The 87,483-nt window shown below is 69.7% G+C and carries 75 protein-coding genes and 10 pseudogenes (1 of these 85 only partly in view); 49 read left to right on the top strand and 36 right to left on the bottom strand.

Annotation, left to right across the window (positions count from 1 at the left end; all coding sequences use genetic code 11):
• The first annotated feature begins 42 nt into the window (after positions 1–42).
• Complete coding sequence (locus tag QC283_RS08755; RefSeq protein WP_279560810.1) at positions 43–1,746, top strand: WD40 repeat domain-containing protein; 1,704 nt, start codon at positions 43–45, stop codon at positions 1,744–1,746.
• A 639-nt stretch (positions 1,747–2,385) separates the two neighbouring features.
• Here QC283_RS08755 and QC283_RS08750 read toward each other — a convergent pair.
• Both QC283_RS08750 and QC283_RS39545 read right to left on the bottom strand, forming a co-directional pair.
• Positions 2,386–2,547, bottom strand: a pseudogene (locus QC283_RS08750) (pirin family protein); the annotation flags it as partial.
• 112 nt (positions 2,548–2,659) lie between these two features.
• Complete coding sequence (locus QC283_RS39545) at positions 2,660–3,034, bottom strand: transposase (protein ID WP_443032573.1); 375 nt, start codon at positions 3,032–3,034, stop codon at positions 2,660–2,662.
• Positions 3,035–3,292: 258 nt separating this feature from the next.
• Here QC283_RS39545 and QC283_RS39540 point away from each other — a divergent pair.
• Positions 3,293–3,574 (top strand): annotated as a pseudogene (locus QC283_RS39540) (hypothetical protein); the annotation flags it as partial.
• Between the two features lie 323 nt (positions 3,575–3,897).
• Here QC283_RS39540 and QC283_RS08735 read toward each other — a convergent pair.
• From QC283_RS08735 to leuC, 10 genes and pseudogenes are all read right to left on the bottom strand, one after another.
• Positions 3,898–5,139: pseudogene (locus QC283_RS08735) on the bottom strand (IS3 family transposase).
• 12 nt (positions 5,140–5,151) lie between these two features.
• Positions 5,152–5,781: a hypothetical protein gene (locus tag QC283_RS08730; RefSeq protein ID WP_279560784.1), complete on the bottom strand. Its 630-nt coding sequence runs from the start codon at positions 5,779–5,781 to the stop codon at positions 5,152–5,154.
• A 39-nt stretch (positions 5,782–5,820) separates the two neighbouring features.
• Positions 5,821–6,846 carry a UvrD-helicase domain-containing protein gene (locus QC283_RS08725; RefSeq protein ID WP_279560783.1) on the bottom strand — a complete coding sequence of 342 codons (1,026 nt, stop codon included), beginning with the start codon at positions 6,844–6,846 and terminating at the stop codon, positions 5,821–5,823.
• Positions 6,843–7,721, bottom strand: a complete 879-nt coding sequence (locus tag QC283_RS08720; protein ID WP_336620634.1) for an ATP-dependent endonuclease — start codon at positions 7,719–7,721, stop codon at positions 6,843–6,845. The genes QC283_RS08725 and QC283_RS08720 overlap by 4 nt, the downstream gene beginning before the upstream one ends.
• Before the next feature lie 67 nt (positions 7,722–7,788).
• A complete protein-coding gene (locus tag QC283_RS08715; RefSeq protein ID WP_279560781.1) occupies positions 7,789–8,670 on the bottom strand; it encodes an ATP-dependent nuclease in 882 nt (293 codons plus the stop codon).
• 61 nt (positions 8,671–8,731) lie between these two features.
• Positions 8,732–9,031 carry a hypothetical protein gene (locus tag QC283_RS08710; protein ID WP_279560780.1) on the bottom strand — a complete coding sequence of 100 codons (300 nt, stop codon included), beginning with the start codon at positions 9,029–9,031 and terminating at the stop codon, positions 8,732–8,734.
• Positions 9,032–9,890: 859 nt separating this feature from the next.
• A complete protein-coding gene (locus QC283_RS08705; RefSeq protein WP_279560779.1) occupies positions 9,891–13,391 on the bottom strand; it encodes an indolepyruvate ferredoxin oxidoreductase family protein in 3,501 nt (1,166 codons plus the stop codon).
• A gap of 40 nt (positions 13,392–13,431) precedes the next feature.
• Positions 13,432–14,238 carry an RraA family protein gene (locus QC283_RS08700; protein WP_279560778.1) on the bottom strand — a complete coding sequence of 269 codons (807 nt, stop codon included), beginning with the start codon at positions 14,236–14,238 and terminating at the stop codon, positions 13,432–13,434.
• Positions 14,231–14,833, bottom strand: a complete 603-nt coding sequence (gene leuD, locus QC283_RS08695) for a 3-isopropylmalate dehydratase small subunit (RefSeq protein ID WP_279560777.1) — start codon at positions 14,831–14,833, stop codon at positions 14,231–14,233. Before leuD ends, QC283_RS08700 begins: the two co-directional genes overlap by 8 nt.
• Positions 14,834–14,865: 32 nt before the next feature.
• Positions 14,866–16,269, bottom strand: a complete 1,404-nt coding sequence (gene leuC, locus QC283_RS08690; protein ID WP_279560776.1) for a 3-isopropylmalate dehydratase large subunit — start codon at positions 16,267–16,269, stop codon at positions 14,866–14,868.
• A gap of 346 nt (positions 16,270–16,615) precedes the next feature.
• Here leuC and QC283_RS08685 point away from each other — a divergent pair, with 346 nt between their 5' ends.
• A complete protein-coding gene (locus tag QC283_RS08685) occupies positions 16,616–17,953 on the top strand; it encodes an SLC13 family permease (RefSeq protein ID WP_279560775.1) in 1,338 nt (445 codons plus the stop codon).
• Between the two features lie 72 nt (positions 17,954–18,025).
• Positions 18,026–18,667, top strand: a complete 642-nt coding sequence (locus QC283_RS08680; protein ID WP_279560774.1) for an IclR family transcriptional regulator — start codon at positions 18,026–18,028, stop codon at positions 18,665–18,667.
• A gap of 73 nt (positions 18,668–18,740) precedes the next feature.
• On the opposite strand, the gene QC283_RS08675 is transcribed toward QC283_RS08680, so the two are convergent.
• A complete protein-coding gene (locus QC283_RS08675; protein ID WP_279560773.1) occupies positions 18,741–19,196 on the bottom strand; it encodes a MarR family winged helix-turn-helix transcriptional regulator in 456 nt (151 codons plus the stop codon).
• 143 nt (positions 19,197–19,339) lie between these two features.
• Here QC283_RS08675 and QC283_RS08670 point away from each other — a divergent pair, with 143 nt between their 5' ends.
• From QC283_RS08670 to QC283_RS08640, 7 genes are all read left to right on the top strand, one after another.
• Positions 19,340–20,251 (top strand): SDR family NAD(P)-dependent oxidoreductase, encoded by a 912-nt coding sequence (locus tag QC283_RS08670; RefSeq protein ID WP_279560772.1) that lies wholly within the window; start codon positions 19,340–19,342, stop codon positions 20,249–20,251.
• Positions 20,252–20,288: 37 nt separating this feature from the next.
• On the top strand, positions 20,289–21,161 hold the full coding sequence (locus tag QC283_RS08665) for an amidohydrolase family protein (RefSeq protein WP_279560809.1): 873 nt from the start codon (positions 20,289–20,291) through the stop codon (positions 21,159–21,161).
• A gap of 109 nt (positions 21,162–21,270) precedes the next feature.
• On the top strand, positions 21,271–21,735 hold the full coding sequence (locus QC283_RS08660; protein ID WP_279560771.1) for a MaoC family dehydratase: 465 nt from the start codon (positions 21,271–21,273) through the stop codon (positions 21,733–21,735).
• A gap of 79 nt (positions 21,736–21,814) precedes the next feature.
• Positions 21,815–22,963: an acyl-CoA dehydrogenase family protein gene (locus QC283_RS08655; protein WP_279560770.1), complete on the top strand. Its 1,149-nt coding sequence runs from the start codon at positions 21,815–21,817 to the stop codon at positions 22,961–22,963.
• Positions 22,964–23,971: 1,008 nt separating this feature from the next.
• Positions 23,972–26,209 (top strand): MMPL family transporter, encoded by a 2,238-nt coding sequence (locus QC283_RS08650; protein WP_279560769.1) that lies wholly within the window; start codon positions 23,972–23,974, stop codon positions 26,207–26,209.
• 96 nt (positions 26,210–26,305) lie between these two features.
• Positions 26,306–27,502, top strand: coding sequence for a sensor histidine kinase (locus QC283_RS08645; protein ID WP_279560768.1), 1,197 nt, complete (start codon positions 26,306–26,308; stop codon positions 27,500–27,502).
• A complete protein-coding gene (locus tag QC283_RS08640) occupies positions 27,499–28,176 on the top strand; it encodes a response regulator transcription factor (RefSeq protein ID WP_279560767.1) in 678 nt (225 codons plus the stop codon). Before QC283_RS08645 ends, QC283_RS08640 begins: the two co-directional genes overlap by 4 nt.
• 206 nt (positions 28,177–28,382) lie before the next feature.
• Here the strand turns inward: QC283_RS08640 and QC283_RS08635 are convergent, their stop codons facing one another.
• Complete coding sequence (locus QC283_RS08635; RefSeq protein WP_279560766.1) at positions 28,383–28,718, bottom strand: hypothetical protein; 336 nt, start codon at positions 28,716–28,718, stop codon at positions 28,383–28,385.
• A 443-nt stretch (positions 28,719–29,161) separates the two neighbouring features.
• On the opposite strand from QC283_RS08635, the gene QC283_RS08630 reads away from it, so the two are divergent.
• On the top strand, positions 29,162–29,686 hold the full coding sequence (locus QC283_RS08630; RefSeq protein ID WP_279560765.1) for a CGNR zinc finger domain-containing protein: 525 nt from the start codon (positions 29,162–29,164) through the stop codon (positions 29,684–29,686).
• Positions 29,687–29,716: 30 nt separating this feature from the next.
• On the opposite strand, the gene QC283_RS08625 is transcribed toward QC283_RS08630, so the two are convergent.
• The 3 genes and pseudogenes from QC283_RS08625 to QC283_RS08615 all read right to left on the bottom strand — a co-directional run.
• A complete protein-coding gene (locus QC283_RS08625) occupies positions 29,717–30,634 on the bottom strand; it encodes an AEC family transporter (protein WP_279560764.1) in 918 nt (305 codons plus the stop codon).
• The gene (locus QC283_RS08620) at positions 30,631–31,740 is read right to left on the bottom strand and encodes a pyridoxal phosphate-dependent aminotransferase (RefSeq protein WP_279560763.1); all 1,110 of its coding nucleotides are present in this window, start codon (positions 31,738–31,740) and stop codon (positions 30,631–30,633) included. Before QC283_RS08620 ends, QC283_RS08625 begins: the two co-directional genes overlap by 4 nt.
• A 234-nt stretch (positions 31,741–31,974) precedes the next feature.
• Positions 31,975–32,388: pseudogene (locus QC283_RS08615) on the bottom strand (transposase); the annotation flags it as partial.
• A gap of 59 nt (positions 32,389–32,447) precedes the next feature.
• Between QC283_RS08615 and QC283_RS08610 the strand changes: the two are divergent.
• Positions 32,448–32,669: pseudogene (locus QC283_RS08610) on the top strand (transposase); the annotation flags it as partial.
• 273 nt (positions 32,670–32,942) lie between these two features.
• Here QC283_RS08610 and QC283_RS08605 read toward each other — a convergent pair.
• Both QC283_RS08605 and QC283_RS08600 read right to left on the bottom strand, forming a co-directional pair.
• A complete protein-coding gene (locus QC283_RS08605; RefSeq protein ID WP_279560762.1) occupies positions 32,943–34,412 on the bottom strand; it encodes an amidase in 1,470 nt (489 codons plus the stop codon).
• Positions 34,413–34,853: 441 nt separating this feature from the next.
• Positions 34,854–35,420, bottom strand: a complete 567-nt coding sequence (locus tag QC283_RS08600) for a TetR/AcrR family transcriptional regulator (RefSeq protein WP_279560761.1) — start codon at positions 35,418–35,420, stop codon at positions 34,854–34,856.
• A 169-nt stretch (positions 35,421–35,589) separates the two neighbouring features.
• Here QC283_RS08600 and QC283_RS08595 point away from each other — a divergent pair, with 169 nt between their 5' ends.
• From QC283_RS08595 to QC283_RS08575, 5 genes are all read left to right on the top strand, one after another.
• Positions 35,590–37,194, top strand: coding sequence for a CocE/NonD family hydrolase (locus QC283_RS08595; protein ID WP_279560760.1), 1,605 nt, complete (start codon positions 35,590–35,592; stop codon positions 37,192–37,194).
• 116 nt (positions 37,195–37,310) lie between these two features.
• A complete protein-coding gene (locus QC283_RS08590) occupies positions 37,311–38,261 on the top strand; it encodes an ABC transporter permease (protein WP_279560759.1) in 951 nt (316 codons plus the stop codon).
• Positions 38,258–39,115, top strand: a complete 858-nt coding sequence (locus tag QC283_RS08585; protein WP_107477648.1) for an ABC transporter permease — start codon at positions 38,258–38,260, stop codon at positions 39,113–39,115. Before QC283_RS08590 ends, QC283_RS08585 begins: the two co-directional genes overlap by 4 nt.
• The gene (locus QC283_RS08580) at positions 39,112–40,107 is read left to right on the top strand and encodes an ABC transporter ATP-binding protein (RefSeq protein WP_279560758.1); all 996 of its coding nucleotides are present in this window, start codon (positions 39,112–39,114) and stop codon (positions 40,105–40,107) included. The genes QC283_RS08585 and QC283_RS08580 overlap by 4 nt, the downstream gene beginning before the upstream one ends.
• Positions 40,100–40,897 (top strand): ABC transporter ATP-binding protein, encoded by a 798-nt coding sequence (locus QC283_RS08575; protein ID WP_279560757.1) that lies wholly within the window; start codon positions 40,100–40,102, stop codon positions 40,895–40,897. The genes QC283_RS08580 and QC283_RS08575 overlap by 8 nt, the downstream gene beginning before the upstream one ends.
• Before the next feature lie 534 nt (positions 40,898–41,431).
• On the opposite strand, the gene QC283_RS08570 is transcribed toward QC283_RS08575, so the two are convergent.
• Positions 41,432–41,563, bottom strand: a complete 132-nt coding sequence (locus tag QC283_RS08570; RefSeq protein WP_279560756.1) for a hypothetical protein — start codon at positions 41,561–41,563, stop codon at positions 41,432–41,434.
• Between the two features lie 29 nt (positions 41,564–41,592).
• Complete coding sequence (locus QC283_RS08565) at positions 41,593–43,239, bottom strand: ABC transporter substrate-binding protein (RefSeq protein ID WP_279560755.1); 1,647 nt, start codon at positions 43,237–43,239, stop codon at positions 41,593–41,595.
• Between the two features lie 274 nt (positions 43,240–43,513).
• Between QC283_RS08565 and QC283_RS08560 the strand changes: the two genes are divergently transcribed.
• Entirely contained in the window at positions 43,514–43,975 is a 462-nt protein-coding gene (locus QC283_RS08560; protein WP_279560754.1) for a DUF3237 domain-containing protein, read from the top strand.
• Positions 43,976–44,035: 60 nt separating this feature from the next.
• Here QC283_RS08560 and QC283_RS08555 read toward each other — a convergent pair whose 3' ends face one another.
• A complete protein-coding gene (locus QC283_RS08555; RefSeq protein WP_443032570.1) occupies positions 44,036–44,455 on the bottom strand; it encodes a MarR family winged helix-turn-helix transcriptional regulator in 420 nt (139 codons plus the stop codon).
• A gap of 198 nt (positions 44,456–44,653) precedes the next feature.
• On the opposite strand from QC283_RS08555, the gene QC283_RS08550 reads away from it, so the two are divergent.
• From QC283_RS08550 to QC283_RS08530, 6 genes and pseudogenes are all read left to right on the top strand, one after another.
• Entirely contained in the window at positions 44,654–45,565 is a 912-nt protein-coding gene (locus tag QC283_RS08550) for an SDR family NAD(P)-dependent oxidoreductase (RefSeq protein WP_279560752.1), read from the top strand.
• Between the two features lies 1 nt (position 45,566).
• Complete coding sequence (locus QC283_RS08545; protein WP_107477652.1) at positions 45,567–46,454, top strand: amidohydrolase family protein; 888 nt, start codon at positions 45,567–45,569, stop codon at positions 46,452–46,454.
• A gap of 11 nt (positions 46,455–46,465) precedes the next feature.
• Positions 46,466–48,013 (top strand): acyl-CoA synthetase, encoded by a 1,548-nt coding sequence (locus QC283_RS08540; protein ID WP_279560751.1) that lies wholly within the window; start codon positions 46,466–46,468, stop codon positions 48,011–48,013.
• Between the two features lie 66 nt (positions 48,014–48,079).
• Positions 48,080–48,538 carry a MaoC family dehydratase gene (locus QC283_RS08535; protein ID WP_279560750.1) on the top strand — a complete coding sequence of 153 codons (459 nt, stop codon included), beginning with the start codon at positions 48,080–48,082 and terminating at the stop codon, positions 48,536–48,538.
• Positions 48,539–48,646: 108 nt separating this feature from the next.
• Positions 48,647–49,381 (top strand): annotated as a pseudogene (locus QC283_RS39535) (IS5 family transposase); the annotation flags it as partial.
• Between the two features lie 236 nt (positions 49,382–49,617).
• A complete protein-coding gene (locus tag QC283_RS08530; protein WP_279560749.1) occupies positions 49,618–50,454 on the top strand; it encodes a pentapeptide repeat-containing protein in 837 nt (278 codons plus the stop codon).
• Positions 50,455–50,480: 26 nt separating this feature from the next.
• Here the strand turns inward: QC283_RS08530 and QC283_RS08525 are convergent, their stop codons facing one another.
• The 4 genes from QC283_RS08525 to QC283_RS08510 are packed head-to-tail and all read right to left on the bottom strand — an operon-like array spanning position 50,481 to position 55,018.
• Positions 50,481–51,245 (bottom strand): TatD family hydrolase, encoded by a 765-nt coding sequence (locus tag QC283_RS08525; RefSeq protein WP_279560748.1) that lies wholly within the window; start codon positions 51,243–51,245, stop codon positions 50,481–50,483.
• Complete coding sequence (locus QC283_RS08520; RefSeq protein WP_279560747.1) at positions 51,229–52,500, bottom strand: hypothetical protein; 1,272 nt, start codon at positions 52,498–52,500, stop codon at positions 51,229–51,231. Before QC283_RS08520 ends, QC283_RS08525 begins: the two co-directional genes overlap by 17 nt.
• The gene (locus QC283_RS08515) at positions 52,497–53,330 is read right to left on the bottom strand and encodes a hypothetical protein (RefSeq protein WP_279560746.1); all 834 of its coding nucleotides are present in this window, start codon (positions 53,328–53,330) and stop codon (positions 52,497–52,499) included. The genes QC283_RS08520 and QC283_RS08515 overlap by 4 nt, the downstream gene beginning before the upstream one ends.
• Positions 53,330–55,018, bottom strand: a complete 1,689-nt coding sequence (locus tag QC283_RS08510; RefSeq protein ID WP_279560745.1) for a KAP family P-loop NTPase fold protein — start codon at positions 55,016–55,018, stop codon at positions 53,330–53,332. The genes QC283_RS08515 and QC283_RS08510 overlap by 1 nt, the downstream gene beginning before the upstream one ends.
• A gap of 436 nt (positions 55,019–55,454) precedes the next feature.
• Between QC283_RS08510 and QC283_RS08505 the strand changes: the two genes are divergently transcribed.
• Positions 55,455–55,595, top strand: a complete 141-nt coding sequence (locus tag QC283_RS08505) for a hypothetical protein (protein WP_279560744.1) — start codon at positions 55,455–55,457, stop codon at positions 55,593–55,595.
• Between the two features lie 496 nt (positions 55,596–56,091).
• Here QC283_RS08505 and QC283_RS08500 read toward each other — a convergent pair whose 3' ends face one another.
• Complete coding sequence (locus tag QC283_RS08500; protein WP_279560743.1) at positions 56,092–56,463, bottom strand: hypothetical protein; 372 nt, start codon at positions 56,461–56,463, stop codon at positions 56,092–56,094.
• 268 nt (positions 56,464–56,731) lie between these two features.
• Here QC283_RS08500 and QC283_RS08495 point away from each other — a divergent pair.
• Positions 56,732–57,190 (top strand): annotated as a pseudogene (locus tag QC283_RS08495) (protein kinase domain-containing protein); the annotation flags it as partial.
• A gap of 1,842 nt (positions 57,191–59,032) precedes the next feature.
• On the opposite strand, the pseudogene QC283_RS08490 reads toward QC283_RS08495, so the two are convergent.
• The 3 genes and pseudogenes from QC283_RS08490 to QC283_RS08480 form a co-directional block, all read right to left on the bottom strand.
• Positions 59,033–59,197 (bottom strand): annotated as a pseudogene (locus tag QC283_RS08490) (pirin family protein); the annotation flags it as partial.
• A 29-nt stretch (positions 59,198–59,226) separates the two neighbouring features.
• Positions 59,227–60,363, bottom strand: coding sequence for a tyrosine-type recombinase/integrase (locus QC283_RS08485; RefSeq protein WP_443032569.1), 1,137 nt, complete (start codon positions 60,361–60,363; stop codon positions 59,227–59,229).
• 741 nt (positions 60,364–61,104) lie between these two features.
• Positions 61,105–61,650, bottom strand: a complete 546-nt coding sequence (locus tag QC283_RS08480) for a hypothetical protein (protein WP_279560742.1) — start codon at positions 61,648–61,650, stop codon at positions 61,105–61,107.
• A 371-nt stretch (positions 61,651–62,021) separates the two neighbouring features.
• On the opposite strand from QC283_RS08480, the gene QC283_RS08475 reads away from it, so the two are divergent.
• From QC283_RS08475 to QC283_RS08465, 3 genes are all read left to right on the top strand, one after another.
• Positions 62,022–62,723: a hypothetical protein gene (locus QC283_RS08475; protein WP_279560741.1), complete on the top strand. Its 702-nt coding sequence runs from the start codon at positions 62,022–62,024 to the stop codon at positions 62,721–62,723.
• A 104-nt stretch (positions 62,724–62,827) separates the two neighbouring features.
• Complete coding sequence (locus QC283_RS08470) at positions 62,828–63,031, top strand: cold-shock protein (protein WP_107479900.1); 204 nt, start codon at positions 62,828–62,830, stop codon at positions 63,029–63,031.
• Positions 63,032–63,571: 540 nt separating this feature from the next.
• The gene (locus tag QC283_RS08465; protein WP_279560740.1) at positions 63,572–64,843 is read left to right on the top strand and encodes a cytochrome P450; all 1,272 of its coding nucleotides are present in this window, start codon (positions 63,572–63,574) and stop codon (positions 64,841–64,843) included.
• Between the two features lie 207 nt (positions 64,844–65,050).
• Here the strand turns inward: QC283_RS08465 and QC283_RS08460 are convergent, their stop codons facing one another.
• Complete coding sequence (locus QC283_RS08460; RefSeq protein WP_279560739.1) at positions 65,051–65,857, bottom strand: SDR family NAD(P)-dependent oxidoreductase; 807 nt, start codon at positions 65,855–65,857, stop codon at positions 65,051–65,053.
• 210 nt (positions 65,858–66,067) lie between these two features.
• On the opposite strand from QC283_RS08460, the gene QC283_RS08455 reads away from it, so the two are divergent.
• From QC283_RS08455 to QC283_RS08430, 5 genes and pseudogenes are all read left to right on the top strand, one after another.
• Positions 66,068–66,484, top strand: coding sequence for a CBS domain-containing protein (locus QC283_RS08455; RefSeq protein ID WP_189232012.1), 417 nt, complete (start codon positions 66,068–66,070; stop codon positions 66,482–66,484).
• A 122-nt stretch (positions 66,485–66,606) separates the two neighbouring features.
• A complete protein-coding gene (locus QC283_RS08450) occupies positions 66,607–66,834 on the top strand; it encodes a DUF5133 domain-containing protein (protein ID WP_279560738.1) in 228 nt (75 codons plus the stop codon).
• Positions 66,835–67,025: 191 nt separating this feature from the next.
• Positions 67,026–67,818: pseudogene (locus tag QC283_RS39530) on the top strand (Ppx/GppA phosphatase family protein).
• Positions 67,746–67,925, top strand: coding sequence for a Ppx/GppA phosphatase family protein (locus QC283_RS08435; RefSeq protein ID WP_279560807.1), 180 nt, complete (start codon positions 67,746–67,748; stop codon positions 67,923–67,925). The pseudogene QC283_RS39530 and the gene QC283_RS08435 overlap by 73 nt, the downstream one beginning before the upstream one ends.
• Positions 67,926–68,205: 280 nt before the next feature.
• Positions 68,206–68,544, top strand: a complete 339-nt coding sequence (locus QC283_RS08430) for a plasmid stabilization protein (protein WP_279560736.1) — start codon at positions 68,206–68,208, stop codon at positions 68,542–68,544.
• A 23-nt stretch (positions 68,545–68,567) separates the two neighbouring features.
• On the opposite strand, the gene QC283_RS08425 is transcribed toward QC283_RS08430, so the two are convergent.
• On the bottom strand, positions 68,568–69,164 hold the full coding sequence (locus QC283_RS08425; RefSeq protein ID WP_443032568.1) for a GAF and ANTAR domain-containing protein: 597 nt from the start codon (positions 69,162–69,164) through the stop codon (positions 68,568–68,570).
• Between the two features lie 697 nt (positions 69,165–69,861).
• Here QC283_RS08425 and QC283_RS08420 point away from each other — a divergent pair.
• Positions 69,862–70,272 (top strand): four-helix bundle copper-binding protein, encoded by a 411-nt coding sequence (locus QC283_RS08420; protein ID WP_279560693.1) that lies wholly within the window; start codon positions 69,862–69,864, stop codon positions 70,270–70,272.
• 66 nt (positions 70,273–70,338) lie between these two features.
• Here the strand turns inward: QC283_RS08420 and QC283_RS08415 are convergent, their stop codons facing one another.
• Complete coding sequence (locus tag QC283_RS08415) at positions 70,339–71,802, bottom strand: aminotransferase class I/II-fold pyridoxal phosphate-dependent enzyme (RefSeq protein ID WP_279560735.1); 1,464 nt, start codon at positions 71,800–71,802, stop codon at positions 70,339–70,341.
• Between the two features lie 194 nt (positions 71,803–71,996).
• Between QC283_RS08415 and QC283_RS08410 the strand changes: the two genes are divergently transcribed.
• The gene (locus QC283_RS08410; protein WP_279560806.1) at positions 71,997–73,193 is read left to right on the top strand and encodes an amidohydrolase; all 1,197 of its coding nucleotides are present in this window, start codon (positions 71,997–71,999) and stop codon (positions 73,191–73,193) included.
• A gap of 237 nt (positions 73,194–73,430) precedes the next feature.
• Here QC283_RS08410 and QC283_RS08405 read toward each other — a convergent pair whose 3' ends face one another.
• From QC283_RS08405 to QC283_RS08395, 3 genes are all read right to left on the bottom strand, one after another.
• The gene (locus QC283_RS08405; RefSeq protein ID WP_279560734.1) at positions 73,431–73,841 is read right to left on the bottom strand and encodes a DUF2795 domain-containing protein; all 411 of its coding nucleotides are present in this window, start codon (positions 73,839–73,841) and stop codon (positions 73,431–73,433) included.
• A gap of 34 nt (positions 73,842–73,875) precedes the next feature.
• Positions 73,876–75,027, bottom strand: coding sequence for a baeRF2 domain-containing protein (locus QC283_RS08400; RefSeq protein ID WP_279560733.1), 1,152 nt, complete (start codon positions 75,025–75,027; stop codon positions 73,876–73,878).
• Positions 75,028–75,260: 233 nt separating this feature from the next.
• Complete coding sequence (locus tag QC283_RS08395; protein ID WP_073935361.1) at positions 75,261–75,455, bottom strand: DUF2795 domain-containing protein; 195 nt, start codon at positions 75,453–75,455, stop codon at positions 75,261–75,263.
• A 359-nt stretch (positions 75,456–75,814) separates the two neighbouring features.
• Here QC283_RS08395 and QC283_RS08390 point away from each other — a divergent pair, with 359 nt between their 5' ends.
• The 12 genes and pseudogenes from QC283_RS08390 to QC283_RS08335 form a co-directional block, all read left to right on the top strand.
• On the top strand, positions 75,815–76,777 hold the full coding sequence (locus QC283_RS08390; RefSeq protein ID WP_279560732.1) for an NAD-dependent epimerase/dehydratase family protein: 963 nt from the start codon (positions 75,815–75,817) through the stop codon (positions 76,775–76,777).
• 182 nt (positions 76,778–76,959) lie between these two features.
• Positions 76,960–78,594, top strand: coding sequence for a carbamoyltransferase family protein (locus tag QC283_RS08385; RefSeq protein ID WP_279560731.1), 1,635 nt, complete (start codon positions 76,960–76,962; stop codon positions 78,592–78,594).
• 3 nt (positions 78,595–78,597) lie between these two features.
• On the top strand, positions 78,598–79,596 hold the full coding sequence (locus tag QC283_RS08380; RefSeq protein ID WP_279560730.1) for a glycosyltransferase family 2 protein: 999 nt from the start codon (positions 78,598–78,600) through the stop codon (positions 79,594–79,596).
• Positions 79,593–80,183, top strand: coding sequence for a D-glycero-alpha-D-manno-heptose-1,7-bisphosphate 7-phosphatase (locus tag QC283_RS08375; RefSeq protein WP_279549620.1), 591 nt, complete (start codon positions 79,593–79,595; stop codon positions 80,181–80,183). Before QC283_RS08380 ends, QC283_RS08375 begins: the two co-directional genes overlap by 4 nt.
• On the top strand, positions 80,180–81,169 hold the full coding sequence (locus QC283_RS08370; RefSeq protein WP_279560729.1) for a glycosyltransferase family 9 protein: 990 nt from the start codon (positions 80,180–80,182) through the stop codon (positions 81,167–81,169). The genes QC283_RS08375 and QC283_RS08370 overlap by 4 nt, the downstream gene beginning before the upstream one ends.
• A pseudogene (locus tag QC283_RS08365) lies at positions 81,166–82,123 on the top strand (glycosyltransferase). Before QC283_RS08370 ends, QC283_RS08365 begins: the two are co-directional and overlap by 4 nt.
• Positions 82,120–83,337, top strand: coding sequence for a glycosyltransferase (locus QC283_RS08360; RefSeq protein ID WP_279560728.1), 1,218 nt, complete (start codon positions 82,120–82,122; stop codon positions 83,335–83,337). Before QC283_RS08365 ends, QC283_RS08360 begins: the two are co-directional and overlap by 4 nt.
• Complete coding sequence (locus tag QC283_RS08355; RefSeq protein ID WP_279560727.1) at positions 83,337–83,924, top strand: D-sedoheptulose-7-phosphate isomerase; 588 nt, start codon at positions 83,337–83,339, stop codon at positions 83,922–83,924. The genes QC283_RS08360 and QC283_RS08355 overlap by 1 nt, the downstream gene beginning before the upstream one ends.
• Positions 83,921–85,345, top strand: a complete 1,425-nt coding sequence (rfaE2, locus tag QC283_RS08350; protein WP_279560726.1) for a D-glycero-beta-D-manno-heptose 1-phosphate adenylyltransferase — start codon at positions 83,921–83,923, stop codon at positions 85,343–85,345. The genes QC283_RS08355 and rfaE2 overlap by 4 nt, the downstream gene beginning before the upstream one ends.
• A complete protein-coding gene (locus tag QC283_RS08345) occupies positions 85,342–86,292 on the top strand; it encodes a glycosyltransferase family 9 protein (protein ID WP_279560725.1) in 951 nt (316 codons plus the stop codon). The genes rfaE2 and QC283_RS08345 overlap by 4 nt, the downstream gene beginning before the upstream one ends.
• On the top strand, positions 86,289–87,155 hold the full coding sequence (locus tag QC283_RS08340) for a glycosyltransferase family 2 protein (RefSeq protein WP_279549609.1): 867 nt from the start codon (positions 86,289–86,291) through the stop codon (positions 87,153–87,155). Before QC283_RS08345 ends, QC283_RS08340 begins: the two co-directional genes overlap by 4 nt.
• Positions 87,152–87,483, top strand: the start of a protein-coding gene (locus QC283_RS08335) for a glycosyltransferase family 2 protein (protein ID WP_279560724.1). It continues 565 nt past the right edge of the window; only the first 332 of its 897 coding nucleotides appear in the window; the start codon lies at positions 87,152–87,154; its stop codon lies beyond the right edge, outside the window. The genes QC283_RS08340 and QC283_RS08335 overlap by 4 nt, the downstream gene beginning before the upstream one ends.

Below are 87,483 nucleotides of genomic sequence, written 5' to 3'. Positions count from 1 at the left end.
GCTGGACTCGACATCCGCGAGCTACCAAGAGGCCCTTCCTTCATGCACCCGACCCGGACAACTCATCCGAATCAGGACCCCGTTCGAACCTGCCCGACCACGCGAGCGGATAGAGAACAGGCAGTTACCTCCCCAAAGGGCAGGTTCACCTCGGTGGCCATTTTCCCGGACGGAACCCGACTGGCCACCGGCGGAAGCGACGGCACTGTGCGGATCTGGAGCCGAGCCACTGGTACCTGCACCGATACCATCCCGGCGCACAAGGGCGGAGTACGCTCGGTGGCCGTCTCCTCCGACGGACTTTGGCTGGCCACGGGTGGCAGTGACGGGGCAGTACGGATCTGGGATCCGACAGGTGGGTCCCGACCCACTACGCTTACCGGCACTTCAGGTCATACCCAGTCCGTGGACTCTGTAGCGATCTTCCCGGGCGGGGCATGGCTCGCCACCGTCGGCGATGGATCGGTTCGACTATGGGAACAGGCCACTGGATCCTCCATCACCCTGACCGCGCACAGGGGTACGCGCTCGGCAGTGCTCTCCCGCGACGGTACCCGGCTCGCCGTAAGCGGCAGCGACGACGGGTGGGTCCGGACATGGCACCAATACGAATTCGTAGATGCGGAGCAGTCATTCTTCGGCGGGCCCAGCTTCAGAGGGGTGGTTGCCGCGCTTTCCCCGGACGGAACCTGGCTGGTCACAGGCAGCCGTGACGGATCGGTAGAAGTCTGGGACATGAGCACCGGTGATTGCACCGCCACTCTTGCGGGCCATGCCGGCTCCGTGACGTCGCTGGCGATATCCCCCGACGGACGCTGGATCCTGACCGGCGGCAGCGACGGGTCAGTGCGGATCTGGGATCACGACGAAGAGTCGGTGGGGCCGGAGACCCCGCACAGCGGCCATGTGATGGTGACGGCAGCATCTTCGGACGGAACCCAGATCGCCACAGCCGGCCGGAAGGTGCAGATTTGGAACCGGACGACCCGTGTCTGCACAGCTACTCTGACTGAGAGCGATCACTCCACGACGTCGCTTGCCGTATCGCCGAACGGCGCCTGGGTTGCCACCACTTCTAAATACGACGACCGCGTGAAGATCTGGGAAATGGCCACCGGCAATCTCCGCACCACCGTCGGGGACCGCCACGGCAGCAAGGCGACAGCCGTGGCGATCGCACCCGACGGCACATGGATTGCCGCCGGCACGGATGCGGGGACGCTGGAGGTGTGGGACGGAGACACCGAAACCCGCACCAGCACCCTCACCGCTCACAGCAAGCCGGTAAGATCGGTGGCGATCTCCTCCGACGGAGTTTGGGTCGCCACCGTCGGCAGGCAAGACGCGGTCGTGCGAATCTGGGACCCGACGACCAGGAACAGCGTAACCGTCCTTCGAGGGCACACCGGCTCAGTGACGTCCGTGGCGTTCTCCCCCGCTGGATCCTGGGTCGCCACCACCGGGGAGGACCGCGAGGTGCGCATCTGGGACCCGACCTCGGGAACCTGCACCGCCACACTCACCGGCCATACCGGCCCCGTGACATCGGTGGCGATATCCCCTGACGGACGCTGGATCGCCACCACCAGCGCCGACTCCACGGTAAGGGTCTGGAACGCCCCCGAAGGACGCACCGTAGCCATCGCCCGGACCGAGGGGCAACTACTCACCTGCGCTTGGGCAACCAGTCACGATCTCGTCGCGGGTGGAACTCAAGGCATGTACGTATTTACTCTCCATGCCTGAGTCCTCGGATGCTCCCGCAGCCAAGCGGTTCCATACGCCTGGGGCTACCCCCGCGGGCGCGGGGGTAGCCCCAGGATGGCTGTGCTTCCGGACTAGGCGATGCCCTGCTCCCCGCGCCGCAGGGATGGTTGCGGGGACTACGGTTCCTGTCGAGGGCATCGCCCCAATCATCATCGTCACGGAGCGCTGAGGCGCCACACGGCCAGCACGCGAGAATCTATTGGCACTCTCGATCGGCCTCCCTGTAAGTCCGCGTGAAACCTGTGAACGATGTTCGACCTTGTCACCTCTCTACAACGCCATGCAGCGAAAGCCTGACGCTCCAACGTGGCGGAGCCCGGAGGTGCGGGAGTCGGCATTCGTCCGACCGCGGGCCCTCAGCAACAAGATCACGCCACCCGCCGGAAAGACGGACAGAGCCAATCGGCCGTACCTGACGCCACGTCAGGGAAGTCAGCATGAGGTCAGCAAGTGTCCTGCCACGGCTGCCCACGGATGGCCACACTTCGGAATCGCCCTCCATGCGGATTCAGCCCTGCGATCCCACTGAGGCGCTCTTCCGCCAGCGATTGCAGTCGTGGCGGGCGACACCGGAGCACATACCGCTCAACAGCCGCCCAGCTCAGGCATGTCCGCAGGTCAACGGAGTCTTCCACGAGGCTTCAATGGGACTGCCGGTAGCTCGGGGGCGGGCAGCGGGGCACCGTCGTACCCCTTGACCTCGCCGAAGCGTGTGCCTTCCATCCAGTCCCGGCGTGCTTGTACGATCTCCTCCTGGGAGCGCCCGATCCAGTTCCAGAACTATTGCATCAGCCAGCGTTTCCGCAGGTCAGAGCCTTACAAGCCCTGCAAAGTCAGCAAAAGTCAGCATCAGGACGCTGCCTATAAAGGCGTTGTGCGCCTTTCATTCACTTCATGCTTGCCAGGGCCGGGAACTTGCGATGGAGCCGGCCGGCTCACCGCGGACGTGCTGTCCGACCACTGGTCGCGATGACGCCGCCTCCGACGAGCAGCCGCAGGTGCCGCACCGATCGCTCCCGGTCAGGACGGGACCGGCCGCAGCAAGGTCGAGCGCGACGTCCGTGATCATGTCCTCCTGGCCGCCGACCATCTTGCGCCGACCGACTTCAACGAGGATCGCCCGGGTGTCGATGTCGTCTTGCCGCAACCACTTCGACAACGTGACGGGATGGATGCCGAGCTCCCCCGCCGTCTGTTTGGCCTGCTTGCCAGCTCGGACCAGCGCGATGGCACGCGCCCGGAACTCCGGAGGATAGGGACGAGGCATGACTGCCAGCCTTCCGTGAAGGGCTGTCAGTTAGCCACCAAAACTGGAACCTGAGTCGTGGGGCAGGTCAGCCTGTCACCCAAAGCTGCACCAGACCCGTTCTTGCTCAGGGGTTCTCCTGGAATGTTGTGAAGTGATCTACGGATTCATCGGTGGGGAACGGGCACAGCGACGTCGTCGCAAGCCGCCCGGACGTCCACCCTGTCAAGGCCGAGACAGAGGTGCGGCGTGCCGTCCTGAACCGTCAGCTCGACGTCGATGCGGGTATCGGCCGCCTCGGACGGCTTCGCCGCCCCACTTCAGGGTCTCGTCCAGCGCGCCGAGGTGGATGGGGAGCGGGCGGAAGACCTCCTGACGCATGCCGTCGCGGACCGTGACGCCGGTGGCCGGGACCGAGTGCTGTCCGTCGCGGTGGTGACGATCAGCCCGGAAGGCGAACGGTCCGGAGAGTTCTCGACCCTGCTCAACCCTGGATGCGGCCCAGGGCCAGTCGAGATACACGAGCTCACGGCTGAGCGACTGCGGGGCGCTCCGACCTTCGCCCACCTCCTCCGTGATCTTTGGCGGCCGGAAGCTGCCCGAGGTCGTCATGAGGCGATCGCATCCGGGCGACCAGCAACCCAGGGCATCCCTTGTTGGGGTTGGCCCGGGGCTCCGTCCGGCCTGACTCGTCCCTCATTCGCCACCCACCACCGTATCCCCATCGAACCGCAGCGACGTGATCCGGGACTCGCCGACCCACTCCCGGAGGGTATCCAGTGCAGCGGGCTCAAGTTTGGTGTTGAAGAAGATGGCCAAATGCTCTCTGGCCCGTGAGCATGCCACGTAGAAGAGGTTGAACCGCTCCGGGATCGGTGGAGGCTCTATGCGTTGACGCCAGCCGCCGGTTGGGGCTGGTGTTGAGCGTAGTAGTTGGTTTCGTGTTCGTGGGGCGGGACGTCTCCGATCGCGGAGTGGAGGCGCTGATTGTTGAACCAGTCGACCCATTCCGCGGTGTCGAGTTGGACGTCGGCAAGGCCGTGCCAGGGCTTCCGCGGTTATATCAACTCCGTTTTGTACGGGCCGATCTGGGACTCCATGTGCGTTGTCCAGGGCGTCGCCGACGGTGCCGATCGAAGCGTCGATGCCGGCCTCGAGAAGGTGGGCGGTGAACGCGAAAGACGTGTACTGGCTGCCCGCATCCGAGTGATGCACCAGCCCTGGTCCGGCGGGAGTTCCGGCACGGTCCCGACGCCACAACGCCATATCCAGGGCATCGAGTACGAGCTTGGCCCGCTTGCTGGTGGCCGCGGACCAGCCCACGATCGTGCGGGAGAAGACGTCTACGACGAACGCGACGTAGACGATCCCGGACCAGGTGGCAACGTAGGTGAAGTCGGCCACCCACCGCTCGTTCGGACGTGACGCGGTGAAGTCGCGCCGGAGCAGGTCACCAGCCCTGTCCTGGCCGTCGTCCCGGATGGTGGTGCGGACCTTCTTGCCGCGTCGGGCGCCCTCCAGGCCGAGGTCGCGCATCAGCCGTGCGACGGTGCAGCGTGCCACCGGTATGCCCTCGCGGTGCAGTTGCCGCCAGACTTTCCGCACGCCGTAGACACTGAAGTTGTCCGTGTGGACACGGCTGATCTGCGTCTTCAGTTCGGCGTCGCGGACAGACCGGGCGCTGGGGGCGCGGTTCTTGGCGGCGTAGTAGGTGCTCGTTGCGATCTTCAGTCCGTGGCTGGTCAGAACACGGCAGATCGGCTCGACTCCGAACACCTGGCGGTGTGCGTCGATGAACGCTACGAGCGTTTCGAGGGCCGGTCGAGCTCGGCCGCGAAGAAAGCCGACGCCGCCTTCAGGATCTCGTTGGCCCGCCGCAGCTCGGCGTTCTCGGCCCGCAGCCGCTTGATCTCCGCGGCCTCCTCGGACGTGACGCCGGGACGCTGGCCGCCGTCGACTTCGGCCTTGCGGACCCAGGTCCGCACCGTCTCAGCCGCACCGATCCCCAGCTTGGCTGCGACCGCCTTCATCGCGGCCCACTCGGTCGGGTAGTTCGGGCGGATCTCCGCGACCATGCGCACCGCACGCTCACGAAGCTCGGGCGGGTAGGGGGACGGACGTGCCATGACTCGATCCTCTCAGGGAATCGAGCCTCCATCAGACCCGGAGCGGTTCAGGTTGCGTGCCCTGATAAACGCCTCCAGTTCCTTGTCCATGAGTTCGTCGCGCCGGGAGAAGTTAGCTAGCATCTCGGGGATCTGGAAGCGGGAGTGTCCCTTGCTGACCACGGCGAGGACCCGGTTGAGCTCCAGTCCCTTGACTCCGTGTTGTGTGGCGAAGGGCGTGCCGCCGCCGAGGTGCTCGCTCAACGCCAGCAACTCCGCGTACGGCACTTGGCGCAGTTGTTGGTACTCCTTCGACCGCGCCGCCGCCCGGGCTGCGGCCCTGTCGTCACTCACAGCCTGCGGGTCGGTGCCGGATGGTGACACGGCCTTCCGGTGACGCTCGCGCACCTTCCCCAGGCCGTCGAAGAGCTGCTGCTCAAGACAGAGGTCGAGGACGTCGCCGACCGTTCCCGTCTTGCGGGCCTCCCCCAGTTTCGTCAGGGACGCCATCCATTCCTGCTTGTCGGCCGACGAGTTGATGGGTGGGCGGCCACGGGGGTCGAGTGCGTCGAACATCGCGCCGTAGCGCTTGTTCCGGTGGTGGAGCAGGGCCGGTTCCAGCGTGTCCATGAAGAAGGCCATGGCGTGGTCCTCCTTCCTCACGTAGGAATCGTTACGCCGAAAGGCCCCGTGGAGCTTCTATTATCCCAGTTCGCCGGCGATCGTCTCGTGCGTGAGCATGAGGATCTTCGTGCTCGGCTCCTCCGCCCGCGCCTGGGCATCGTGACCGGATGCCCCGGTGCTCCATAACCGTTCGCGGGCGTCGTCCAGTACCCGTTTCCGAGCCGCGTGGGCCGCGTCCCAGCCGAGCTGACCCTTCCGGTGGTGGGTGAGCCTCGTCCCGGCCCATTCGTTGGTGTGATAGATGGCGACGGTGCCCTCGCCAACTCCTGACGCCATGGTCTGCGTCAATTCGGGACGCATCGTGTTCAAGAGGTTCACGACGGCGCGCTGCGAGCGCCGATTGCGCCGTCTGAAGACCGGGATCGGGCGGGCGTCCTCAAGCGCCCCGCACGCGTTGTCGTAGATCTGCTGGCAATGGTCCCCGAAGAAGCCGCAGAGGGGGCCGCGCGCGGTGGCCTCATCGCCCGGCGTGCCCAGCATGGCCTCCGCCAGACCGGCGGGGGTGTCCTGGTACTCGTCCACAAAGACGATCGGGAACCGGTCGGCAGCCAGAGCCCGGAACTTGGGAAGGGCGAAAAACGCCCTCGCGAGGACGGGCAGATCGTTGTGACCCAGCTGCACGCGACGGCTGTCGTGGTCCACTTTCTGAAAGCCGGTGCTGTACTCGACGGTGTAGCCGTCCAGTGAGGTGTGGCCCTCCATCTTCGACAGCATGATGTCCAGCTCGACGATGTGGCGCAACAAGTGCTTGCTGAAAGGGGAGAGCAGCTGCCACAGGAAACCATGGATGGTTTCGGCGAACACGTACGGGCTGCGGTCGGTACGGCTGATGATCTCGTCGCGGGCCACATTGGTGTAGGTGACGCAGGCGATGCGCTGGTGGGGCCGCGGGAGGTAGCGGGGGCGATCAGCCAGGATGCTCTGGAGCGCCTCGATCAGTGAGCTGGTCTTGCCCGCACCGGCACCGACCTCCACCTTGAAGTGACGGCCCGCCTGGAGAGCCGTCAGGATCGCGTGCGTGACATCTTCCGCCTCCGTCGTCACTGGACGTCCGCCTTCGTCGCCGTCCCGTCCTGTGCCATGAGCCACTCGAGGCCGCGCCTGATGTACTTCGGGACCTGCCAGTCGTGGTCTCCGAGGACATGGTCGAGGGCGAAGTCGACCTTGCTGCGCCTGGTCTCCACGCTGCTACGGGCCTGTTGTTCCAGTTCCTCGGCAGGAGCCCCACCTGTGGAAATACCGAACCGGGCCCGGTTGGCCAGCGCGAAGGCGTCCTCGAAAGTGCGGCCGCACGGACCGCCGGGCTCCTCCGGCACCTGGTAGGCGAGGCACATGCTGCCGCCGGCGATCGGCGGGTCCCTCTCGGCCCGCTGCAGCAGCTCGGCCACCGTGATGTCGGCCATCTCGGGGGACCACGCCCTGATGGACTGGTTGGACGTGCGTCCGGATTCGGACACCAGACATTTGCGGATCTTGGGCTCCCTGTCGTCGACGGGATCAAGATCCGTGATGATCAGGGCTGGAATCCCGAGAACCTTCAGCAGCGGATAGAACCTGTGGGCATGCGCCCCTCCGACCTCCATCAAGGTCACGTACTGGTGCTGGGGCGTCTCTCCGGGCCTCCTCGCCGCCAGCTTCTCCTCCGCAGCCGGCACGAAGATACGCTCGCTGGCGCCCTCGACGAGGATGGCCTTGTCCGCGAAGTAGAGGTCGGCCCGGGTGAGGGGGTCAGGTACTTGCGGAGAAACCTCTCGTCGCCGGTCACCTGGGACAGGTCCTTGATGACGGTGCGGGCCGGCCCCGGCTCGCTTCCGCTCTCCACGGTGTCCTCCTCCTTCCGGAAGTACCGGATGTCGGAGAAGTGTCCCCGGTTGGCCACGTGTGCCGAGTGGGTGGTCACCACGAACTGAGCGTTCCACCGGGGGCTGCTGTCGATTGCGGTGCTGCTCTCCTCGACCGCTCCCCTTTGCCCGGGCATCGTCGCTCTCATCTACGCGTCGATCCGGGGGACAGATTGACGGAGTACGTGAGTCGCTGGATGAACGCCTCCTGCATCTGCGGATGCAGATGGGCCTCCGGTTCCTCCAGGAAGACGAGGTGGATCCCCGACTCCGGAGAGGTCGCCGTGTGGTCGCGGTAGCAGGTGAAGAGCCTGAGCAGAATCATCACCAAGTTCCGCGTACCGAGGCCGTTCTCCGCCGCGGTCAGCAGTTGCTCGAAGACCGCTCCGATTGGTGCGGCATGCCCGTCGCTCCCGTCGTCCAGCCCTCGCTGCGCCTCGACGAAGTCCACCCTCACCAGGGTGCGCACGTCCGCGAGGTCGACCGGTCGGACGTTCGCCTCATCGGCCGGGTCGACCGCCATCACCGACATCTCGAAGTGCTTCGGGATACCTCTGCCCAGCTGCTCAAGCGTGGCCCTGGCATCCGGCCCCACCGGCACGCCGCCGAAGAACTCCTTCAGGGCACCGTCCCCCAACCCGAAGGCGAACCTGATCACCACCTCGGAGCAGTCGGGGTCAAGGTCCACCACGAAGGGGGCCAGGGGTCCGTACTGGCCGCAGTCCTTCTCGTAGGAGATGTGGAGGGTGAGGGTGACTGCCGGAACCGTGTCGCGCGCCTGCTCCGCCTCACCCGAGGCGAAGAGGCGATGGGCGGCGAGGAACTCCTCGTAGCAGTCGGCGGAGAAGTCCTCGATGCGCAGCGCGGCCTTCTTCCTCGCCACGAAGAATTCGAACAGTTTTGCCAGCGAGGTCTTTCCCGTGTTGTTGCGGCCGACGCACAGTGTCACCTTGTCCGTGAAGGACAGCTCAGTTCTGCGGAGCAGCCGGAAGTCGCGGATGACCGCCTTGGTGAGCCGGGGCGGCACCGGGACTACGGTCCCGTGTGGTTCAGCGGAGCCGTCTCGCGGGCCTGGGATGGCACGCGGATCACTGGGCTGGGTCATCGCGGCTCCTTGCTGCGCTCGTACACACCCTGGGACGCCCGGCGGGAACACACAGCAAAGGAAGCCACAAGCCCCATGAGATGCCGTCACCCCTCAGGATCTGGAGCCGCATCTCCAGGGCGTCGGCCCGGTATGCCCCGGCGAGCTCGGTGTCGGTGACCGGCCGGGCCAGCCACCGGTAGTAGGGCTGGCGGGCCAGCCCGAGCACCCGGCACGTCACCGCCACCGGCACCCGTGGAGGGGCAGCGGCGGCGGCCAGCTCGCGGACGAGCGGGTACGTCATCGACAATAACTTCGACCATCTCGAGCAAGCTTGCCTCGTCCGGGCCCGACCTCGCAGTGTCCGATCACCCAGAGCCGACGGAACTCGTTATGGAATTCCTGGCGGGGAGAGACTTCGTGAACGGCTGACGGTTGTCACGCAACGGCTGCACCGCGGCGAGCCTGCCGTTCCTGTTCGCTCTGGCCGACGATCTGGCGCCGCCGGCTCGCGGTGCCGTTGTCGCGCTGTAGCTCAGCATCGGGCGCGAAGCCTCTGACTGTGACCTCGACGCGGTCTACGTCACGCTCGACGGGACCGTCACTCACGTCCGATGAGGGTCCCCCACAAGTAGGTTCCCTGCCTGCGTATTCGCAGTTCAAGAGTTGTTTCGACGCCCTACAACGATTCGATAGCCCCGGAGGGCCGAACGAGCGCGGCAACGCAGCAGCGAATCGCCGGTCAGCCAAGCCGGCGATTCTCATGACCGTGAAGTAGCTCGCCCAGTGGCTCTTGGCGGTGGCAAAGGTCGAGTGTCAAGAATGTTCGAGATTCCGCCGGAGCAGAGCGTGGGTCGATTCCGCGATCACACTTGGGCCAGCCCTATCTGCTCGTCGTGGCCATTCCGCGGGCAGGCCGGTCGACGGGATCGAAGCCGGGTAGGCTGCGTGACGGGTGGCGCCGGGCTTCGCAGGGGACTGGGGCAGCCGGTGCCCACTCCGCCTCGTGGCGGCTGTCTCCTGAGACTTCGCACGGTCCCCTCAGGGCTCGAATCCGACATCTTGCCGACCGCGAGAGGCGGTCCGTCGACGGTCCCGGGCGATTTGGTGGCGCGTGGCGGACCTCCGTTGCGTCGAGGTCCGCCACCGCCGTCGCCTCCGGTTCAGTCCCGCAGCTTCAGCGCCGCCTCGCGCACGGCCTCGCGGTACTCGCGCACATGGGCCAGCTTGACGTCCTCGTAGCCGCGCACCATGTCGGGCAGGGCCGCCAGCTCGGCGGCGGTGCCGAGGGTGCCGGCGGTGAGGCCGGGCAGGAGGCCTGTGATGGTCTGCCGGTACTCGGCGACGAGTTCCCGCTCCACGCGCCTGACGTGGGCACGTCCGAAGGGGTCCCATGCCGTTCCCCGCAGCCCGCGCATGGCGTACAGGCCGCGGAAGGCCGGGCGCGACCAGGCACCCAGGGAGATCTTGTTCTTCATGCCCAATGCTCGCAGCACCGGTGGGTGCAGGCGGTACGAGACGCGGCTGCCCGGACCGAAGCGGGCGGTGACGTCGGCCTCGGCGGCCGGGTCGAGGATGAGCCGGGCCACCTCGTACTCGTCCTTGTACGCCATGAGCTTGAACAGGCCGGCGGCGACGGCCTCCGTCAGCACGGTGCTGCCGGGAGCCACAGCTTCCTCCCGTGCCCGCACGGTCTCGACGAACTCGCGGTAGGAGCGGGCGTACGCGGCGTTCTGATAGGCGGTCAGCTCGGGAAGGAACCGGTCGAGGAGTCCGGGCAGGCCGGGGGTGTCCCGGTCGTCCGTCTTCTGGTGCACCCCGGTGTTCTGGGCTGCCGCGAGCTGTCGGCCGTGGGCGAAGGCGCGCAGGTTCTCGTCCACCTTCGCGCCGTTCAGGCGGATGGCGCGCTCCAAGCTGCTGGCACTGACGGGGAGGGCTCCGGCCTGGTAGGCGGCGCCGACGAGGAGCATGTTGGCGTACTGCTGATCGCCGAGCAGTTCCTCGGCGGCGGACGCGGCGTCAAGGTAGTGCGCGGCGGCGAAGCGGCCCTCGAACTGGGCACGGACACTGCTCTGATCGGGGAAGACGGTGCCGGTGTCGACGACCATCTGCCCGGTGGGCACCTCGGCGGTGGAGACGACGGCGACGGTGCGGTCGGAGCGGGCGCCCTTGAGGTGGACGGGGTCGGCTGCGACTAGGATGTCGCAGCCGAGGTAGAGGTCGCACTCGCCGGCCGCGATCTTGGCCGCGCGGTCCAGGTCGGGCGCCGTGCCGAACTTGACGTCGGAGACGACCGCTCCGCCCTTCTGGGCGACGCCGGTCTGGTCGAGGGAGCGGACGGTGTAGCCGTCGAGGAAGCCGGCGGTGGCCAGCACCTGGGCGACGGTGACGACTCCGGTGCCGCCGACGCCGGTGATCCGCATCGCGAACTCGTCGGCGGAGACACGCGGTTCGGGCTCGGACAAATCGTCCGCGGGGGCTCCGGTACGTGTGGTCCCGGGCTTCCGCTCCCCCGGGACCACCGTCATGAAGGACGGACAGTCTCCCTTGAGACAGCTGAAGTCCAGGTTGCAGGAGGACTGGTGGATCTGAGTCTTGCGGCCGAACGGGGTGTCGACGGGGTGTACGGACATGCAGTTGGACTTCTCCCCGCAGTCACCGCACCCCTCGCAGACCCGTTCGTTGATCACCACGCGCCGGTCGGGGGTGGCTGCCTTCCCGCGCTTGCGCTTGCGGCGCAGTTCGGCGGCGCACTCCTGGTCGTGGACGAGGACGGTGACGCCGGGCACGGCGGCCAGTTCGCGCTGGGCGTCGAGGAGTTCGTCGCGGTGGCGGACGGACACCTCGGGAAGGCTCAGGACGCCCGCCCCGCGCAGTATCCGCCTCACCCGCCGGGGCTCCTGCGTCGTCACGACGACCCTCGCCGCGCCCTCGACGGCGAGCAGCCGCACCACCCGGTCGAGCGGCATCCCGCCGACGGCGTCCTGGCCGCCGGTCATGGCGACGGTGGAGTTGAAGAGCAGCTTGTAGGTCATCGTCACCCCAGCCGCGACCGCCGCGCGCACGGCGAGGCTACCGGAGTGGGCGAAGGTCCCGTCGCCGAGGTTCTGCACGTACCCCGGGTCGTCGACGAAGGGCGAGAGGCCGATCCAGTGTGCGCCCTCACCGCCCATCTGGGTCATGCCGACGGCCTCGCCGACCTGCTTCTCGGGCATCCCCATCACCATGCCGTGGCAGCCGATGCCGCCGCCGACGACCATCCCGTCGGGCACCTTGGTGGAGGAGTTGTGCGGGCAGCCGGAGCAGAAGTACGGGGTGCGCGGGAGGAGGGTGAGGGAGGTCCGGGGGCGCGGGCGGTTCTCCGTCCAGGCGGTGACGGACGGGATGTCGTACGGGGTGAGGCGGCGTGCGAGGGCCGTGGCCACCAGGTCCGGGTCGAGTTCGCCGGCGGCGGGCAGGAGGCGGGCGCCGGTGTGGTCAGTCTTGCCCACGACGACGGCGGGCGCGTCGGTCATCCCGTACAGGGCGTCCTTGACGGCCGTCTCAAGGTAGGCCCGCTTGTCCTCGACCACGACGATCTCCTCCAGCCCGCACGCGAACTCCCGCACCACGGTCGGCTCGACGGGGTGGACGAAAGCGAGTTTGAGGAGGCGGATGCCGCGGCGGTCGAGTTCGGTGTCGTCCAGGCCCAGTACGTGCAGGGCCTGGCGGAGGTCGAGCCAGGTCTTTCCCGAGGCGACGACGCCGATCCGGGCCCCAGGCGATGCCGAGCCCTCGATGCGGTTGAGGCCGCTGCGGCGCACGTACTCCAGGGCGACGGGCAGGCGCGTGTCGTACAGGCTCTGTTCCAGGCCCGCGAGCGCGGCACCGACCATGCGGGCGTGCGGCTGGTGGGCGTACGCCCTGCGCCCGCCGGCCAGGCTGGTCATGTCTGGGGCGGTCCAGTTGGGGGTGACGTGGGCGGTGGAGGCGCCGTCCGCCACGTTGGTGGCCACCTTCAGGGCGGTCCACAGTCCGGAGGCGCGAGAGAGTTCGACGGCGTGCCGGGCGTACTCCAGCACCTCCTGCGCGTCGGCCGGGTAGAGGGCCGGGACCTGGAGGTCGGCGAGGCTCAGCTCGGACGAGCACGGGAACGTGGAGGACTTTGCGGAGGGGTCGTCGCCGACGAGGGCCACCGCGCCGCCGTGCGGGGAGGTGCCGGCGAGGTTGGCGTGGCGGATCGCGTCGGCGGCGCGGTCCAGGCCTGGGGCCTTTCCGTACCAGAAGCCGGTGATGCCGCGGACGTCCGGGTGGCGGAAGGAAAGCGTGCCGCCCGCGAGCTGGGTGCCCGCGACGGCGGTGGCGGCCAGTTCCTCGTTGAGTCCCGGCTGGTGGACGACGCCGTGCGGGTCGAGGAGCTTGCGACGGCGGGCGATCTCCAGATCGTACCCGGCGAGCGGGGAGCCCTCGTAGCCGGAGACGTACGACGCGGGACGCACTCCGGCACGGGCGTCGAGCTTGGCGCGGTCGATCAGCATCCGGACCAGCGCCTGGATGCCGGTGAGGTAGACGCGGCCCTCGTCGGCGAGGTAGCGGTCGTCGAGCGTGAAGTCGGCGGGGACGGCGGACGTCGGGGACGAGGACCGTCCGGAGACGGCCGGCGGCGCTGCGGACGTGGTGGTCATGGGCCCCTCCTGGGGTCGTGCACGGGCGAGTCGGAGCGGGTCAGAGCACCGGACGGCCACGCGTCCGGGTGATGAGCTGCTCGAAGGTGACGGTGCCGGCGGCCGCCTCGGCGAGCGCCGAGGCCATGTGCGCCTCGGCGGCGACGAGTCGGCGGCAGTCGGCCAGCACCTCGGGGACGGAACCGAACGGGACCACGCACACCCCGTTGGCGTCGGCCGCGACCAGGTCCCCGGCTTCGACGCGGGCCCCGGCGAGGGTGACGGTCCCGTTGAGTTCGGCGGCGCGCCAGCGGTAGCGGGCGGCGAGCGGTGTCACACCGCGCGCCCAGACGGGAACGGGGCCGGCGCGCAGGGCGCGGACGTCGCGGACGGCGCCGTCGACGAGGATGCCGCCCACCCCGGCCGCGGCCGCGAAGCCCGCCGACAGATCGCCGGCGACAGCGGTACGCGTGTCGCCGTCCGCGGTGATCACGGCGATGTCGCCGGCGCCCGGCACGGCGAGGCCGTACAGGTCGCGGTCGCCCGCGAGGGCCGGGCTGGAGCGGGCGTAGTGCGCGGCCGGTGTGCCGCCGTAGGGCTCACAGCGCAGGGTGAGGGCCTGGCCGCAGACCGCCCGTTGCGGCGCGAGCGGGCCGAGGTCGGCGGCGGGGACGACCGCGCCGACACCGCGTGCGTCCAGCGCGTCGGCGAGAAGGCAGGTCAGGTCCCGCTGGTCCTGGAGGAATTGCAGATCGTCGGCGGGGAGGCGGGGGAAGGCGGCGCGGCGGACCAGCGTCTCGGGGACGCCTCCGAACAGGCGCGGGCGCAGAGCGTCCAGGTCCGGTGCGGCCTTGTCCCGCTCAGCCATGGCGGACGGCCCCGGTGGTGGGGAGTGCGGGGCGGCGACGGCTCTCGTAAGCGGCGATGGCGTCGGCGTGCCGCTCGGTGGCCGCGATGTCGTCGAGCCCCTCCAGCAGGCGGGCACGGGTGTGGTCGTCGATTTCGAAGGGGACGTCGATGCCGGGCGCCGTGACGGTGCGCCGCTCCAGGTCGACGGTGATCTCCGTCGCCGGGTCCTCCTCCGTAAGCTGCCACAGACGCTCGACGACGGGCGCGTCCAGGCGGACGGCGAGCAGGCCCCGCTTGAGGGCGTTGCCGCGGAAGATGTCTCCGAAGCGGGGGGAGACGACGACGCGGAATCCGTAGTCCTGCAGGGCCCAGACGGCGAACTCGCGGGAGGAGCCGGTGCCGAAGTCCGAGCCGGCGACGAGGATGGTCGCGCCCCGGTACCGGGGGTCGTTGAGGACGAAGCCGGGCTCGGCGCGCCAGTCCGCGAAGAGGGTGTCCTCGTAGCCGGTCGCGGTGGTCCGGGTGCCGAAGCGGCCGGGGAAGATCTGGTCGGTGTCGACGTCGGAGCGGCGCAGCGGCACGCCCCGGCCGGTGAGCACGGTGAAGGCTTGCATGGTTCTCCTCGGGCGGTGGGGCTCGGATGCGCTCAGGCGGCCAGGTCGGCGGGCGAGGCCAGACGGCCGGCGACGGCGGTGGCGGCGGCGACCTCGGGCGAGACGACGTGGGTGCGGGCACCGCGTCCCTGCCGCCCCTCGAAGTTGCGGTTGTTGGTGGAGGCGGCGCGCTGGCCGGGGCGGAGCCGGTCCTCGTTGAGGGCGCAGCACATGGAGCAGCCGGGGTAGCGCAGTTCGACGCCGGCGGCGTTGAAGACGTCCTCCAGCCCTTCCGCGACGGCCTGGGCGCGCACGGCCGCCGAGCCGGGAACGAGGAGTACCTCCACGCCGTCGGCGACCTTGCGGCCGCGCAGCACCTCGGCGGCGGCGCGCAGGTCCTCGATGCGCCCGTTGGTGCAGGAGCCGATGAAGACGGCGTCCACGGCGAGGTCGCGCATGGCGGTGCCGGGGGTGAGGCCCATGTACTCCAAGGCGCGGGCGGCGGCGCGGCGGCCGCGGTCGTCGGTGAAGTCGTCCACGCCGGGGACGCGCCCGCCCAGCGGAACGCTCTGGGCGGGATTGATCCCCCAGGTGACGAAGGGGGTGAGTGCGGAGCCGTCGAGGTGGACGGCTGAGTCGAAGATGGCGCCCGGGTCGGTGGCCAGGGTGCGCCAGTGGGCGACCTCGCGTTCCCAGTCCTCGCCCTTGGGGGCGTGCGGGCGGTCCTTGAGGTAGGCGAGGGTCGTCTCGTCCGGGGCGATGAGGCCGGCCCGCGAGCCCGCTTCCACGGCCATGTTGCAGACCGTCATCCGCCCCTCCATCGACATCGCCTCGATGACGGGTCCACGGAACTCCATGACGTGTCCGACGCCGCGGCCCGTCCCGGTCTTGTTGATGAGGGCGAGGACGACGTCCTTCGGCGTCACACCGGGCGCGAGACTGCCGGTGATGTCGACGCTCATGTTCTTCATCTTTGTCATCGGCAGCGTCTGGGTGGCCAGGACGTGCTCGACCTGGCTGGCACCGATGCCGAAGGCGAGCGTGCCGAAAGCGCCGTGGGTGGTGGTGTGGGAGTCGCAGCAGACGATGGTCATGCCGGGCTGTGCGAGGCCGAGTTCGGGGCCGATGACGTGGACGATGCCCTGACGGGCGTCGCCCAGGGGATACATCTGGATGCCGAACTCGGCGCAGTTGTCCCGGATCAGCTTCATCTGGCTGCGCCTGAGCACCTCATCGAGCGAGGGCCGGTCGGTGAAGGTCGGAGTGGCGTGGTCCTCGGTTGCCAGCGTGAGGTCCGGGCGGCGGACCGTGCGTCCGGCGGCACGCAGGTTGTCGAAGGCGACCGGGGTGTTCACCTCGTGCAGCAGGTGCAGGTCGATGTAGAGCAGGTCGGGTTCACCGACGGCGCTGCGGACGACGTGGTCGCGCCAGATTTTGTCGGCAAGGGTGAGTTGCATAACGGCCCCTCGAAGTGCGATCGGCGCCAAAGGTTCCCATTATTTGGGATGTGCGCGGAGAATCCAGCGGTGACCCTAGGTCAGTCGACGGAAACCCACAAGGGCCAGATGACGCTGAGATTCCGGAGTGGGAAACCTGCCTGCACGACTGTTGTCACCAGCTGGGCCATGTGCCTAACCTCCCCCCGAGATCCCCAACCCCCGCACGACGTTCCCATTTTTTGGGATCGGCCGGGTTTCCGCCCTCCTGCGACCCTCTGACTTCTCCAGCGCCGCCCTCCTGCCTGGCGTCCCGCGGACCGTGGATCACCCTTCGCCCACCCGCCACCGATCAAGGAGGATCATCGTGGTCTACGCCGTCTCCATCGCCGTGTTGGTGGTGGCCTTCGCGCTGGCGACAGTGCGCCCCATCAACCTCGGGCTGCTCGCCTTCGCCGGCGCCTTCGCGATCGGCTCCGGACTCTCCGGCATTTCGCTGGAGGAGATCCAGGGCTTTTTCCCGGGCGACATGTTCCTCACCGTCCTCGGCATCACACTGCTCTTCGGCGTGGCTCGCGCGAATGGCACCGTCGACCTCCTCCTGGAGCGCTCGCTGCGCCTGGTGGGCGGCAGGCCCTGGGCGGTGGCCTGGATGATGTTCCTGCTCGCGGCGGCCCTGATGTCCCTGGGCGCCGTCCTCGCCATCGGAATGCTGGCCCCGATCGCCATGCCGTTGGCCAAGCGGTTCGGCATCAAGCCGCTGCTGATGAGCGCGATGCTCGGACACGGTGCCTTCGGTGCCGCGTTCTCCCCTGTGACGGTCTACTCCGTCAGCATCCAGCAGCTTCTGGACGAACAGGGCTACTCGATCTCCGCGCTCACCCTCTTCATCGTTCCCTTCGGACTCAATCTCCTGCTCGCAGTGACGGCCTTCGTGACGATGGGCCGCCATCTGCTGCGGCGGCAGCCAACGCGCACCGCTGCCCAAACGGTGGCCGAGGCCAAGGCCCGGACACCGGCCACGGTGGGTGCGGCCGCCCGCACGGCGTCGTCCGGCGGAGCGGACAGCGCCCCGGAGACCGGCCCCGACCCCGCCACAGGCCCCTCCCGCGTCACGGCAGGCCAGTGGACCACTCTCGCGGCGATCGGGTCCTTGCTCGGGGCCGCGCTCCTGGGGGTCGATGTCGGCGTCGCCGCCACGTTCCTGTCGGTGGCCCTGCTGCTCGCCTTCCCCGCCCTCACCCGGGAGTCCGTCGGCGCGATCGGCTGGCCCGCGATCCTGATGGTCTGCGGCGTCATGACCTACATGGAGGTCATGACCGCCAACGGGACCATCGAGTACCTCGGCGAGAAGGCGCTCGACCTGCCCTCGATGCTCCTGACCGCGCTCGTACTCCTGCTCGCGGTCGGCATGATCTCGGCCGTCGGTTCGTCCTTCGGCATCATCCTCATCTCACTGCAGCTCGCCGCCCCGCTCATGGCGTCGGGCGAACTGCCCGTCACCGCGCTGGTCCTCGCCCTGTGCTTCTGCGCGACCACCGTCGACGTCAGCCCGTTCTCCAGCAACGGTGTCCTCGTGCTGGGCAGCGCCATCGTCCCGGACCGCCAGCGCTTCCAGCGCAGGATGCTCGCGTACACCGGCTACGTCGTCGCCGCCGCGGCCCTGCTGTCCTGGGGCCTGCTGGTCCTGCCCTCGGCGGCCTGATGGCGGACCGAGGCGTGCGGCTGCGCCGTCCTCCCGTCCCGCCTGCGGCGGACGCCGGATATCGTCGGGGCCATGACCAGCGTGCGGGACAACGGAATCGACACCGGAGTCGGCGTGCTCGACAAAGCCATGGCGATCGTCGCCGTCTGCGAGCACCGCCCCTCCTCGGCCGCCCGTATCGCCCAGGAACTGTCGATGACGACCTCCACCACGCACCGCCTGGCCGGCGCGCTCACCGCGCACGGCCTGCTCCACCGCGACGACGCGGGCCTGTACCGACCGGGCCCGCGCCTGCAGCCCCGCCGGCTGACCGCCCTCGCGCGCCCGTGTCTCGACCGCCTCACCAAAGAACTCGACGAGACCAGCCAGCTCTGGGTTCCCTCGGGGACGGACCGCGTGTGCGCCGTGAGCACCGTTCCCCACACGGAACTTCGCGTGGTCTTCGATGCCGGCCTGCGCCTGCCGCTGACCGAGGGCGGCTCGGCCGCGCACGCGCTGCGGGGGCTCACCGGCCCCGACGGCTGGGTCGAATCCGTCTCTACGCGCACCCCCGGACTCGGCTCGGTCAGCGCCCCGGTGCGTGAGGGTGAGGACATCGTCGCCGCAGTGTGCGTCGTCGCCCCGCTCTTCCGCATGCCCGGCTCACCCGGCCACGCCTACGGCGCCCGGGTGGCGGCCTCCGCCGCCGAGATCACCCGTCTCCTCGCGGGCTGACCCGGCTCTCCGGACCTCTCGACCGGCCCCGACGCGACCAGGCACGAGGTCTGCCGCGCACGGCCGGGTCACGTCACGAGAGCTGGCGCCACGCGTGGTCCAGCGCCGCCCGCAGCTGGGCGGTCCGCTCGGCGTCGAGCCCGTCCGTCATGTGCTGCTCCAGCTCACGCACCGGCTGCTCGTACCGGGCCAGCAGCCGACGCCCGGACTCGGTCAGCGCGATCAGCAGCTCGCGCCGGTTGGCGGGGTTGGGGCGACGGTCTACATGGCCACGGGCTTCGAGAGCGCGGACCATGTCGGCCATGGACTGGGCGGTGACGAAGGAGTCCCGGGCGAGCTGGGCTGCGGTGAGGCCGTCATGTCGTTCGAGGACGGTCAGCGCGGTGTACTGCAGGGCGGTCACGCCAGCCGGTTTGAGCACCTGCTCCAGCCGGGCCCGCACGACCTGCTCGGTGCGCTTGACCAGGTAGAGCAGTGAAGAGGGCGACTTCACCTGCTGATCGGTCGGCTGTGCGACGGCGTCGGTCATGGCGCCCCTCCTCGTGGGTGCTGGCGAGCGGGCCCGCTCGGCGGTCCGCTGAGGAAGTCCACCGTAGCCCATTGACAGGTTTCCTGCCGATCGCAAGACTGGACGGCATAGCCAGGAATCCTGTCAATGAGAGGTGGTTCCCTATGGACCTGTCGGGCAAGGTAGCCGTGGTGACGGGCAGTGGTCGGGGGCTCGGGCTCGCCTACGCCCGCGCGCTCGCCGTCGCCGGGGCGTCAGTCGTGGTCAACGACGTGGACGAATGCGCCGTCGAGGCGGCGGTGAAGACCGTCGAGGCGGCCGGCGGCAAGGCGTTCGGGGTGACCGCGCCGGTCGGCATCACCGAGGCCGCCGAGGAACTGGTCTCCGCCGCGGTGGAACGTTTCGGCCGTATCGACGTCCTGGTCACCAACGCCGGCATCCTGCGCGACAAGGTGCTGTGGAAGATGACGGACGAGGACTTCGACGACGTCGTCCGTGTCCACCTGCGCGGCACCTTCACCTGCGCCCGGGCCGCCGCCGTCCGGATGCGGGAGCAGGGCGAGGGAGGACGGATCGTCCTGATCGGCTCGCCCGCCGGACAACGCGGCAACTTCGGGCAGACCAACTACGCGGCGGCCAAGGCCGGCATCGCCGCCATGGCCCGCACCTGGGCGATGGAACTGGCCCGGGCCGGGATCACCGTGAACGCGGTGATCCCGGTCGCCGCCACCGAGATGACCAGGACGATCCCGGCGTTCGCGCCCGCCATCGAGGAGTCCGAGCACACCGGCGCCCCCCTGCCCGACTGGATGCGCAAGGACGAGGGACTGGGCACCGTCGACGACGTCACCGGCCTGATCGTCTTCCTCGCCTCCGACGCCTCGGGCGGCGTCACCGGACAGGCGATCGGCGTCGGTGGGGACCGCCTCGCCCTGTGGGCCCACCCCCGGGAGAAGGCGACTGCCTTCCGCGACGGCGGCTGGACCGCCGACGCCATCGCCGAGTCCTGGTCCGACGGCGTCGGCGCCGAGCCGGAGACGTACGGCATCCCCGCCCCCAAGCCGCCCGCGGACTAGTGACATGAGCACCAGCGTCAACACCCCGAACACCCCTATGGACACCGACCGGCTCACCGCAATCGACGTGCACACGCACGCCGAGGTCTCCCGCACCGGCCACCCCTCGCTCAGCCCCGAGCTGATGGCCGCCTCCGAGAAGTACTTCGCCGCCCACGGCCACCGCCAGCCCACGATCGACGAGACGGCCGATTACTACCGGCAGCGCGACATGGCCGCCGTTGTCTTCACCGTCGACGCCGAACACGCGCTCGGCCACCCGCCCATCCCCAACGAGGAGGTCGCCGAGGACTGCGCCGCCCACAGCGACGTCCTCATCCCCTTCGCCTCCCTCGACCCGTGGCGCGGCCGGGCGGCGGTGCGCCAGGTGAGGAGACTGGTCGAGGAGTACGGCGTCCGGGGCTTCAAGTTCCATCCGGGCCTGCAGGGCTTCTCCCCCGACGACCACATGGCCTACCCGCTGTACGAGGCAATCCAGGAACTGGGGGTGCCGGCCCTCTTCCACACCGGGCAGACCGGCATCGGCGCCGGCGTCCCCGGCGGCGGCGGTGTCCGCTTGAAGCACTCGAACCCGATGCTGATCGACGACGTCGCCGTCGATTTCCCCCATCTGCCGATCATCCTCGCGCACCCCTCCTTCCCCTGGCAGGACGAGGCCCTGGCCGTGGCCACCCACAAGCCGAACGTCTACATCGACCTGTCCGGCTGGTCCCCGAAGTACTTCCCGCCACAACTGGTCCGCTACGCCAACACGTTGCTCAAGGACAAGGTGCTCTTCGGCTCGGACTACCCGGTCATCACCCCCGACCGGTGGCTCGCCGACTTCGAAAGGCTCGACATCAAGCCCGAGGTCAGGCCCCGCATCCTCAAGGACAACGCACTGCGCCTGCTCGGCCTCGAGAAGAACTGACACGCCCTCGGCCCTCCTTCACCGACGCGCTGCCCCGTAGCGGCGCCGACAAGCTGCTGAAGCCCCGCATCCGTCAGACGTACGGCACCACCTCCTGAAAGGAACCGTCATGACCGCCCTGCGCACCGCCACGGGACTCGACGAGATCAAGGCCCTCGCCGGCACCGACCTCGGCCGCACCGACTGGCAGGAGATCACCCAGGAAAGGGTGAACACCTTCGCTGACGCCACCGGCGACCACCAGTGGATCCACACCGACCCCGACCGCGCCGCCACCGGCCCCTTCGGCGGCACCATCGCCCACGGCTACCTCACCCTCTCCCTGATCATCCCCCTCTTCAACGAGCTCCTCGCCATCGAAGGCACCTCCATGAGCATCAACTACGGCCTGGACAAGGTCCGCTTCCCGCACCCCGTGCGGGTAGGCGCCAAAATCCGTCTGCACGGCGCGGTCGACGCCGTCGAGGAGGTCCGCGGCAACGGTGCCGAGATGCGGATCACCTTCGCCGTGGAGATCGAGGGCGCCGACAAGCCCGCCTGCGTCGCCCAGGCCATCTACCGCCATTACGCGTGACCCACGCCCCGTGATCCGACGCCCCTCGCCTCGTCCCGAGCCGGCAGGTCCGGCCAGCCCTTCGTACAAGGACATCCCCGTGGACCGCGCCCTTTTCGAAACCGAACACCGCGACTTCCGGACGATGGTCCGTGACTTCGTCACCAAGGAAGTCCAGCCCCACCTGCCCGCCTGGGAACAGGCCGGCGCCGTCGACCGCACGCTGTACGAGAAGGCCGGCGCCGTCGGCCTTCTCGGCCTCGACGTGGACGAGCGCCACGGAGGTGGCGGCACCGCGGACTTCCGGTACAACCTCATCGTCATCGAAGAGCTGTGCCGCGCCGGAGCCGCCGCCGTGACAATGAACCTGAGCGGCTTCAACGACCTGGTGGCGCCCTACCTCAACACCCTCGCCACAGAGGAGCAGAAGCAGCGCTGGCTGCCCGGTCTGTGCGCCGGTACGAAGGTGTCGGCCATCGCCATGACCGAGCCCGGGGCGGGCAGCGACCTCAAGGCCGTGCGCACCACAGCGGTGCGCGACGGCGACGACTACGTCGTCAACGGGGCCAAGACCTTCATCAGCAACGGCATCCTCGCCGACCTGGTCGTCACCGCCGTCCGCACCGACCCCGCCGCCGGCCGCAAGGGCATCAGCCTGCTGGTCCTGGAGCGCGGCATGCCCGGCTTCGAACGCGGCCGGAAGTTGGAGAAGATCGGCCTGCACGCCCAGGACACCGCCGAGTTGTCCTTCACCGACGTACGCGTACCCGCCGCCAATCTGCTGGGCGAGGAAGGCCGTGGCTTCGAGTACCTCATGCACAACCTCCCGCAGGAACGCCTGAGTGTCGCCGCCACAGCGGTCGCCTCCATGGAACGGACGCTGGAGAACACCCTGGAACACACCGGGGAGCGCACCGCGTTCGGCCGTCCCGTCGCGGACTTCCAGGCCAACCGGTTCGTGCTCGCCGAGCTCGCCACCGAGGTGCGCGTCGCACGGGTCTTCCTGGACCACTGCGCCGCCGAACTCGTCGCCGGGCGACTTAGCGACGTCGACGCCGCCATGGCCAAATGGTGGACCACCGAGCTCCAGCAGCGTGTCGTCACCCGCTGTCTGCAACTGCACGGGGGTTACGGCTTCATGCGCGAGTACGACGTAGCCCGTGACTTCCTCGACGCTCGCGCCGGCACTCTCTACGCCGGCACGACCGAAATCATGAAGGAGATCATCGGGCGTTCCCTGCGGTCCTGACCGGCTCTGTCGGTCGAAGCTGCCTGCGGCCGCCCACATCTCGAGCACCGTGGGCAGTTCCAAAGGCACTTTCGGGGTATTCAGCAAATAGCGCAGTGGCAGGAGCAATCAGCAGTCGCACACCCGCTGGAGCTGACCGGCTCGTGATGTTCACCATGGACGCGTCGGCGGTACAGGATGGCCAAGTTCCAGCACTCCAGCGTGTCGGCCTGGGAGTGTCTCAGAGTCCGTCGTCGTGGAGATGCGCAGGTGTAGCTCGGAGGGGTCGCCTGACGGCGGGGAGGGCTCGATCACGGCCGCAGCGTAACGAAGTGTCCGCACGTTCGTGGATAACGGAGCCCCAGCTCAGGCTGGCGTGCCCACGCCCACGCCGAAGCGAGGAGTTCGTGCGCTGGGACCCGCGGTCCCCCGCCGAGCTGAAGGCCGACTATTCCTCCTGACCCGCCCGCGGCAGCTCACCGCACACGCGTCACGGTGACCACTGCATGCCTCGTCGTCCCCGCCAGCACCTCGACGAGTAGTCCAGGCTCCGACGCCGTGAACGACCCGCCCTCGGCCGCACGACCTCGCTCGGCCGGGGCGACGTCGACCAGCGCCGCCACGACGTGCGCGGCCAGCTGCGCCCCGAGCCGCTGAGAGTGCTGGGCCGTTACAGCTCCACCCCATCTCTCCCGGTCGGCGGCCTGTGACCGCTGTGCGACCGGACGCCCTCGGGCTGGACGACGAGGGCGACGGAGCGGAGGACTGAACGCCGATGCCTTCGTCGAGCGCTGACGGGCCCGTCGGCCGGGCCCGGCTGCCGCCCCCGAAGAGGTGCCGTGGCCGATCTTCTTCGCTCCACGGTCATCCTCAGGTAGGAGAACGGCGTCCTCGTCTCGTACGAGGACGGCCCCTTGCCTGCTGCATGGCCACGAGGACCGGGTCACGGCACCGGCACGATGCTCCGGCAGCACCTGGAAGGACAGCCTTGGTGCCTACCTGAAATCCCACTTTGGAGAGACCTTTCTCGTGGCTGCCTTCCTGTACCGACTGGGCCGAACCGCCTTCCGACGGCGCTGGCTCGTGACCTTGTTGTGGGTGATGGTCCTCGGCGGTGTCGGCCTCGGCGCCGCCAAGGCCCCGGCCGCCGGTGACGACGGCACGTCGTTCATGCCCGGCATCGAGGCCCAGAAGGCGTTCGACCTCATCGGTGAGCGATTCCCCGGCTCGGACGCCAACGGCGCCGACGCCCGCATCGTCTTCATCGCCCCCGGCGGGGAGAAGGTGACGGCCGAGGAGAACCAGGCCGCCATCGGCGAGCTGGTGTCCACGGTCGCCGAGGGTACGCAGGTGGACAGCGCCGTCGACCCTTTCAAGGCCCACGCGGTCAGCAAGGACGCCTCGACCGCGTACGCTACGGTTACCTACAAGGTCAAGGCTGACGACCTGACCGACGCCAGCAAGGACGGCCTCGAAAAGGCCATCGAGGAGGCCCGCGACTCGGGTCTCACGGTGGAGGTGGGCGGCACCGCTCTCGCCTCGCAGCCGGCCGCGGGGGGTTCGGCCGAGGCGATCGGCATCGCTCTGGCCGCCGTGGTCCTGCTGGTCACCTTCGGCTCCCTGGCCGCGGCCGGGCTGCCGTTGCTGACCGCCGTCATCGGCGTCGGTGTCAGCATGTGCGCGATCCTCGCTCTCGGCAGCGCCCTGGGGCTGTCCATGACCACCGGCACGCTCGCCTCGATGCTCGGACTCGCGGTCGGCATCGACTACGCCCTCTTCGTCGTCTCCCGCTACCGCGAAGAGCGCGCGAACGGCCACGACCCGCGGGAAGCGGCGGGCCTCGCGGTCGGCACGGCCGGTTCCGCCGTGGTCTTCGCCGGCCTGACCGTGATCATCGCGCTCGCCGGCCTGTCCGTGGTCGGCGTGCCGATGCTGACCAAGATGGGCCTGTGCGCCGCCGGAGCGGTCGCCGTCGGCGTCCTGGTCGCCCTGACCCTGGTGCCCGCGCTGCTCGGGATGTGGCCGAACGCCGTCCTGTCCCGCAAGGTCCGCAAGCCCGGCAAGCGGGACGGCGGCGCCGGACGCCGCTCCGGGACCGCCGGCAGTTGGGGGACCCGGTGGGCGCGGCTTGTGATGAGGCGGCCCGTGGCGGTCCTTGTGCTGGGTGTGGCCGGTCTGGGAGCCCTGGCACTGCCCGCCGCCCAGCTGGAGATGGGCATGCCCGGCGATGAGGCGAAGCCCACGTCGACGACGGAGCGACGCGCATACGACGCGTTGGCCGACGGCTTCGGTGCGGGTTTCAACGGACCGCTGACCATCGTCGCCGACGTCAGGGGAGCCGCGGACCCGCAGGCGGCCGCGGCGACGATGGCCGAACAGATCGAGGACACCGAAGGCGTCGCGTCCGTCACGCCCCCGCGGTTCAACGAGGCCGGGGACGCCGCACTCTTCTCCGCGGTGCCGGCGACCGGCCCGAACGAGGAAGCCACGAAGAACATCGTTCAGACCATCCGGGCGGAGCGTCCCGGTCTGGAGGCGGACACCGGCGCGACGTTCGAGGTCACCGGCAGCACCGCGATGAACATCGACGTCGCACAGGCCCTTCGGGACGCCCTGGTGCCCTACCTGGCCGTCATTGTGCTGCTGTCCCTGCTGCTGCTCCTGGTGGTCTTCCGCTCGATTCTCGTGCCCCTCAAGGCGGCTCTCGGATTCCTGCTGTCGGTACTCGCCTCGCTCGGTACGGTCGTCGCGGTCTTCCAGTGGGGCTGGGGCGCCGAACTGCTGGGCGTGGAGCAGACCGGCCCGATCATGAGCCTCATGCCGATCTTCCTGGTGGGCATCGTGTTCGGCCTGGCCATGGACTACGAGGTCTTCCTCGTGGCCCGCGTGCGCGAGGCGTACGTCCACGGTGAGAGCCCGGGCCAGGCCGTGGTGAGCGGCTTCCGGCACAGCGCCCGCGTGGTCGTCGCCGCGGCCGTGATCATGATGGCGGTGTTCTCCGGCTTCATCGGGTCCGGAGAGTCCATGATCAAGACGATCGGGTTCGGCCTCGCCGTCGCGGTCCTCTTCGACGCCTTCGTCGTCCGCATGGCCCTGGTGCCCGCCGTACTCGCCCTGCTGGGCGACAAGGCGTGGTGGCTGCCCCGGTGGCTCGACAAGGCACTGCCCCGAGTCGACGTCGAGGGCTCCGCACTCACTTCCCGGACGCAGGCATCCGCTGCGACGGGAGCCGAGGCTCGCACGCGGGAGCCGGCCCGCACCGTCTGACACGAAGCCGGTCCCAGGACGCGCCGAGACGCCGTGCAGCGGCGCCGCGGCGCGTCTGTCACCCTGAACCGGCTGGTCCCACCTCGGAGTACGACGATGACTGAACGATGGAAGCACCGAGCCGCCGAGCACCCCCACACGGCCCACGCGGTGACCACGAGCCTGCTGCTCGCCTTCGCGGTGGGCGGTGTCTTCCTCACCCGAGCGGTCGCGTCCCAGGAGCCGCCCGTCCTGTGGCCCGGCTTCGTGCTGTCCGCCGCCGCCTGCGCCGCCTTGCTGCGCCGCCACGGCCGCCCTCTTGCCGTACTGCTGGTGACCACGGTGTGCATCATGGCCGAGGGGTTCCTGGGACACCTCATGACGCCGCTGCTCATGGGCCCGATGCTGCTCGCGCAGTACACCGTGAGCCTGCGTCCCGATCGCAGGACCACCTGGTACAGCGCCGCCGCGGCCACGGCCGGGATCGCGCTCACCGGCTTCATCGCCACCGACTCCCCGCACCAGTGGATCATCGGCCTGGTCAACCCGGCAGCCTGGGTCCTGATGGTCGCCTCCTTCGGCAGCTACGTGCGCGTGCGCCGCGAGTACGCCGTTGCCCGCGCCGAACATGCCGCCCAGGAGCGGGAGGAAGAGACGCGCCGACGGGTGATCCAGGAACGCATGCGTATCGCCCGCGAACTGCACGACGTGGTCGCCCACCACCTCGCGCTCGCCAACGCCCAGGCCGGCACCGCCGCCCATCTGGCCCGGAGCCACCCCGACCAGGCCATCGCCATGATCGAGAAACTGCCGGAAGTGACCGCCTCGGCCCTCCGCGAGCTCAAGGCCACCGTCGGCCTGCTGCGCCAGGACACCGACTCCCGGGAACTGGCTCCCGCACCGGGCCTGAAACAACTGCCACAGCTCGTCGAAACCTGCGCGTCAGCCGGCCTGGACGTCTCGGTCACCCGCGCCGGCCGGCCACGACCGCTCCCACCCGGCCTGGACCTCACGGCCTACCGGATCGTCCAGGAAGCACTCACCAACATCACCAAGCACGCCGCCACACCCTCCGCACGGGTCCGGCTGGAGTACACCCCTCACGACCTGACGCTGACCATCACCAACGAAGCCGGCACACACCCTGCGGCCGCTGCCGGCTTCCCCGGCCGCAGCCGTGGCTACGGACTGCTCGGCATGCGCGAACGCGCCTTGTCGGCGGGCGGAACCTTCCACGCCGGCCCGCGGCCCGAAGGCGGTTTCGAAGTCGCCTGCACGCTTCCCCTTCCCCGCTCCGAGAAGAGCACCTCATGACCATCCGCGTTCTGCTCGCCGACGACCAGGCGCTGCTCCGGGCCACCTTCCGCATCCTCATCGACTCCGACCCCGACATGACCGTCGTGGCGGAGGCCGCCGACGGTCAGCAGGCCGTGCTACTGACCCTCGAGCACCGCCCCGACGTCGTCCTCATGGACATCCGCATGCCCGGCGCCGACGGGCTGGCCGCCACGGCCGACATCTGCGCCCGGACCGAACTGTCGAGCACCCGGGTCCTGATCCTCACCACCTTCGAGAACGACGAGAACGTCGCCATGGCCCTGCGGTCCGGGGCGAGCGGATTCCTCGGCAAGGACGTCGGAGCCGACGTCCTCCTGGCAGGCATCCGCACCGTGGCCGCGGGCGACTCCCTGCTCTCACCCACGGCCACCCGTGCCCTGATCACCCGCTTCCTGGCCACCCCGGCCGACCACGTGTCCCTCACCGCGCCGGAACGCCTCACCCTGCTCACCGAACGCGAACGCGAGGTCATGGCGCTGGCCGCGCTGGGCAAGTCGAACCACGAGATCGCCGACCAGCTGGTCCTCAGCCCCCTGACCGTGCGCAGCCACGTCTCCCGCGCGATGACCAAACTCCACGCACGCGACCGGGCGCAACTGGTCGTGATCGCCTACCAGAGCGGTCTCGTCCGGCCGGCCCCCGACGGCTGACGCACGATGATCTGACCAGCGGGTTCGCTGCGTTGACGATGCACCGCCCGTCCGGCCTCACCGCCTGACGTACCTCTGACCCGGCGCAGTCGGGGTCACTGCTCGGACGCAAGCCTCTGCCGCAGGGCATCGTTGTCGTCGTGGTGAACGACCTCCTCGAAGCACAGCCGCAGCCTGTGCTTGTCCAGCAGCCCGCCGCGATCGCATCAAGCTGTTCGCGGTGCTCCATCGTCCGCACCTGAAAATACGCCTCGCGGACGTCTTCGGGCTCGTAGGCGAAAACCTGGTCCATGCGATCGCGGATGTACCCGCTTGAGGTTGATGTGTTCCATGAACACATCGGTGATGCCCACGTCGACGAGCTGCTCGAGGAGATGGTCGAGGAATTCCGGCTGGGTGGCGAAGTGGGGCAGGAGAGGGCCGACGAGCACGTAGATCAGGTTGCCGCCGTCATTGAGTTCGGCGAGAGTACGCAGGCAGCTGGATGTGAGTGGGGCGCGGACCCCCAGCCAGCGGCTGACCTTGTCGTCGGTGGTGGTCACGCTCACGCCGACCTCGGCGCGGGACAAGCTGGTGAGCGGGTCAATGACGCGGGCGACGACGGGTGACTTGCTGAGGATGCGGACCAGGCCCGGTTTTCTGCAGGATGCCGGGGGTCGGTACTTCGTCTTGTGGCCCTGGTAGGACCGGTGACCGAGTTGATCAGTATCGTGCCCCGGCGCAAGTCCTGCGGCATTTTTGTCAGTTACTTGTGGCGAGCCCGACCGCGTTCTTCCCCACATACAGGTAGTCGCCCCACTCCTTGATAGATCGATCGAACTGGCGCACGACGAAGCTGGTGCAGCAGGAGGTGCAGCGGATCACGCAGCCGGTGTAGGGGTTGACGACGTCGTTCGACGATTCCTCGACTTCTGGATCAGGGTCTTCGCCTGCTCAGTGCAGCTGATCACGGAGGGACGCATAACGGCCGTGCTGCAATGGGTGAGTGAAGTTTGAGCATGACAACATGGTCGGTGTCCGCTTGGCTGTGTCGTTGGTGAATCTTGAGGCCGACGGTTCCTGGCGGGCTGAGGCGTTGGAGCAGGTTCTTGAGCGCCATGCGATTCGGCGTGCTCGTGTGACTGGTTCGGCGGGTGAGGAGATCAGGGTGTGGTCGCGGCGCTTGCGGCCTGTTTTCGAGGCTGCCTCGCAGGACGAACGGTGTGAGACAGTCAATGCCCTGCTCGCCGACGGTGCCGGAAGGGTCTATCTGACTACGCACGACGGGTTACGCCCGCATCTGCACTTCGCGCCGGACGGCGAGGACGTGCAGAGCCGTGTGCGGGCCGTGACCGCGGGAGGGCTGGCCATCTTCGCCATGGAGGCGGAGGGCCGGCGGCTGGGGGTGTGCGCGTTGGACTCGTGCCGGACGGCTTTCGTTGACACCAGCCGCAATGGTCGCCGCGCCTACTGCAGTGCTCGCTGCGCCAACACGGATGCGGTCCGCCGCCACCGTATGAAGCAGGGCTGACAACGGTCGCAGGCCCGAGGACTCCGGTGGTCAGGTGGGGACGAGGGCCGCGACGAGCGGGACGGCGGCGATGCCCATGAGGGTCTGTGTCGCGGTGATGCCGGCCATCATCGGTGCATCCCCGCCGAGCTGTCGGGCCATGATGTATGACGACGATGCCGTGGGCAAGGCCTGGAAGAGCACGGCGACGAGCAGTGCCGGCGCCCCGAGGCCAAGTGGCCGGGCCAGCAGGAAGGTCACGGCCGGCATGACGACGAACTTCATGGTCGTGGACGTGAGGATCGGGCCCGTCCATGCGCGTGCCTGGCCAAAGCGCAGCGCGGCGCCGATGCACAGCAGTCCCAGCGGCATCGAAGCGGCTCCCAACGACTGCAGTGCCGGCTTGATTCCCGGTGGCAGACCCAGGTCCAGGGCCTGGAGGAGGCCGCCTGCCACGCAGGCGAGGATGAGCGGGTTGGTCACCATCTGCCGGATGATGCCTGTCAGGGTCGGGCGGGCCTCGCCGAACCGGGCGAAGACCAGCACGCACAGCACGTTGACCGTGGGCACGATCGCCGCGTTGCAGACCGCGGCCATAGCCACGCCCTGCGTGCCGTACAGGCCGGAGGCGATGGTCACGCCGATGTAGTTGTTGAATCGGATGCTGCCCTGGAAGACCGAGGTGAAGCCGTCGGCGGGCACCCGCATCAGGGGCCTCAGGGCGATGACCAGTGCGGCGACCACCAGGGTGGAAGCGACCAGGACAGCCGTCAGCCTTCTCACCGGAAGGTCATGGGTATCGGCCGTCGCGAGGCCGTGCAGGAACAGTGCCGGCAACAGCACCCGGTAACCGAGACTCTCGGCCCCGGACCAGAAGCTCTCGCCCTGGATCATCCACCGCTTGACGACGAGGCCGAGCCCGATCAGCAGAACGACGGGTATCAGGGCCTTGAGTGTCAGTGCGATCACGAGGCGACCTCGTCAAGGACATCGACGACAGTGCGGCAGCCCCATTTCAGCGTGGTGATGTCGGTGGCGAAGGAGAGCCGCGGATGACCCGGCGCGCCGAAGGCGCTGCCCGGCACCGTTGCGCAGCCCGCTTCCAGGAGCGCGTCCGCCACCGCGAGGTCGTCACCGGTCGCAAGGCGTGGGAAGAGGTAGAACGCGCCGTCGGGCACCATCGTGTCCAGGTGCGGGCTCTGGCGCAGGATCGCCAGCGCGGCATCACGGCGGCAGCGGTAGGTCGCCTGCCGCTCCACGAGGATTCCATGAGGCCCCTCCAGCGCGGCGACGGTCGCCAAATGGCTCACGGCCGCCGTCTGCGTGCAGTTCTGCGTCTGTACGGCGGTGATGGCGCGCACGAGGTCGGACGGGCCCAGTCCCCAGCCGATGCGCCAGCCGGTCATCGCATACGCCTTGGAGACGCCGTCGACGAGCAGGATCCGCTCCCGCAGGTCCGGTGCGACCTGCGCGAGGCCGACGTACTCCCGATCGTCGTAGCGGATGTGGGCGTAAATCTCACCGGACAGGACCATGACAGTTGGGTTTCGCCGCAGCACCTCTGCAAGGGCCGCCAGTTCATCATGGCTGTAGGTGGCGCCGGAGGGATTGCCGGGGGCGTTCAGCACCACCCAGCGCGTCCGTTCGGTGATGGCCGCCCGCAGTGCTTGCGGCGTGAGGCGGAAGCTGGACGCGGCCGGGCAATCGGCGACCACGGGCAGACCACCGCACAGGCGGATCATGGCGGGGTAGCTAGCCCAGTACGGCGCCGGGACGATCACCTCGTCCCCCGGCAGCAGAGTGGCGAAGAACGCGTTGAATATGACTTGCTTTGCGCCGCACCCCACCGCCACCTGGGTGTCCGCGTACTCCAGTCCGCGATCCCGCTTCACCGCGTTCCGCACGGCCCGGCGCAGTGCGGGCAAGCCGTTGGCGGGGCTGTAGCCCAGCACACGGCCAGCCGCCTCTTGAGCCGCGGCTATGACATGACCGGGCGGGGTGAAATCTGGCTCACCGAGCGTGAGGTCGACGGTGTGACGGCCCTGCGCGCGATGCTCGGCCGCGCGGCGGGCCATCTCAAGGATGGGCGATCCAGCAGGGGTCCCCCGGCGACCGGTCACCGTGCATCCCTCCCGCAGGGGAACGACAGTTGCGCACGGCCGGGGGTCACCTTGTGCCGCAGGGACAGACAGCTCGGGGCACCGAGTATCGAAGCAGGCATGCAGACACACTGATGTAATTCTGCGAGGCACTACAACCATTACATGCAAGCTTGGGAGCCATACGAAAGGGCTGGTCACAGTCGCGCACTAGTCTTTTGAGTCAGGAATTCTGTTCAGATAGTTGGCGAGGCGTTCGAGTATCTCGTCGGCGGTCTTCGTCCAGACGTAGGGCTTGGGGTCGGTGTTCCAGGCGGCGATCCAGGTGCGGATGTCCTTCTCCAGTGCCTGGACGCTTCTGTGGACGTCTCGCCGTATCTGCTTGTTGGTCAGCTCGGCGAACCACCGCTCGACCAGGTTGAGCCAGGACGAGCCGGTGGGCGTGAAGTGCAGGTGGAAGCGTGGGTGGGCCAGCAGCCAGGTCTTGATGGCCGGGGTCTTGTGAGTGGCGTAGTTGTCCAGCACCAGGTGCACGTCCAGGTCCGCCGGTATCTCCTGGTCGAGTTTGATCAGGAACTTCTTGAACTCCTCGGCCCGGTGCCGGCGGTGCAGGGAGCCGATCACCTAGGCCGGGGTGGCCCGTAAGTACTGCGGAGCGGTCGGCAAGCGGGCGAACTGCCAGGTCGTGGACGGACGAACCGGACCGCTGCCGCCGGGCCGGAGTCCCCGACGGCGTCGTCCACCAGGAGGAGTGGCGTCTCGCGCTCGGCCTGCTCGACAGCCTGGCCGACTGGCAGTTGAAGGCGTCGGTGGTGGTCGCCGATGCCATCCACGGCGTCAGCACTTCCTTCCCCGCCGGCCTGGAGAAGCGAGAAATGTCGTACGCCCTCGCGCTGACCGGGTAGTACGGCTCGTCTGCTGCGATGCGATCGGTGGGATCAGGGAGCCGTCGACGATGACGAAGTCGCGCTCGTCGAACCGATCCGCGTGTCCTCGGCCGGTTCCGCACACGTAACCAGTCGCTGGATCGGGCGCTGCGTGTGCGACTGGGGCCCGGGCCCACTCATACGCTGTCCCGCCGGGCTCACCCGGCGGGACAGCTGCCACAAGGCCGAAGGCGCGCCGGCATCCGAGGGCGGCATCACGTCGGCCGCAGGCCGTGCCGACTCCCGGTGGTGTCAGGCTTCTTGGTCCCACGTCCGGATCGCCGGCGTGCGGTCCTCGATGGCCTGGGCTGCCTCGAGGATGAGGTCCTCCTCGAAACGGCCGCCGATGAGCTGCACTCCCACCGGCAGACCGTCCTCCAGGGCGACGGGCAGGGTGACGGCGGGGAAACCAAGGACCGGGACCGAGGTCATCGGCCACATGGCGGAGAACAGCTCGCGGGTGCGTTCGGGCCCCGTCTGGTCTGCGTCCTGTTCGAAGGGGAGCTCGGCGCAGACCGGCGTGAGCAGCAGCCGCTGCCTGCCGAGGAGTTCCTGTAGCCGGGTGATCAGGGTGGCGCGTCGCGCCCAGCCGTTGATGTAGGTCTCCAGGGAGGGGCGCTCGCCGCACACCTCGGCGGCGTACGCGAAGTGGCCCTCCAGCGCGGTGCGTATCGCCTCGTCGCCCAGCTGCTGCACGACCGGCAGGAGGAGGCGGATGTCCTCGGTGATCAGCAGTGCCCACAGTCGCGAGGCCTCGGTAAGCAGGGACAGCCGGCTCACTTCCTCGACGACGTAGCCGGCGTCCACCAAGCGGGCCACGGCCGCGTCCAGGGCCCGGTCGACGGCCGGGTGGTTCTTGACGTCGGCGTTGCCGCGCACCACGGTGACGGCGATCTGGTGGCCGGCGGGCCGCGCCGGAGCGGGGAACGCCGGGACGCCCTGCGGCATCCGCACGTCAGGTGTGCTCATCGCGTGCAGCGCCAGGCGCGCGTCGGCCACGTTGCGGGCCAGCGGCCCCTGTACGGCGCAGTAGTGAACGGTGGGCGGGAAATCGAGTTCCACCGGCCCGCCAGGGGTGTCGGCGAAGGCCGGTGGTCCGTAGTCGGAGACGCGGCCCACCGTGGGCCGCACACCGACCACACCGCAGCAGGCCGCGGGGAAGCGGATCGAGCCGCCGATGTCGTTGCCCTGGGCGATCGGCGTCATGCCTGCGGCCAGGCTGCTGGCTGATCCGCCGCTGGAGCCACCGGGCGTGCGGTCCGCGTCCCACGGGTTGAGCGTGCGGCCGTACAGCTCGTTGGTGGAGAACCAGCGGAACGAGAAACCCGGCGAGTTGGAACGGCCGAGCGGAACTGCGCCTGCTTCACGGAGCGCGGTGACGCACGCCGCGTCGCCGGTGGCCTTTTTGTCCGCCAGGGCGGCCACTCCGTTGCTGGTGGCGTATCCCTCCTGATCGGTATTGATCTTGATGGACACCGGGATCCCGTGCAGCGGTCGCAGCTCGTCGCCCGCGGCCACCGCCGCGTCGGCGCGCCGGGCGGCGGCGAGCGCCTCCTCCGGCCGGACGTCCACCAGCGCGTTCAGTCGGGGATTGGTCTCTTCGATGCGGTCCAAACAGGACCGTACGAGTTCCTCCGAGGAGACCTCGCGGGTGCGAATGGCCTCGGCCAGGTCGGTGGCGGAACGCTGCCACAGGGGGGCGGACGGTTCGTGCTTACCCAAGGAACACCTCTTCGGAAGGGCCTGCTCGCCGGCGGCGCGGCGCGGGCGGTACGAGAAGGGGGAGGAGGAGGCGGACGGCGTCGGTGAGCTGAGTCCGACCGGCGGTGGCGCCGTGCGCCGCACCGTTATGAAACGGCGTTTTATTACGGCGTCAGAGTGCGCTTCCGCTGCTTGCGATGTCAACCCCTGGCCAGCACGCCATGGGGTGGGGTGGGGTTGAAGCGCTGTCCGTGAGGCGGATCGGCCGGTTGTGGCTCGCCCTGGGCGGGGTGCCGGGCCGGGGGAGGCCGACCGCGGTCACTCGGTGTCGTGTCGCACTCGCAGCCTGGAGGTGTTCTTCCGTGCGTGGTGCCCCGGTCCCCCTCTCCCGGTTCATGAAGCCATCCGTCGCGATGACCGTTGAGCGGTTTGCCGGTCGAGCTCCTGGCCGAGAGGTCTGCTTCAGGTGTCGATGAGGGCGTCCATCACGGCTCTGGCGACGCGGCTGGCCCGCTCCGCCGTCCAGTAGACCGGCTCCTCCAGGGTGGAGACGTAGTAGCCGCGGGTAAGCAGGGACAGGACGTCCGCGGCGAGGTCGGCGTCGGGCACGCCTGCGGCGATGGACGCGTCGAGGAACTCCTGGCGCGCTTCGAGCGGTTCGCGGCGGTCAACCCCGTGGGGTTCGGTGTGTGCCGACGAGAGCATCTCGACCCAGAGGGTGCGCAGCAGCCGGTCTTCGGGCTCGGTGCTGAGGTGCCATTCCACCGTGGCGCGCAGTCGGTCCGCCCCGCTCAAGTCGTCCAGGTGTGCTTCCAGGTCCGTCCGCCAGCGGGATTCGGCGGCTTTCACGGCGTTGGTGATCAGCGCTGTGCGGGTGGGCATGTAGTTCGTGACCATCGCCGTGGACCCACCGAGCTCCTTGGCCACGGCGCGAATGGTGATGGCACGTGCTCCGTCGCGCGCCGCGACCGCGAGGGTCGCCCGGGCGATCGCCTGGCGGCGCTGTTCTTCATCGACATCGATCGGCATGGCAGCAACCTAGCGCAGAGGGGGTTGACGTCGAACCCGCGTAAATGCAACGCTGTTATATCACAATGTTTTTCCAGCATTTTCCTTCGTGGAGGCTTCTGTGAGCCCTGGCGTTCAGCGCGTCACACCAGAACGCGTTCCCTCGCACGCGCGGCAACACATGGTGCGCATGAGGGACGGGGTACTCCTGGCCACCGACGTGTACGGAGCCGTCCCGGGAGAACCCGCGCCGACCGTGCTGGCCCGGGTCCCTTATGACAAGAACAGCCGGTACGTCTTCTTCGACAAGATCGCGGAGAGGTTCACGGCCTGCGGCTACGTCGTGGTGGTCCAGGACGTCCGGGGCAAGTTCCGTTCGGAGGGCCGGACGTTGGGTTGGACCGGGGAGGTCGACGACGGTTACGACACCCTCGAGTGGATCACCCGTCAGTCCTGGTCCGACGGGATCGTGGGCATGTTCGGTGACTCCTACTACGGGTTCACCCAGTGGTCCGCCGTCTCCAGCCAGCACCCCGCGCTGCGCGCCATCGTGCCCCGTGTGACCTCCACCTCGAACGCCCCCGGCATCGCCACCTACGACTCCGGGTCCGGTCGGCAGCCCCTGTGGCTGGAGGGGACCACCTACCAGGCGCAGGTGTGGGTGGACAACGACACCTACGAGTTCGACGTCGATCTCACCAGGCGCCCGGTCGCCGCCGCCTACGAGGAGGCGTTCGCCGCGATCGGGAAGCGCTCGGCCGGCTTCGACCTCATCGTCGGAGGCATCCCCCTCGCCCCGTACAACGGCCCGCACCCCTACGACGCCCGTCCCGTGCCGGTGCTGCACTGCGTGGGCTGGTTCGACAACCTCGGCATCGCCCACATGCGCGACTACACGGAGCTCGCCACCCGCCCCGGCTGGGCGGCCGTCCAGTACCTGATCGCCGACACGATCGACCACGAGAACTACTTCCTCGAAGACGCCCCGGCCACTCCCGAGACCGATCACCTGGCCGACGCCGCCGCTCTCGAACGCATGCTGGACTTCTACACCGGCCCAGCGATCGAGTTCTTCGACGTCTTCCTGAAGGGCACCGCGCAGCCAGACTCGCTGCCCCGGGTGCGCTGGAAGCTCGGCCATGTGGGTTGGCGCACCTCCGCCGTATGGCCGCCGCTGGAAGCCGAGGCCGTCGAGCTGTACTTGACGGAGCCGGCCGCGGCGACCGGAACGACTCCCGGAGGGAAGCTGGCCCCGAGCCCCAGCGACGCCCCCGAATCGGCGGAGTGGCGGTACGATCCCGACGACCTCGTGCCGTCCGCCGCAGCCGACACCTTCCTGCAGTTGCGCGACCACGTCGACGAGCGCCGCACGCTCGACCGGGACGACGTCCTCGTGTTCACCGGCCCTGCCTCCGACCAGCCGCTCGACCTCGCCGGCCCCGTCCACGCGGTGCTGCATGTGGAGAGCACGGCGCCCACGTTCGACGTGTTCGTCCGTCTCCTCGACCTGGCTCCGAACGGTACGGCGCGCCTGATCGTGCGCGGCTGCGCCCAGGTGGACGGGCCGGGTGAGGTGAGGATCGCCTTGGGGCACACCGGTTACCGGGTGCGCCCGGGTTACCGCCTCGCGCTGATGATTGCCGGCAGCGACTTCCCCAACCACCTGCCCAACTCCGGCTCCATGGAGAGCCCGTGGCTGACGACCACCCCCAAGGCGAGCCTGCAGAAGCTCCACACCGGCTCCGCCCGCCCCTCCCGCCTGTGTCTGACCGTCCTGCCCGAAAGCGGCGAATAGCCCCCGCACCCTGGAGGGCCCATGCTCCCTCTGCGACACCTCCCCAGCACGCCGCCCATCAGCCCGGCAGTGCGTCCCCCGGCCACCGAACGGCGCCATGAAGGGAGCGGCACGAAATGAGCCTCCACTTCGTCGCCACCCGCCTCGGCATGCTCGTCCTGACCGTGTTCGTCTCCAGCCTCGCCATCTACGGCGCCATGTTCCTCACCCCCGGAGACCCCGCCACGCTGCTCGTCGGCGGCAGCCGCGACCCCGACCCCGCCGTACTGGCGCAGATCCACCGCGAGTACCACCTGGACGACCCGTTCCTCCAGGGCTACTGGCACTGGCTGAGCAACTGCGTGCAGGGAGATTTCGGCAAGTCCCTCGTCTACCGCGACTCCGTCGCCGGACTCATCGGCGCCCGTGCCGGCGACACCCTCGCCCTCGTCGCCTACGCCGCCGTCCTCGTCCTCGCCGTCGGCACCGCCCTCGGCACCGTCGCCGCCCTGCGCGGCGGCCGTACGGAAACCCTGGTGACGACCGTGACGGCAGGTGCGATGGCGGTACCGACCTTCGTCATGGCGGTTCTGCTCATCTGGCTCTTCGCCGTCCAGCTCCCGTGGTTCCCCGTCTACGGCTCCGGCGAGGGCTTCACCGGCACCCTGACGCACCTGACGCTGCCGGCCGTCGCCCTCGCGCTGACCTGGATCGGCTACGTCGCCCAGGTGACCCGGACCGCCGTCCGCGCGGAGATGCGCTCCGAGCACGTGGAGACCGCCCGCAGCCGAGGCGTCCCCGAGCGGACGGTGATCAGGCGGCATGTGTTGCACAACGCCTCCGGCCCGGTCTTCGCCGTCTCCGGCGTCGGCATCGCCGGACTCATCGCCACCGCGGCCGTCGCCGAGCAGGCGTTCGGCACCGGAGGGCTCGGAGCCCTCATGATCGAGGCCGCGTCCAAGCAGGACATGGCCGTCGTGCAGGCCGTGTCACTGATCTTCGTGGTGGTCTTCGTCGTCCTCAACACCACCGTCGACCTGGTCAGTGCCGCCCTCGACCCCCGTAGCGCGCAGAAAGGGGTCCGATGACCACCGCCCTGTCCATCCGCACCGCGTCGAAGGGACGCAGCGGACGCCCGCGCGACCACCTGACGCTCGGTGCGGGATGCGTCGTCGCCCTGTTCGTCCTGCTCGCCGTGCTCGGGCCGCTGCTCGCCCCGCACGACCCGAATGCCGTCGATCCGCTGAACGTGAACGCCGGACCGTCCGCCGCCCACCTCCTCGGGACGGACGACACCGGACGCGACCTGCTGTCCCGGCTGATTGCCGGAACCCGTGCCAGCCTCGCCGCCCCCGCTGTCGTCATTGCCGTGTCCACCACACTCGGCACCCTCCTCGCGATGACTGCGGCCTGGTTCGGAGGATGGACCGACCGGTTCGTCTCCGGCGCCCTCGACATCGTCTTCGGCTTCCCGGGGCTCATCATGGCCGTCCTCGTCGCCGCGGTCTTCGGCGCCGGACTGACCGCGCCGATCGTCGCCCTGTCGATCGCCTACCTGCCCCTGATCACCCGCGTCGTACGCTCGGCCGCGATCAAGGAACGTAACCTGCCCTACGTGTCGGCGCTCCAACTCCTCGGCGCGCCCGCCGCCCGCGTCTGGCTGCGGCACCTGCTGCCGAATCTGCTGCCGCTCATCCTCGTCCAGGCCACCATCGGCTTCGGATACGCCCTCCTTGACGTGGCAGCGATTTCCTTCCTCGGACTCGGCAGCCAGCCGCCGGACCCGGAGTGGGGGCTGATGGTGTCCAACGGCGCCCCCTCCATCCTCGCCGGCCAGCCGCAGCAGTCGCTGTACGCGGGTATGGCCATCCTGATCGTCGTCGTCGCGTTCAACCTGCTGGGGACGGGACTGTCACGACGTCTGCTCGGAGAGAACGCATGAGCACACCACCCCTCCTCCGGATCGACGCGCTCGGCGTCGATCTCCCCCTCGACGGGACACCCCGCACCGTCGTCCACCGCGCCGACGTCACCGTCCCCGAAGGTGCCGCCGTCGCCCTGGTCGGCGAATCCGGATCCGGCAAGTCCTTGACCGCCCGCTCCGTCCTGGGACTCCTGCCCGGGAACGCCGAGATCCGCGGAGACGTGCTGTTCGCCGGCGAGTCGGTCCCGCGCATGGGGCCCGAGCGCCTACGCGCCTTCCGCGCGACCGAGGTCGCCATGGTGTTCCAGGACCCCCGCGCCCACATCAACCCCGCCCGCAGCGTCGGTGACTTCCTGATCGAAGGACTGACCACCGCGCGCCGTGCCCCGGCCGCGGAGGCGGTGAAGAAGGTCACGGGGATCCTGCGGGAAGTCGGCATCGCCGACGCCGAACGGCGCATGCGGCAACGGCCCCACGAACTGTCGGGCGGCCTGCTCCAGCGGGTCATGATCGCCGCCGCGCTGGCCGCCGAACCACGCCTGCTCCTCGCCGACGAGCCGACCACCGCCCTCGACGTGACCACCCAGGAGGAGGTGATGGCCATCATCGGCGAGGCCCGCGAAACCCGGGGGGTCGCCCTGCTGTTCATCACCCACGACCTGGAACTCGCAGCCGCCGTGTGCGACCGGGTCGTGGTGATGTACGCGGGCACGACAGTGGAGGAACTCCCCGCGAGTCGGCTGCGCGGGGGCGCCTCCCACCCCTACACACGCGCTCTGCTCGCCTCCCGCCCTCCGGTCTCCGACACCGCCGCGGAACTCCGCGCGATCCCCGGCAGGCCCCTGTCCGGCTTCGAGGTCCCCGGTGGATGCGCGTTCGGCGAACGATGTCCCCGCGTCCAGGACCTGTGTCGCGACGACCGGCCGGAACCGTCCCCCGCCGGCGACACCACTGCGGCCTGCCACTTCCCCCACACGCCCTCGCCCGAGGAGACCGACAACCATGCTTGAGGTACGCGGCCTTCGCAAGGAGTTCGGTGACTTCGTCGCCGTGGACGACGTGACGTTCTCGCTCCTGGAGCGGGGTTCCCTGGCGATCGTCGGCGAGTCGGGATCGGGCAAGACGACCACAGCCCGCATGATCGCGGGGCTGGAGTCGCCCAGCGGCGGACACATCGTCGTCGCCGGCGACGAGCGTGGCACCGGTCGGCCGCGGGCACGCGAGCGCCGCGCCCGCGGCCGGCGGATCCAGATGGTGTTTCAGGACCCCTATTCGTCCCTCGACAGGCGCCAGCGCGTCGGGGAAGCCGTCGCCGAGGCGGTCGCGCTGCACAAGGACCTGTCCGCGGACCGGCTCCGCGCCCGCACGGCCGAACTCCTCGACATGGTGGGCCTGGACGGCCGGCAGGCACGCTCCCTGCCGAAGGCACTCTCCGGCGGCCAGCGCCAACGCGTCGCCATCGCCCGCGCTTTGGCCGCCGAGCCGCGTCTACTGATCCTGGACGAGGCCATCGCGGCCCTGGACGTGTCCATCCAGGCGCAGATCCTGGCTCTGCTCGCCCGTATCCGGGCGGACACCGGCACCGCCCTGCTGTTCATCACACACGACCTCGGCGCCGTCCGTCACATCAGCGACGACGTCCTGGTGATGAAGGAGGGAAGAGTCGTCGAACACGGTTCCGTCACGACCGTCCTGGGAGATCCCCGGGATCCCTACACCCAGGGCCTCATCGCCTCCATCCCGAAGCCGGGCTGGAAACCGCGCAGAAAGGCGGACAGGACCGCCGTCCGGCATCCGTAGGAGCGTCACCCCCCACACACCACGCGAACCACCGAACGAAGACGGCTGTCCCGGCGAGGGAACGGGACAGCCGTCTTCTTCCTCTTCCCCTGGCTACGGACTGCGGGAAGGCCCGGACAGGTCGCACCTCTCGGCCGAGGAAAGAAGGAGCACGAGACGTGAACACGAGGTCAGGGCGCCACCGCAGGACCCGCGCCCTCCCGGCCGGACTGGCCGACGCTCTGGCTGCCGGGGGTGCCGGCACCTACCTGGCCTCCGTGTACGACGGCGCGGACGCGGCCACCGCCGGCCCGGTCGCGGCGTCCACGACCGCGGCACTGGAGAAGGCTTTCGCCGAGACAGCCCCGGAGGGCAGTGACAAACACGGCACAGGCGGCCGTCAACCGCCGAGGACCCGCGTGACATGGGTTCAAACAGGACATGGTGTGACTCCGAAGTACGGGTGTGCGCAGAGCGCGAGAGAGGGAAACGGCGTGCCCCGGCGGTCGGTGAGGACCGCCGGGGCACGCCGTCGAAGACTTGTGCGGCAGTTGGTCAGCGGGCCCGCATCCAGGAGAGGGCGGGCCGGGGTGTTGCGGCGGGCGTGACCCCGGATTCCGCCTCCACGACAAGTACGAGGAACGCCTTGGCCGGCGAGCGGTCCCACAGTGGCGCGCCGTCGGTCATCCTCGTCTCATGGTCCGGAGGGGGATGGCTCACTTGCCGGTGCCGCCGAGGTAGGCGGCCCACGGCATGTTCATGTACGCGAAGGAGGCGGGCGCGCCGCTGATGCGCTTGTTCATAAACATCCGCTCGTGTGTGGTGGCCAGGAACACTGTCGGGGTGGTGGGGGTGAACAGGGCCTGGGCCTCGGCATACGCCTTGGCCGACGCCTCGGGGTCGGAGGAGGTGCGGGCCTGGTCGAGCAGTCGGGTCACCTCGGGGTTGTCGTAGCCCGTCCAGTTGAAGATGCCGCGGGGGGTGACGCTCTCGGCCACGTAGGACGCCGGGTCGGGCATGGTGACGTAGCCGAAGGTGAGGATGAGGTCGAGGCCCTTGCGGGCCGAGGGGTCGTAGAAGAGTGAGGACATCTCGGTGGGCTGGAGCTGCTTGATCCCGATGTCCACGCCGATCTTCTTGGCCGCGGCCTGGACGAACGTCAGTGCCTGCAGTCCGCGCTGGTCGCCTGCGGGGATGGCGGCCACCAGGGGGCGGGGGACCGGACTGGCCTGTGCGATCAGCTTCTTGGCCTTCTCCACGTCCGGCGCCGGGACGTCGGGCAGCGCCGCGTAGGCGGCGTCGAATCGGGCGGCTGCCTTGTCTCCGCGCCAGGTCAGGGGCGGGACGAGCGACTTCAGGGTGGTGGCATCACCGCCGAAGACGTTCTTGATCAGGGCGTTCCGGTCGATGACCAGGGACAGGGCGTCAAGGAGCTTGCGGTCGGCCGCGGGCGATTCGGCGTTGCCGGGAATCAGGAGCACGTTCTGAGTGGACGGGCCGAGATGCACCGTGCCGTTGTTCGCCTTGCCGAGCGCGGTGGCGCTGCTGGGCGGCAGTTCGTAGGTGCCGTCAACCTCACCGGACAGCAGTGCGCTGGTCAGCGTGTTGTTGTTGGTGATGAACTGGAACTCGACCTGCTTGGCCTTCGGCTTCAGCTTGGTGTCCCAGTAGGCGTCGTTGCGTTCCAGGGTGATGCCGTTGCCGGACTTCCAGGAACCCAGCTTGAACGGCCCCGTACACATCAGGCCGCCTTTGGCGGTTCCGTAGGCGGGACCGGCCTTCTCGGTGTACTCCTTCTGGTTGACTGCGCCGAACGACGTGGACAGTGCCTTGGGCAGGGTCTGGTCGTACCCCTTGGTCCGCAGCGTCACCTGGTGGGGGCCGGTGGCCTCGATCGAGGTCACGGCGGTCAGGTAGTTGCCGTACAGGGCCTGCGTCTTCGGGTCCCGCTGCCGCTCCAGGCTGTGGATCACATCGGCGGGGGTCAGGGGGGAGCCGTCCCAGAACTTCACGCCGGGGCGTAGGTCAAGCACCAGGGTGTGGTCGTCGGCCCAGGTGAGCTTCTGGGCGAGGCCGGGGCTCAGGGAGAAGTCCGGGTTCATCCGCATAAGGGTGTCGCAGAGGTTGGCCTCGACCGTCTGGGGTGAGTAGTCGCCGATCTTGGCGGGGTCCAGGGTGGTCGGTTCGCCGTAGGGCAGGGCCCAGGTCACCCGGTCCACCTGTGAGCTGCCGGGGGGCGTGGTGGTGGTCAGACGTCCGGCCTTGGGGGTTTGGCCGTTTCCGGCTGTCGAGCCGCTGCAGGCCGTGACGGCCAGCAGTCCTGCGCTCGTGAGTGCTGCCAGCATCATCTTCTTCGCAGCCATGGCTGAGTGCTCCTTGCCGGGAGGAGGGAGAAGGAGGGGGCGCTCGACATGGGGGGTGCGGAGAACGCCGACGAGCCGTCGTAAATGAACGTCATATAACGCTGTTGCATATCACGCTTGCATCTGGTGAGCTAACGCGTCAAGAGCAAGACGTGACCATCTCGCGCATCAGACGCCCGTCCCCGTGCGGAGCCGTACGGCGCAGACCGGCACCGGACGGGTGTTGCCGTACCACGATGATCGCCACTCCCTCTCGCAGAATCGGAGAATCGCCATGTCCTTCACTCCCGCCCTCGACTTCGCGTTCGAGATCCGTGCCGAGGTGTCCGACACGCTGCACATCGGCAACGGTGACGGAGAGGTCACCGAGTTCACCCCCATCACCGGGGGCGGCGTGGACGGGCCTCGGCTGCGCGGGAAGGTCCTTCCCGGCGGAGGCGACTGGAGCAGTACGCGTGGGGAGGTGTGCGAGCTGGAGGCCCGCTATCTGCTGCAGGCGGAGGACGGTGCCGTGATCGACATCGTCAACCGCGGCTACTACCGTCCCAAGGTCGACACTCCGGACCAGTTCGACGGGGAGGTGCAGGTCTCCGAGGCCGGGCACTACTACCGCACCTCGCCGGTCTTCCGTACGGACGCTCCCGCCCACCGCTGGCTCACGGAGACGGTCTTCATCGGCCTCGCCCGTCCGGACGGCGACGAGGCCGTCGTCATCCGTATGTACGCGCTCAGGTAACCGATCGCCCTGGCCCGCGCGCCGACCGCGCGGGCCCGTGGCGCGGTCGCCGCGTCCCGGCTAGGACAGGGAGCGCCATGCTCCGATCAGGGCTTCCCGTAGTGCGTCGACCTCTTCGGCGCTGAGATCTGCGACCATGCGCGCCTCCAGCGCGCGGGCCGGGCCGGCGTACTCCGCGAGCAGTTGCCGCCCGGGGTCGGCGAGCAGGATGAGGCGTTCGCGGCGGTTGGCCGGATTGGGCTCGCGGTGGATCAGGCCGCGGCTCTCCAGTGTGCGGACCATGTCGGCCATCGACTGGGCGGTGACGAAGGAGTCGCGGGCGAGCTGCGCGGCGGACACGCCGTCATGCCGCTTCAGGACCGTCAGGGCGGTGTACTGCAGCGCCGTGATTCCGGCGGGCTTGAGCAACTCCTCCAGGCGGGCGCGTACGGCCAGCTCCGTTCTCTTGACCAGGTAGAGCAGCGACGTGCTCACGTTCATCCTTCCGTCGTGCCGACCGGGGCGGACGGTCGAGCCCCTCGCCGCTCCGGTGCCGCCCGGCGGCGGCCGCTCCACCCTAAGGCATTGACAGGAATCCTGTTGATTGCGCAGACTCCGTTCATCAGGATTCCTGTCGTTTCCCGGCTCGCATCGGGCGCTTTCGGCACCCGTCTTTCCTCTTTACGAGAGGCACTTCTCATGGATCTTCAGGGCAAGGTCGCCGTCGTCACCGGCAGCGGACGCGGTCTCGGACTGGCCTACGCGCAGGCGCTCTCCGTGGCCGGCGCCGCTGTCGTGGTCAACGACGTCGACCAGGCCGCCGTCGCCGCTGCCGTGGCCTCGATCACGTCCGAGGGCGGCACGGCCACCGGCGTGGTCGCGGCGGTGGGCGACAGCGAGGCGGCCCGGCAACTGGTCGACACGGCGGTGGAGGAGTTCGGCCGCCTGGACGTGCTCGTCACCAACGCCGGCATTCTGCGCGACCGCGTGCTGTGGAAGATGACCGACGACGACTTCGACGCCGTCGTCCGTGTCCACCTGCGCGGCACCTTCACCTGTGCCCGCGCGGCGGCCGTCCGCATGCGCGAGCAGGGCACCGGGGGACGGCTCGTCCTCATCTCCTCGCCCGCCGGGCAGCGCGGCAACTTCGGTCAGACCAACTACGCCGCCGCCAAGGCCGGCATCGTCGCCATGGCTCGTACCTGGGCCACGGAGCTGGGCCGTGCCGGCATCACCGTCAATGCCGTCGTACCCGTCGCCGCCACCGAGATGACCAAGACCATCCCGGCCTTCGCGCCCGTCATCGAGGAGTCCGAGCGCACCGGGAAGCCGCTCCCGGACTGGCTGCGCAAGGACGAGGGCCTCGGCACCGTCGAGGACGTCGCCGCCCTGATCACCTTCCTGGCCTCGGACGCCTCCGACGGGGTGACCGGCCAGGCGATCGGCATCGGCGGCGACCGGCTGGCCCTGTGGGCACACCCCAAGGAGAAGGCCGTCGCCTTCGCCGACGGCGGCTGGAGCGCCGACGCCATCGCCGCCGAGTGGCCGGACGGCGTCGGAGCCGACCCCGAGACCTACGGCATCCCCGCGCCCAAGGCCCCGGAGGCGTGACATGACCGACCTCACGCTCGACCTCGACCGGCTCACTGCCATCGACGTGCACACGCACGCGGAGGTCTCCAAGGACGGCCACGGGGCCCTGAGCCCCGAGCTGTTCGGTGCCTCCGAGACGTACTTCAAGGCGCACGGTCACCGACAGCCGACCATCGAGGAGATGGCCGCCCACTACCGGGAGCGCCGCATGGCCGCGGTGGTCTTCACCGTCGACGCCGAACACGCCACCGGCCACCCGCGGATCTCCAACGAGGAGATCGCCGAGAGCTGCGCCGCCCACGCCGACGCCCTGATCCCCTTCGCGAGCGTCGACCCGCACAAGGGCCGCGCGGGCGTGCGCGAGGCACGCCGGCTGGTCGAGGAGCACGGCGTCCGCGGCTTCAAATTCCACCCCAGTATCCAGGCGTTCTCCCCGAACGACCCGCTCGCCTACCCGCTGTACGAGGCCATCGAGGAACTCGGCGTGCCCGCCCTCTTCCACACCGGCCAGACCGGCATCGGTGTCGGCGTCCCGGGCGGCGGCGGCATCCGGCTGAAGTACTCCAACCCCATGCTGGTCGACGACGTCGCCGTCGACTTCCCGCAGCTGCGGATCATCCTCGCCCACCCCTCCTTCCCCTGGCAGGACGAGGCCCTGGCGGTGGCCACCCACAAGCCGCACGTCTACATCGACCTGTCCGGCTGGTCCCCGAAGTACTTCCCGCCGCAGCTCGTGCGCTACGCCAACACCTTGCTCAAGGACAAGGTCCTCTTCGGCTCCGACTACCCCGTCATCACCCCCGACCGGTGGCTCGCCGACTTCGAGAAGCTCGACATCAAGCCCGAGGTCCGGCCGAAGATCCTCAAGGAGAACGCCGCTCGTCTGCTCGGCCTCCTCACCGACTGAAGGAACCGCTCGTGTTGAACCAAGGCATCGGCTCCTGGCCGGCCCGCAGGGCCCGCAGGACCTCCGACCGGACCGCCGTCGTCCACGAGGGCCGCACCTGGACCTACCGGGACCTGCACGAGCGGGTCCTGCGCCTCGCCCACGCCCTGCGCGCCCTGGGCGCGGGACACGGCGACCGCGTCGCCTACCTCGGCCCCAACCATCCGGCGTTCCTGGAGACCCTGTTCGCCGCCGGGATGCTGGGGTCGGTCTTCGTTCCCCTCAACACCCGGCTGGCGGCGCCGGAACTGGCGTACAACCTGGCCGACTCGGGCAGCGTCGCCCTCGTCCACGCACCCGAGCAGGCCGGAGCAGCCCGTGCCGCGGCGGCCGAGGCGGGCGTACGGCACCGGATCGCGATAGCGGGCCCCGACGCCGACGGAGCTCTCGGCTACGAGGAACTGCTTGCCGGAGCCGGGACCGGTCCGCTGGACGAGACCGTGGCACCCGAGGACCCCTGCATGATCATGTACACCTCCGGGACCACGGGCCGCCCCAAGGGCGCCGTCCTCTCCCACGCCAACATCACCTGGAACAGCGTCAACGTCCTCGTCGACACCGACCTGTCCGGCGACGAGGTGACCCTCGTCGTGGCTCCGCTCTTCCACACCGCCGGCCTCAACATGACCTGTCTGCCCACCTTGCTCAAGGGCGGCAGGGTGGTCCTCCTCGGCTCCTTCGACGCCGAGCGCGTCCTGGAACTGATCGAGGACCTGCGCGTGACGTACATGTTCGGCGTCCCCACCATGTACGACGCCATGGCCGCCCGGCCCCGATGGGAGACCACGGACCTGTCCAGCCTGCGCACTCTCAACTGCGGCGGCGCTCCCGTGCCGGCCCGCACCATCGCCGCCTACCTCGACCGCGGCCTCGCCTTCAGTCAGGGCTACGGCATGACCGAGGCGTCCCCCGGCGTCCTCTTCCTCGACCGGGAGCAGACCTCTGCCAAGGCCGGCTCCGCCGGGGTGCCGCACTTCTTCACCGACACCCGCGTCGTGCTGCCAGACGGCCGTGAGGCCGGGCCGGGCGAGCGGGGCGAAATACTGGTCCAGGGTCCTCACGTCATGACCGGTTACTGGAACCGGCCCGAGGACACCGAGGACGCCTTCGCGGAAGACCGCTGGCTACGCACCGGTGACGTCGCCCGGACGGACGACGACGGGTACGCCTACATCGTCGACCGGGTCAAGGACATGTTCGTCTCGGGCGGGGAGAACGTCTACCCGGCCGAGGTGGAGGACGTGCTCCTCACCCATCCCGCCGTCGTCGAATGTGCCGTCATCGGCGTGCCCGACCCGGTCTGGGGCGAGGTCGGCCGCGCCGTCGTCGTCCTCAGGCCCGACATCCGCGCAGATGAGGACGACATCCTCGGCCACCTGCAGGGCCGGCTCGCCAAGTACAAGATCCCCAAGTCCCTCGTCGTGACCGAAGCGCTGCCCCGCACGGCCTCCGGAAAGATCGTCAAGCCTGTCGTGCGCGACACGTACGCGACCGCTCCCACCGAGCACCCCCGCCCGTGACAGACGTCCGGACATCACCCCCTCACGACAGTGCCCCTGCTGCCCGTGTCATCGAAAGGATCTTCCATGCCGACCATCGCCAACGGCCTCGACGGACTCAAGGCCCTCAGCGGAATCGACCTCGGCCGCACCGAATGGCTCGACATCACCCAGAACCGGGTGAACACCTTCGCCGACGCCACCGACGACCACCAGTGGATCCACAGGGACCCCGAGAAGGCCAAGGACGGGCCTTTCGGCGGCCCGATCGCCCACGGTTACCTCACTCTTTCCCTCATCATCCCGCTCTTCGGTGAACTCCTCACCATCACCGGCACCAAGATGAGCGTCAACTACGGCCTGGACAAGGTCCGTTTTCCCAGTCCCGTGCCGGTCGGCGCGAAGGTCCGCCTGCACGGCACCGTCGGCACCGTGGAGAACGTCAAGGGCAACGGCGTGCAGATGCCGCTGACGTTCACCATCGAGGTCGACGGCAGCGACAAGCCGGCCTGCGTCGCTGAAGCAGTCTACCGCCACTACGCCTGACCGGCCCTGTGCCGTGAGGTATCGGAACCTGCCGCACCCGGCCGGGAACACAGGCGGTTCACCGGCGAACTGGGGCAGTATGAACTGTCGCATGCCGAGTGAGAGTTCGTCCGTCCTCTGCTGCCTGTGTCGGAGCGAGAGCGGAAGCGGCTGGACGACTGGACGGTCCTCAGCGGGATCGCCTGGAAGTTTCGGACAGGCACGGCCTGGCGTGATGTGCCCGAGCGGTACGGTTCCTGGGCTAGCCTGCACAGCCGCTTCTGCCGATGGAGCCAGGGACGGCACCTTCGAGCGGATGCTCCGGGAAGCCCAGGCGCGGGCGGACGCGGCCGGTGAGCTCGACTGGCTGGTGTCGGTCGACTCCACCGTCGGCCGAGCCCACCAGCACGCTCGCCGGAGCCCGAGAAGAGGGTCCCGAAATCCGGCGCTCGGCCGCTCCAAAGGCGGGCTGACCAGCAAGATTTAGTCTGTGCTGCCCTTGAACGAGGTCGCCTTCGTCCTCACCGGAGGGAATATCAATGACTGCACCCAGTTCACCGCCGTGATGGAGGCGATACGGGTGCCCCGCATCGGCCGTGGCCGGCCTCGCGTGCGGCCCGATCACTTCCTGGGCGACAAAGGCTCCACCTCGAAGGCCATCCGCACCTGGCTGCGACACCGGGGCATCACACACCATCCCGGAACGGGCCGACCAGGTCCGCAACCGGGCCCGGCGCGGCAGCCTTGGGGGACGCCCGCCGGTCTTCGACGCGAGGTCTACAAGCAGGCAACGTCGTGGAACGGTGCTTCAACCTCTTGAAGCAATGGCGGGGCATAGCGACCCGCTGTAGGAGGCACGAGCGGGCTCGGCTTCCGTCGACCTCGATGTCGCGGGCGCCCACACCGACTCAAACTGGCTCGCCTCCTGGAACTGCGCCGCCTGCACGCCGACCGCCTCTACGTACTGCCGTGCTTCTCCGGAACGAACTACGCCAAGGACACGATCGCGTGGCGGCACGGGCGCGGTAGTGACCACCTTCCGCATTCCGTACGCGGCTTACAGTCGCCCCCGAGGGGGTGGGCACGATAGAAACCGGGGCATGGGGTTGAAGAAGGTATGGCCGGCAGTGATTGTTGTGCTGGCCGCGGCCGGGCTAGCGGGGGTGCTGGCCCTGATGTTCACTCCGCTGAGCCAACGCATGGCACGCTGGCTGGCCGGGCCAGACTGGTCGTCGATGGACGCCGCAGCCCGGTCTGCGACGCTGGGGCAGTTCCGGCTGGCCGTGGTGCAGGCCGTTGCAGGTGTTGGTGCCGGCATCGCCTTGGTCTATACGGCCCGGTCCTACCGGTTGAGCCGTCGCGGGCAGGTGACGGACCGTTTCACGAAGGCGTTGGAGCGGCTCAGTTCGGCTGAGCCGTATGTGTGCATCGGGGGCGTTCTAGCACTGGAACAGATCGTCCAGGATGCCCCTGACCAGGGAAGGCATGCCGCGCAGGTGCTGAATGCGTTCGTGCGCCGCCATACGCAGCCTGCCGGTGCGCCGGGCGGTCTGGCGTCCGTGCAGCTTCCGGAGGAACCCGACGAGATGGTTCAGGAGGCGCTGCGGGCGCTCACCGCACCTGGTTCACGGCGTCGAGGAGGTTCCTGGCCTCCGGTCGATCTCGCGGGGCGTCATCTCGCGAAGGCCCGGCTGCCGGGGGCTGACCTGCGAGGCGCCCTTCTTCACGGGGCGGCGCTCAGGGGCGCCGTTCTGTGTCGGGCCCGGCTCGACGGTGCGGACCTGGCGGATGCCGATCTGGTGCGGGCGGACTTGTCCGATGCGCGTGGGCTGACGGTCGAGCAGGTTCTCGCAGCCCGCGGCCTGCACAACTGTGTACTGCCGGAGCCCGTGCGCAGTGATTCCCGGGTCGTGGAGCGTGTCAGCCGGGGTGAGTGACGTCGGTGGCTTACGAAAGCTGTGTGTCAGGCTTCAAGAGCCCAGTCCGCGACGTGTTCGGGAAGCCTGTCCAGGACGTGGGTGCGGGTGGTCAGTTCGCGCAGGTTCTGCCAGAAGCGCCGTCTGACGTCTTCTGGTGTCATGCCGTGGAGTTGGGCGAGCCGCTGTTCGAGCCGGTCGACGTGGCCGGGGCGTGATGCGCCGGTGGCGCGCCGGCTGGCCGGGAAGTCGGTCTCCGGCAGCACGCGCGTCAAGGGCATGGAGGTCAGGATGTCGTCGGGCATGGCGGCGTTGACGGAGAAGTAGGCGCCCAGGTCGATAGCGTGTTGCCGCTCGGTGGGGTTGCCGAGGAACCAGTGCAGGATCATTCCGGGGTGCGGCTGGTCCGTCAGCAAATCGAGGAGAGGGCCCGTGCGTCCGGTGCTGTGCAATGACAGCAGAACGGCCTGGTCCTGTGCGGCATGGAGGACCTGGGCGAGTACGGCGCGTTGCCGCTCAAGGCTGCCTCGGCGGTCGAGGCCGACTTCCCCGATGAGGCAGCTGTTCCGCAAGGTAGCGCGGAAGTGCTGCCGATCGAAGGCATCGAGCGCTTCGGGAACGCCGGGGTGTACGCCGGATCCCCACACCAGGCGCGCGTCACGGCGCCGGCCGGCGCGGTGCGCTTCGGCCGGGGTGCGGGTGACGGCGAAGACGACGGCTCCCTTTAGGGCCCCGATCTGCGCGGGGGTCACATCGGGTGCGATGTGGGCGTGGCAGTCGAGCGGTGGCAAATCGTCAGGGAAGGGGGACATGGTTCAGCTCCTGCAGACCTCGTCGGCACATGTCCACGACGGCGCCGAGGTCAGTGTCGGGGGGGAGTTCACCGACGGCGAGGATGTCGGTGTCGTCGATGCCGCGGGCGATAGCCTGCCGCACGTCGTGGACGTCTTTACGACGGCGGTCCAGCAGCAGCTGGTGTGCTGCGCCGGTGAGGTGGTGGACAAGGTAGGTGGTGGCGTCGTGGTGGGGGGTTGCGGTGAATGATCCCCTGCGTACCAGGCAGGCCAGGCACAGGCCGCAGTTGAGGGTGGGGTCCCCGCCGGAGTACCAATTGCCGTCGAGTTTGCTACACGAGAGGGTTTCCGCCCCCGCCAGCAGCAGGGACTGGCCCGCACGGTCCAAGGCTCGCGCCAGGAGCTGTCCCTTGGTGAGGTAGGCGTAGGGGTTGGCCACCGTCACGGGGATGTCCAGGCTCGCCAGGAGCTCGTTGATGCGAGCGAACGTGCCCGGGTGGGTCGAGCGGGTGGACAGGGCGCCGCCCCGCGCTGCGGTCAGGGGCGGGTTGATGCTGGTGAAGCCGTTCTCGGGCACGGTCACCCGCGGGCTCGAAGCGCCGGCGGCGACCGCTGAGGCCAGGGCGGCGAACAGCAGGCTGCGGCTGCGCGAGGAGGATTCCGCGGCGGAATGGGTCTGGCAGAGCTTCACGCTGAGGTGGTGCAGCGGCTGCCGCCCACAGCCGTTGAGCCAGGCACTGGTCTGTTGCTGGGCGTGGCGGATGACGGTGCTGCCGTCGTAGTGGCTGAGGTGGATTCGCTCTGCCGTGTCACCGAGGTGGTCCGCGGCGCCACACAAGGAGTCCAGTCCGCCGCTGAGGAGCATCACGTCGTCGGCATCGGGAATTGGTGCCGGACGGTGGCCGCCGGGAGCGGCGGGTACGGCGTGCAGGTGCCAGGCATCGCCGGTGAGCCAGGACAGCAAGTCTTCGGCGAGCCGGCCGGATGAGGCGGTCCAGGGGTCGGGGTCGACGGTGTGGACGGTGAGGTCGATGGTGCGCGCGAAGGTGGTGGGGCGGCGGGCGCTGCGGTCAGCGAGGTAGGCGGAGGCGGCGATCCGGACGAGGTCGGCGGCAGCGGCCGGTGCGGGGCCCAGGAGGTCGAGGTCCCAGCCGAGTGTGCAGGTGACGGTCGGCGTGGGGCTGTGGGCTCGGGTGCGGGGCCAGTGCAGGGCGGTGGCGGAGGGCTCGTGCTGCTGTCCGTCGTGCGGCAGTACTTCATAGGCGGTCGTCATGAGCGTCCTGCGCGCAGAATGCGCAGTGCCTCCCTCGTCACTCTCGCTGCTGTGGCGGTGAATTCCTTGACGGTCATGCGTCGTGTGTCGGGCACGGAGATGTGGCGCACTCGGCGTTGCAGCCAGGACCGCAGCCAGCCCTGTTTGCGGACGGCTTCCTCCGGGGTGAGGTTGTCGCTGGCCTTTTGGGACTGGAGCTCGACCAGGCCGAGTTCATAGATCCATTCGGCGACGAGGCCCCGCAGGCTGTCTTCCGGCGTGGGCGGCTCGACCGCGAGGAGGACATCTTTGACGTGCTTGACGGTGGCCCTGCGCAAGGCCGCCTCGTCGGGGTGTCCGGCGTCACCGAGGACGGCCTGCAGGATGCGGGAAATCTGAGTGCGCCGTGGCAAGCTGCTCAGCACGCGGAAGTCCAGGCCGAGTTCCCGCAGTTGCGCGGCGTCACCGTTACGCAGTGCGTAGGCTCCCGCGAGGGCTGCGGCACCGCGGGAGGAGCCTTTGAGCACCTGGCGCTGCGATCCGCCGCCGATACGGCCGGGGCCGGCCGCGCCCCCGGCTCCTCCTCCCCCGCCGCCACCGCCGCTGCCGCGGGCAGTGGCGATCAGGGCAGAAAGGGGATAGCCACCGGCCGGCACCGTTCCGTGGTCCGCATCGTCCTTGCTCAGCGCGGTGGCCAGCGCCTGCACGACATCGTCGAGGAACTGCTGGCCGTCCGGCAGATCCAGAGTGTCCGCAGGTCCCGTTCCTACGCCGGGCAGGGCGTCGAAAGCGTCATGCGCCGCGCTCCACTCCGCGGAGCCGCTGCCTCCGTAAGAGCCCGATGTCCCCATCAGCGGCCCTCCTGTTCCACCTTGGCTGCTTCCTGCACCATCGGGTCAATGTCGGTGGCGCCTGCCAAGCGTGCCGCCAGGTCGCGCAGTTCCTCGCTGTCGCTGTCGGCGATGTCCAGGGCGGAACCGGGGGTGAGGTTGTGGCGCATATCCCACAGGCCGTCGGCGATGCGGCGGCGTAGGTCCTCGGTGGCCTTCGCGACGTACAGGAGGGACTCCACGAGCGGCTCACTCTCCTGTTCCCGGCGGCCGCGCTCCAACAGGGCCTCGACGACGGCCTGCTGCTCCGTGACCGGGCGTGCCGTCACCTCCTGCTGCGCGCTGCGCCGGTGCGGCTCGGCCTGACCGGCGAGGTGGGAGACCCAGGTGACCTGCTCCTGGGTGAGGGACGCAGCCGCAGTGAGGCTCACGAGAGAAGCGGCCAGGCTGAGATAGGGGCCGATCGGCGCCGTGGTGAGGTCGGGTTCGGAAGCGGCCCAGTGCCTGCTCGCCTCACTGACCTGGTCCGGCCTGTCGTCACGTTCCCCCTTCCCCCATGCCTGCCAATGCTCAAGGAGTTCACTGCGCGGGACGTCCTGGAGTTTGACGAGGGTCTCGAAGTCCTTGCCGGGGCTGTCTTCCAACAGCATGAGCTTGACGATCACCGAGGGGTCGATGCTGATGCCCTGGCTCTCCGCGATCCGGGCCCGCAGGGCGAACGCGTTGAGAAAGCGTTTGATGCTGCGCGGGCTGCCGGACCGGTCGGCAGACAGGCCGGTGGCCAGTCGGCTGGCCAGAGCGAGCGAGGCCCCGTCGGGCTGCCACGGAAGACTCTGTAGATCCGACAGAACCGGCGACTGCCCAGCGGCCCGCCGCTGCTGGGCGTGCTCAACCAGCCGTGTGTAGTGCTCCGGCGAGCACTGGTGGGCCGAAAGCAGCAGAGTGATGAAGGTGGCTGCCTCGTCGGCGCCGATCCGCGGCAGCGACAGGGGCACCTGGACGATCTTCTCCAGATAGCGGTGGGCGAACCGCTCCCCCCTGCCCGTGGCGTCCAGACTGGCCGCGATCGACTCGCGCACCATGTCCTGGTCCGCCGCCAGGACGAACGCGACCTTCTCGACGGACAGGAACAGCTTGATGGCCTCCAGCGTGGCCATCACCGCGTCGGGCAAACAGCGGTCCAGATCGTCGACCAGCACGACCAGACGCTTCAGCTGCGTCAAGTCCCTGAGCAGGCAGGCGAATTCCTCCCGGAAGCCCGCCAGGCTCCTGGCATCGCTCTTCGAACGCGGCGTGAGGGCCTCGACCAAGTCCTCGGACTGGGTGACCAGCGATCCCCTCGCCATACTGACCGCAACACGTGACCAGCTCACACGCTCAAGAAGCCCATTGATCTTCTCTGGCAGGCCCTCCTGCGCCCCGTAGGCCGACAGAAGATCCTGCAGGACTTCACCGATCACGCCACCGCGCACATCGAACTGGTCGTCGAACTCCCAGGGATCGAGACGGATCACCCGGTACCCGTCTCGCCCGTCCAGTTCCTTGTGCAAAAGCCGCAGCACCGTCGACTTCCCGCCGCCCCAGGGCGCAGCGATCCCGATCGTCACCGGGTCCAGATACGGGATCTCGAGCGTGGCCACCACCGTGTCAACGATGGATGCGAAGCCCAGCAGGTCCACACCCGTGGGATTGTCGTCCCACAGTCTCATGTCGCTCATCACACGCCCCCAGCCCGCTGCGATGCTCCGCCGACGCCGCGCGCGCAGCGCAATCGGTGATCGGGCGGCCGGCCAAACGGCCGCTGCATGTACCGTCGGCCCCGGGCCGTCAACGCCCCAGCGTCACCCGGGAGCGGACACCCCAACCGCATCGCGCGACGACTCCCCTTCGACCGTCATACTTACCACAACAGCAGCAATGACCACAGCAGCTGACATGCTGCAACAAACGCCTCCCCCTGTCACAGGATCACTTATCCTCCCGGCGCCGACACCATAAGCGCCCTGGGGCCCGGCCAGGGCCTCCACCCACCTGGGACGCTCGGCCATCTCAGGCACCGGGACCTGTCACTGCGAGGACCACCGACCTGCTCATGGGACGAAGAAGCTCAACTCCGCAGGCAGCGGCAGGCTCGCGACCCTCACCATGTTGGACTCCGCGCCGAGCACGGCGCCACCTCCGGCACCGAACTGCTCCCCCTCGGCACGAGTGAGCGAGGTCCTGGACCGTCTGCGGCGCAACGACGTCCGCTGCCGCTCCGTACTCGGTCTGCCCGACCTGGGCTGAACGGCGAAGACCGGAAGCCGCAGTACGTCCGGGCCACTCCCTCCGCAGTCGGGCATGACGATCTGTCGGCCAGACACGAACACTCCTGCCGCGACCTACCGCACCAGTCACGGCAGGAGTCCTGACACGACCCCGGTCCTACCCCTGGCTAGGGTCGTCAACGTCGCCCGGACGGCAGGGGCATCACAGGCCGCACCGACCGACGGACACCGCCAGGACGCCGGACCGGACGAGACGGTGTCGACCGACGTCGGGGCAGTTTCCAGAGCGGTTCCTGATGTACCGGTGCAGGATGATGGCTCCGGCTCTTGCGTCCGCGATGTAGCGTCGTCGGCCTTTGGGCTGGACTTCTTCGAGTCCAGGCAGTGACGGCTTCGACGCTTGGGCCGTGCGCCGTCCGCGCTTATCGCCGCCGCGAGATAGCACCGGGCCGGGCCGCGCCAGCCGACCTCATCATCGGCCGTGGACATGCCCGGCAGCATTTCCTGGGTAGCGCTCAGCCTTCGATGTGGTAACGGCTCTGGGACACGACGGCTTGGCGGATCTTGGTGGTGAAGACGGGGGTACGGGCGATCCGGTCTACGCCGCCGGCCTTGTTGCGGCGGAGGACGCTTTTGAAGCTCTGTTCCAGAGTGCCTGTCATGCGGAACATCAAGTCGTCACTGAGGTGCCCGGGGGCAATGTTGAGCAGGTCTCGCGGCGAAGGTTGCCGCAGCCGACAGAGCGTGTAGGCGGACATGGCTGCCAGCGGGTAGAGCCAGTTGTCCAGCGAATCACCCAGCAAGGGCCGGTCTTTGGCATGCCGGGTGAGGAACGCGCGCGGCCTGGTGTGCACATCAAGGCACAAGGGGTAGATGTTCCGTGACAAATGGACACCTGCGTGCGCCCGTTCCACCTCAGCCGGTTAGCAGCGGGACCGGGTGGGCTGATCCCTTCTGGCCCCGCTGTCGTCGGATCAGCCGAAGCCGAGCGCCTCATGTACGGAGCCGGATGGGGCCGGGCCTGGCTGGGGTGATGGTGTGCTGTCCTGGCGTGCGGCCTTCCAGCGCTCGGTCTCACCCACGCCGGTACCCGTCCTGCTGCATTAGTGGCGTTGTCGCCCAAACGTATAGGTTCACTCGACGGCAAATGCCGCGTACTCCACCCCCCTGTACAAGGCACCCGAGCGATGGCACGGCGACACCGGAGGCGAACGCAGCGACCTGTACTCCGTCGGCTGCGTCCTGTTCGAGATGCTGACGGGGCACCCGCCCTTCGGCAGCCCTCACGACGACCCGATGACCGTGGGCCGGATGCACCAGGACGATACGCCGGCGCTTCCGAGTGACCACCGCCCCGGCATTCCCGCCCAGCTCGACAGCCTCGTCCGGAGTCTCTTGGCGAAGGACCCAGCCGACCGTCCCAAGAACGCACGCGCCGCCGAACGCGCGGTAATCGAACTGTCGCATCTTTTGGACGCAACAGACGACACCATCGAACACTCCGAATACCCGACACGCCCGGCAGTAGCATCAGCCTCTCACAGCACATCGAAGCCCTGGACTTGCGCATCTTCGAACTGGAAATCCTTCACGACCGTGGCGATCAACCACTGATCGAAGCACGCACCGAACACGCCGACCTCACCGGCCAGTCAGGCGACACCCGCGGAGCAGCCGCACTCTACGACCGCCTCGCCCGTGACTGCCGGGAGTTGTTCGGCCCCTACGACGTCCGTGCACTAGACGCTTTCGAAGGACTCGCCCGGTGGAACGGCGCAGCGCGAGCGAGTTGAAGAGCAGGATGCAAATCATGGCGCCGGGTTCGCCCGGTCGGCGCAACATCCTCTGCCCGGGCTCCATGCGCGCCGCGCCGGGGGACAGAGGAACTTCGCCCTGGAAACCGCCACCGTCGAGGTGGCGCATGCCATCGGCATGCACCCGTTGAATTCCGTCTGCGTAGCCCGCAGGTCTGCCTCCAAACGCCCCTGCACACACGGAAAGCGGCAGGCAGACCGAGGCGCTGCCACGACAGCGGATGGACTTCCTGCTGCTGGCGCCGGATTGCTCCCGCATCATCCTTAGATCGGCGGGGTTCAACACTACGGCCGGCCGAACCGGCCCGACGAGAAGGGGCGGGTCACGCAAACCGTGGTGTCGCGCGCATGTATGGGGAGATGGTCGCCAAGGACTGCCGACCCAGACTCGCCGGGTACGGGGACTTCTTCATCACCTCTTACACGACACCAGAAGGCGACGCTGTGACACGGGGAGCTGCCCTGGCCCGACAGGAGGCAGCGCTGCCAAGACCCCGGTGGGTTACGCAGGCGTGGCACAGCGCTGGGTGGGATCACCGAGGGCAAGGTGCGAAGGCAGGGGCGTTTTGTGACGGTGGAGTTGAACCGGGTCGGGAAGACGGGATTCGGCGAGGTCGTCGCAGCGCTGGTGCACCGCCTTTTATGACGTGTCCGCGTGCGGAGGTGGTTCACGGGTGCGGCGGGGACCAGGGCATCGGCATCAAGGCCACGCAAGGCCCGGGTGCGGATCTTCTTCCAGTCAAGTACTACCTGAACGGTCCCCCGACCACGGCGCACTGTCACGTCAAGCATGCTTAGACAGTCCTCCAGGAGTGACCTGCTCAACCAGCGACCTGCTGGCCAAGGCCCACAAGACGCCGACATCCGGCACAGCCCGTTTCGGGGCATGGGCGCGCCCATGCCGTACTCGCGCGTGACCTTCGCTGCCGCAAGGCCGATACTGCCGACAGCAGGGATCCCGACCAAGCCGCACCCGACCGTCCGACGGACCTGACGAGCCGTCACCAAAGTCAGCATTGAGTCAGCATCAGTACCGCCAGAACCCGCTCCGAGCCGCCACGGAGCGCCAAGATCGAAAACCGCTCCCACCTACTCTGACCAGCAAAGACGCAGGTCACTGACTGGCCTGCTAGGCTTCCCAGGAGGTACCCATGGAGATGCTCATCATCGTCACGGACCGCTGAGGCGCGACACGGGCAGCGCTTCCAAAGGGGACCCACCTACTGGCGCTTCGACCGCCTCCTCTCTGCAGGCCGGCGTGGAACCTGTGAACGACGTCAGCCTTGTCACCTCTCTACAACGCCATGCAGCGGAGGCCTGACGCTCCGCCCCGGCGGAGCCAGGAGGCCCCCGAGTCGACCTTCGCCCGACCGCGACACTTTCACTGCAAGACCACGCCACTCGCCAGAATGACGGTCAGACCACGTAGGTCGCATCTGACGAGGTGTCAGCAAAGTCAGCATGAGGTCAGCAAGTGTCCTGCCACAGCCGCCCACGGATGGCCACACTTCGGAATCGCCCTCCACGGTAATTCAGCCCTGCGATCCACTGAGGTGGCCTACCGCCAGCGAGTGCCGTCATGGAGGGCGACACGGGGTTCGCCTGCCACTCATCAGCCGCTGAGCATAAGCATTTCTGCAGGTCAACGGACTCTTCCACGAGGCTTCAGCGGGACTGCCGGCAGCGCGGGCGCGGGCAGCGGGGCGCCGTCGTACCCCTTGACCTCCCCGAATCGCGCCCCTTCCATCCAGTCCCGGCGGGCCTGTACGATCTCCTCCTGGGAGCGCCCGATCCAGTTCCAGAACAACCGGATGGGGCCCACTGCGCCAGCGACTGTTACGCCGCTTCCCAGAGACCGGCGTCAAGGATGCGCGCGGCCTTGGTGATACTGCCCGGCATCAGGTGCCGGTAGGTGCGGTACGTTTCCTCGATCGACTTGTGTCCCATCCACTCGGCCACGTCCGTGATCGGTATGCCGTTGCCGAGTGCATTGGACGCGAAGTAGTGCCGGAAGCCGTACATCCCCATCCCGTCCATGACGGGCAGCTTCTCGAAGAGTGCGCGGACGCGTCGGCGTTCCATCGGCTCCGTGTAGTAGCCGCTCGGCCCTCGCAGCAGATAGCCCTCCCGCGTAGTGCCGTGCTTCTCCTCGTATCGTTCGATTGCCTCCCGCACCGAGCGTGGCAGAGGCACCTCCCGGAACTCCCCCACCTTGCGGTGCTTGAGCTTGGCCGGCCGGTGCGTGTTGGAGTGGATCTGCTCGTGGACCCGGTACACGTCGTCGGCCACCACGTTGTTGACGTTCACCGCCCGGGCCTCACCATTGCGCAACCCGCACCCCGCCATCATCACGATCTCCATCGCGAGATCGTCACCCGCGACCGCCAGCGCCTGCTTCACATACTCCAGGGACGGAATAACCACCTTCTCCCTGACGTACTCCGGCTCCTGCACCCCCTTCACCGGATCGTCCGCCATCGCCCCCTTGTCAAAGGCGTCCCGCAGAATCGTCTTCAGGATGCGGAATATGTTGACCTGGTTCCCTCGGCCGACACCGTCGGCCTCCAATGCATCCAGGAAACGCTCCACCACGAGTGGCGTGACGGTATTCAGTTTCCGCGAACCCAGGCGCGGGAAGATGTGCACGTTGAGGGAGCTACCAACGTGCTCGCCCGTGGAGTACTCGGTCATCTTTCGCTGCCGGGATCGCCACTCCTTCGCATACTCCTTCACCGTCTTCTGCCCCAGCTCGCGGCGCGCCTCTGCCACAGACGGCGCCGTGCGCTTCTTCTCCGTATAGATCTGCGTCAGGCGCTCGATCGCATCGTCCTGCGTACCGAAGCCGCCCTCCTCGGACTGCTTTCCCAGTCCGTTCCGGAAACGGATCGTGTACGGATGCGGACACCGGGACGGCCGGGCACAGTCGCAGTCCTTGAAGAACGACCCCATTCCCCGGGCGAGCTGACGAGCCAAGAGACGCAACCTCCAAACAAGAGCCGGACATCCGCGCCCAGGGCCCCGCCACGGCGGCCGTCAGGTCAGCAAGTCAGGACGCTCCCGCGCCCGATGCTGACCATTTGCTGACCTGAGCGGCTCCATCATGCGTCTGACCTGCACAAATGTCCAGATAGTAGATCTTGGACTTGATCAAAGTTCGCAACACTTTGGACTCCTAGAAGACGGCTCCCCGCCAACTTTTTGCAGGTCAGGGGCGTCCCTCACTGTACATCGGCATGCCTTCGGCTCGAAGACCTCCAGGAAAATCGTGCGTTGCTGTGACCAGGCTTGCCGCCTGCGTCTTTCTGCGCCAGCAGGCTCCCAGCAAGCCACCGACCGGGCGCACGCGCGGAGAGCCGTATGGGACTGATGCTGAGTGGATGCTGACTTACCTGACGTCTCATCAGACATGTCGAAAGTCGGCGGCACTGGGCCTGCTCGGGGGTTGTTTCGATCCCGGCCCACAGGCGAGTGCGAGAGCGGGATGGGAGAGCCGACCAGCACGCTCCACCACCACATGATCATGCGCTCTCGCGTCATCTTCCCCTCTTCGCCATGCCCAAGGCGCAGGGATCAGTCTCGGATGGCAACGGTTACGGGCGCCAAGATATTCACCTGGTTTTCCGTGGCCCATCGGCCTTCACCTCTTCCATGAAGTGCCGAACTCGGCGGCGGAGCTGGGTCGTGTGTCCAAGATCAGGGGTCAAGGCCCACCCATCAGGGCGAGAAGGACGGTGCCTGCAGGCGGCCACCTGCGACCGCACGGACAAAGGCGCGTACTTCCGAGACGCTCCACGGCGGCACTGCGGCCCTGGCCCTTCGCTCTGCCTTGCGTGTCTTACGGGGAACGGTCACCTCACGAGCAACGTTCACCCGGACCAGGCCCCGTGTCACTGCCCGGTCAAGCGCCTCCTTCAGCCGAGCCAGCGACATCTCGACCGAGGTTGCCCCGAGGCCGGTGCCCGGCTTCCCTCCCCGCTCACGCCCTTCCTGGAGCGCCCATCGCATCCATGCCTCGACGTGGTCCTCGGTGAGGTCCTGGAGCCTGATGCGCCCGAGCCTTCCGCGGACCCGGGCCAGGGTCATGGTGTAGCTGTAGGCAGTGCTCCCTTCCAGATCCTCGGCCTTCATGGCCAGCCACTGATCGAGCCACTCGTCCACCGTGACCTGACTGAACGGTGCCTGCTCCGCCTCGTAGCGACGATGCACGATGCTCGCGTACTCCGCCTTCGCCTCCCTCAGCGTGGCGAAGGTACGTGTCACCTGTGTGCGTTTCCCGGTGACGGGATCGGGCCCTGCGTCGACCACGAACCGGTACCGGACCTTGCCCTTGGCTTTGGGGGCAAGCTTCTTGATCGGGTAAGACAGGACTACTCGCTTTCCTTGGAGTGTGGGAGCCCCAGCGCAGCCTTATGTGTTCATGTCGAACACCAAGCCCGGGGGGTGACGAGCCCCTCCAAGGATTGCCGTGATCGCCGGTTTGGCCAACCGGCGATCACGGTCTATGTTTCGCTCGTCGCCAACCAGGACCGGGCCTCAGTACCCCCATGCGAGTGGCCATCCCACCGATGCTGCGCGGGTACGGACCCTCCCGGGAGACCGGTGTCAGCTGGAAGATGGAGGACGGTTCCCCAGTGGGCGACGAGGAGCTTCGATCCAACCTTGACATGCTGATGCTCGAGGCTGACCTGGCGGCCCGTCCGGATTTCACCTCCGGGCTGAGTATCGCCGTCGGAGACGCGGTGGAACGCGTGTTCCTGTGCGCCGGTCCGTACTTCGCGCTCGAACGCTGGCGTGCCGGGACCGCGGAGCCGATGCGGCACTCCTTCGCCACCGCGCAGATCCTGTTGAACGTCGGTGCTCCGATGCGGGTAAGAGCGGGTGGGTGGAACGAGGTGCTCGGCCGGGCGGAGACACTTGTGCTGCCCGCGGCGTGCGGTGAGGTGAAGATCACCGGGCCTGCCGACGTACTCCTCGGCTATCTGCCCGACCTTGACCGTGACGTACGCGGGCCCTTGCTCGCCGCGGGCTATCCGCCGCCGCTGCTCCGGCACATCGTGTCGTGGCCTGACATTCCCCGGTCGACTGCGCGATGCCGGTCAGCCGACTGCAGGCATCGGCAGCGTAACGACCTGATACCCGATGCGTTGGGCAGTACGCGCGGGTTCTGCTCGCCCCACGACGGGACCTGCGTCGTCGACGGCTCCGGCCCCGCGCTCGGCGTCGGGGCCGTCTTCATCTGTCACCACCGGCCGCAGGCGCGCATGCAATGGCCTGCGGAGTCGGAAAGGACGGCGGTGGCCGCCTGGGGGCTGGGTGTGTCGTCGGTCGGATAAGCGGGACAGTGCGGGGTACAACGATTGCGGCTCCTGCTGCCGGGAGCCGGACCATGCCCAGATAGCTGGGCTGTTCCTCCGCGCATGAACGAAGGATCGACAGTATGGCCAGCGGCACCGTGAAGTGGTTCAACAGCGAAAAGGGCTACGGCTTCATCGCGCAGGACGACGGGGGCGCGGACGTCTTCGCGCACTACTCCGAGATCCAGGGCAATGGGTTCCGCGAGCTGACAGAGGGAGAGCACGTCACTTTTGAGGTCGGACAGGGCCAGAAGGGGCCGCAGGCGCAGAACATCGTCCGGCGCTGACCGGGCGGCGCGATGACCACCAGGCGGCTGCCGGCGCGGTAGCCGCCTCCCGCTTCGCGCCGCCCCGGGCACCGGGCGCACGGATGAGGAACGTAGCGCGCATAAGTCGCTGGCCGTGGGTGGATGCATCGGGGGCTCGGTCTTGGGCCGGGCAGCGCCCGCTATCCGGCCATGCGATCATCCAAGGTGGCGACGTCCATGAAGTTCTTTTGACCGACGCCGTCTGTACCAATCGCTCCGCTGCTCCACCTGCTCGGAGGTGACGCCTCCCCCAAGGAGGTGTCACACGCTCGGGCCGCGGCTTGTGCTGTCCATAGAGGGAGGGTCCGCGATCTGGCCCGCCGATGCATCCACGCCCGCTCTTCAGCGCGAGGGCGTCGGCATACCGATCAGCGGTGACGGTGTCACCGGCGCGCACGCACAGCGCGCGCTTCAGTCCGCCCAGGGGGATCGGCCAGCCCACGACTCCGGCGCCTCACTGTTCGCCTTCTTGTATCGACCACCACGTGTCCCGGCTGAGGGCGCGGGCACCCGGTGGCCATGCAGATGCCGACCGCACCCTTGATCGACCGTTCCCTGCCGGCTCTCGTCCAGGGCTACTCCTGGTTGCCCAGCGTGCTGCGGGAACGTCCCGACGGCGTGGCTCGCACTCGGGTGCTGGGCAAGCCGGCGCTCGTCGTGCGCGGACCGGAAGCGGTGCGGTTCTTCTACGACGAAGGGAACGTACGCCGCGGCGGCGCCCTGCCGGGGCCTGTGCTGAGCACCTTGTTCGGTCATGACGCCGTCCACACGCTCGACGGCGATGCGCACCGCGCCCGCAAGGAGTTCTTCCTGCCGTTGCTGCGCCCCGACCGGATCGCCGGTCTCGTCGAGCACGTGACGGCCGTGTGGGACGACGCGGTCCGGCAGTGGGGCGAGGCCGAGCAGACCGTGCTGTTCGACGCGGCGAGCGTGGTGCTCACCCGCGGCGTGTGCCGCTGGGCGGGTGTTCCGCTCGGCGAGGACACCGAAGAGACGAAGGACCTTGCCCGCGACCTGGTCGCCATGATCGACGGCTTCGCCACCGCCGGGCCACGGCACTGGCGAGCGCGACGTGCCCGGAGCCGCCAGGAGCAGCGCTTCACCCAGCTCATCGAGGACATGCGCGCCGGCGAGGCAGCCGCCCCTGACGGATCGGTGCTCGCCGCCGTGTGCGAGCACCGCGAGGCCGACGGCGAACTGCTCCACCCGCACACGGCCGCGGTCGAGCTGCTGAACGTCCTGCGCCCCACCGTCGCGGTCTGCTGGTTCGTCGCCTACACGGCGCACGCGCTGCATCTGCAACCCGGCCTGCGTGAGCGCCTGCGCGGCGGCGGCCCCGCCTACGCCACCGCGTTCGCGCACGAGGTACGCCGTTTCTACCCGTTCGCCCCGTTCCTCGGCGGCCTGGCCATCCGCGATCTGGCCTGGCGGGGAGTCTCGCTGCCGGCCGGCGGGATGGTGCTGCTCGACGTCTTCGGCCAGAACCACGACGAGAAGCTGTGGGGCGACCCGTTCGTCTTCCGCCCCGAGCGGTTCCTCCAGCATGCCGTCGAGCGTGACGAACTGGTCCCGCAGGGCGGCGGCGAACCACGCACCGGTCACCGCTGCCCCGGGGAAGGGCTGACCATCGGACTGCTCGAAGCGCTCGCGCTTCGTCTTGCCGATCTCGAATACGCCGTCCCCGGCCAGGACCTGAGGATTTCCCTGCGGCGCATCCCGGCACGAGTGCGCAGCGGCTTCGCCGTACAGGACGTGCGGACGACGAGTGAGCGCACGCCGACACCCGTGTGAGCTGCGCACCTTTGAGCGGGCGAGCCTCCCGCCAGCGGTTCTTCCTCGGACCGGCCTGCGGTACGCCGGTCCGAGCGCTGCGTACCGCCGACGTCGCCCTACCCGCCCCTCAGAGGCCGGTGCTCTCCCGTCAGGCAACGGAAACCAGGGGACTCGGCGCCGACGGAGCAGATATTTCGGGCGGGCGCGGCGACGCCCGTCCGCCCCTCAGGACGGCTGCTCGGGGGCCTTGCCGGTTCCCGGTTCCGCCAGTCGCCGGTGGGCCGCCGCCTTGACCCCGTCGGGCAGCACCTTTCCCGCCAGCCCTTGCGCCTTGGTCTTCAAGGACCCGGTCACGGCCTTCGTCTCACCCGCCATGATCGCTTCGAATGCCTGCTCGGCCACCAGTGCCGGATCGTCCTTCTTCATGGTGCCGATCCGGGTGTCTTCCGCCATGCCGGCCCGGTCGAAGAAGGCCGTGTCCGTCGGTCCCGGCATGAAGGCGGTCACGGTCACGCCGGTGTCCTTCACCTCCTCCGTTAGGGCCTGGGCGAAGGACTGCACGAACGACTTGCAGGCGTTGTAAACGGGCTGGAAGGAGCCGGGCATCGTCGAGGCGACGGACGAGGTGAAGGTGAGCCGGCCCGCTCCTCGCGCCACCATGGCCCGCAGGAGCGGCTTGGCCAGTCTCACGGTCGCGGTGACATTGAGGTCGATGACCTCCTGATCGTCGGCGAGATCGGTGTCCACGAAGGCTCCGCCCCGGCCCACCCCGGCGTTGAGGACGGCGACGTCGACGGTCAGTCCGTCGAGCGCGTCGAGAAGGAGGAAGCGTCCCTCGCCGGTCCGGAGATCGGCGCGCACCGCGCGGACCTCCGCTCCCGACTCCCGCAGGTACTGGGCGGCGGACTCCAGCGCCTCGTCCTCGGCGTTCACCACCAGGTCGTAGCCGTGGTGCGCGAACTGCCGGGCCAGTTCGTGGCCGATTCCGCTGGACGCGCCGGTGATCAGGGCGAGTGGCCGTGTGTCAGTCATGACGGACGGGTAACCGCCGCGCCCCGTGCCACGCCTTGAGGGACGGTCGCACGACCGTCACTCGCAGGCTGCGCACGCACGCACGCGGTGAGCGGAAGAGCAGGAAAGAGCCCGTTACCAGCCCTGGCACTCGGGAACACATGTCGCATCAGTTCAACCGCCGCCCCTCGGCACCCGTGCGGGAGGCGGCACGCCGAAGAAGGGGAGTCCATGACCAAGGCGCGAGACATCATGACCGGCGGAGCCGAATGCGTCGGTGCCGAGGAGACGGTGCTGGACGCGGCCCGCAAAATGAAGGACCTCGGGGTCGGCGCCCTGCCGATCTGCGGCACCGACAACAAGCTGAAGGGTGTCCTGACCGACCGGGACATCGTGGTGAAGGTCCTGGGTGCCGGCAAGGACCCGGCCACCTGTCCGGCCGGGGAGCTGGCCCAGGGTGAGGCCGTCACCATCGGTGCCGACGACGACGTGCAGGAGATCCTGCGCACCATGTCCGCTCACAAGGTGCGCCGCCTGCCGGTGATCGACGGACACGACCTGGTCGGCATGGTCGCCCAGGCCGATGTCGCCCGCTCCCTGCCCGACCCCCAGGTCGGTGATCTGCTGCAGGCGCTGTCCACCGACTGACGTCGCCCCTGTCCCGAGCCCCGGCCCCTTGTCCCACACGACGTGAGACTGCGGGCCGGGGCTCGGGGCACCCAGGTCCGTGTGCGACCCGAGCGAGTGGCGGCGACCAAGGGAGACCCCCGATGCTGATGGCCCACCCGGCCGTGTTGAAGAACCTGGTCGAGCAGTACGAGGCGCTGCGCACGCTGCACGCCGAAAGCAGCGGTGAGGAAGCCCGGCAGCGCCTGGACGACGTCAGCTACACCCTGTGCGTGTCCACCGGTACGCGTGACATCGACTCCGCCCTCCTCGCGGCGCGCCACCAGATGTCTGGGGCCCGGTGGGCGGACAAGACGCCTCTCACAGGCTGAGAGCCTGATCCGGCCGCGAGCCGTCGACGGGCCGCTCCTCGTCTGGCGGCCTCACGCCGACGTGATCGACGACGGCGGGTCACCCGGTCACCGATGCGCTCGCCCTTCACGGCTGCAAAAGCCTCTCGAAGCACTGATGCACAGGCGTACGAGGACCGTCGCCGGTTACTCACCACCCATGCGACTCGGGCGTGGTGGAGATCGGATCGAGCACGGTGCGGCTGGTCGTCGCCGACGGACACGGTGACGTTCCGCTGCCGGTGCACAGCAGTAAGCGGCGACTGCGGCTCGCGGAGAAGTGCACCGGCGACGGCCGGCTCGCCTCGGGCGCCGTGGAACAGCTGGCGGAGACGATCATCGGGATGCGCCGGGAGGCCGCCCACTGGGGAGTGGGCGAACCGCTCGCCGTGGCGACCGCCGCCGTCCGGGACGCCGCCAACCAGCAGCACGTCCTGGCCGAGGTACGCGCGCACCGGCCTGGACGTGCACATCCTTCCCGGCGACTTGGAAGCCGAGCTGACGTTCCTGGCCGCGCGCGACTGGATCGGCCTGCAAGCCGGGCCCATGGTTCTGCTCGACATCGGCGGCGGCTCTCTCGAAATAGCCTCCGGCCGGGGCCGTACTCCTGACTTCGCCGTCTCCCTGCCGCTCGGTGTCGTCCACCTGACATGGGAGTACCTGGATCACGACGCCACCCCCACGCCCGAACAGCTCCGCAGGGTACGGCGTCGCGTGCGCCACGAACTGCGCGACGTCACCGCCCGGATGCAGTGGGAGGAGCCGCGCACCGCCGTGGCGACCCCACGCAACTTCCACCGGCTCGGCAGGCTTTGCGGGGCGGCCCCCGCCCGGCGAGGGGTCTTCGTCCCACCTCCGTTGGACCGCCACGATCTCAAGGCCGGCCTGCGGCGCTGGCCGAACTGCCCGCGCCCGCACGGGCCGAGCTGCCAGGTATCTCCCCCACACGCACACGCCAGTGCCTGACCGGTGCGATCATCGCGCACACCGCCATGCGATGCCTCGGCATCGCTCACGTCACACTCTCTCCATGGGCCGTGCGAGAAGGCGTCCTGCTCACCCAACTGCAGTAACGACGCGCCCCACGCGAGCGTCTCGGCGCAAAGCCGGCACCACTTGGTGAGGCACAAGCCGGTCGACTCCCCACCGGGGCTGGCTGAATGACCCATCCCAGCGGTTCGCATCACCGGGAGGTCACCGGCGGCCGGGAGTGAGCATCAGCAGATCAACGTTCGCGCGGTGCCATCGGGAGGGCCCGCCGTCAAGGCCGTTTGGCCACCGCAACACGGGCAACCCGTTCCGGCACTCATCAGATCGGGACGTGCGAACGACCGGTATCAGGAGGAGACGATCATGCCTGCGGGTTCCAGTTCCAAGCGGGAGCGTCAGTACGAGCACATCAAGGACAGCGCCGAGGACCGCGGGGCGTCAAAGGGCCGGGCCAAGGAAATCGCCGCCCGGACCGTGAACAAGGAGCGTGCACAGTCCGGCGAGGCGAAGTCCGCCAGCCGCAGCTCTACGAAGGGCAAGTCACCGTCCCGACGCGGCGGCGAGAAGTCCGGTTCCTCGCGCGGAGGCTCGGGCGGGGGCCCGACGCGGGAGCAGCTGTACCAGGAGGCGAAGAAGAAGGGCGTCGAGGGCAGGTCCACGATGAACAAGGATCAGCTCGCCAAGGCTCTCGGCCGGAACTGACCCCCTCCCTCCCCCGGCCTCTTTCAGCCGCGACGCCTGAAGCCAGGGTCCACGGGAGGACGCCCGGTGACGCTGGCGACCAACTGGGCGCACACGTCCCGGAGTTTGACATTGCGGTGCTGCGAGGCGGAGCGCAGGATGTTGAACGCCTCGTCGGCGGTGCAGTGGCGCTGACCCATGATGATGCCGAGCGCTTGGTCGATGACGCTGCGCGACCGCATGGCGGTCTGCATCTGGTCGGCGAACTCCTGGGCGTCACTGATCCGCTGGGACAGGGCGATGCCCTCGGTTGCCTGAGTGGCCAGGGCACGCAGAGCCGCGAGATCGCTGTCGGCGAACGCGTCGGGCGGGTCGGCGTAGAGGTTGAGCGCGCCCGCGGTGTCGGTGTGGGCGGCGACCGGCAGGGAGAGGGAGGAGCGGATGCCGCAGGAGGCGGCATAGGCGGGATAGTCGCCCCACCGGGTCTCGTCCAGCATGTCACCGACGGTGATCTCTTTACCGCTGCGCAGGGCCTGAAGGCAGGGGCCGTCGTCCTGTCCATACTGTTTCTCGTCGAGTTTGGGTGCCGCGATCCCCGCGCTGACCACCGTGAGGGGGCGGCCGTCCCGCTCCAGCGTCACTCCGGCGCCTTCGCAGGGGGCCAGTGTCAGGGCGGCGTCTGGAGGAAGTCCTCCAAGGACTCGGTTTCCAGCAGCCACTGGGTGATGCGACCGCTGTCGTACGGGCCCTCGGCATTCATCTGATGTCCTTTCGCGGTGATTCGGGCGCTGAGCCCCGGTCGCAAGTCGGTCGGTTCGCTCTTCCACCAGGGCCGACGGACTCCAGGATCCGCAGGGAACATCTCCGGTGCGGCCACCGACCGCCATGGTTCGCGAGCGGAACGGCGTGGCCTTCGAACTCACACGCTACTCCCCGGTCACCGCCACACCGGTGGCGGTGACCGGCGCACTGGCGCCGGGCGGCCGCTCACACGCCGGCGCCCTGGCTCCCAGGGCCGTGCCATGCGCAGCACAGGGCAGTCCCCTCGCGAGGGGACTGCCCGCGTCCGTCCGTCCCTCGCCGGGAGGGGCCTGGCCTGCTGGTGGCCGATGAAGACGGGAAGCCCGGAACACACTGTCGCCGTCAGCCTACTGCAGCCGGCAGCACGTACCTGGCGAGGACAGGTGACACCCGTTCCCGAGGTCGGCCTCGAAAACTGGGTCCGCCGCCATGGGCGCCTTCGCCTCCGGGCGGGTTTCCCCACCACCGTTCGGTGTTACGCGTCAAGGGCCGGGCCCATTCGCGCTCCCACTGCCACCGCACTCACTGGAGACTCCCATGAACACTGCTGTCCGGGACATGCTCGCCGCTCACCCCGCCGACCTGGGCGGTGTGGACCGTGACAAGCTCGCCCACTGCATCGAGGAGTGCGTCGCCTGCGCTCAGGCGTGCACGGCCTGCGCGGACGCCTGCCTGTCGGAAGAGATGGTCGCCGAACTGACCAAGTGCATCAGGACCGACGCCGACTGCGCCGACATCTGCGCCGCCACGGCAGCCGTCCTCTCCCGCCACACCGGTTACGACGCCAACGTCACCCGGGCCGTCCTCACGGCGTGCGCCACCGTCTGCAAAGCCTGCGGTGACGAGTGCGCGAGCCACGCCGAGCAGCACGAGCACTGCCGCGTCTGCGCCGAGGCGTGCCGCCGCTGCGAGGAAGCGTGCAACGACCTGCTCGCCTCCCTCGGCTGACGCCCGCGCACCCGAGCCTTTCGTGCGGCCGGGTGGTGGGCAGGCGCCGTCTTCGATCAACCGTCGTCAGTCCCGCGCCACCACGCGGAGCGTCTTGAGCGAAGGGTCGGCCGCGTCCGGGATCAGGACCCCATGCTCGACACCGCTGCGCAGGTAGTCCAACACCTCGTCGGTGATGACTTCACCTGGAGCGACGACGGGCACCCCCGGCGGGTACGGGCTGATCATCTCCGCGGCGATCCGTCCCGCCGCGCGCTCGGCGGGCACGTGCTCCACCGGGGCGAAGAACGCCTCCCGCGGCAGCATCGCCTGCTCCAGTTCCAGGGCCGAGGGCTCGGGCAGGCTCACCGGCGGCTGCTTCTCGATGGAGTCGGCGCCCTCGACAAGCGCGCGCAGGGCGTCCAGCAGGACCTTCTCGGTCTCGTCGTCGTCGGCGTGCGTGATGGACGCGCTGATCCGGCAGGTGTCGGAGCCGCCCACGTCCACCCGCCGGTTCGCCCGCAGCCACTCGGCCGCCTGCATGCCGCTGATGCCCAGCTCCCGTACGTCGATCACCATCTTCAGCGGGTCGAACGCGGCGGCGAACCCCTCCTCGACGACCTCCCCGCCCATGGGCCGCAAGCCGGGCAGATCGCCGACGGCCGACCGGATGCGCTCCGCACGGTGCAGCGCGGCGTCCAGGAGGTCGTGTCCGTGTTCGACCATCTGACGGCGCCAGCCGTCGAGGGTCGCGTAGACCAGGGAGGAGGCGCTGGTGGTGCCCAGCAGGTCCTCCCGCTGCTTGAGGGCCTCCGGCGACACCCGGTCGTACTGAAGGTGGAAGACAGAGCTCTGCTCGATGGCCCCGCCCATCTTGTGGACACTCGTAACCACCAGGTCGGCCTCGGCGTCCATGCCCCAGGCCGGCAGCCCGGGATGGAACGGAAGGTGGGCCCCCCACGCCTCGTCGACAATCAGCGGGACGTCGAACTCGTGGCAGACCCGGGCCACGCCCGCCACGTCCGCACAGGTGCCCCAATCAGTGGGAGTGATCAGCAGCATGCCCTTGGCGTCCGGGTGCTCCTCAAGGCGGCGCCGGACGTCCTCGGGCTCCGGCGGGTGCGCCAGGTGCCGTTCGGCATCGAACTTTGGATGCACCCAGATCGGCTCCACACCGTTGACGACGACGGCCGCGATCACCGACTTATGCGCGTTGCGGGACAGCAGGAGTTTCTCGCCGGGACCGGCCACGGCCAACATGGCGGTCTTGACTGACAGGGAGCTGCCACAGGTGGAGAAGAACGCCTGTTCGGCCCCTACCGCGTCGGCCATCAGTTCCTGAGCCTGACCGAGCACTCCCTGGGACTGACGGCGGTCGTCCAGTCCGTTGAGGGACAGTACGTCCGACCGGAACACGTCGAGCCCGACGATGTCCGCCACCCGAGGGTCCACGCCTCGGCCCTGCTTGTGCCCCGGCGGGCCGAAGACCACGTCCCCACGACGCCGGAACTCCTCGAGAGCCTCCAGCACGGGTACCCGCGAGTGATCCATCGTTCCTCCCAGCGGTCGTCCTCCGCCCGGCCGTTTTCGGCAGGGGACGTCGTTCTGCGTCGTCCGTGAGCGCACCGGACGTGTTGCACCGATGTCCCGGTTCGAAACCCGGAGGTGTGACGACGCCCGCTTGACGGCACCCGATGGTGCACGACGCGAAGACCGACGACCGCACCCTGATCCGAGGAGGCCAGGTGACCCGTACGCCTTCCGGCGACGCTGTGCATGCCGACGTCCACGAGAGACTGCGCGCGGAGGTCGCGAAACGGGCGCATCTTGTCTGGGAGACCGCCCTGGAGCTGCATGCTCACCCCGAGCACGCCTTCTCCGAGCACCGGGCCGCGGCGCTGCTGACGGATGCGCTGGAGAGCGGCGGTTTCGAGGTCGAGCGTGGGGCGGCCGGGATGCCCACCGCGTTCACCGCCCGCTCGGGCCACGGCCGCCCCGCCGTGGCACTGCTGCTGGAGTACGACGCCCTGCCTGGCCTCGGCCACGCCTGCGGGCACAACCTCATCGCAGCCGCCGGTCTGGGAGCGGCGCTCGCGCTGGACACGGTGCTGGACGCCTCGGCCGGACGGGTGATGGCGGTCGGGACGCCGGCAGAGGAGGGCGGGGGCGGAAAGGTCTTGGAGGTGGAGGCCGGCGTGTTCGACGACGTCGACGCCGCGCTGATGTTCCACCCGGGCGTGCACGACTGGACGCGGGCCCCGCTGACCGCGCAGGTGCAGTACCGGGTGGCCTTCCACGGCCGCGCCGCGCACCCCACCGGCAACCCGACCGAGGGCGTCGACGCTCTCCTGGCGCTGGTCGAGCTGTTCAACGTCCTGACCGCCCTGGGCAGGCGTCTGCTGGCGGCCTCCCACATCCAGGGAATCGTCACCGACGGAGGCAAGGCCACCAACATCGTCCCTGAGTACGCGGAGGGGCTGTTCGGCCTGCGCGCGGCGACGAACGAGGAGTTGGAGGACCTGACCGGGCAGTTGCGCGCCGCCGCCGAGGGCGTCGCCCACGCCACGGGCACCCGCACCGAGGTGGAGCAGGCCACCCCCAACTACGAGCACTTCCGTGACAGCAGCCCGCTGTCCGAGACGTTCGCCGGACACCTGTCCGGGGTGGGGATCGAGCTGACGCCGCCCGCGCCGGGCGTGCACCTGGGATCGTCGGACATCGGCAACGTCAGTACACGCGTGCCTGCCATCCATCCCTTCGTCGCCATCATGAACGACGGGTCCGACCACACCGCCGAGTTCGCCGCGGCGGCCGTCTCCCCCCGGGCCCGCGACGTGCTCGTCGCCGTCACCGGCGCGCTGGCCTGCACGGCCGCGGACCTGCTCCTCGACGCGGACTTGCGCGAGAAGGCGTGGGAACTGCACCGGCAGGCGGGACGCTGAGCCATGTCCGCCACGGCCGTCTCCATAGAGTCCACCGGTGGAACGCAGGATGACCTGGCTTCGTGGCACAGCAACCATCTGCCAAAACACCGGAACGGGGGAGTTTGCGGTGCGAGCTAAGCCGAGACACAACAAGCGTCGGCACCGCGGGGGCCGGGCTGCACCACTTCTTTCTCGGCGTCTCAGCTCCCGTGCGTGATCCGGGCCGCGCGGGAGCCGTCCGCCGGCTTCTCGTCGTCACCGTGTCGGTCGGTGACCGAGTGCCTCGACGATCTCGGTCACGTTGGTGTACGTGCCGTCCTCCGGGAGGTCCCGCGCCGCCTCCAGCACCGGGTCCGTTGCGTGGTGCGCCTCCAGGGCCTCCAGCACCGACCGCCGGTCGGCGGGGAAGGCCGTGCGGTCCAAGTGGCGTGCCAGGTCGAGGCGCAGGGAGTCCGCCTCCGCCTCGGCGCGCGCCCGGTCGCGTTCCTCGCCTGGAGGGGGAACCGGTCCGCCCGTGTCCACCCGGATGTCATCGTCCGCCGGCGGCTCCGGGGCGCTCGCTTCCTCCACGTGGGTCGGCCGGCCGGAACGCATGTGTCCTTCCAGCTCGTGCTTCATCTCGTCGTCGGTACGCGGACTGATCGGGTTGCTGCCTCGTTCCGTCATGTCTGCACATCTCGCATTCTCGGCTGTGTCGCCGTCACGCCGGAGTCGTCTCGTAGGTCCAGCGCAGAAGAGCGCCCAGGCCGCCCGTAGGAATGTCCGTGGCGTCCGTGTCGTCCTCGTCCGGCGGGGGGACGACCAGTACGTCGGCAGCGGTGACGGCGGCTGCGCGTAGCAATGCGTCGTCCGCGCGTACCGCCGTCGGATCGCTCACCCCCAGCGTTCGGGCGTCGCTCCGGCGCGCCGCGACCTGGTCGGGCCGGGCGCCCACCCACGTCTCACGGTCCAGCTCCGGTCCGTCGGGCCGGACGAGCAACGTGTCGATGCGGTGTTCCCGGGCCGCTTCCACCAGCGCCGGGATGCCTTCCACCGCCTCCGTGGGCCGGTCGGTGCCCACGCGGCCGGCACGGAAGCGGTCGAGCGCCTCCTCGACACGGTGACGCGTGTACCGCCGCCGGGCCTCCTCGATGGCCTCCTCCAGCGCCGCGGAGGCGGACCCCGCGGCGCGACCGCCGTGCTCGGTCTCCGTTGTGACCCGGCGGACCGCTTCGGTGAGCCTCTCGTGCACGGCCGGCCGCTCGCGGGGGTCGCCGGCCAGGACGACCAGGTCGGCACCGGATTCCTCATAGGCCGCACTCAGCGCTTCGGCGATCTCACCGGCGTTGCGCTCCCAGGTGTTCTCGACCTTGAGCTGGAAGTGCCGCTCGGACCAGTCGGACGAAGCCGTGCGATGCACGGGGTGCTGCTGCCCCTCGACCTGTCCCGCGGACCGCGGGCCGGCTGCCCCGCGCAGCTCGAAGTCGGCACCCGTCCGGTCGATGTACGCCACGAGGCAGACCGGGTCCTGACCCACCAGTTCAAGCAGCGGCGTCAGCCGGGGCAGCGAGGCCCAGCAGGCGATCGGCCGCTGCGGCGGGCGGGAGAGCCGGTGGCTGAGCACCACCTCGCCCCCGGCCGCGAAGACCACTCGGCCCGTCGGGTCCTCCGCGGGTCCGATCCGAAGGAGGGCGTCGCGTACCGCTTCCGTGGTTGCGGCGTCGGCACCCTCCTCCTCGAGCGTCCGGCACGCATCGCGTACGGACAGCTCACGCCGCTTGGCACCCGACTCGTCGTTCTGGGCGGGGTCGAAGTACACGGTGGCCCACGGGCCCGGGCGGTCGAAGAGCGGTTGCAGGAAAGACAGCTGCACTTTTCCTCCTTCGGTCCGTTGCCGGGCCGGGTGCCCGAAGCAGGGCAAGAGACACACGACGAACCCGGCACGCGGGTCTCATCCCGCGTGGTCCGACTACGGCCGGAGCGCCGTCGGTGCCCTCGGAGCGGCGGACCGTCTCTCCGCCCGGCTACGTCGGGCCCGCCGGCCCTCATCCCATCCTTCGAGAGGGTCGGCGGCCCACCACCGGCGTCCTCGACAGCCGTCCGGGTTTACTCGTTCCCGAACACGGCCTTCTGGACATCGTTCGGGCCGTCGAACTCGTCCGCGGGGGCATCGCCGAGCTTCTCCACGAGGGTGTCGTCCGCACCGTTGTCCTTGGCCAGCGTGACCAGGTCGTCGCGGCTGGCAGGGTACTCGGCGCCCTTGAGTGCCTTCTGCAGGTCGATCGGGCTGATGCTCGCCATGGCGGTCTCCTCGCTGTCCTGACGGTCCTCCGGTAGGCCCGTCGTACCGGGTCGGCCGGCAGGTACATCGTGGCCACAGCAGAAGGGACGGCGCATGTCGGCCCGTCCGCCCCGGTGCCTCGGCGAAGTGGGCGACACCGCCGTGGCATGGGCCGGCTCCGGTTCGGTGGAGGCCCCGGTCCGCCCGGAGACGCGCGGAGTCGTGTCGGCCCGCCGGCACGCTACGGACCCCGTGTGATCGTTCAGGGACCACCGAAGCGACGCGCGGTCACCGAGCCGGCACAACTGCACGCATGCGGCAACCCGATCCGGCTACTCACACCGACATCCGAGTCGACGCGAGAGCGAGGAGGGACCTCGTGAGCGGACACCCCTGGCGCAGGGCCCTGGTGACCGGCGGAGCGGGATTCGTCGGATCCCACCTGTCCGCACGGCTGGCCGAGGCCGGCATTGAGGTCGTGTGCGTGGACAACCTGGTCACCGGATCCCGGGCCAACGTCTCCGAACTGGAGCGGTACCGCGGCCTCCGCTTCGTGTGCGCCGACGCCACCGCCCCCGGCGCCCTCGCGGCTCTGCCCGGCAGGTTCGACCTGGTGCTGCACTTCGCCTGTCCCGCCTCGCCCGCCGACTACCTGCGGCTGCCCCTGGAGACCCTCGACGTCGGCAGCACCGGCACCCGCAACGCCCTGGAGCGCGCCCGTGCCGACGGCGCGCGCCTCGTCCTCGCTTCCACCTCCGAGGTGTACGGCGACCCGTTGGAGCACCCGCAGCGCGAGACGTACTGGGGCAACGTCAATCCCATCGGGCCGCGCAGCGTCTACGACGAGTCCAAGCGCTTCGCCGAGGCGCTGGTCACCGCCCACCGTCAGGTGCACGGCACCGACACCGCCATCGTGCGCATCTTCAACACCTACGGCCCCCGCATGAGCACCGGCGACGGCCGCGCCGTACCCACCTTCATCGCGCAGGCTCTGGACGGGATGCCGCTCACCGTCGCCGGCGATGGCAGCCAGACCCGCTCCCTGTGCTATGTCGACGACACCGTCACCGGCGTCCTCGCCCTGGCCGCCTCCCGCGAGACCGGCCCCGTGAACATCGGCGGCGGCGAGGAGATCACCGTGCTGGAACTGGCCGGCCGCATCGTCGAGCTCACCGGATCCGCCTCCCGGATCCGGTTCGTGGACCGCCCCGTGGACGATCCCGCCCGGCGCCGCCCCGACACCCGGCTCGCCCTCGAACGCCTGGGCTGGCGGCCCCGGACCGGCTGGAGCCAGGGCCTGGCCCTTACCGTCGACTGGTTCTCGCGCTCGATGGCTGACTGAAGTAACGCTCGCCGTGTGAACACAGCTCCGGTCCAAAGGAGGGTCCTGCGCCCGCACAGCCACGGAGAGAAACGAACGCGAGGGCTTCCGGGCGAGCTGCCTCCAAGTGTTTGAGATGACTGCGGTGCGGGACCCGCGCGGCCAGAGCGCCCCTGCATGCCGTCCGGGACGGAGCACCCTTCATGCGCATTCTTGGTATCAACGCCCTGTTCCACGATCCGGCCGCCGCCCTCGTCGTGGACGGACGTACGGTCGCGGCGGCCGAGGAGGAGCGCTTCAGCCGGCGCAAGCACGGCAAACGCCCGCTGCCGTTCTCGGCGTGGGAGTTGCCGGAGCTGTCCGCCCGCTGGTGCCTGGAACACGCCGGTGTCCGGCCAGAGGAGCTGGACGCGGTCACCTACTCCTACGACCCCGCGCTCGCCCGGCCCGCCGCCGACATGGACCTGGATGACCCCTTCGACCCGCTGCGCCAGGACTACGCCCGCCGCGCCCCCGAGTTCCTCGCCGAGGCCCTGCCCGGGCTCGACCCCGAGCAGGTCGTCTTCGTCCCCCATCACGTCGCGCACGCCGCCTCCGCGGGACGTGCCGCCCCGCATCCCGACAGCGCGGTCCTCGTCCTGGACGGGCGTGGTGAGTGCGCGTCCCACCTGGCCGGGCGCTACGACGACGGCAAGCTGGACACGCTCTTCACCCAGCCTCTGCCCGACTCCCTCGGCCTGCTCTACGAGGACCTGACCCAGCACCTCGGCTTTCTGCGCAGCAGTGACGAGTACAAGGTGATGGCGCTCGCCTCCTACGGCACCCCGCGCCACCTGGCCCGGCTGCGGCAGTACGTGCACGCCACGGGCGACGGCGGCTTCCGCGCCCACGGGATCGACTGGGCCGCCCTGGCCCCTCCCCGTGCCAAGGGCGAACCGTGGACCCGGGAGCACGCCGACCTGGCCGCGAGCACGCAGGCCGTCCTGGAGGAGGTCCTCCTCGAACTCGTGCGCTGGCTGCACCGCGAGGCCGGCGGTGAGACCCTCGCCCTGGCCGGCGGCGTCGCGCTGAATTGCGTCGCCAACTCGAAGATCGCGGCGAAGGGCCCGTACCGGAACGTGTGGGTGCAGCCCGCCGCCGGGGACGCCGGCACCGCGCTCGGCGGCGCCCTGCACCTGGCCGAGAACCCGGAGCCGATGTCCGGCGCCGCCCTCGGCCGCGGCTGGAGCGACCAGGAGATCCGCGCCTGGCTCCAGGAGGCGGGGGTCCCGTTCGAGGAGCCGGCCGACATCGCCGAGACCGTCGCCGGGGAACTGGCCCGGGACGGTGTCGTCGCCTGGTTCCAGGGCCGCAGCGAGTACGGGCCGCGCGCTCTCGGGCACCGTTCCCTGCTGGCCCACCCGGGCCGGGCGGAGAACCTGGAGCGGCTCAACCGGGTCAAGGGGCGTGAGGAGTTCCGGCCCGTCGCGCCCATGGTGCTCACCGAACGCGCCCACGAGATCTTCTCCGGTGGCCCGCTGCCCAGCCCGTACATGCTGTTCGTGCACGACGTCGCCGCGGAGTGGCGTGAGCGCATCCCGGCCGTGGTGCACGTGGACGGCACCGCCCGCATCCAGACCGTCGACGCCACTCAGGAGCCGCTCGTGGCGCGCATGCTGACCGCGTTCGAGCAGCGCACCGGGGTGCCCGTCGTGGTCAACACCAGTCTCAACACCGCCGGCCGGCCCATGGTCGACGATCCGCGCGACGCCCTGGAGTGCTTCGGCTCAGCACCGGTGGACCTGCTGGCGATCGGGCCGTACGCGGTGCGCCGGGGCGCGATGTTCGGGAGGGCCTGACGTATGACCGCCTACGCCGTCGTCATCCCCACGCTGGTGCGCGGCACGCTCGCCGACTGCCTCGCCGCGCTCGCCGCCGCGACCGGTCCGAAGCCCGAGAAGATCGTCCTCGTCGACGACCGCCCGGAGCCGGACGCCACGGCGCTGGATCATTCGCTGGGCGTCCTCGGCGATCTGCGCGAGCGCACCCTGGTGATCCACAGCGGAGGGCGCGGACCTGCCGCCGCCCGCAACGCCGGACTGCGCGCGGTCACCACGCCCTGGGTCGCCTTCCTCGATGACGACGTCCAGGTCGGCCCGCACTGGTGCGACCAGCTCTCCCAGGACCTCGCGGAAGTCGGCCCTGAAACCGGTGGCGTACAGGGCGTCGTCACCGTACCGCTGCCGGGGGAGCGCCGGCCCACCGACTGGGAGCGCGGCACCGCCGGACTGGCCCGGGCGCGCTGGATCACCGCCGACATGATCTTCCGAGCCGAAGCCCTGAAGCAGACCGGCGGCTTCGACGAGCGATTCCGGCGGGCCTTCCGCGAGGACGCCGACCTCGCACTGCGGATACTGGACGCCGGCTGGAGCATCGGGCAGGGCCGGCGCACCACCCGGCACCCTGTGCGGCCGGCCGACCGCTGGGTGTCCCTGCATGCCCAGCGGGGCAACGCCGACGACGCCCTGATGCGGCGCCTGCACGGGCCGGACTGGTGGCAGCGGGCCGAGGCGCCGCGCGGCCGGTTGCGCAGGCATCTCGCGATCACGGCCGCGGGTCTGGCCGCCGGCGTCCTCGCCCTGACCGGGCATCGCCGGGCCGCCGCGGCCGCAGCACTGGGCTGGGCCGCCGGCACCGGCGAGTTCACCTGGGCACGCATCGCGCCCGGACCGCGCACCCCACACGAGGTGAACACCATGCTCGTCACGAGCGTGCTCATCCCGCCCGCCGCCACCTGGCACCGGCTGAGCGGGCTGTGGCGCCACCGAGACGCCGCCCCCTGGCAGGAAGTGACGTCGTGAACGAGATCGACCTCGTGCTGTTCGACCGCGACGGCACCCTCGTCCACGACGTCCCCTACAACGGCGAGCCCGATCTGGTCCGCCCGGTCGACGGCGCCCGCGAGGCACTCGACTCGCTGCGCGCCCGCGGCATCGGCACCGGCGTCGTCACCAACCAGTCCGGCATCGCTCGCGGGCTGCTCTCCACCGCCGACGTCCGCCGTGTCAACGAGCGGATCGACGCCTTGCTCGGCCCCTTCGACATGTGGGCCGTCTGCCCGCACGGCCCCGACGACGGCTGCCACTGCCGCAAACCCCGGCCCGGCATGATCCTCCGGGCCGCCGACCGGCTGCGCACTCCGACGGAGCGGATCGCCGTGATCGGCGACATAGGAGCCGACGTCGAGGCCGCGAGCCGGGCCGGTGCCCTCGGTGTCCTCGTCCCCACCGCGCAGACCCGGCCGGAGGAGATCGCGGCTGCCGAACACGTGGCACGCGACCTGTCGACGGCCGTGCGCACCGTGCTGTCCCAGCGGCCGTCCGGACGGTTTCCAGTCGGCCGGCGGCCTGTCACAGCCGCCCACGAGATCACCGGGAGCATCCGATGAGGGCCCTGGTCACCCGCCTGGACAGCTTCGGCGACATGCTGCTCGCCGGACCGGCCATCCGTGCCGTCGCGGCCCGGGCCGACCACGTCACCGTTCTGTGCGGACCGGCCGGCGCCCCTGCCGCCCGCATGTTGCCGGGCGTGGACGACATCCTGGTCTGGGACGCGCCGTGGGTGGGCTTCACGCCCCCGCCCGTGGGCCGCGGCGAGGTCGAGCTGATCGTCGACACCATCGACGCCGACACCGCGCTGATCCTCACCTCCTTCCACCAGTCGCCGCTGCCCGCCGCCCTGCTGCTGCGCCTGGCCGGCGTCGGCTTCATCGCCGCCGACAGCGACGACTACCCCGGCTCCCTGCTCGACGTGCGCCACCACCGCGCCCCACACGCCCACGAGGCGGAGGCCGCGCTCGACCTCGCCGAGGCCGCGGGCTTCCCCCGCGTCGACGACGGCCGACTGCGCGTGCTGCACCCGCCCAACGCCCTCCGGCTGACCAGACCGGAGCCGTACGTCGTACTGCACCCCGGGGCCAGCGTGCCCGCCCGGGCCTGGAGCCGGGAGCGGTGCGCCGAGGCGGTGCGTGAACTGTCGGTGGCCGGGCACCGGACCGTGGTGACCGGCGGTCCCGGGGAGCGCGAGCTGACCGCGTACGTCGCCGGTGACCACGGCCTCGACCTCGGCGGCCGTACCGACGCCGTGGAACTGGCCGGCGTGCTGGCCGGCGCGCGGGCCGTCATCACCGGCAACACCGGCCCCGCCCACCTCGCCGCCGCCGTCGGCACCCCGGTGGTGTCCCTGTTCGCCCCTGTCGTCCCCGCGGAACGCTGGTACCCCTACGGCGTCCCGCACATGCTGCTCGGCGACCAGGACGCGCCCTGCGCGGACAGCCGCGCCCGGGACTGCCCGGTGCCCGGCCATCCATGCCTGCAGTCCGTCACCGCGGAGGATGTGGTGGCCGCCGTGGAGAAAGTGATGGTCGTGGAATGAGGATCCTGATCTGGCACGTCCACGGGTCGTGGACCACGGCCTTCGTACAGGGCCCGCATACCTACGTCGTCCCCGTCACCCCGGACCGCGGACCCGACGGACTCGGCCGCGCCCGCACCTTCGACTGGCCGGAGTCGGTGATCGAACTCCCGCCGGAACGGCTGCGGGACGCCGACATCGACGTCGTGATCCTTCAACGCCCGCACGAGTACACCCTCGTGGAACAGTGGCTGGGCCGCCGCCCGCCCATGGTGTACCTGGAGCACAACGCTCCCCACGGCTCTCCCGGAGTACCGGACACCCGGCATCCGGTCAGCGACCTGCCCGGTGTGCCGCTGGTCCACGTCACCCACTTCAACCGCCTGATGTGGGACGCCGGAAGTGCCGAGACCACCGTCATCGAACACGGCATCGTCGACCCCGGTCCCCTGTGGACCGGAGAGATCCCGCACGCGGCCGTCGCCGTCAACGAGCCGAACCGGGCGCGGCCGTACCACCGGGACCGACCTGCTGCCGACGTTCGCCGAAGCCGCCCCGCTGGACGTCTTCGGCATGAAAACCGACGGCCTCGCCGACCACCTCCGCATTCCGCCCGAGCGCTGCCGCTCGTACGAGCTGGTCCAGCACGACCTGCACGCCGAGATGGCCCGCCGCCGCGTCTACGCACACCCCGTGCGCTGGACCTCCCTCGGGCTGTCCCTGCTGGAGGCCATGCACCTCGGCATGCCCGTGGTCGCCCTCGCCACCACCGAGGTCACAGAGACCGTACCAACCGGCGCCGGTGTGGTCTCCAACCGCATCGACGTACTGACCGACGCCGTCCGCGACTTCATCACCGACCCGCTGCACGCCCGCACGGTCGGCGAGGACGCACGGGCGGCGGCACTGGCCCGCTACGGGCTGTCCCGCTTCCTGGACGACTGGGAGCGGCTGCTGAAGGAGGTGACGCGATGAGGATCGCCATGGTGTCCGAGCACGCGAGCCCTCTCGCCGCGCTCGGCGGTGTCGACGCCGGCGGCCAGAACGTGTATGTGGCACGGCTCAGCGAGGAGTTGGCGCGTCGCGGCCACGACGTCACCGTGTACACCCGCCGTGACGCGGCCGATCTGCCCGACCGCGTGCCGCTGCCCGGCGGTGCCGTCGTCGAGCACGTGCCCGCCGGACCGCCCGAGGTGATTGCCAAAGACGGACTGTTGCCCCACATGCCCGACTTCGGCGCATACCTCACCCGGGCCTGGCGGCGGGGCCGGCCGGACGTCGTGCACGCCCACTTCTGGATGTCGGGTATGGCCGCTCGGATCGGCGCGCACCCGTACGGCATCCCCGTGGTCCAGACGTTCCACGCCCTCGGCACCGTCAAGCGCCGCCACCAGGGCCAGGACGACACCAGCCCGCCCGAACGCGTCGGCGTCGAACGGCACATCGGCCTCACCTGCGAACGGATCCTGGCCACCTGCACCGACGAGCAGGAGGAGCTCGCCGTTATGGGCGTGTCCTCCAGCCGGGTGTCCGTGGTGCCGTGCGGCGTCGACACCGACCACTTCCACCCTCGGGTGGACACCGCCGACGCTCCCGGGCGGGAGCAGCGGCACCGGCTGCTCGCCTGCGGCCGACTGGTCCCCCGCAAGGGCTACGACCAGGCGATCCGCGCCCTCACCCGGATCCCGGACACCGAACTGGTCATCGCCGGCGGCCCGCCCTCCGACCGGTTGCACGCCGAGCCCGAAGCCCGACGGCTGCTGAAACTGGCCGAGGAGCAGGGAGTGGCCGACCGGGTACGGCTGCTCGGTGCCGTCGACCCGCGCCGGATGCCCGCGCTGATGGGCAGCGCGGACCTGGTCCTGTGCACTCCCGTGTACGAACCGTTCGGCATCGTCCCGTTGGAGGCCATGGCCTGCGGTACACCCGTCGTCGCTACCGCCGTCGGTGGTCACCGGGACACCGTCGCCGACGGCCGCACCGGAGGGCTCGTGCCGCCGGGCGACGCCCCGGCGATCGCCGCCACCGTCCGCGATCTGCTTGGGCACGACCGCAGGCGTAACCGCTTCGGCGCGGCCGGCCGCCAGCGTGTGCTCGCCCGCTACACCTGGCAGCGCGTAGCGGACGGAGTGGAACGGGTCTACCGGCAGACCGCCGTGGGCCGTGAACTGCGTACGGAGGTCGCCTGATGAGCACCCATGCCGAATCGTCCGTCGTCGCGCACTGCGACGAACTCCTGGACGCCCTGACCCGGTTCCGCGGCCGGGCTCCTCTCACGGAGCGCTGGGGCGGGCTGCTCGCGGAGGTGCTCTCCAGCGGGGGCCGGCTGCTGGCCGCGGGCAACGGCGGCAGCGCCGCCCAGGCCCAGCACCTGACCGCCGAACTCGTCGGCCGCTACCGCGACGACCGGCCGCCGTTCTCCGCGCTCGCCCTGCACGCCGACACCTCCTCCACCACCGCCATCGCCAACGACTACGGCGTGGACGCGGTGTTCGCCCGCCAGGTACGCGCCCATGGCCGCTCCGGCGACGTGCTGATGCTGCTGTCCACCTCCGGCGCCAGCGCCAACCGGCTGTCCGCCGCCGACGCGGCCCGCGCGGCCGGTCTGCGCGTGTGGGCCCTCACCGGACCCGCCCCCAACCCGCTGACCGCGGGCAGCGACGAGGCCCTGTGCGTGGAGGCGCCCACGGCGGCCACCGTCCAGGAACTCCACCTGGTAGCGGTGCACATGGTGTGCGCGGCGTTCGACGCGGCGCTGGAGAGGAAGGCGAAGTGACCGTGGCACGCTCGGGCACGTCCCCCCTCGTCGTGGTCGGTGACGCCCTGCTCGACCGCGACCTGACCGGCCACGCCGACCGGCTCGCCCCCGACGCGCCCGTACCGGTCGTCACCGAGCGGGCGCGACGGGCACAGCCGGGCGGCGCCGCCCTCGCGGCCTGCCTCGCGGCTGCGGACGGCCGGGACGTGACCCTGATCACCGGCATGGGCGACGACCCGGCGAGCGAGGAGTTGCGCCGGCTGCTCGACGGCCGGGTGAGGGTGATCGGTCTGCCGCTGTCCGACGCCCTGCCGGAGAAGACCCGCGTGCTGGCACAGGGCCGCCCGGTCGTGCGCCTGGACCGCGGTGACGGCCGCGTCCGCGGGGCCACCGACGAAGCCCGCGAAGCCGTCCGCTCGGCCCCGGCCGTGCTGGTCTCCGACTACGGCCGGGAAGCGGCCAACGCCCTGCGCGACGTCCTGGCCAAGCGTCCGCCGATGGTCTGGGACCCGCACCCGCGAGGCGGGCCGCCGGTGCCCGGCACCCGGCTGGTGACACCGGCGCGGTCGGAGGCGCGCGCACTGGCGGGGGCCGTCGGAACACCGGACGCCGGCGGTGCGCCGGACAGCGACCTGCGCGCCACCGCCCGCGAGGCCGCCGCGCTCGTACGGCACTGGGGCGCGACCTCCGTGGCGGTGACCATGGGCGCGCGCGGTGCCCTGCTCTCGTACGGCGACCACCCCCTACTCGTTCCGGCGCCGGCCGCGCACCACGGCGACCCCTGTGGTGCCGGTGACCGGTTCGCCGCGACGGCGGCCGGGCTGCTCGCCGACGGGACACTGGTGGGCGAGGCAGTCGAGGCCGCCGTCGTCGCCGCGAGCGGGTTCGTCGCCGCGGGCGGCGCGGGCGCGGTGGCCGGCGGGGCCCCGCCCGAAGCCGAGGCGCTTCCCCGGCAGCCCGGCGAAGACGGCGCGGGCGCTGCTCCCGACCCGCGCACGGTGATCGCCCGGGCACGGGCCGCCGGCGGCACCGTCGTCGCGGCGGGCGGCTGCTTCGACCTCCTGCACGCCGGGCACGTCGGCCTGCTCCAGGCCGCCCGCCGCATCGGAGACTGCCTCATCGTCTGCGTCAACTCCGACGCGTCGGTGCGGCGCCGCAAGGGAAAGGGCCGCCCCGTCAACCCGCTGGCCGACCGGGTCCGTGTGCTGCTCGCCCTGGGATGCGTCGACGCGGTGGCCGTGTTCGACGAAGACACCCCGGAACGGCTGCTGACCGACCTGCGCCCCGACATCTGGGTCAAGGGCGGCGACTACACCGGCGCGGACCTGCCCGAGGCGGCGCTGCTCGAGGAGTGGGGCGGACAGGCGGTGCTGCTGCCGTACCTCGACGGGCGGTCCTCGACCGCGCTCATGACCCGGGCGGCGGAGGGAGCCCGATGACGCGCCCCCGCCTGCTCGTCCTGCGCGCCCTCGGCCTCGGCGACCTCCTCGCCGGCGTGCCGGCGCTGCGCGCCCTGCGACGGGCCTTCCCCGGCCACGAACTGGTATTGGCCGCCCCGGCCGAACTGGCGCCGGTCGCCGCGGCGACGGGCGCCGTCGACCGGCTGCTGCCCGCCTCCGCTCCCGGGCGCGCTGTACCGCGCGGCCTCGACTGGGACGGTCCCCCGCCCGACATCGCCGTCGACCTGCACGGCAACGGACCGCCCAGCCACCGCCTGCTCCAGACACTGTCCCCGCGGCGCCTGTTCGCCTTCGCCCACCCGGACACCCCGGAGATCGACGGACCGCCGTGGTGGGCGGAGGAGCACGAACGGGACCGCTGGTGCCGCTTCCTGCAGTTCTACCGCATCCCTGCCGACCCCGCCGACCTGCTGCTGCCCCGCCCTGCGGGCCTCTCCCCCGCCCCTGGGGCGGTCGTGCTGCACCCCGGCGCCGGCGCCCTCTCCCGATGCTGGCCCGTCAACCGCTACGCAACCGTCGCCACCGCTCTGCGCGGGCGCGGCCACCGGGTCGTGGTCACCGGCGGTGCGGGTGAGGATGATCTGGTGGCGCGGCTCGCCAAGCAGGCCGGCCTGCCCGACACCGACGTCCTCGGCGGCGGCCTTCCGTTCGACCGGCTCTCCGCCCTGGTCGCCGGCGCCCGCACCGTCGTCAGCGGTGACACCGGCATCGCCCACCTCGCGGTCGCCCACGCCGCCCCCAGCGTCACCCTCTTCGGCCCGGTCCCGCCCAGCCGTTGGGGCCCGCCTGCGCACCCGCGCCACCACGTGCTGTGGCACCCCGGCCCACAGGGCGACCCGCACGGCCGCCACCCAGACCCGGCATTGCTGCGGATCGGTTGCGAGCACGTGCTGGACGCCCTGGATCTCCTCCTTCACACGTCATGAGCCACACACCCACGGGCGTCGTCATCGCCACCCGCGACCGCTCGGAGAGACTGGCCCGCACCCTGCGCTGCCTGCTCGCCCTGCCCGAGCGGCCGGAGATCCTCGTCGTCGACAACGCCTCCACCGATGACACCCGCGCCATGCTCGCCCGCGACTTCCCCGAGGTCCGCGTACTGGCGCTGCCCGTCAACCACGGCGCCATCGCCCGCAACCACGGCGCCCGCGCCCTCGACACCCCCTACGTGGCCTTCAGCGACGACGACTCCTGGTGGGCCCCCGGAGCCCTAGGCCGCGCGGCCGGGCTGATGGACACCCACCCGCGGCTCGGCCTGATCTCCGCCCGCACCCTCGTCGGCCCCGCCGAGGAACCCGACCCGCTCAACGACGTCCTCGCCACCTCCCCACTCGGCCCGGCAAAGGACCTGCCCGGCACGCAAGTCCTCGGTTTCCTCGCCTGCGCCTGTGTGGTGCGCCGTGAGGCATACCTCGAAGCGGGCGGCTTCCACCCGCTGCTGTTCTTCGGCAGCGAAGAGACCCTGCTCGCCTACGACCTCGCCGCACGCGGCTGGGGCGTCACCCACTGCGCGGACGTGATCGCCCATCATCACCCGGACCCGGCGCCCCGCACCGGCCGCCCCGCCAGGATGCTCCGCAACGAGGTTCTCACCTCCTGGCTGCGCCGCCCCCTGCCGCACGCCCTCGCCCGCACCCGCGGCCTGGCCGGCGACGCCCTGCGCGCCCCGGCCGCCCGGCAGGCCCTGCGCGAGACTCTCGTACGCCTGCCGGCCGCCCTGCGCGCACGCAAGCCGCTGCCCCCGCACCTCGAGCGGGCCGCCCGCACGCTGGACGGAGCACATGCATGACCGGCCCCCGCACCACCGTCGTCGTCATCACCCACAACCGCCGCACCGAGTTGCTGCGCACTCTCGAACGACTGGCCGGACTGCCCGAGCGGCTACCGGTGATCGTCGTGGACAACGCCTCCACCGACGGCACCGCCGACGCGGTCGCCCGCCACCACGCGTGGGTACGGCTGCTGTGCCCCGGCCGCAACCTCGGCGCCGTCGGCCGCAACCTCGCGGTCCGCGAGGTGCGTACGCCCTACGTGGCGTTCTGCGACGACGACTCGTGGTGGGCGCCCGGCTCCCTGGCCGGTGCGGCCGACCTGCTCGACCGGCATCCGGCGCTCGC

The sequence above is a fragment of the Streptomyces sp. DH41 genome (assembly GCF_029813785.1).
In the GTDB taxonomy this organism is placed as follows: Bacteria; Actinomycetota; Actinomycetes; order Streptomycetales; family Streptomycetaceae; genus Streptomyces.
This window is presented reverse-complemented; position numbering and strand designations above follow the sequence as displayed.

Excerpts from the sequence above, each read along its gene's own strand:
- QC283_RS08755 (WP_279560810.1), top strand. The coding sequence starts at position 43 with ATGCACCCGACCCGGACAACTCATCCGAATCAGGACCCCGTTCGAACC.
- QC283_RS39545 (WP_443032573.1), bottom strand. The coding sequence starts at position 3,034 with ATGCCTCGTCCCTATCCTCCGGAGTTCCGGGCGCGTGCCATCGCGCTG.
- QC283_RS08710 (WP_279560780.1), bottom strand. The coding sequence starts at position 9,031 with ATGACGTACCCGCTCGTCCGCGAGCTGGCCGCCGCCGCTGCCCCTCCA.
- QC283_RS08705 (WP_279560779.1), bottom strand. The coding sequence starts at position 13,391 with ATGACCACCACGTCCGCAGCGCCGCCGGCCGTCTCCGGACGGTCCTCG.
- QC283_RS08700 (WP_279560778.1), bottom strand. The coding sequence starts at position 14,238 with ATGGCTGAGCGGGACAAGGCCGCACCGGACCTGGACGCTCTGCGCCCG.
- leuD (WP_279560777.1), bottom strand. The coding sequence starts at position 14,833 with ATGCAAGCCTTCACCGTGCTCACCGGCCGGGGCGTGCCGCTGCGCCGC.
- leuC (WP_279560776.1), bottom strand. The coding sequence starts at position 16,269 with ATGCAACTCACCCTTGCCGACAAAATCTGGCGCGACCACGTCGTCCGC.
- QC283_RS08680 (WP_279560774.1), top strand. The coding sequence starts at position 18,026 with ATGACCAGCGTGCGGGACAACGGAATCGACACCGGAGTCGGCGTGCTC.
- QC283_RS08675 (WP_279560773.1), bottom strand. The coding sequence starts at position 19,196 with ATGACCGACGCCGTCGCACAGCCGACCGATCAGCAGGTGAAGTCGCCC.
- QC283_RS08670 (WP_279560772.1), top strand. The coding sequence starts at position 19,340 with ATGGACCTGTCGGGCAAGGTAGCCGTGGTGACGGGCAGTGGTCGGGGG.
- QC283_RS08665 (WP_279560809.1), top strand. The coding sequence starts at position 20,289 with ATGGACACCGACCGGCTCACCGCAATCGACGTGCACACGCACGCCGAG.
- QC283_RS08660 (WP_279560771.1), top strand. The coding sequence starts at position 21,271 with ATGACCGCCCTGCGCACCGCCACGGGACTCGACGAGATCAAGGCCCTC.
- QC283_RS08645 (WP_279560768.1), top strand. The coding sequence starts at position 26,306 with ATGACTGAACGATGGAAGCACCGAGCCGCCGAGCACCCCCACACGGCC.
- QC283_RS08640 (WP_279560767.1), top strand. The coding sequence starts at position 27,499 with ATGACCATCCGCGTTCTGCTCGCCGACGACCAGGCGCTGCTCCGGGCC.
- QC283_RS08620 (WP_279560763.1), bottom strand. The coding sequence starts at position 31,740 with ATGGCCCGCCGCGCGGCCGAGCATCGCGCGCAGGGCCGTCACACCGTC.
- QC283_RS08600 (WP_279560761.1), bottom strand. The coding sequence starts at position 35,420 with ATGCCGATCGATGTCGATGAAGAACAGCGCCGCCAGGCGATCGCCCGG.
- QC283_RS08595 (WP_279560760.1), top strand. The coding sequence starts at position 35,590 with ATGAGGGACGGGGTACTCCTGGCCACCGACGTGTACGGAGCCGTCCCG.
- QC283_RS08590 (WP_279560759.1), top strand. The coding sequence starts at position 37,311 with ATGAGCCTCCACTTCGTCGCCACCCGCCTCGGCATGCTCGTCCTGACC.
- QC283_RS08585 (WP_107477648.1), top strand. The coding sequence starts at position 38,258 with ATGACCACCGCCCTGTCCATCCGCACCGCGTCGAAGGGACGCAGCGGA.
- QC283_RS08580 (WP_279560758.1), top strand. The coding sequence starts at position 39,112 with ATGAGCACACCACCCCTCCTCCGGATCGACGCGCTCGGCGTCGATCTC.
- QC283_RS08575 (WP_279560757.1), top strand. The coding sequence starts at position 40,100 with ATGCTTGAGGTACGCGGCCTTCGCAAGGAGTTCGGTGACTTCGTCGCC.
- QC283_RS08570 (WP_279560756.1), bottom strand. The coding sequence starts at position 41,563 with ATGACCGACGGCGCGCCACTGTGGGACCGCTCGCCGGCCAAGGCGTTC.
- QC283_RS08565 (WP_279560755.1), bottom strand. The coding sequence starts at position 43,239 with ATGGCTGCGAAGAAGATGATGCTGGCAGCACTCACGAGCGCAGGACTG.
- QC283_RS08560 (WP_279560754.1), top strand. The coding sequence starts at position 43,514 with ATGTCCTTCACTCCCGCCCTCGACTTCGCGTTCGAGATCCGTGCCGAG.
- QC283_RS08555 (WP_443032570.1), bottom strand. The coding sequence starts at position 44,455 with ATGAACGTGAGCACGTCGCTGCTCTACCTGGTCAAGAGAACGGAGCTG.
- QC283_RS08550 (WP_279560752.1), top strand. The coding sequence starts at position 44,654 with ATGGATCTTCAGGGCAAGGTCGCCGTCGTCACCGGCAGCGGACGCGGT.
- QC283_RS08545 (WP_107477652.1), top strand. The coding sequence starts at position 45,567 with ATGACCGACCTCACGCTCGACCTCGACCGGCTCACTGCCATCGACGTG.
- QC283_RS08535 (WP_279560750.1), top strand. The coding sequence starts at position 48,080 with ATGCCGACCATCGCCAACGGCCTCGACGGACTCAAGGCCCTCAGCGGA.
- QC283_RS08530 (WP_279560749.1), top strand. The coding sequence starts at position 49,618 with ATGGGGTTGAAGAAGGTATGGCCGGCAGTGATTGTTGTGCTGGCCGCG.
- QC283_RS08525 (WP_279560748.1), bottom strand. The coding sequence starts at position 51,245 with ATGTCCCCCTTCCCTGACGATTTGCCACCGCTCGACTGCCACGCCCAC.
- QC283_RS08520 (WP_279560747.1), bottom strand. The coding sequence starts at position 52,500 with ATGACGACCGCCTATGAAGTACTGCCGCACGACGGACAGCAGCACGAG.
- QC283_RS08515 (WP_279560746.1), bottom strand. The coding sequence starts at position 53,330 with ATGGGGACATCGGGCTCTTACGGAGGCAGCGGCTCCGCGGAGTGGAGC.
- QC283_RS08510 (WP_279560745.1), bottom strand. The coding sequence starts at position 55,018 with ATGAGACTGTGGGACGACAATCCCACGGGTGTGGACCTGCTGGGCTTC.
- QC283_RS08505 (WP_279560744.1), top strand. The coding sequence starts at position 55,455 with ATGTTGGACTCCGCGCCGAGCACGGCGCCACCTCCGGCACCGAACTGC.
- QC283_RS08470 (WP_107479900.1), top strand. The coding sequence starts at position 62,828 with ATGGCCAGCGGCACCGTGAAGTGGTTCAACAGCGAAAAGGGCTACGGC.
- QC283_RS08465 (WP_279560740.1), top strand. The coding sequence starts at position 63,572 with ATGCAGATGCCGACCGCACCCTTGATCGACCGTTCCCTGCCGGCTCTC.
- QC283_RS08460 (WP_279560739.1), bottom strand. The coding sequence starts at position 65,857 with ATGACTGACACACGGCCACTCGCCCTGATCACCGGCGCGTCCAGCGGA.
- QC283_RS08455 (WP_189232012.1), top strand. The coding sequence starts at position 66,068 with ATGACCAAGGCGCGAGACATCATGACCGGCGGAGCCGAATGCGTCGGT.
- QC283_RS08450 (WP_279560738.1), top strand. The coding sequence starts at position 66,607 with ATGCTGATGGCCCACCCGGCCGTGTTGAAGAACCTGGTCGAGCAGTAC.
- QC283_RS08430 (WP_279560736.1), top strand. The coding sequence starts at position 68,206 with ATGCCTGCGGGTTCCAGTTCCAAGCGGGAGCGTCAGTACGAGCACATC.
- QC283_RS08420 (WP_279560693.1), top strand. The coding sequence starts at position 69,862 with ATGAACACTGCTGTCCGGGACATGCTCGCCGCTCACCCCGCCGACCTG.
- QC283_RS08415 (WP_279560735.1), bottom strand. The coding sequence starts at position 71,802 with ATGGATCACTCGCGGGTACCCGTGCTGGAGGCTCTCGAGGAGTTCCGG.
- QC283_RS08405 (WP_279560734.1), bottom strand. The coding sequence starts at position 73,841 with ATGACGGAACGAGGCAGCAACCCGATCAGTCCGCGTACCGACGACGAG.
- QC283_RS08395 (WP_073935361.1), bottom strand. The coding sequence starts at position 75,455 with ATGGCGAGCATCAGCCCGATCGACCTGCAGAAGGCACTCAAGGGCGCC.
- QC283_RS08385 (WP_279560731.1), top strand. The coding sequence starts at position 76,960 with ATGCGCATTCTTGGTATCAACGCCCTGTTCCACGATCCGGCCGCCGCC.
- QC283_RS08380 (WP_279560730.1), top strand. The coding sequence starts at position 78,598 with ATGACCGCCTACGCCGTCGTCATCCCCACGCTGGTGCGCGGCACGCTC.
- QC283_RS08370 (WP_279560729.1), top strand. The coding sequence starts at position 80,180 with ATGAGGGCCCTGGTCACCCGCCTGGACAGCTTCGGCGACATGCTGCTC.
- QC283_RS08360 (WP_279560728.1), top strand. The coding sequence starts at position 82,120 with ATGAGGATCGCCATGGTGTCCGAGCACGCGAGCCCTCTCGCCGCGCTC.
- QC283_RS08355 (WP_279560727.1), top strand. The coding sequence starts at position 83,337 with ATGAGCACCCATGCCGAATCGTCCGTCGTCGCGCACTGCGACGAACTC.
- QC283_RS08345 (WP_279560725.1), top strand. The coding sequence starts at position 85,342 with ATGACGCGCCCCCGCCTGCTCGTCCTGCGCGCCCTCGGCCTCGGCGAC.
- QC283_RS08340 (WP_279549609.1), top strand. The coding sequence starts at position 86,289 with ATGAGCCACACACCCACGGGCGTCGTCATCGCCACCCGCGACCGCTCG.